The sequence below is a fragment of the Kordia sp. genome, from assembly GCF_050633145.1.
Classification (GTDB): Bacteria; Bacteroidota; Bacteroidia; order Flavobacteriales; family Flavobacteriaceae; genus Kordia.
In genome coordinates this window covers 18,184-133,526 of record NZ_JBOEFY010000040.1, presented here as the reverse complement: position 1 = coordinate 133,526, position 115,343 = coordinate 18,184, and the positions used below count along the sequence as shown (strand labels likewise).

Annotated in this window: 113 protein-coding genes, 1 tRNA gene and 2 pseudogenes (1 of these 116 running past the window's edge); 51 read left to right on the top strand and 65 right to left on the bottom strand. The window is 33.1% G+C overall.

Annotated elements, in window-relative coordinates; genetic code table 11:
* From ACRBBL_RS18600 to ACRBBL_RS18550, 11 genes are all read right to left on the bottom strand, one after another.
* Positions 1–145: the start of a universal stress protein gene (locus ACRBBL_RS18600; RefSeq protein ID WP_431370586.1), read on the bottom strand. 704 nt of this gene lie to the left of the window's left edge; only the first 145 of its 849 coding nucleotides appear in the window; the start codon lies at positions 143–145; its stop codon lies beyond the left edge, outside the window.
* A 69-nt stretch (positions 146–214) separates the two neighbouring features.
* Positions 215–1,042 carry a universal stress protein gene (locus ACRBBL_RS18595; protein WP_431370585.1) on the bottom strand — a complete coding sequence of 276 codons (828 nt, stop codon included), beginning with the start codon at positions 1,040–1,042 and terminating at the stop codon, positions 215–217.
* Between the two features lie 48 nt (positions 1,043–1,090).
* Positions 1,091–1,933 (bottom strand): universal stress protein, encoded by an 843-nt coding sequence (locus tag ACRBBL_RS18590; RefSeq protein ID WP_431370584.1) that lies wholly within the window; start codon positions 1,931–1,933, stop codon positions 1,091–1,093.
* A 95-nt stretch (positions 1,934–2,028) separates the two neighbouring features.
* Positions 2,029–2,814 carry a universal stress protein gene (locus ACRBBL_RS18585; RefSeq protein ID WP_431370583.1) on the bottom strand — a complete coding sequence of 262 codons (786 nt, stop codon included), beginning with the start codon at positions 2,812–2,814 and terminating at the stop codon, positions 2,029–2,031.
* Between the two features lie 89 nt (positions 2,815–2,903).
* Positions 2,904–3,947, bottom strand: coding sequence for a response regulator (locus tag ACRBBL_RS18580; RefSeq protein ID WP_431370582.1), 1,044 nt, complete (start codon positions 3,945–3,947; stop codon positions 2,904–2,906).
* A complete protein-coding gene (locus tag ACRBBL_RS18575) occupies positions 3,944–5,167 on the bottom strand; it encodes a PAS domain-containing sensor histidine kinase (RefSeq protein WP_431370581.1) in 1,224 nt (407 codons plus the stop codon). The genes ACRBBL_RS18580 and ACRBBL_RS18575 overlap by 4 nt, the downstream gene beginning before the upstream one ends.
* A 137-nt stretch (positions 5,168–5,304) precedes the next feature.
* Complete coding sequence (locus tag ACRBBL_RS18570; protein WP_431370580.1) at positions 5,305–5,517, bottom strand: class I lanthipeptide; 213 nt, start codon at positions 5,515–5,517, stop codon at positions 5,305–5,307.
* A gap of 216 nt (positions 5,518–5,733) precedes the next feature.
* A complete protein-coding gene (locus ACRBBL_RS18565; protein WP_431370579.1) occupies positions 5,734–6,516 on the bottom strand; it encodes a hypothetical protein in 783 nt (260 codons plus the stop codon).
* A 23-nt stretch (positions 6,517–6,539) separates the two neighbouring features.
* Positions 6,540–7,310, bottom strand: coding sequence for a hypothetical protein (locus ACRBBL_RS18560; RefSeq protein WP_431370578.1), 771 nt, complete (start codon positions 7,308–7,310; stop codon positions 6,540–6,542).
* Between the two features lie 125 nt (positions 7,311–7,435).
* A complete protein-coding gene (locus ACRBBL_RS18555) occupies positions 7,436–8,179 on the bottom strand; it encodes a LytR/AlgR family response regulator transcription factor (RefSeq protein WP_431370577.1) in 744 nt (247 codons plus the stop codon).
* Positions 8,169–10,016 (bottom strand): histidine kinase, encoded by a 1,848-nt coding sequence (locus tag ACRBBL_RS18550; protein WP_431370576.1) that lies wholly within the window; start codon positions 10,014–10,016, stop codon positions 8,169–8,171. The genes ACRBBL_RS18555 and ACRBBL_RS18550 overlap by 11 nt, the downstream gene beginning before the upstream one ends.
* A gap of 278 nt (positions 10,017–10,294) precedes the next feature.
* Here ACRBBL_RS18550 and ACRBBL_RS18545 point away from each other — a divergent pair, with 278 nt between their 5' ends.
* Entirely contained in the window at positions 10,295–12,508 is a 2,214-nt protein-coding gene (locus ACRBBL_RS18545) for a zinc-dependent metalloprotease (protein WP_431370575.1), read from the top strand.
* Between the two features lie 87 nt (positions 12,509–12,595).
* Here the strand turns inward: ACRBBL_RS18545 and ACRBBL_RS18540 are convergent, their stop codons facing one another.
* Both ACRBBL_RS18540 and ACRBBL_RS18535 read right to left on the bottom strand, forming a co-directional pair.
* Complete coding sequence (locus tag ACRBBL_RS18540; RefSeq protein WP_431370574.1) at positions 12,596–12,952, bottom strand: hypothetical protein; 357 nt, start codon at positions 12,950–12,952, stop codon at positions 12,596–12,598.
* Between the two features lie 158 nt (positions 12,953–13,110).
* Entirely contained in the window at positions 13,111–14,247 is a 1,137-nt protein-coding gene (locus ACRBBL_RS18535) for a beta-1,3-glucanase family protein (RefSeq protein ID WP_431370573.1), read from the bottom strand.
* Between the two features lie 116 nt (positions 14,248–14,363).
* Here ACRBBL_RS18535 and ACRBBL_RS18530 point away from each other — a divergent pair, with 116 nt between their 5' ends.
* From ACRBBL_RS18530 to ACRBBL_RS18520, 3 genes are all read left to right on the top strand, one after another.
* Entirely contained in the window at positions 14,364–14,786 is a 423-nt protein-coding gene (locus ACRBBL_RS18530; RefSeq protein WP_431370572.1) for a hypothetical protein, read from the top strand.
* A 176-nt stretch (positions 14,787–14,962) separates the two neighbouring features.
* Positions 14,963–15,220 (top strand): IS66 family insertion sequence element accessory protein TnpA, encoded by a 258-nt coding sequence (gene tnpA / locus ACRBBL_RS18525; protein ID WP_431370571.1) that lies wholly within the window; start codon positions 14,963–14,965, stop codon positions 15,218–15,220.
* Between the two features lie 212 nt (positions 15,221–15,432).
* A complete protein-coding gene (locus tag ACRBBL_RS18520) occupies positions 15,433–16,869 on the top strand; it encodes a WG repeat-containing protein (protein WP_431370570.1) in 1,437 nt (478 codons plus the stop codon).
* A gap of 214 nt (positions 16,870–17,083) precedes the next feature.
* On the opposite strand, the gene tnpC is transcribed toward ACRBBL_RS18520, so the two are convergent.
* The 3 genes from tnpC to tnpA (ACRBBL_RS18505) form a co-directional block, all read right to left on the bottom strand.
* On the bottom strand, positions 17,084–18,502 hold the full coding sequence (tnpC, locus tag ACRBBL_RS18515) for an IS66 family transposase (protein ID WP_431370569.1): 1,419 nt from the start codon (positions 18,500–18,502) through the stop codon (positions 17,084–17,086).
* A gap of 87 nt (positions 18,503–18,589) precedes the next feature.
* Complete coding sequence (gene tnpB / locus ACRBBL_RS18510) at positions 18,590–18,856, bottom strand: IS66 family insertion sequence element accessory protein TnpB (protein ID WP_431370663.1); 267 nt, start codon at positions 18,854–18,856, stop codon at positions 18,590–18,592.
* A gap of 74 nt (positions 18,857–18,930) precedes the next feature.
* Entirely contained in the window at positions 18,931–19,275 is a 345-nt protein-coding gene (gene tnpA, locus ACRBBL_RS18505; RefSeq protein WP_431370568.1) for an IS66 family insertion sequence element accessory protein TnpA, read from the bottom strand.
* 130 nt (positions 19,276–19,405) lie between these two features.
* Between tnpA (ACRBBL_RS18505) and ACRBBL_RS18500 the strand changes: the two genes are divergently transcribed.
* Positions 19,406–19,585, top strand: coding sequence for a hypothetical protein (locus tag ACRBBL_RS18500; RefSeq protein ID WP_431370567.1), 180 nt, complete (start codon positions 19,406–19,408; stop codon positions 19,583–19,585).
* Between the two features lie 83 nt (positions 19,586–19,668).
* On the opposite strand, the gene ACRBBL_RS18495 is transcribed toward ACRBBL_RS18500, so the two are convergent.
* The 3 genes from ACRBBL_RS18495 to ACRBBL_RS18485 all read right to left on the bottom strand — a co-directional run bounded on the left by ACRBBL_RS18495 (position 19,669) and on the right by ACRBBL_RS18485 (position 22,590).
* Positions 19,669–21,225: a M28 family peptidase gene (locus tag ACRBBL_RS18495; RefSeq protein WP_431370566.1), complete on the bottom strand. Its 1,557-nt coding sequence runs from the start codon at positions 21,223–21,225 to the stop codon at positions 19,669–19,671.
* A 233-nt stretch (positions 21,226–21,458) separates the two neighbouring features.
* Complete coding sequence (locus ACRBBL_RS18490; protein WP_431370565.1) at positions 21,459–21,785, bottom strand: hypothetical protein; 327 nt, start codon at positions 21,783–21,785, stop codon at positions 21,459–21,461.
* A gap of 28 nt (positions 21,786–21,813) precedes the next feature.
* Positions 21,814–22,590, bottom strand: coding sequence for a DUF3108 domain-containing protein (locus ACRBBL_RS18485; protein ID WP_431370564.1), 777 nt, complete (start codon positions 22,588–22,590; stop codon positions 21,814–21,816).
* A gap of 138 nt (positions 22,591–22,728) precedes the next feature.
* Between ACRBBL_RS18485 and ACRBBL_RS18480 the strand changes: the two genes are divergently transcribed.
* Complete coding sequence (locus ACRBBL_RS18480; RefSeq protein WP_431370563.1) at positions 22,729–23,274, top strand: hypothetical protein; 546 nt, start codon at positions 22,729–22,731, stop codon at positions 23,272–23,274.
* A gap of 3 nt (positions 23,275–23,277) precedes the next feature.
* Here ACRBBL_RS18480 and ACRBBL_RS18475 read toward each other — a convergent pair whose 3' ends face one another.
* From ACRBBL_RS18475 to ACRBBL_RS18430, 10 genes and pseudogenes are all read right to left on the bottom strand, one after another.
* A complete protein-coding gene (locus ACRBBL_RS18475; protein WP_431370562.1) occupies positions 23,278–23,652 on the bottom strand; it encodes a DUF423 domain-containing protein in 375 nt (124 codons plus the stop codon).
* A gap of 111 nt (positions 23,653–23,763) precedes the next feature.
* Complete coding sequence (locus tag ACRBBL_RS18470) at positions 23,764–24,333, bottom strand: hypothetical protein (RefSeq protein ID WP_431370561.1); 570 nt, start codon at positions 24,331–24,333, stop codon at positions 23,764–23,766.
* 78 nt (positions 24,334–24,411) lie between these two features.
* Positions 24,412–24,819, bottom strand: a complete 408-nt coding sequence (locus tag ACRBBL_RS18465) for a heavy-metal-associated domain-containing protein (RefSeq protein WP_431370560.1) — start codon at positions 24,817–24,819, stop codon at positions 24,412–24,414.
* 11 nt (positions 24,820–24,830) lie between these two features.
* Positions 24,831–25,765 (bottom strand): annotated as a pseudogene (gene chrA / locus ACRBBL_RS18460) (chromate efflux transporter); the annotation flags it as partial.
* A 2-nt stretch (positions 25,766–25,767) separates the two neighbouring features.
* Positions 25,768–25,995: chromate transporter (locus ACRBBL_RS18455; RefSeq protein WP_431370559.1), on the bottom strand; the 228-nt coding region annotated here is incomplete at its 3' end.
* Between the two features lie 6 nt (positions 25,996–26,001).
* Positions 26,002–27,696: an efflux RND transporter periplasmic adaptor subunit gene (locus tag ACRBBL_RS18450; RefSeq protein WP_431370558.1), complete on the bottom strand. Its 1,695-nt coding sequence runs from the start codon at positions 27,694–27,696 to the stop codon at positions 26,002–26,004.
* 4 nt (positions 27,697–27,700) lie between these two features.
* A complete protein-coding gene (locus tag ACRBBL_RS18445; RefSeq protein ID WP_431370557.1) occupies positions 27,701–28,420 on the bottom strand; it encodes a heavy-metal-associated domain-containing protein in 720 nt (239 codons plus the stop codon).
* A gap of 7 nt (positions 28,421–28,427) precedes the next feature.
* Entirely contained in the window at positions 28,428–29,651 is a 1,224-nt protein-coding gene (locus ACRBBL_RS18440) for a TolC family protein (protein WP_431370556.1), read from the bottom strand.
* Complete coding sequence (locus tag ACRBBL_RS18435) at positions 29,641–33,399, bottom strand: efflux RND transporter permease subunit (protein ID WP_431370555.1); 3,759 nt, start codon at positions 33,397–33,399, stop codon at positions 29,641–29,643. Before ACRBBL_RS18435 ends, ACRBBL_RS18440 begins: the two co-directional genes overlap by 11 nt.
* Before the next feature lie 101 nt (positions 33,400–33,500).
* Complete coding sequence (locus tag ACRBBL_RS18430; protein WP_431370554.1) at positions 33,501–33,911, bottom strand: HYC_CC_PP family protein; 411 nt, start codon at positions 33,909–33,911, stop codon at positions 33,501–33,503.
* A gap of 325 nt (positions 33,912–34,236) precedes the next feature.
* Between ACRBBL_RS18430 and ACRBBL_RS18425 the strand changes: the two genes are divergently transcribed.
* On the top strand, positions 34,237–35,085 hold the full coding sequence (locus ACRBBL_RS18425) for a mechanosensitive ion channel family protein (protein WP_431370553.1): 849 nt from the start codon (positions 34,237–34,239) through the stop codon (positions 35,083–35,085).
* 59 nt (positions 35,086–35,144) lie between these two features.
* Here the strand turns inward: ACRBBL_RS18425 and ACRBBL_RS18420 are convergent, their stop codons facing one another.
* Positions 35,145–35,408, bottom strand: coding sequence for a hypothetical protein (locus ACRBBL_RS18420; protein WP_431370552.1), 264 nt, complete (start codon positions 35,406–35,408; stop codon positions 35,145–35,147).
* A 50-nt stretch (positions 35,409–35,458) separates the two neighbouring features.
* Positions 35,459–35,695, bottom strand: coding sequence for a hypothetical protein (locus ACRBBL_RS18415; RefSeq protein WP_431370551.1), 237 nt, complete (start codon positions 35,693–35,695; stop codon positions 35,459–35,461).
* Positions 35,696–35,936: 241 nt separating this feature from the next.
* Between ACRBBL_RS18415 and ACRBBL_RS18410 the strand changes: the two genes are divergently transcribed.
* The 4 genes from ACRBBL_RS18410 to ACRBBL_RS18395 are packed head-to-tail and all read left to right on the top strand — an operon-like array spanning position 35,937 to position 42,781.
* Complete coding sequence (locus ACRBBL_RS18410) at positions 35,937–38,747, top strand: glycosyltransferase (protein WP_431370550.1); 2,811 nt, start codon at positions 35,937–35,939, stop codon at positions 38,745–38,747.
* Positions 38,744–39,544 (top strand): M20/M25/M40 family metallo-hydrolase, encoded by an 801-nt coding sequence (locus ACRBBL_RS18405; RefSeq protein ID WP_431370549.1) that lies wholly within the window; start codon positions 38,744–38,746, stop codon positions 39,542–39,544. The genes ACRBBL_RS18410 and ACRBBL_RS18405 overlap by 4 nt, the downstream gene beginning before the upstream one ends.
* Before the next feature lie 4 nt (positions 39,545–39,548).
* Positions 39,549–41,678, top strand: a complete 2,130-nt coding sequence (locus tag ACRBBL_RS18400; RefSeq protein ID WP_431370548.1) for an asparagine synthase-related protein — start codon at positions 39,549–39,551, stop codon at positions 41,676–41,678.
* On the top strand, positions 41,675–42,781 hold the full coding sequence (locus ACRBBL_RS18395) for a putative phage abortive infection protein (RefSeq protein ID WP_431370547.1): 1,107 nt from the start codon (positions 41,675–41,677) through the stop codon (positions 42,779–42,781). Before ACRBBL_RS18400 ends, ACRBBL_RS18395 begins: the two co-directional genes overlap by 4 nt.
* Here ACRBBL_RS18395 and ACRBBL_RS18390 read toward each other — a convergent pair.
* Positions 42,774–42,944 (bottom strand): hypothetical protein, encoded by a 171-nt coding sequence (locus ACRBBL_RS18390; RefSeq protein ID WP_431370546.1) that lies wholly within the window; start codon positions 42,942–42,944, stop codon positions 42,774–42,776. The genes ACRBBL_RS18395 and ACRBBL_RS18390 overlap by 8 nt on opposite strands.
* A gap of 202 nt (positions 42,945–43,146) precedes the next feature.
* On the opposite strand from ACRBBL_RS18390, the gene ACRBBL_RS18385 reads away from it, so the two are divergent.
* The gene (locus ACRBBL_RS18385) at positions 43,147–44,691 is read left to right on the top strand and encodes a hypothetical protein (protein WP_431370545.1); all 1,545 of its coding nucleotides are present in this window, start codon (positions 43,147–43,149) and stop codon (positions 44,689–44,691) included.
* A 44-nt stretch (positions 44,692–44,735) separates the two neighbouring features.
* The gene (locus ACRBBL_RS18380; protein ID WP_431370544.1) at positions 44,736–45,248 is read left to right on the top strand and encodes a hypothetical protein; all 513 of its coding nucleotides are present in this window, start codon (positions 44,736–44,738) and stop codon (positions 45,246–45,248) included.
* Between the two features lie 73 nt (positions 45,249–45,321).
* On the opposite strand, the gene ACRBBL_RS18375 is transcribed toward ACRBBL_RS18380, so the two are convergent.
* Positions 45,322–45,462 carry a hypothetical protein gene (locus tag ACRBBL_RS18375; RefSeq protein WP_431370543.1) on the bottom strand — a complete coding sequence of 47 codons (141 nt, stop codon included), beginning with the start codon at positions 45,460–45,462 and terminating at the stop codon, positions 45,322–45,324.
* 281 nt (positions 45,463–45,743) lie between these two features.
* Here ACRBBL_RS18375 and ACRBBL_RS18370 point away from each other — a divergent pair.
* The 3 genes from ACRBBL_RS18370 to ACRBBL_RS18360 all read left to right on the top strand — a co-directional run bounded on the left by ACRBBL_RS18370 (position 45,744) and on the right by ACRBBL_RS18360 (position 47,868).
* Positions 45,744–45,828: transfer RNA gene (locus ACRBBL_RS18370), tRNA-Ser, on the top strand.
* A 366-nt stretch (positions 45,829–46,194) separates the two neighbouring features.
* Positions 46,195–47,076: a hypothetical protein gene (locus ACRBBL_RS18365; protein WP_431370542.1), complete on the top strand. Its 882-nt coding sequence runs from the start codon at positions 46,195–46,197 to the stop codon at positions 47,074–47,076.
* A gap of 42 nt (positions 47,077–47,118) precedes the next feature.
* Positions 47,119–47,868 carry a sulfite exporter TauE/SafE family protein gene (locus tag ACRBBL_RS18360; protein ID WP_431370541.1) on the top strand — a complete coding sequence of 250 codons (750 nt, stop codon included), beginning with the start codon at positions 47,119–47,121 and terminating at the stop codon, positions 47,866–47,868.
* On the opposite strand, the gene ACRBBL_RS18355 is transcribed toward ACRBBL_RS18360, so the two are convergent.
* Entirely contained in the window at positions 47,865–48,254 is a 390-nt protein-coding gene (locus ACRBBL_RS18355; RefSeq protein ID WP_431370540.1) for an acyl-CoA thioesterase, read from the bottom strand. The genes ACRBBL_RS18360 and ACRBBL_RS18355 overlap by 4 nt on opposite strands.
* Before the next feature lie 114 nt (positions 48,255–48,368).
* Between ACRBBL_RS18355 and ACRBBL_RS18350 the strand changes: the two genes are divergently transcribed.
* From ACRBBL_RS18350 to ACRBBL_RS18325, 6 genes are all read left to right on the top strand, one after another.
* Positions 48,369–48,998, top strand: coding sequence for an NAD(P)H-dependent oxidoreductase (locus ACRBBL_RS18350; protein WP_431370539.1), 630 nt, complete (start codon positions 48,369–48,371; stop codon positions 48,996–48,998).
* A 71-nt stretch (positions 48,999–49,069) separates the two neighbouring features.
* Positions 49,070–49,525, top strand: coding sequence for a thioredoxin family protein (locus ACRBBL_RS18345; RefSeq protein WP_431370538.1), 456 nt, complete (start codon positions 49,070–49,072; stop codon positions 49,523–49,525).
* Between the two features lie 220 nt (positions 49,526–49,745).
* Positions 49,746–50,939: a DegT/DnrJ/EryC1/StrS family aminotransferase gene (locus tag ACRBBL_RS18340; RefSeq protein WP_431370537.1), complete on the top strand. Its 1,194-nt coding sequence runs from the start codon at positions 49,746–49,748 to the stop codon at positions 50,937–50,939.
* A gap of 12 nt (positions 50,940–50,951) precedes the next feature.
* Positions 50,952–51,548 (top strand): hypothetical protein, encoded by a 597-nt coding sequence (locus ACRBBL_RS18335; protein WP_431370536.1) that lies wholly within the window; start codon positions 50,952–50,954, stop codon positions 51,546–51,548.
* A gap of 74 nt (positions 51,549–51,622) precedes the next feature.
* Complete coding sequence (locus tag ACRBBL_RS18330; RefSeq protein WP_431370535.1) at positions 51,623–52,198, top strand: Crp/Fnr family transcriptional regulator; 576 nt, start codon at positions 51,623–51,625, stop codon at positions 52,196–52,198.
* A gap of 66 nt (positions 52,199–52,264) precedes the next feature.
* Complete coding sequence (locus ACRBBL_RS18325; protein ID WP_431370534.1) at positions 52,265–53,032, top strand: MBL fold metallo-hydrolase; 768 nt, start codon at positions 52,265–52,267, stop codon at positions 53,030–53,032.
* Between the two features lie 205 nt (positions 53,033–53,237).
* Here ACRBBL_RS18325 and ACRBBL_RS18320 read toward each other — a convergent pair whose 3' ends face one another.
* The gene (locus tag ACRBBL_RS18320) at positions 53,238–54,044 is read right to left on the bottom strand and encodes a tetratricopeptide repeat protein (protein ID WP_431370533.1); all 807 of its coding nucleotides are present in this window, start codon (positions 54,042–54,044) and stop codon (positions 53,238–53,240) included.
* 1 nt (position 54,045) lies between these two features.
* On the bottom strand, positions 54,046–54,600 hold the full coding sequence (locus ACRBBL_RS18315) for an RNA polymerase sigma factor (RefSeq protein WP_431370532.1): 555 nt from the start codon (positions 54,598–54,600) through the stop codon (positions 54,046–54,048).
* Positions 54,601–54,732: 132 nt separating this feature from the next.
* Here ACRBBL_RS18315 and ACRBBL_RS18310 point away from each other — a divergent pair, with 132 nt between their 5' ends.
* The 3 genes from ACRBBL_RS18310 (at position 54,733) to ACRBBL_RS18300 (ending at position 59,446) form a co-directional block, all read left to right on the top strand.
* Positions 54,733–55,359 (top strand): hypothetical protein, encoded by a 627-nt coding sequence (locus ACRBBL_RS18310; protein WP_431370531.1) that lies wholly within the window; start codon positions 54,733–54,735, stop codon positions 55,357–55,359.
* Positions 55,360–55,421: 62 nt separating this feature from the next.
* Complete coding sequence (locus tag ACRBBL_RS18305) at positions 55,422–56,651, top strand: S8 family peptidase (protein WP_431370530.1); 1,230 nt, start codon at positions 55,422–55,424, stop codon at positions 56,649–56,651.
* Positions 56,652–56,686: 35 nt separating this feature from the next.
* Entirely contained in the window at positions 56,687–59,446 is a 2,760-nt protein-coding gene (locus ACRBBL_RS18300; RefSeq protein WP_431370529.1) for a CHAT domain-containing protein, read from the top strand.
* 373 nt (positions 59,447–59,819) lie between these two features.
* Here the strand turns inward: ACRBBL_RS18300 and ribB are convergent, their stop codons facing one another.
* From ribB to tpx, 10 genes are all read right to left on the bottom strand, one after another.
* Positions 59,820–60,968, bottom strand: a complete 1,149-nt coding sequence (gene ribB, locus ACRBBL_RS18295) for a 3,4-dihydroxy-2-butanone-4-phosphate synthase (protein ID WP_431370528.1) — start codon at positions 60,966–60,968, stop codon at positions 59,820–59,822.
* A gap of 204 nt (positions 60,969–61,172) precedes the next feature.
* Positions 61,173–63,167 carry an LptF/LptG family permease gene (locus tag ACRBBL_RS18290; RefSeq protein ID WP_431370527.1) on the bottom strand — a complete coding sequence of 665 codons (1,995 nt, stop codon included), beginning with the start codon at positions 63,165–63,167 and terminating at the stop codon, positions 61,173–61,175.
* A gap of 5 nt (positions 63,168–63,172) precedes the next feature.
* Entirely contained in the window at positions 63,173–63,814 is a 642-nt protein-coding gene (locus tag ACRBBL_RS18285) for a LolA family protein (protein ID WP_431370526.1), read from the bottom strand.
* A 1-nt stretch (position 63,815) separates the two neighbouring features.
* Entirely contained in the window at positions 63,816–66,281 is a 2,466-nt protein-coding gene (locus ACRBBL_RS18280; protein ID WP_431370525.1) for a DNA translocase FtsK 4TM domain-containing protein, read from the bottom strand.
* Between the two features lie 163 nt (positions 66,282–66,444).
* Positions 66,445–66,621 (bottom strand): hypothetical protein, encoded by a 177-nt coding sequence (locus tag ACRBBL_RS18275; protein ID WP_431370524.1) that lies wholly within the window; start codon positions 66,619–66,621, stop codon positions 66,445–66,447.
* A gap of 72 nt (positions 66,622–66,693) precedes the next feature.
* Positions 66,694–66,885: a hypothetical protein gene (locus ACRBBL_RS18270; protein WP_431370523.1), complete on the bottom strand. Its 192-nt coding sequence runs from the start codon at positions 66,883–66,885 to the stop codon at positions 66,694–66,696.
* A gap of 209 nt (positions 66,886–67,094) precedes the next feature.
* Positions 67,095–67,292 (bottom strand): hypothetical protein, encoded by a 198-nt coding sequence (locus ACRBBL_RS18265; protein ID WP_431370522.1) that lies wholly within the window; start codon positions 67,290–67,292, stop codon positions 67,095–67,097.
* A 322-nt stretch (positions 67,293–67,614) separates the two neighbouring features.
* On the bottom strand, positions 67,615–67,797 hold the full coding sequence (locus ACRBBL_RS18260) for a hypothetical protein (RefSeq protein WP_431370521.1): 183 nt from the start codon (positions 67,795–67,797) through the stop codon (positions 67,615–67,617).
* Positions 67,798–67,901: 104 nt separating this feature from the next.
* Positions 67,902–68,261: a diacylglycerol kinase gene (locus ACRBBL_RS18255; RefSeq protein ID WP_431370520.1), complete on the bottom strand. Its 360-nt coding sequence runs from the start codon at positions 68,259–68,261 to the stop codon at positions 67,902–67,904.
* Complete coding sequence (gene tpx, locus ACRBBL_RS18250) at positions 68,254–68,760, bottom strand: thiol peroxidase (protein WP_431370519.1); 507 nt, start codon at positions 68,758–68,760, stop codon at positions 68,254–68,256. Before tpx ends, ACRBBL_RS18255 begins: the two co-directional genes overlap by 8 nt.
* Before the next feature lie 218 nt (positions 68,761–68,978).
* Here tpx and katG point away from each other — a divergent pair, with 218 nt between their 5' ends.
* Positions 68,979–71,153, top strand: coding sequence for a catalase/peroxidase HPI (gene katG, locus ACRBBL_RS18245; protein WP_431370518.1), 2,175 nt, complete (start codon positions 68,979–68,981; stop codon positions 71,151–71,153).
* Between the two features lie 391 nt (positions 71,154–71,544).
* On the opposite strand, the gene ACRBBL_RS18240 is transcribed toward katG, so the two are convergent.
* Genes ACRBBL_RS18240 through ACRBBL_RS18230 form a run of 3 tightly spaced genes read right to left on the bottom strand, consistent with a single transcriptional unit; the run spans position 71,545 to position 72,781 of the window.
* Complete coding sequence (locus ACRBBL_RS18240; RefSeq protein WP_431370517.1) at positions 71,545–71,802, bottom strand: DUF6952 family protein; 258 nt, start codon at positions 71,800–71,802, stop codon at positions 71,545–71,547.
* Positions 71,803–71,820: 18 nt separating this feature from the next.
* On the bottom strand, positions 71,821–72,129 hold the full coding sequence (locus ACRBBL_RS18235) for a thioredoxin family protein (RefSeq protein WP_431370516.1): 309 nt from the start codon (positions 72,127–72,129) through the stop codon (positions 71,821–71,823).
* A gap of 10 nt (positions 72,130–72,139) precedes the next feature.
* The gene (locus ACRBBL_RS18230) at positions 72,140–72,781 is read right to left on the bottom strand and encodes a peroxiredoxin (protein WP_431370515.1); all 642 of its coding nucleotides are present in this window, start codon (positions 72,779–72,781) and stop codon (positions 72,140–72,142) included.
* A gap of 285 nt (positions 72,782–73,066) precedes the next feature.
* Between ACRBBL_RS18230 and ACRBBL_RS18225 the strand changes: the two genes are divergently transcribed.
* Together ACRBBL_RS18225 and ACRBBL_RS18220 are read left to right on the top strand one after the other, a co-directional pair.
* Positions 73,067–75,094 carry a tetratricopeptide repeat protein gene (locus tag ACRBBL_RS18225; protein ID WP_431370514.1) on the top strand — a complete coding sequence of 676 codons (2,028 nt, stop codon included), beginning with the start codon at positions 73,067–73,069 and terminating at the stop codon, positions 75,092–75,094.
* Positions 75,095–75,104: 10 nt separating this feature from the next.
* Positions 75,105–75,755, top strand: a complete 651-nt coding sequence (locus ACRBBL_RS18220) for a response regulator (RefSeq protein WP_431370513.1) — start codon at positions 75,105–75,107, stop codon at positions 75,753–75,755.
* A 47-nt stretch (positions 75,756–75,802) separates the two neighbouring features.
* On the opposite strand, the gene ACRBBL_RS18215 is transcribed toward ACRBBL_RS18220, so the two are convergent.
* A complete protein-coding gene (locus ACRBBL_RS18215; RefSeq protein ID WP_431370512.1) occupies positions 75,803–77,476 on the bottom strand; it encodes a Na+/H+ antiporter NhaC family protein in 1,674 nt (557 codons plus the stop codon).
* A gap of 102 nt (positions 77,477–77,578) precedes the next feature.
* On the opposite strand from ACRBBL_RS18215, the gene ACRBBL_RS18210 reads away from it, so the two are divergent.
* A complete protein-coding gene (locus ACRBBL_RS18210) occupies positions 77,579–78,610 on the top strand; it encodes a metal-dependent hydrolase (protein WP_431370511.1) in 1,032 nt (343 codons plus the stop codon).
* Between the two features lie 426 nt (positions 78,611–79,036).
* On the opposite strand, the gene ACRBBL_RS18205 is transcribed toward ACRBBL_RS18210, so the two are convergent.
* From ACRBBL_RS18205 to ACRBBL_RS18195, 3 genes are all read right to left on the bottom strand, one after another.
* Positions 79,037–79,288 carry a hypothetical protein gene (locus ACRBBL_RS18205; protein ID WP_431370510.1) on the bottom strand — a complete coding sequence of 84 codons (252 nt, stop codon included), beginning with the start codon at positions 79,286–79,288 and terminating at the stop codon, positions 79,037–79,039.
* Positions 79,289–79,498: 210 nt separating this feature from the next.
* The gene (locus tag ACRBBL_RS18200; protein WP_431370509.1) at positions 79,499–80,806 is read right to left on the bottom strand and encodes a right-handed parallel beta-helix repeat-containing protein; all 1,308 of its coding nucleotides are present in this window, start codon (positions 80,804–80,806) and stop codon (positions 79,499–79,501) included.
* Between the two features lie 283 nt (positions 80,807–81,089).
* A complete protein-coding gene (locus tag ACRBBL_RS18195; RefSeq protein WP_431370508.1) occupies positions 81,090–82,304 on the bottom strand; it encodes an aminotransferase class I/II-fold pyridoxal phosphate-dependent enzyme in 1,215 nt (404 codons plus the stop codon).
* A gap of 155 nt (positions 82,305–82,459) precedes the next feature.
* Between ACRBBL_RS18195 and ACRBBL_RS18190 the strand changes: the two genes are divergently transcribed.
* Both ACRBBL_RS18190 and ACRBBL_RS18185 read left to right on the top strand, forming a co-directional pair.
* Positions 82,460–82,921 carry an Lrp/AsnC family transcriptional regulator gene (locus ACRBBL_RS18190; protein WP_431370507.1) on the top strand — a complete coding sequence of 154 codons (462 nt, stop codon included), beginning with the start codon at positions 82,460–82,462 and terminating at the stop codon, positions 82,919–82,921.
* A 37-nt stretch (positions 82,922–82,958) separates the two neighbouring features.
* A complete protein-coding gene (locus ACRBBL_RS18185; protein ID WP_431370506.1) occupies positions 82,959–83,855 on the top strand; it encodes a sterol desaturase family protein in 897 nt (298 codons plus the stop codon).
* 46 nt (positions 83,856–83,901) lie between these two features.
* Here ACRBBL_RS18185 and ACRBBL_RS18180 read toward each other — a convergent pair whose 3' ends face one another.
* Together ACRBBL_RS18180 and ACRBBL_RS18175 are read right to left on the bottom strand one after the other, a co-directional pair.
* Entirely contained in the window at positions 83,902–84,579 is a 678-nt protein-coding gene (locus tag ACRBBL_RS18180) for a LytR/AlgR family response regulator transcription factor (RefSeq protein ID WP_431370505.1), read from the bottom strand.
* The gene (locus tag ACRBBL_RS18175) at positions 84,576–85,625 is read right to left on the bottom strand and encodes a sensor histidine kinase (RefSeq protein WP_431370504.1); all 1,050 of its coding nucleotides are present in this window, start codon (positions 85,623–85,625) and stop codon (positions 84,576–84,578) included. Before ACRBBL_RS18175 ends, ACRBBL_RS18180 begins: the two co-directional genes overlap by 4 nt.
* 186 nt (positions 85,626–85,811) lie before the next feature.
* On the opposite strand from ACRBBL_RS18175, the gene ACRBBL_RS18170 reads away from it, so the two are divergent.
* The 8 genes from ACRBBL_RS18170 to ACRBBL_RS18135 all read left to right on the top strand — a co-directional run bounded on the left by ACRBBL_RS18170 (position 85,812) and on the right by ACRBBL_RS18135 (position 94,843).
* A complete protein-coding gene (locus ACRBBL_RS18170; protein WP_431370503.1) occupies positions 85,812–87,227 on the top strand; it encodes a serine hydrolase domain-containing protein in 1,416 nt (471 codons plus the stop codon).
* Between the two features lie 331 nt (positions 87,228–87,558).
* Positions 87,559–88,842: a S8 family serine peptidase gene (locus tag ACRBBL_RS18165; protein WP_431370502.1), complete on the top strand. Its 1,284-nt coding sequence runs from the start codon at positions 87,559–87,561 to the stop codon at positions 88,840–88,842.
* A 464-nt stretch (positions 88,843–89,306) separates the two neighbouring features.
* Entirely contained in the window at positions 89,307–90,713 is a 1,407-nt protein-coding gene (gene lpdA, locus ACRBBL_RS18160; protein ID WP_431370501.1) for a dihydrolipoyl dehydrogenase, read from the top strand.
* A gap of 136 nt (positions 90,714–90,849) precedes the next feature.
* On the top strand, positions 90,850–91,518 hold the full coding sequence (locus ACRBBL_RS18155) for a Crp/Fnr family transcriptional regulator (protein WP_431370500.1): 669 nt from the start codon (positions 90,850–90,852) through the stop codon (positions 91,516–91,518).
* A gap of 427 nt (positions 91,519–91,945) precedes the next feature.
* Complete coding sequence (locus ACRBBL_RS18150) at positions 91,946–92,839, top strand: hypothetical protein (RefSeq protein WP_431370499.1); 894 nt, start codon at positions 91,946–91,948, stop codon at positions 92,837–92,839.
* Between the two features lie 376 nt (positions 92,840–93,215).
* Positions 93,216–93,635, top strand: coding sequence for an OmpA family protein (locus ACRBBL_RS18145; protein WP_431370498.1), 420 nt, complete (start codon positions 93,216–93,218; stop codon positions 93,633–93,635).
* Between the two features lie 5 nt (positions 93,636–93,640).
* Positions 93,641–94,219: a TlpA family protein disulfide reductase gene (locus ACRBBL_RS18140; protein WP_431370497.1), complete on the top strand. Its 579-nt coding sequence runs from the start codon at positions 93,641–93,643 to the stop codon at positions 94,217–94,219.
* Between the two features lie 18 nt (positions 94,220–94,237).
* Entirely contained in the window at positions 94,238–94,843 is a 606-nt protein-coding gene (locus tag ACRBBL_RS18135) for a tetratricopeptide repeat protein (protein WP_431370496.1), read from the top strand.
* Positions 94,844–94,858: 15 nt separating this feature from the next.
* On the opposite strand, the gene ACRBBL_RS18130 is transcribed toward ACRBBL_RS18135, so the two are convergent.
* The 9 genes from ACRBBL_RS18130 to ACRBBL_RS18090 all read right to left on the bottom strand — a co-directional run bounded on the left by ACRBBL_RS18130 (position 94,859) and on the right by ACRBBL_RS18090 (position 102,978).
* Positions 94,859–95,311 carry a sterol desaturase family protein gene (locus ACRBBL_RS18130; RefSeq protein WP_431370495.1) on the bottom strand — a complete coding sequence of 151 codons (453 nt, stop codon included), beginning with the start codon at positions 95,309–95,311 and terminating at the stop codon, positions 94,859–94,861.
* A 10-nt stretch (positions 95,312–95,321) separates the two neighbouring features.
* Positions 95,322–96,161, bottom strand: coding sequence for a phytoene/squalene synthase family protein (locus ACRBBL_RS18125; RefSeq protein WP_431370494.1), 840 nt, complete (start codon positions 96,159–96,161; stop codon positions 95,322–95,324).
* Positions 96,145–97,629 (bottom strand): phytoene desaturase family protein, encoded by a 1,485-nt coding sequence (locus ACRBBL_RS18120; protein WP_431370493.1) that lies wholly within the window; start codon positions 97,627–97,629, stop codon positions 96,145–96,147. Before ACRBBL_RS18120 ends, ACRBBL_RS18125 begins: the two co-directional genes overlap by 17 nt.
* A 46-nt stretch (positions 97,630–97,675) precedes the next feature.
* Entirely contained in the window at positions 97,676–98,572 is an 897-nt protein-coding gene (locus tag ACRBBL_RS18115; protein WP_431370492.1) for a MerR family transcriptional regulator, read from the bottom strand.
* A 144-nt stretch (positions 98,573–98,716) separates the two neighbouring features.
* Complete coding sequence (locus tag ACRBBL_RS18110) at positions 98,717–98,932, bottom strand: class I lanthipeptide (protein WP_431370491.1); 216 nt, start codon at positions 98,930–98,932, stop codon at positions 98,717–98,719.
* A gap of 190 nt (positions 98,933–99,122) precedes the next feature.
* Positions 99,123–101,081 (bottom strand): S8 family peptidase, encoded by a 1,959-nt coding sequence (locus ACRBBL_RS18105; RefSeq protein WP_431370490.1) that lies wholly within the window; start codon positions 101,079–101,081, stop codon positions 99,123–99,125.
* Positions 101,082–101,105: 24 nt separating this feature from the next.
* The gene (locus ACRBBL_RS18100) at positions 101,106–102,209 is read right to left on the bottom strand and encodes a hypothetical protein (RefSeq protein ID WP_431370489.1); all 1,104 of its coding nucleotides are present in this window, start codon (positions 102,207–102,209) and stop codon (positions 101,106–101,108) included.
* 184 nt (positions 102,210–102,393) lie between these two features.
* Positions 102,394–102,672 carry a hypothetical protein gene (locus ACRBBL_RS18095; protein ID WP_431370488.1) on the bottom strand — a complete coding sequence of 93 codons (279 nt, stop codon included), beginning with the start codon at positions 102,670–102,672 and terminating at the stop codon, positions 102,394–102,396.
* 57 nt (positions 102,673–102,729) lie between these two features.
* Complete coding sequence (locus tag ACRBBL_RS18090; protein WP_431370487.1) at positions 102,730–102,978, bottom strand: hypothetical protein; 249 nt, start codon at positions 102,976–102,978, stop codon at positions 102,730–102,732.
* Between the two features lie 331 nt (positions 102,979–103,309).
* Here ACRBBL_RS18090 and ACRBBL_RS18085 point away from each other — a divergent pair, with 331 nt between their 5' ends.
* The 10 genes from ACRBBL_RS18085 (at position 103,310) to ACRBBL_RS18040 (ending at position 110,465) form a co-directional block, all read left to right on the top strand.
* Positions 103,310–103,675, top strand: a complete 366-nt coding sequence (locus ACRBBL_RS18085) for a hypothetical protein (RefSeq protein ID WP_431370486.1) — start codon at positions 103,310–103,312, stop codon at positions 103,673–103,675.
* A gap of 329 nt (positions 103,676–104,004) precedes the next feature.
* Entirely contained in the window at positions 104,005–104,955 is a 951-nt protein-coding gene (locus ACRBBL_RS18080; RefSeq protein WP_431370485.1) for a peptidase, read from the top strand.
* Between the two features lie 163 nt (positions 104,956–105,118).
* A complete protein-coding gene (locus ACRBBL_RS18075; protein WP_431370484.1) occupies positions 105,119–105,676 on the top strand; it encodes a hypothetical protein in 558 nt (185 codons plus the stop codon).
* A gap of 152 nt (positions 105,677–105,828) precedes the next feature.
* Entirely contained in the window at positions 105,829–106,350 is a 522-nt protein-coding gene (locus tag ACRBBL_RS18070; RefSeq protein ID WP_431370483.1) for a DUF2975 domain-containing protein, read from the top strand.
* 2 nt (positions 106,351–106,352) lie between these two features.
* A complete protein-coding gene (locus ACRBBL_RS18065; protein WP_431370482.1) occupies positions 106,353–106,556 on the top strand; it encodes a helix-turn-helix domain-containing protein in 204 nt (67 codons plus the stop codon).
* A 91-nt stretch (positions 106,557–106,647) separates the two neighbouring features.
* Complete coding sequence (locus ACRBBL_RS18060) at positions 106,648–108,306, top strand: MutS-related protein (protein ID WP_431370481.1); 1,659 nt, start codon at positions 106,648–106,650, stop codon at positions 108,304–108,306.
* Between the two features lie 230 nt (positions 108,307–108,536).
* Positions 108,537–108,770, top strand: a complete 234-nt coding sequence (locus ACRBBL_RS18055) for a thioredoxin family protein (protein WP_431370480.1) — start codon at positions 108,537–108,539, stop codon at positions 108,768–108,770.
* Positions 108,771–108,819: 49 nt separating this feature from the next.
* Positions 108,820–109,542 carry a hypothetical protein gene (locus ACRBBL_RS18050; RefSeq protein WP_431370479.1) on the top strand — a complete coding sequence of 241 codons (723 nt, stop codon included), beginning with the start codon at positions 108,820–108,822 and terminating at the stop codon, positions 109,540–109,542.
* Positions 109,543–109,544: 2 nt separating this feature from the next.
* A complete protein-coding gene (locus ACRBBL_RS18045) occupies positions 109,545–109,808 on the top strand; it encodes a DUF2024 family protein (protein ID WP_431370478.1) in 264 nt (87 codons plus the stop codon).
* 54 nt (positions 109,809–109,862) lie between these two features.
* A complete protein-coding gene (locus ACRBBL_RS18040; RefSeq protein WP_431370477.1) occupies positions 109,863–110,465 on the top strand; it encodes a MarR family winged helix-turn-helix transcriptional regulator in 603 nt (200 codons plus the stop codon).
* Between the two features lie 60 nt (positions 110,466–110,525).
* Here ACRBBL_RS18040 and ACRBBL_RS18035 read toward each other — a convergent pair whose 3' ends face one another.
* Positions 110,526–111,815, bottom strand: a complete 1,290-nt coding sequence (locus ACRBBL_RS18035) for a tetratricopeptide repeat protein (protein ID WP_431370476.1) — start codon at positions 111,813–111,815, stop codon at positions 110,526–110,528.
* Positions 111,816–112,065: 250 nt separating this feature from the next.
* Here ACRBBL_RS18035 and ACRBBL_RS18030 point away from each other — a divergent pair, with 250 nt between their 5' ends.
* Both ACRBBL_RS18030 and ACRBBL_RS18025 read left to right on the top strand, forming a co-directional pair.
* A complete protein-coding gene (locus ACRBBL_RS18030; RefSeq protein WP_431370475.1) occupies positions 112,066–113,580 on the top strand; it encodes a T9SS type A sorting domain-containing protein in 1,515 nt (504 codons plus the stop codon).
* A 127-nt stretch (positions 113,581–113,707) separates the two neighbouring features.
* Positions 113,708–115,343: pseudogene (locus ACRBBL_RS18025) on the top strand (hypothetical protein); the annotation flags it as partial.

Genomic DNA, 115,343 nt, shown 5'->3' with positions numbered 1-115,343 from the left:
AACTTGTTGTCAGGTTTTTACTAGCAGAAAACACATTTAAAAGATAAAAATCACATTCGTCATCAACATATAATCGTGTTGCATATTTTAAGGCAAACCAAGCATTTTTAGAAAAATCGGTAGGTACTAATATTTTACGTTTCATGGTGATTTTTTTTTGATTATGTATTAAAAGTACAGTGATAAACGGTGAATTACTATGACATTTGTCAGCTTACTCAGGAATAACTAAAAAAGGAACTTTTAAGTGAAAAGCAATCTTCTTAATTACAGGTTCTCGTAAAATACTATCAATAAAACTGTGCGAATAGTTTACCATAGCAAGCATATCAATTCCTAGTTCTTCAATGAAGTCATGAATACTAGTTTCTTTACTCGCATAACTAGGAATTAAATGAAAACTATGTTTATGATTTCGTAAATATTCTTTTAAAGTAGTTAAGTTATTCTCTTGATTTTCGTTCAAGAGTTCTTTTTCATTGATATGAATTATTCTAATTTTAGAATCGTATAAGTCTGCTAATTTTTTCAAATAATGCAGCTCTTTTGCATCGCAATATCTATTAAAATCACTCGGGAAAGCAATCTGCTCTGGTGTTGTAAATTCATAATCATTTGGAATTGCCAAAATAGGACAGTTTTTTACTTTCTTAAAAATCTTGGTTGTATTACTTCCAAACAAAATTTCTTTTGCGCCAGTAGCACCTTTTGTTCCCATCGCCACCAAATCAATAGCATACTTTTGTACACAAATTTCAATAGCGTCATCTAAGCTTTTTAAGCTTACAATTATTTCAAAATGATGATTACTATTTGTATTTGTACTTTCTAATTGTTCTTTTAACTTTAAAACATCTGCTTTCGCGTTATCAAGCATTGTAGCCAAAAGTTTATTGGAAAAACTAGAGATTCGAGACGTTTTTACATTCGCAGAATTTAATAAGTAAAATGTACAAGCTTCATGTTGGTAAAGCTTTAAAATATAATTAATAGCACTTAAAGCATTTGCTGAAAAATCGGTTGGTAAAAGTATATTTGTCATGGTATTGTTATTTGATAGTTAGTTTAAAATAAATTGTTATATGTATACTTAGGCTTTCGCTGGAATTATCAAAAATGGAGTATGTAAATGAAGTCCAATTTGTTTCACTTTTGAACCAAAAAACAGGTTTTCAAAAAACGAATGTTTATTGTTAATCATTGCCAAGAAATTGATACGCGATTCCGATTGAAACTCCGCAATAGCACTTCCAATGTCATGATGATGAACTGTATGAAAAGCATGTGCTGTATCATCCAGATATGTTGCTAATTTCTGTTTGTTAACTTCTTGTTTGGCTGTTAACTCATCTGCTGTAGCAACATGTAAAACATTTATACGTGAGGTATATAATGTTGCAATATTTTTCACTTCTTCCAGATGTTGTTCTGTAAAATCAATACCGTAGTCGGAAGGGAATAATAATTCTTTTGGAGCTTCATAAGTAAAATTATTAGGAACAGCCAACAATGGACATTTCGCGTTTTTTAGGACATGAATTGTATTCGAACCAAACAACACTTCTTTTAGTCCAGAAGCACCTTGTGTTCCCATCACAATCATGTCCATTGTGTTTTCGGAATACAATTGCTCAATTTCAGTAATCAACATATTAAAAGCTGAAATTCGAGAAAAAATATGATTCGGATTCTGAAACTCAGTTTCTATTTTTTCTTGGATGTTTTTCAGACCAGTTTGCGAATGTTCTTTTATAGCATCAAGCAATCCAAACTGCGCAGCACCTACACTCATATATTCTACATGATATACAACAGGTGTGTACGTATTGAGTAAGATGAAATTACATTTTTGGTCTTTATATAATTGAACCGCATAACGAATAGCATTCACAGAATTTTCTGAAAAGTCGGTGGGTAATAGTATTTTTTTCATCGCTGTACATATTTAAAATTGTTACTTAAAAGTACAGTTCAAAAAGTCAAAAAACTATGATATATATCAGCTACAGAGCGTTTAATAAATATAAATTACTCATGTAATATCAAAAAAGGAATTCTAGTATGGTAGCTAATATGATCTACATTAGAGTGAAATAAAATTTGCTTAAAATAATTAAGATTCTTAGCATACATAATCATCAAATCAATATCTTTTCGCTCGGCAAAAGCATCTACAGCAGCTTCTATATTTGTATTCGATAAAAAGTGAAAACTATATTCGCGTTCCTCTAAAAAATCTTCTAAAAGTGCTTTGTTTTCTTGTTGATGCTGATTGAGGTGATTGGTAACTTTATTAATATATAAAATACGAAGCGAACTTGATTTTTTATCTAAAAACGTAGTAATAGGCGCTAAGATTTGAATATCTGTAGCTAAGGTAAAATCGGTTGGAAAAGCTACTTCGTCAAACATTTTATAATGTGCATTTTCGGGAACGATTAATAATTTACATTTCACTTTCGTGATAACATTTTCGGCGTAATGCCCAACAACATCCGAGTGTTCACTTGAAACACCTTTGGCACCCATAATAATAAGGTCAATCTTTTTATCTTCTACTTGTTCGCGTACAGCTTGAATAAATGAATTTTGAGGAATGAGTGTATAAAAACGGTGATTTGAATTTTTAGAAAACGTAGAGGAAATTCGTGAGTAAAGCTCTTGAAACTTCTTTTTTATATCAGTTTTGGAGTTTTTATTAGGAACATGCAACGCATAAAAATTACAACTAGTATTTTCCAAAAACTGCAGCGCGTATGCAATCGCATTCCACGAGTTTTCTGAGAAGTCTGTTGGTAATAATATGTTTTTCATCTGTATGATTGACATTTACGAACAAATCTATACAGTTGCAATTTTTTAAAAAATGATATTGCTCATGTTTGCTAAAAAACGGAGGTTATTTAGTACATCTCCTGCAATTGCTGATAATCTACAATTCTAATATTTCTACCTTCAATTTCAATAATACCTTCTTTCTTAAAGCGAGAAAGCGTTCTAATCAAGGTTTCTGTGGCAATTCCGGCAACACTTGCCAAATCGTTTCGTGAAATTTTGATCGGATCTTCAGGGTTGCGATTGAGTTTTTTGGCAAATTTTAAAATAGTAATTGCCGTTTTTCGATGTACCGAACTGTATGCCATTTGCAATAACTGATCTTTAATACCCGAAATATTATCTGTCAACAATTGAATCAGTTCTAAAGTAACCTTATGATTTTTATCTAGCACAGCTATCAATTCACTTTTAGAAAGTCCCACAACTTCCGTGTCTTTTATAGCCGTTGCAGTTTCTTGATAAGGCATATTTTGTGTAAATGAAGTATAGCCAAACAAGTCATCATCTTTGTGCAGTGCCGTTGTAAGTTCCTTTCCTTGTTCGTCAAACTTATGACATTTTACAACACCTTTAATAATTAGATAAATATAGTTAGAGCTATGTCCTTCTTCGTAGATAACTTCATTTTTTGGAAAATTAAAAATAGAGCCATTATCATCAAAAAAGTTCTTCAAATCATTTAAATCACGTAATTGATCTTCTTCTTTGTGTGCATAGTTTTCACGTTCATCTTTTAAAATCGCAGCTTTTGCAATACGACTTTCCATTGCACTAATTAACTCTTCTTCTTCAAAAGGTTTGGTAATATAATCGTCTGCGCCCAAATCCATTCCTTTTCGAACATCTTGACGTTCCGTTTTAGCTGATAAAAAGATAAAAGGAATATACTTTGTAATATCATTTTTAGACAAAGTTTCCAACACACCATAACCGTCCAATTCGGGCATCATAATATCGCACACAATTATATCGATTGGGTTTTGCAATGCAGTTTCTACACCAATTCTACCATTTGGAGCAGTTATAACGTCATAGCCAGCAAGTTCTAATAACTCAGCGGTATTTTCTCGTAAGATAGTGTCATCTTCAATTAACAATACTTTTTTCATACGTTTGCTTTATTCGGTATTTTAAGTGTAAAGGTTGTTCCTTCGTTTTCTATACTTTCAAAAGAAATACTTCCTTTTAAATTCTCTAAATGATCTTTTACAATGTTTAATCCGATACCGGTTCCTTGAACTAACAATGCGTTTTCAGCTCTAAAATAACGATTAAATATATTTTTTTGCTCTTTTTCAGGAATACCAATTCCGTTATCTTTTATCTTAACAGTTGTTGTTGTATCGTTTTGTGTGATGCTAATGTCGATGATGGTATTTTCAGAAGAGTATTTAATGGCATTATTGACTACATTTGACAATGCTAATTCCATGATTTTTTCATCTTGATAAAGCGAAAATCCATCTATATCTTCCGGATAGTTGATTTGTTGTCCATCTTTTAAAAGCATGTTTGCATTATACACGACTTCATTGATAACCTTGCTTACTTTGAAGGTACTTAGCTTATAATTTACTTTTCCTTTTTCCAGTTTTTCAACGGATAAGAAATCATTCAAAATATTATTTAAGTAGTGAACTTTATCAGAAATAATTTTAATATGTCTGTCGCGTTTGGCTTGTTGTTCAGATAATTTATATTTTCCTAACAACATAGAAGAAGTCAAAATGCTACTCAATGGCGTTTTAAATTCGTGAGAGACCAACGATAAAAATTTCGTTTTCAGCTCATTGAGTTCTTGTTCTCTTTTTAAAGCAGTTTTTGCATCTTTTTCTGCCTGAATTCGAAGTTTATTTTCCGCTTCTAATTTGGCAATAGTTTCACTTAATTCTTGCGTGCGTTGAATTACTTTTTGTTCTAAATCGGTATATAATTCTTGAATCTTAGCTTCTTGTTGTTTTCGTATTGTAATATCAATAACCAACGCCATGACATAATTTTCATCTTTGATCGTAAACGGATTCAATCCAGCTTCTACTGGAAATGTAGTTCCATTTTTATGTGCACCGTGTAAATCGCGTCCATGTCCCATTTGACGAGTTTCACGTTGTTTCATAAAACCATTAAAATGCGCTCCGTGTCCTGCATGATATTTTTGAGGAATCAAAATGTCGAGTGATTCCTTAATAAGTTCATCACGCGAATACCCAAACATTTTTGCAGCTGCAGCATTGGCTTCTACAATTTGTTGCTGTTCATTTACGATGATAACACCTTCGGAAACAGCACCTAAAAGTATGTTGAATATGTCTTCTTCTTGTCGAAACATAGTAATATTTAAAAAATCAAATCGTCTAGTGTACGAAATTAGGAAAAAATACATCAAATCTACTGTGTCTCGGAGTATTTGAAAACAAAAAAACCACCAAGAAATTGGTGGTTTTTAAAAACTTTATTAAAAGTGCATTATTGACAAGCACAATCTGATTGTATATGCACTGTAAATGGCGCTGGTCCAGTTGTACCGCATCCTCCTAAAAATGAACAATCATATGTGCAGTGGTTAGAACAAACTAATCCAGTATTTGCTTTTCCTCCACCATAAACATTACTTTTATCAAGATTTGATACTAAGTCTTTCTTCAAATTCAATTTTCCGTTTAAATTCTGTTTTTTCATAATAATTATAGTTTAAAGTTAAATTTTAAAATGTGATTTCAACAGTATTTTTTACTGTCTTACATGGTAAAGATGCGCATAGAAACTCATGAAAACAATAGTAAATGTATAAGTGTATCTATTTAATTCATACTCGATATTAATACAAAAAAAGCATTAAAAAAGCCGCTTATAATTGCTATAAACGGCTTCGGAATATGTAAATGTGAAGTTAGATTAATAATCTAAGAAGTCTGTGAAATCGGTAATGTCATCATATTGAGAATAGTTACAATTGTTTCTTCTTGGTCCAAGTGAATTTCTGTACGGACGCGCAATGATAATGTTGTCATTGTTTAGAATGTATGTATCGTTCATAATAACATTGTCAGTTATAGTGTATTCACCATCAATAAATTGTTCGTCGTAGTAACGAATAGCACCATCATTGAAATTTTTGTCTGTCATGGAATGTCCAGTAGATGTAATAGTAAACTGAGCCGAGAAAACCATTGATTTAGGAAAGTATAATTCAATACAATTATCAGTAAGAATATAGTTGATAAAATGATCTACAGGGTTTGTACCTGTATCACTTGGAAATGAATCGCCATCATATATTCCTGGCGGTGGCGGATTTGGTCTTCCTTTTGGCGGTTCAGGCGATGTTTGATTTCCTCCAGAAAAATTTGCTATGAGATAGTTTTTGAAGCCATCATCAAAAGCTGTATTCTCAACCAAAACATCACTTAATTTTATCACACGATTTCCGTTTTGCAATAATGCTGCTACTTGATGTCGTGCAGCTGTATCATGCCGCAATACATAACCTGTAATATAGGCTGTCCATCGTAAATTAATTTCCATGATTTCTCGTTCTGTATAACTAGTACTTGGCGCAGTAGTCGTCAAACTTTTTAACATGATATCTGTCGCTGTTTCTTCTTCATTTCGCACATCTTCTTTTTGACAATAAAACACAAATAGAAGTAGCAATAAAGAGATTGTTACTTTTTTCATAATGCAATTTTTTTTTGGTTGAATTAATAATCTAAAAAATCTGTAAATCTTTCTATATCATCGTATTGTAGATAAAAACAATCTGGACCACCAATTACATTATGTACACTTCTATACGGACGTGCAATAATAATATTGTCATTGTTTTGAACGTACGCATCATTCACAGTTACTTCGTGCGTGGTAGAATATAATAGCGAACCATTTACATTCACCATTATCGGACTGTAATAACGAATAATTCCATCATTGAAATCGTCTATAGCATTCATTGGATGTCCTGTTGTAGTAATGTTATATGCTCCTGTGTAATCCATTGATTTTGGAAAGTACAATTCAATACAATTTTCATTCAAAATATAATCGATAAATATATTTGTAAGGTTTATAGGATTTCCTTGCGGTGGCGGATTTGGTCTTGTTTTATCATGATTCGGATTTCCCAAAATAAAATATAAACTGGCGAATTCACGAAATTTATTCGCGAATGCAGTATCATTTTCTAATAGCGCAGCTAAGTGGATCACTGTGTTTCCATTTTGTAGCAAAATTGCTACTTGATTTTGTGCTTCTGGACTATTTCGCAATACACTTCCAGCAATATAGGCTGTCCAACGTAAATTAATTTCCATAATTTCTCGTGGACTATAATTATCATTTGATGCGCTAAAATCTTTAGGAGTGATTTCTGTGTTAATTTGTTCTGTTGCTAATTCTTCTTCGTTTTGGATACTTTCTTTTTGACAAGAAAACACGAAAATGAGTAACAATAACATGGATGCTATTTTTTTCATAATGCAATATTTTAAGGGATGAATTTTATCTAAAATAACGTTATTTTATCACAAAAAGGAACTGTTGTGATAAGTGTTATGAGTGACTGTATAACTGTAGTTAGTCACTTCATACTCGTATTGTGCTAGCTAAATATTTTTTCGAGTGTGTAGAGTTTTCTACGATTCGAAACAGGAACTTTGATATCTGGTTGTACAATGAGTACGCCACTTTTATCGTACTTCACTGCATGTTTTTTATTTACAATATAGGAATGATGACAACGTATAAATAATTCGGGAGACAACAGTTCTTCGACCTTCTTTAAGGGTTTGGAAATCATTATTTTTTCAGAATCTTGTACGTAGAAAGTAGTGTAGTTTCCATCGGAACGACAGTATAGAATGTTTTTTTCATAAACCGCATATACAGCATCGGAGGTTTTTAGAATGACTCTTTTTTCTTTGACACCTTCAAAAAAATCTTGAGAAACTTCTATGAGTTTGTCCAGGTTATTTTCTTCACTTTTTAATGCAATTGCTTTGTCAATAGCTTCTATAAATTCGTCTTCGTCCACAGGTTTTAAAATATAATCTAATGCACCAACTTTAATGGCTTTGATGGCATTATCATTAAAACCAGTAATGAAAATTACGTTGAAATTTTTATGGTCAATTGCTGATAAGATATCGAATCCTGTGCCGTTGCCTAAGTCAATGTCGAGTAGCACTAAATCTGGTTTACAATCTTTGATCTGTGCAATTCCTTCCGTAACGTTTGACGCTTCACCTACAACTAAAATAGTTTCACTAAAATGCTCTTGAAGCATTTCTTCCAAGTCAGTACGAATACTAATTTCGTCGTCAATTATAAGTGTTTTAATTTTCATCGGAAAGTTTATAAGGGATTGCTAAAGTAATTAAAACTCCTGTTTTATAGGCAGTATTTGTTTCGATTGAAACTTCTTTTTTGGTTGCTTTTTTTAAAAAATCACGAATCAATTTAATAGAAGTAACGTTTTTAAACGTGTTGTTATTGTTTGTTAAACCTTTACCGTTATCGCTAATTTTACATAAAATATAAGTTTCTTTTTTAGTAAAACTTAGCGTGATGAAACCTTTGTGATCAATATCTGAAAAACCATGTTCAATACTATTTTCTATAAAAGGTTGCAGCAACATTGGCGGAATAAAAATCAACTCGTCTTCATCCATGTTTTTATAGTGAAATTCATATTGAAATTTTTCAGGAAAACGCAGCAATTGAAAGTCCATGTATTTTTTGAGCGCATCTATTTCTTTGTCAAATTGAATGTAATTTTGGGTAGAATTTTCTAAAATTAAACGCAACAATCTAGAAAATTTCAACAAATGTTTTTTCGCTTCTTCCTTGTTCTGTTTGATCGTGTTTTGAATAGAGTAGAGGACATTTGAAGTAAAATGCGGATTCATTTGACTGCGAAGCAATCGTTGCTGCATTTGTAGATTTCGACGTTCAAAACGTAATTTTTTATTGCGATAATATAGAATTCCACCGAAAACAATTAAAAATAACACACCAAAAAGCAGGAATAAACCGTTTCTCAAACGAATATTTTTCAATTCGGTATTTCGTTGTTGCTGAAAAAGTAATTCCTCTTTTGCAGCAGCTTCTTTTAAAGCGAGTAATTCAGATTCGTACTTTTTTCGATAGGTTTTGTTTTGATTGTCTAACAAACGATCCAATTCAGCTTCAACAATCTCAGTTGATTTTTGTTGTTCGTTTGCCAATCGAAGTTCATATTTTAAAATATTTCGTTGATAATTGGTTGGTAATTGTTCAAAGCTTTGTCCTTTGGCAGAATCTAAATATTTACGTGCTTTGTCAAAATCTTTCTCAATGATATAAACTTCTGCGAGGTTGGAATAACTATTCGCTAACAGTTCATTCTTATCAAAAATAGTCAAGAGTTTTACATTTTCGAGCGATTTTTTATAGTTCTTGATAGCACTTTTAAAATCGTTTTGATAGAAGTCATAAATACCTCGTGTTGAGTATACTTGTCGCTTTAAATCATTTGTTAAGAGGGAATCTTTCAGAATTAAACCATCAAGGATTTTAACACCTTCATCTTCACGATCTAGATTGTATAAAATGCGATAGCGATTTAGCAATTCTTGGTGATTGGTAAGTTTTAATTCAGGATTTTTCTCAATGATTTCAATACGTTTTTCATTTGCGTTGAGTGCTTTTTTAAATTCGAAAGTGCCTTTGTAAATTTCTTCCAAAAAGAAATAATAATAACCCGCATTCAACGGATCTTTTTCGAAATTGATTTTTTCCTTGAACGCATCAGCCAACGCTTTACAATCACCGTACTTTTCAAGGTTTTTAAAGGTTTCAAAAGCAACAAAATAATAGTAAAATTGTCTTGAGTTTATCGTAGCATCTTGTGGTATTTTGGTCGTTTTATAAAAATAAGCAGCAGCCGTATCTATTTCATTTTGCGCTCGATAATACAATCCTATAGCCAATTTATTTTCCGCTTGAAGCGAATCAGAAATAAAAGAATGTTCTTGAATTAGTTTGTCTGCTTTTTGAAGATAATATAGTGTAGAGTCTAAGTTTGCGCCTTGTGCTTTCTCTTGTAAAGAAATGACTTCTTGAATGATATTTGAAGTATTGAGTTCTCTTTGACAACCAAAAAGAGCAATTAATAAAAAAGTACAGAGGAAAGTTTTTGACATATTGTAAACATAGGGAAAAAATGTAGAATAGTTATGATAACCTTACAAACAGCTAGTGCAATTCATGTAATAGATGAAAAAAATATACAAAGGTTGCGTTTTGTTTGTTCTAACTTAATTTCAATAGAAATATTCACTCAAATCGTAAAATTAGGTATAAACTTTCCGATAATTCATGGAATTGTAGCAGGCTTTAATTGACTGACAATCAATTAAAACCTTGTTTTGTTAAAACAACAATACGCAATGAAGCTTATTGATTACAAATTATTAAACTCATGAAAATATTATACACTAAAATGCTATTTATGAAACGGTCTCAATTACTTTGTATACTCTTTTTTGGATTGTTGTTTCAAGTAAGTTTAGCGCAGATTCGTACAGTTTCGGAAGAAGTGAAAGATGCTAAAATCGCAGGAAAAACGTTTAAAGAAGTAAAAGAAATTATTCAAGTAAAAGATAGAAATCTAAAATTGGATAAAATCCTTGATCCTTCAAAAGTTATCCTATTTGACTATAATTCAGCTGTTTTTCAAAAGGAAATTTCTACAACAAAAGCAGCACATATTTCACTCACAGTTCCGTTGGAGAAAAATAAAATTGTAGTTGTTGACCTTGTTGAAGTTCCTGATACTTTTTATAATTATGTAATTACCACAAGTACTAAAAAAGCAAGAGCAGCAAATAGAAGTGCTAAGCATTATCGCGGTGTAATTCGCGGATTAGATGACGAGAATGTTGTGGCGATGAGTTTCTTTCAAAATGAAATTTCAGGAATCATTTCAACTAGCAAATGGGGAAATTATAATATCGGAAAACTTAAAGGGAAAAATAGTCACATTGTTTTTAATGATGAAAATATACAACCACATACTTTTATTTGTGAATCAGATGAGTTGCGTGAAGATGTAAAGCAGCAGAATGAAAAGAAAATTCTGCAAGGAACACAAGCAAAAAATATGCAAACCTGCCTAAAAATTTATTTAGAAACAGATTATGAAATTTATAAGCATTTTAATAGTGATATTGCAGAAGTAGAGGAATATGTACTTGCATTGTTTAATGAAGTCGCTACGATTTATCAAAACGAACAGATGTTTATTGAAATATCTGAACTATTTATATGGGATACTCAAGATCCATATTCAGATAACGGACCGTTTTCTGCACTTTCTGATTTTAGAAGCTACCGAACTTCTTTCAATGGAAATATAGCACAATTAGTATCTTATCGAACTAATGATATGACGCTTTCAGCAAGAGGAGCAGCAAGGGTAGATAAATTATGTACATCAGATGCGTATTCAGCGTCAGAATTATACCCTTCATTTGAAGAATATCCTGTGTTTTCGCATCAAGTACAAGTAGTGGCGCATGAAATTGCACATAACATAGGTTCTAAACATACACATAATTGTGTTTGGAATGGCGATAATACGCAAATTGATGATTATGGAGGTCTTTCTCATAATGACATTCCTCCGCAAAATATACCGTGTTTTGAAGAGCCTGGAAAGTATGATGTAACACCAACCATTATGAGTTATTATGGTTCAAGAGGTTGGGGAGTGTATCCACTTACCAATGGTTTTGGTCCGCAACCAGGACAATTGTTGCGTGATAAAGTAGCTGCTGCAAATTGTTTAACATTATGTGATGGTTGTTTTGAAAATATTGTAGAAGTTTCTATTAATGGTGTTGATTTTACATATGAATCAACGTATATAGATCCTTGTGATGAAGTCTGTTTTAATTTGAAAGTTACAAATCTAGAAAATGTAACTTATAATTTCACCAATAATATTTCAATATTAGAAAACGGATTGTTCTGTGTTGATTATTACTCAGAAATCACAGAAGGATATATTGATATTATAGGAACTGATAGTTGTGGTGAAACATATGAAAAAAGGATTATGGTTATTACTGAAGATTGTTGTTCGGTTACGCCTGTGACCAATCCGCATGTTATTGGATATACACTGCATTGGGACGCCTTACCAAATGCTTCTTATTACATTGTAAGTTCTCCGCCTTACTTTTATTATGGTTGTGAATATCAAGCTGAAATTTCAATAGTACCTATTATGACACAAACAAATAGTCTTGAATTGCCAGAGAACTTACGAGATAAAATTTTTGTATGGCGTGTTACTGCTGTGTGTGAAGATGGAAGTCTATCTGAAGTATCAGATGACGCTTGTTATCACAGAGGAATAGGATCTTCAGGATTATTAGTTGGAAGAGCAGACATTTATCCAAATCCAAATAATGGAATCATGAAAATTAAAGTCGATGTACCTTATAAAACGGATGTCAACTTACAAATTTTAAATATGAATGGAGTAGAAGTGAAGCGTGTCAATAATCAATCGATACTAAATGGAAAAACCGTTGATTTTGATAGTAAAGGAAGTTTACAAAAAGGATTGTACTTTTTCGTATTTACGACCAATAAAGAAACGCTCGTTAAAAAAGTAATGATTCAGTAAAGAGATTAAAGAATTAGTTAGTGAATTATATATCAGGACTTGTCCTAAAAACTGTAATGGTTTTTAGGACAAGTTATTTTAAGAAACTTAGCTAGCTTCTACAATTTCTAATGTATACATTGGATCTTCTTCATCATTCAATGCAAATTCAACAGAATTTACTTGAAAATCTTCCCAATCACTCGGATCAATTGGCCATCCTCCAATTCGATTATACTCTTTATCAAATACATTAAACATAGGGTAATTATAATCTACAGTTCCAACAGCAATGCCGCCAAATACAGAAACACCATCAGAAAATCTTGCATACGAAGCTGCCATAAATTCACCTTCAGTTACTCCTTCAGGAATTTTGAATTTTGATGGATCTTGCATCATTTCTGTCCATATATTTTTTCCATTTTTAGGAATTGTCATGGTTGCTTTTAAATTTGTTGCCATAATTGAAAGTTTTTTTAAATGAATAGATTCAAATTTACGAGTAATCAGGTATTTAAAATAGCGTAGAAACACCTCATTTTCAGATCAATTTAGACATAAAAATAAAAGCGAACTTCTCAGTTCGCTTTTAAAATTGTAAATAATATGGTAGGCAGGAGTTAACTCCAATCTGATAAGGTAATATTAAAGTTTGTTGCGCCTGTAATTTGAATTAATGGATTGTTTGTACTGCATACATCATCAAATGGGAACGCGTAAATTCCTGATTTGTAGTTGTCATGTACTACTTTTGCATATTCATTGGTTACTCCGTCTTGCACTTTATAGAATTCAGAAATATCGCAGTTTGGCTGTGTATCGTTGGCACTTGTACTTAATGTTGTTCTGTTTAAAGAAGCTCCTAAAATGGCTGCAATTTCCCCTAAAGGTGTATTATTTGGTGCATTTAAAGTTCCTACGCAGCCAAAAATATCATACGCATCACCTTTTGCAGGCTTTTGAATAGTTACGTCTGCTTTTCCTTTTTGAGAAAACACAAATTCACTACTCGTATTTACTGTACCTGTATACGTTCCAAAAGTTGGACAGTTTACCGTAAGTGTATTGGTTGTAAAGTTTTTCCAACATGCACTTATATAGGCATCATAAATATTTGGAGAAAGTAAGTTTGGATTTGTAGTTTGTACAGCGTGTTGTGGCCCTAATACACGAATATTATTTCCAGATCCGTCTTTCATAACCAAATCGCTCCAAGGTTTTCCAAGTGCTGCAATTTCGGTAAAGACTGAATCGCGTGTACTTGTCGATTTCATAATTCCGTTTGTTTTAGTAGTATCTCCAATAACTTCTATAGAAACTGGTGCACAGAAATAATCTACAATGGTACAATCGGCATACAATTCAGAACCTATATTTGTAAATTCAACAACAACAAATATTGTATCAGCATCTGCTGTTCCAGGTGTAAATGGTGGCGTTTGTACACCTAAACCATTTTGTCCCCCCTTTACAATATTGAACACATTTGGCAATTGATTGAAAGAGAATAAAAACTGTCCAGACCACATTTTTGGTAAGTCTTTAAACGAACTCAATGCATCTACAGTTTTAAATAATTTAGAACAGTCTTGTCCTTTCGTAAACTTTTTTAAGGAAGCATTTCCACTGCCATCCACATCAACATAACACCAATCTGGTGAACTTGTTGCTGGGTTACTATCTAAACCGAAGCAAATCCAATGTACATCACTTGAAGGAGTTGCACTTTTGTTTGTAATTTTTACATCTAAACTCATAATAGGTAAGGGTTTTAGTATTGAGATATAAAAGTATATGTTAATGGTTATTTTTGTGAGCGAACAATTACGTATCTTTATAAAACACGCAATTTTACTTGATCAGTTTTTAACGTATGAAAAAAATATTTATCGGGCTATTCATTTTATGTATTGCCTGTAAAGATGCATCTTCACTTAGCGAAGAAGAAAAATTATTTATGAAAACAATCTTTTCTGAAGTCTTTGCAGAGAAGTTCCGTATTTGTGATAAGATTGCCAACGAAATTTCAATTTATAGTAAAGTTGAAAAGTTTAAAAAAATGACATTTTCATCAGATAATTTTTGCGAAAAAACATTGCAATTTTCACCAGCAGATATTAAATATACTTTTAAAAGACCGTATTCAGACTATAAAGGTGTTTTGTTATTTAACTACAAATACAAGTCGTCAAAAATTGAATTTACTTTTATTCAGTTAGAAACCAATCATGTTGTGAGGTTTTATTACAATCTTGATCATGAGCTAATTAAGGTTTCTGAAAACTACGTTTATTAATCTGGGTTTACTACAAAAGGCAACAATGTTTCTTTTATTATGATTAGGGTAACAAAATATATAATTCTACACTTTTAATTGTAATTATGTAAGCACTCCGTAAAACCCGTATTGTGAGATTCAGGATTGTGTTTTAGTTTTGGATCATGAAGAAAAATTGTAGAACTAAGACTCAGATGTATCCACTGATAGAGGGGTTTTCCAGTAGTGGAATGACTTTAAAAGAATATGCTAAGTTTCATGGCATAAAATATTACACTTATAAATATTGGCTACGTAAATATAGAGCTGAGAAAAACCGTGAACCAAACAAATCTGGATCATCAAATTTCATTCCTGTACAGATTACAGCCGAAAAAGTAGCGGCACATACTTTTGATATTGTGTATCCCAATGGTGTACAAATAAAATCCTTCATTCGCACTGTTTATTGATTTGTAATAAAGAGGAACAAAATCATTGAGTTTCTAAATAAATATATGTTTTTTGGGTAATGAATTTTAAAATTATTCCCTTATGAATAGATTACAAAGAAAGAATTTTTGATTATTTTTTTTGTAATAAAACAGTTTATTCAATTCAAAAAGTGTTGCTGAACTTGAGTTATTCAGTATAGCTTTTATTAATTTAGTTAAAATTATTTAAAATGAAAATTTATAGCATTATAATATCTTTAAGTATACTATTACTTACGTATTTCGTTTCTGAGAATAACATATACCCTTATAAAAAATCTGGAAAATGGGGATATATGAATCCTAAAGGACAAATTGTTGTTCAACCTCAATTTGATTATGCATATAATTTTGGAGAATCCGAATTAGCATTAATAAAGAAAGATGGCAAATATGGCTTTATAAATAAAAAAGGAGAAATCATTATAGAGCCCCAATATGAAAAAGCTGGTCGTTTTGGCAAATTTGAATTAACAGGTGTATACCAAAACGGAAAATACGGTTACATTAATACAAAAGGGGAGATTATTATTCAACCTGAATTAGATTCAGCTTCTGGATTTGGAGAATCTGAATTTGCAATGATAACAAGAAATGGTAAATGTGGCTATATTAATAAAAAAGGAGAGATCGTTATTCAACCCCAATTTGATGATGCTACTGTAATTTGGATTTCTGAATTAGCATTAATAAGGAAAGATGGCAAATATGGCTTTATAAATAAAAAAGGAGAGATCGTCATTCAACCTCAATTTGATTATGTTGAAAGTTTTGAAGAATCTGAATTAGCAATGATAACGCAAGATGGCAAATATGGCTTTATAAATAGAAAAGGAAAGATCGTTATTCAACCTCAATTTGATAAGGCTGAAAGTTTTGGAGAATCTGAATTAGCAATGATAACGCAAGATGGTAAATATGGCTTTATAAATAGAAAAGGAGAGATCGTTATTCAACCTCAATTTGATGAGGCTGAAAGTTTTGGAGAATCTGAATTAGCAATGATAACGCAAGATGATAAATATGGCTTTATCAATCAGAAAGGAGAAATTATTGTTCAACCTCAATTTGATTATGCTGAAAGTTTTGAAAAATCTGAATTAGCATTAATTCAGCAAGATGACAAATTTGGCTATATCAATCAGAAAGGAGAAATTATTGTTCAACCTCAATTTGGTTATGTCGGTAGCTTTGATGAATCTGAATTAGCAATAATTAGACAAGGTAGAAAATATGGTTATATTAACAATAAAGGAGAAATTATTGTTAAGCCTCAATTTGATTCAGCTTCTGGATTTGGAGAAGCTGAATTTGCAAAAATTAGACAAGACGGTAAATATGGTTATATCAATCAGAAAGGAGAAGTTATTGTTCAACCTCAATTTGATTCCGTATATGGTTTTAACGAAACCGAATTTGCAATAATAAAGCAAAATGGTAAATATGGTTGTATTAACAAAACAGGTGAAATTATTATACAACCTAAATTTGACGATGTTGAAAAATATGATGAATTTATTTTGGGCGTTCAATACGGAAAATCTTGGGGTATTATAACATCTAAAGGAGAATACATTGGCTTTACAGAAAAAGATATAGAACAAGAGGGGAAAAAAGAGGAAGACTAATATAAAAAAAGAAAAAAAGTATTAAGCAGAAAGTAAGCTTTCGGTATTACCCTTCTAGGATTTGAAGTTGTATTTTACATAAAAGGGATTATGGGGAATCATATTGCACTGGCAATTAGTGATCTGAGTGTTTTGGTTCTTGGATAGACGCTTGATTTTAAGATATTCTTAATCCTTAGAAGATTTTACTGTGAAAATAGTGTTTTTTTAACACTTAAGAAGGCTGTTGTTTCTTCCAGTTTTGTGGCAGTAATTCGTGTAGTTTATTGGCTTTATATTCTGGAAGTCTTTTAAAAACATCATGCAACCACTCATACGGATTTACATCATTAATTTTACAGGTTGCAAAGAAAGAATACATCATAGCTGCATTTTGTGCTGCTTTGTGATTGCCAGCGAATAGGTAATTTTTCCGACCCAGGGTGAGAGGTCTAATTGTATTTTCTATTAGGTTGTTATCAATCAGATACTTTCCATTTTGCATGTAACTGCTAAGTTTATCCCACAAGTTAAGGCTATAGGTAAAAGTCTTTCCAATGGCACTTTTAGGTAATACTTTAGGGTACTGCTCTTGCAGCCAAATATGAAGCTTCTCTAAAATAGGTTTTGCATATAATTCTCTATAACGTTTTATGGTCTGCACCTTTAGAGAACGCTCTTTTATTTTTCTCTCTATAGCATATAGTTTTTGGATTTCTCCCATAACATAGCTAGCTCTTGATCTATCATTATCAAGTGCTTTTTCAAAATAGCGTCTGGCATGTACCATACAAGCCAAGAATTTTATGGGATGCTTAGTGTTTAAATTTTGGTAGGCTTTATATCCATCTGTTTGCAATGTTCCACTAAATTCTTGTAAAAATTCTTTTGGAACTTTAGCCGCCCTACTAGGATAGTACTTAAATAATACTAAGCCTTCTACTGGTGCATGAAATACCCAATGATATCCTGTGTGCAGACTTCCAACTTTATGATTATCCTGAACTTTAATCGGACTTTCATCTGCCTGTAGGTACTGGCTTTGCAGTACCAATTTTTGCAGTACTTCATATAAAGCAACCAATTGTGTTACTCCTTTAGAAAACCAGCCTGACATTGATGAGCTTGCTACCACAACACCTTCTCGTTTTAAAATTTGTATTTGACGATAAAAAGGGAGATGATCCACAAATTTACTAACACAAATATGCGCTAGTAATCCAGCTCCAATATTAGATTTAGGTAAAATCAAACTTGGAAGTTCAGCAATAGTAATTCCTGCTTGGTTTGGTAATGCATATTTGGGACGTATAATTTTACGCACATAAACTCTTGATGGCGAATATTCCAGTAGTTCTGTAATTTCTTCACCTATTTTAATACTGCCTTTTACAATATCTTCTGGTTCTATTATTTCTTCAATTCTTGGTAAATGTGAAGCTAATGGTAAACGAACAGGATGTTTTTTTGTTTTTGATCTATTGTAACTAATCTGCTGTTGTGCTACTTCTTTCTGCTCAGAAGCTTCTTGTACAAATAGCCCTAATTGAAGCGCATCTGTGTTAGGAACAAATCGTTCGCTTTTACTACCAAAAATAAGTCGTTTTAATTCTGCCAACTCTCGCTTTAACTGTTCATATTCTGAACGTTTCACATAAAGATATTCTGTAGAAGACTCTTTGATTATTGATCATACTTAAAAATAAGTATTTATCTGCTAATTAACAATATTTATGGCGCATTATATCGCTAATTCATATCGCTTTTTGCGATCTATATGAGTAATAGCTATGCCATCTATTAACAATACTAATTGTGAATAACTCAATCCCAGACTTTGTACATTAGCATCATACACAGGAAGATCAAAACGACCAGATTCTAAGCGTTTGTAATACAATACAAAGCCTCCGTTTTGCCATTGTAATAACTTTACTTTATTACCAGATCTGTTTATGAAAATATAAACAGTACCATTTACAGGGGAACTCGCTAACTCTTGGCTAATCTAGCCGCATAGACCATCAAAACTTTTACGCATGTCTGTTGGCTTACTATATAATTCAAAACGATGGGAAACTCCTAATCCGAACATGAAAGTATATTTATTAAATTTCGTAATTCATTTGTAGAGATAGCTGAATTCAAACGAAGAAAAACCCCATTGGGATATTGAATCTCCATTGAGGAAGAAATTGAAGATTCTGAAATAACCTCTAAAGGAATAAAATTGGACTTTTTAGCTAAAGAATCTTTCTCTTTTGAGATAGTAATAGACTGATCCAGCTTATATTTTGCTAACCAATATCTATAAACTCCATAATTCATATTATGTCTTTTGCAATAAGTGTAAGGCTTATACTTACTAGAAAGACAAGAAACAATAAAAGCATACATCTCCTGCTTTTTAAATTCTTTTTTATACATAATACAAAACTAAAACCTTATTCTTAGATATGAAATATGCAGTTTACAGAATGCTTACGTAATTATCACGATAGTGTACACTACGTGTTTTACATCTATCATTTTATGAATTACTTAAAACCTAAACATTATGAAAAAAAGAAATTTCAAAACATTAGCTATTCGTAAAGAAAACATTGTATCGCTTAATGAAAGCGTCTCTGGTGGTGCACAACCAACTACGGGACAGTCTACTGTAGCACCAACAAACGAAGGAAAAGTTTGTGAGTTAACACCTGCTATTTGTCCAACAAATTGGTTTGATTGCTAATTGTTAGACTCTTAGAAAAAGAAAGAAGCTGTTTGGAAAATTCAATTTTCCAAACAGCTTCTTTGCTATAAACGGTATTGTTTTTATTTTGTTTTTGTAGGCTTATCTACAGTAATTCGTTGGTCTCTGTTTGCCAATTCCCAAGCCGTATAGAATACCAGTTTTGTACGATTTGTTAATAAATCATAGTTGATCTTATCTGGCGTATCCGATGGTTTGTGGTAATCGTCATGTGTACCGTTAAAATAGAAGATTACTGGTACATCATTTTTTGCAAAGTTGTAATGATCTGAACGATAGTAGTAACGATTTGGATCGTTTTCATCGTTATACGTATAATCTAACTCTACGTTTGTATATTTTTTGTTTACTTCTTCAGAAACATTATGTAATTCAGTACTTAACTTGTCTGAACCAATTAAATATATATAATTACGATCGCCTTCTGTACGTTTAGGATCAATACGACCAATCATGTCAATATTTAAATCGCAAACAGTATCTTCTAATGGAAATATTGGATTGTCTGTATAATAGCTAGAACCTAATAATCCTTTTTCTTCTCCAGTAACATGTAAAAATACAACCGAACGTTTTGGACCATTTCCTTCTTTTTGCGCTTGTCTAAATGCTTCGGCAATTTCTAAAATAGCAACCGTTCCCGAACCATCATCATCGGCACCATTATATATTTCGCCATTTTTTACACCTTCATGATCTAAATGTGCAGAAATTACAATGTATTCATTTGGCTTTTCGCTTCCTCTAATAATTGAAACAACATTTTCAGAATTTATATCGTTTGCCTTGTCTTTGTTAACTATCGTTGCATCTAACTTTAAAGTTGATGGAGTTGCATCTGTTGCAATATTTGCATGTAATGCTGTTGCTAGTTTTTCATTAATTACATAATAGAAGAAAGGACTCTTTTCACCTTTTAAAGAAACTCTACTATTCTTTTTCATGAAACCTAACTGCATTTTATAACGTGGGTACATTTCATCTACATAAAATAAAACACCTTTGGCTTTACGCTCTTTGGCTGCCATAATTTTTGCAGCAGCACCTTGTCTAGCACCTCCCCATTTTGATTTTTCTTCTGTTCCAGAGATAAGATACGTTCCATCTTTACTCATAGGTTCGCCCATTTTAAATAGGACAATTTTACCTTCTACATTTTGGTTTTTGTAGTCAGAATACTTTTCATCATCAATTCCATATCCTAAATACACAACTTCAGAAACCTTAGTTGTTCCATTTTCTTGTGCGTTAAAGGCTAAAAAATCATCTTCAAACTTATATGCTGTACCATTAACTGTTATATCAGCATTTAAGTTGCTTCCTTTTTGCAATGGTACATTTTGGAAGTAGTTTCCATCTTTTTGTGCCGCAGGAATTTCTAATTCTTTATATTCATCTCTTAAATAGGCTACAGCTTTCTTTTGTCCGGGCTCTCCAGTATCTCTACCTTCAAATTCATCAGAAGCATACGTATACAAATGTGTTTTTAACTCGGCTTCTGTAATGGTATTTCCATAAGGAACTGGATCTAAATTTCTTTCCGCTTTTTTATCAGCAGTTTTTTGATTTGTACCACATCCTACAGCAGCTAAAAGTGCAAGTGATAGTAATTTTTTCATGTATGAATTTTTAAGTTATTATTTTTTGATGGAATTCGCCAAAAACAACGTTGGTAGGATGTAATTTTTTGGCTCATTTCATAAATTGGTATTAAGGAAGCCCAAAGGTATAGAAATCAACTTTTTATTTTGTTATAGATTTCTTAAAATAATTGAAAACGCTCACTTTTTAGACATAAAAAAAGCCTATCTGTTTGATTTAGATAGACTTTTATATAGTTCTTGTAATTATTCTAATTTCCTTCGAGCTCTTTTTCGATATCTTCGATATCTTTTTTCTCTTCTTCTTTATTCTTTTCGTAAGCTTGTTTTACATCGTCAGCAACTTCATTTTCTCTAAACAAATTCATTGTTGTAATGGCTGCTGCCAGAAAAGACAAAGCAATGATTAGTTTAGGAACACTTTCTCGCAATCCACTTCTTTTGGAAACATACAAGGCAATGAAGCCAAAAACGAGTCCTAAAATAACAGGAATATAAGCAAAACTGTCTACAAAGAACGAAAGTAAAAATCCCAATACTGCGGCAATACTTCCTAAGATGATACAAAAGGTTCTCATGGTATTTATATTTTTGGTTTTAATGTGTTTAGTTTGCAAGTCCAGAAGCTTTTGTTAATTGTAGCATTCCGCTTCCAATTGGAATGGTAAATTCAGCTTTTACAGGAACTTTATTCGCATCAGCAGTCATCCATAAGGTTGCAGCCTTTAAGTAATCTCCATTTGTTACAATTTGTAATTTATAACATTGTTTTTGTCCTAAAGCGCCAGCATCAACCATTTCTTTTCCTGCATATTTAAGCGTAATTGGTGTTTCTTCTTTATCAAAAATAATTATAAATTTTTTAGAATCGCCAACAGCAGCATTTTCAATAGGCAAATTACGAACGTTGTATAAGGTTGAAATTACATCCATAGCACCATTACTGAAACTAAAGCTTTTATTGACAACCCAATCAGTACCATCGCCTCTTCGCTTTTTTTGCTCACTTTTAATGATTTTTTTCTTCTGATTGTATACGTATTTCATTTTCTTCTTATAACTACCTTCATGAATATCTCTTTTATACAAAGCAGGCAATAATGAAAATTTATTTACATACGATTCATATACATCGCGAATCTTAAAGAAAAAATCATACTTTCTAAATGTACTAGCGCGACATTTAAAATGAAATAATGTATTTGATGATGTTTTTACTTCGGAAGTTTCCATAGTCACTTGCGCAATATCTGTTAAAAATCCCGACATTTTGTATGATGCAGTAAATTGCAATTTTTCTCCATCTTTAAACGGAGATTTTTGTGCATTGGCAACTGTTTGAAACATAAAAGTTACCATTAATAGACATACAATCTTTTTCATGTTCTTCATTGTTAAATTGTTTATTCTTTATTACTAACGCAACATAAACCACTTATTGTGCCAAACTTATTTTTTAGCATAATTATGTATCGTAATGCATTTTGTAACTTTGGCAAAAATACACATTACAACGTAGTGATGAAATTAAATTATCATAAACAAAATTTTTTCAAGAATACATATTGCGTTTTTAAAGCTGTTGACCTCGAATTGCTAACAGATAAAAGACCAAATTTTACGAGTAAATCAGGTAGTAAATACTTTTATACAGATGAAGGTGTATATCGTATTTCCTCACATTGGGGACGTGCTGCAACCTGTAGATGGCGCTTGCAAACAGATGATTCAACTGCTCGGAATGGAGCAAAAGCTGGCTTTGCCAACTGGACTAGTTTTTATAAAGATAATGATGTAGAGAAGTTATATTTTATTCAAAAAAGTGAGTTCACACATAAATATGAATATTTTCACAGAAATGAACCTTCATACACTACTGCATACATTTTAAGAACTGCAGCAGAAACACGTAAAGTATTGCAACAGCTTAAAACAATAACGACCGAAACCAAATGGGCAAAGTACATTCCGCATGACGATTTGGAAGATTTACGAAACTACCTCATTAACGGATTGATCACTACAAATAAGAAATTGCCAGAACTCAGGCGTTCTTATAACGATTAAATTTTACAGAAAAGAAATACCCAACAAAATCCAACCGATTACTAACAACAATCCGCCAAGCGGCGTAATTGGTCCTAAAAAGCGTAGTTTTTTACCTTTGGCACTGCTAATACATAGTCCGTAAATACTAAAAGAAAACAGAAACGTACCGATAATAAAACTCCAAGCAACACTTTTTTCAATGGTATCTGTGAACGAAAATTGAAACCCAATTACCAACAATACAATGGCGTGATACATTTGGTATTTTACACCAGTTTCAAAGCTTTTCAACAAATCATCTGATAAAACTTTCTTCAATGCATGTGCGCCAAACGCTCCAAAAATAATTCCCAATGCGCCATACAAAGCAGCAATTAATAATACGTATTTTTCCATGGCGCAAAGGTAATTAATGTAAGGTTGATATTTTTTTCCAAAAGGATTTTTATTTAGAACTCTTTTTCTATTTTTTTTATTCGATTATATCAGTTCGAATTCTGAGAATAATTATAAATCTTCTATTATTTCATAAATATATGGGTACTCTACTAAAATAGTTTTCATAAAATCATCAAAACCTGATGGAATCTCTTCATCATTTGTAATGAGTCCAATGTAGACATCAATTAGTTGGTGTTCATCAAACGTTAAACCATTGCTGTAATTCCAATGAGACTTACTGCCTTTGCCTGATCCATAGTTCCAATGTGATTTACTGCCAATGCCATCTCCATAATTCCAATGAGACTTACTACCAATACCATCGCCATAGTTCCAATGAGACTTACTGCCAATGCCATTACCATAGTTCCAATGTGATTTACTGCCAATACCATCACCATAGTTCCAATGTGATTTACTACCTATTCCAGAACCATAGTTCCAATGAGATTTACTACCTATTCCAGAACCGTAGTTCCAATGTGATTTACTGCCTATTCCAGAACCATAGTTCCAATGCGATTTACTACCTATTCCAGAACCATAATTCCAATGCGATTTACTAAATGATGTTTCTAAATGTTCAGTAGGATTAAAACAAACAATTAACGCAAAAACAAACAGTAAACTTTTCATAGTATATGGTATTTAAGATAATTTCAAAATTAATAAGAATTTAGGTAAGACGAATAAACATTCTTACATGTTTACTATCTACTGATTCATCGGTTGATCACCTTCATATTGGCAACATTTCGGTAAGTTTTTATACGCTACTTTATCACTTGTTGCATGATCGGTATCGTACCCAGCAGCAGCAATCGCTTTGTGAATCTCTTTTTCGTTTATTTTGTGTTCGTCATATGAAACTGCAATACTTTTCTTTTTCACATCCCAAGTAGCTTCGGCAACACCTTCCACACTTTTAGCCGCTTTTTCAATAGTCGTTTTACACATACCGCAATTTCCACGAACACCAAAATTTGCCATTGATAATTCTTTTCCTTCTGCTGTTGTCGTTTTTGTTTCTGTTTTTGAATCTGTTTTAGATTCTCCTTCTCCTTTACAGCTAATTACTGCTAACGATGCGATTACTAATACGCTTAAAATTATTTTTTTCATTGTTTAAAAATTTAAAATAGTTGATATAATATATACCCTAAAACGGCGCCTATAATTACAATCCAAAAAGCGTTCAGTTTCTTATAATAAAAAACTAATACCATGCTTACGATTGCAATTGTAATAGATTGCCAATTGATAAGGATTTCTTTTGATAAATGATAGGTAACGCCAATCATGATTCCGACAGCCGAAATATTAACAGCATCTAAGAAACCAGAAGCTAATTTTGACTTTCGTAATTTAGGCACAATTGGGTTGAGTACTAATACAAAAATAAAGGAAGGCAAAAAGATACCTAGCGTAGCAACTAACGCTCCCCAAATTCCATTAATTTGATATCCGACAAATGATGCTGTAGACAATACTGGACCTGGCGTAAACTGTCCGATAGCAATAGCATCTAACAACTCTGACTTTGTAAGCCATTCTAGTTTTTCAACCAATTCCGCATCTAAATAAGCGACCAAAACATAGCCACTTCCAAATAAGATAGCACCGACTTTTAAGAATACAAAAAACAGTTTTGCATTCGTAATTGTTTTAGTCAATATAACTCCTGAGGAAAGTAAAAAAACAGGTGTGAATACGTTCAACTTTTTATCTGCCATTTTCGGAACACCGAACCATAACAAGCCAATCAAACCGCCAGCTAAAATAATTGTAATTTCATTAATTCCACTTATGGAAGCAATAACAGTTGCGATACCAATAACGGCTAATTGCCAGTTTTTTAATGCCTTTTTACCCAACTTATATACTGCCGAAAGTATAATTGCTATTACTGCGGGTTTAATGCCATACAAGAAAGGTTCAATTTGTGGCAATTCGCCATAAGTCACATATAAATATGCTAAGATTGTCGTAAAGACGACTGCAGGAAAAATAAAAGAAAATCCAGCTACAAAAAGACCTTTCCAACCTGCACGTTCATGACCGCAATGCANNACCAGCGCGTTCATGACCGCAATGCATGGTCATTTCGGTTGAATTTGGTCCAGGAATTAAATTTGTTGCGCCCATTAAATCTAAAAAATGTTCGCGTGTCATCCACTTTCGTTTCGTAACTACTTCATCTTCCATCATGGCAACATGTGCCGCAGGTCCACCAAATGCAATCAAACCTAGCTTAAAAAAAACGGTTGCAACTTCTTTTAAATTACCTTTAGTTTTCACGTTATCTTACTTTAATACTTGTTTTACTTCTCCACATGTTAACATGGCGTCACCAAAATAAGGATTTCTAATTTGTTCTTCATCACTAATCCAATATGCTCCTTTATTATCATCAGCCATTGGACAAAATTGAACGGTTAATTGTTCTTCAAATTTCTTAAAATTCTGAACCAATTCAATGATATGATTCGAAATAACTTGGAAGCTTTTTCTATGTCGTTCAATCGGCGTATTTTCATTGATACTTTTGGAGGTTTTATGCATAACTGCCCAATACGCGTCTGCTTCTTTTCGTTGTGCAATTGTCAGTTTTTCCAATGCCTTTCTAAATGCTTTACTTTTTTCTGCGGAAAGTTTCACATCACTTTTCACCAAAGCATCTTTTAGTTCTATATAGGCTTTTACACTTGGCAGGAAAGCTTTTTCGTATGCAGCACTTACTTCTATTTTTGCAGCTGTCATACTATTTTTAGAAGTTTCTTTAGAAGCATTCATCATTGACTTTTTCCCTTGCAACTGTGCAGCGGCGTCTACGGTAAACGCACCATTTGTTACAATTTCATCTTCTGAACTAATTCCTGAAATAACTTCGTAGTTTTCTCCATTGGATGCTCCCAAAGTAATTTCTCTCGCTTCAAAAACAGGTTCGTTCGCGTCTTTTTTTACATAGACTAAGGAGCGTTTTCCTGTCCATAATACTGCCGATTTCGGAATGGAAACCATCGTATTTGTGGAAACCTTTGTGCTCAAAATACCTGTAACAAACATACCTGGTTTTAGCTTCTTATCACGATTGTTCAATTCCACTTTTACAGCAACAGTTCGCGTTTTTGTATTTAATATAGGATCAATAAAGGTGATCTTTGCAGGAATTTCCTCATTAGGATTCGCGTTTGTAGTAATGGTGATATTATCTCCTTTTTTTAGACTCGATATTTGATTTTCGTACGCATCAAAACTTGCCCAAACAGAATTTAAATTCGACACTTTAAACAGCGCGCCACCTTCCATTACATGATTGCCTTCTTCTACCATTTTTTCAGTTACAACGCCAGAAACACTTGCATAAATCGGAAACTTTGAAGAAGCCTTTTTCGACGATTCTATTTGTTGAATTTGTGCTTCAGTCAACTTCCACAGCTTTAATTTGTTTCGTACGGCTTTGTACAATTCAGGTTGTGAAGCTTTCATACGCAAAGCCGTTAATAATTCTTGTTGCGTAGTAACCAATTCTGGCGAATAAATCAGCGCAATTCGTTGTCCTTTTCGTACTTCTTCTCCCGTAAGGTTTACATACAATTTTTCAATACGTCCGCCAAAATGAGCCGTTTGTGTAGCATTTGTTTTTTCGTTGGCTTCAATAGTTCCTGTGAGTTTTAATGCTGTATTTGAAGCATTTTCTGCGGAAACCTTTGTCGTTTCAATATTTGCCAACGCAATTGCGTTTTCAGTCATACGAAACTGATTCGAAGACAATTCGGAAGTAGCTTCCTGTGCAGGAATCAAATCCATTCCGCAAATAGGACAATCGCCTGCTTCGGGTTGCATAATCTGTGGATGCATTGAGCAAGTCCATTTTGTAGGTTGCGCAGTGGTTTCTTCTGTATGCGAGTGTTCTTGAGTACGTTCTCCCGAAAGGGCAAACTTCCCAATGACAATTCCCGCAATTAATAAGACGATGTATATAATGTATTTTTTCATCTGTTTAAGAATATAAGTTTAGTAACATCCAAACTGCCATGATAAGCATGATGGAATTTTCAATAAAAGTAGCTTTGGTCATAGGCAATTTTAACGCCGTTCCCAAGCAAGCACATTGAATCGTTTTTTTATCTAATAAAGCTTTCGTTACACCAATTGTAGTAATTCCTAAAACGACAATGGTTGCGATTAATGCGATCGGAATTTGAAATTTGAATAAAAATAGGAATCCGAGTGTAATTTCTATAAAAGGATAAATCCACGCATATGCGGGAATCAACTTCGCAAGCGGATCGTACATTTGAAACGATTTTGGGAAACCTTTGTAATCTAAAAACTTGAAGAAGCTAAAAACTACATAAAAAAGTCCCATAAAACTAAGCATGAATCCTTCTGTAGACCAGTTCGTTACATGCATTAAAATACTTGCTGTTGTAATGTAAAAGAAGATTAAAAACAGCGGAAACAATTGTTTGAGTTCGCTTTTTTCTTCTGTTTCTGTCGGATTAAAGAAATTCGTAGCTTTTTCCAGAACTGAATATTTTTCTGGTAATATAGAATCTATCAATTCCAAAGGTAGTAGGGAAGTAGCTTCAACTTCTGCCGTTCCAGCTTCTAAATTCACTGTTACAGAACTTACTTCATCCAAATTTCCTAAGATGTATTCGACTTTGCTTTTGCAACCGCTGCAAGTCATTCCGCTAATAGTATATGTTTGTTTCATTCTTCTCTTAGTTTGCGATTAAAAATTCAATAATAGCAACATTTGATACATAGGTATTTAAATCCTTTACTTTTTGCAATTCAAACCCTAACTTCAATTGATCGAGCGCTAATAATTGTTCAAAATCCATTTTTGCTGTTTGGTAGGCGGCTAAAATGACTTCTTTGGCTTGATCGGCTTGCACAATATTTTCTTCCTGTGTTTCTATACTTTCTTTGGCGTTTTTTAGTTTGTTCTTTGCTTTCTCGAATTCAATTAACAACTGATTTTTCACAGTGGTTTTGGTGTGAACTATTGCTTCTTGTTCTAGTTGTAACTGTTTTTGCTTTGCAATGTGTTTTTTGTTGAATAGTGGAATGGAAACCGTTACCATTGGCATAATAATATCTTTTCCATTATCGGGCAACGAAATACCCGAACGCTCTGCAACTAACACATAATCAAGTCCGAAACCTATGGTTGGATTTCCTTCTTTCTTTGCGACGATTTCCGATTGTTGCAAGGCACTTTCAATGGAATTCAGCTGTTGCAATTTCGGATTGTTCTCAATGGTTTCATAGGTCGCAAAAAGAGCAGTTTCCCGTAACTGCAAGGAATCTAATAGTAAAATTTCGGTGCTTATAGGTCTGTTTAATAGCAAGTTGAATTGTATTTTTTGACTTTGAATGTTTTCCGTAATTGTTTGAAACTGTTGTTGCAATACGTTTTTCTTCATCTTAATGTTCAATACATCTACCATATTGGTACGATTGTTTTCCAACTCATTTAACGCTAACTTTTCATACGTGTCCAAAATTTCAATATGTTGTTGCGTAATCGTTAATTTTTGCTGTAATGTGAGTAAGTTATAGTACGCCAATTTCACATTCAGCGAAAGCTGTCGTTTCAAAAAATCAATTTCACTTTCCTTTGCAACCGCCAATAACTTTGCGTTTTCCTTTTTCGCGGAAAGCGTACCAAACCATGGAATTTTTTGACTCGCCGAAAAACGTGCTCTTTGCGGTCCAACTCTGGTTTCTACTGCTTGCGCAAAAACGCCTACGCCTAGTTGTGTATTGGGCAAACTTCCTACTTCGTTTACTTTTTCCAACGCACTTTCGTATTGAAATTGCTTGGCTAGTATTTCAGAACTGTTTTTTTCGGCTTCCGCCAGATAGTTCTCTAAGGTTTGCGCGTTCATAAAATGAACACACAAAAAACAGATACATACATATACAATTTTATACTTCATTTTTTTGTGCTTTTAGTTTAATTTCTTGATGCCAACTATATAAAACGGGCACTACAAATAAGGTAATTAGCGCGATTAGCATTCCGCCAAAACTCGGAATTGCCATCGGAATCATAATATCGCTTCCGCGTCCTGTTGAGGTTAAAATAGGTAACAAAGCAAGCAAGGTTGTTGCCGTTGTCATTAAACATGGGCGAATTCGTTTCTTTCCTGCTTCAACCACAGTATTTTGAATGGCTTCTTTTGTGTTGGGAAGTTTCTTTGCGAAATTCTGCTTGAGATAGGTTGCCATAATAACGCCGTCGTCAGTGGCAATTCCGAATAAGGCAATAAATCCTACCCAAACCGCTACACTTAGGTTGATGGTTTCTATTTGAAAGAGATCACGTAAGTTGCTTCCAAAGAGTTCAATATTGAGAAACCACGATTGTCCGTAGAGCCAAATCATAATGAATCCGCCTGCAAAGGCAACTGCAATTCCTCCAAAAATAAAGAGTGAGGTTGCAATCGATTTAAATTGAAAGTACAGAATTAAAAAGATGATCAGCAATACAATTGGCACAATAATCAACAATGTTTTTTCTGCACGCACTTGCTGTTCGTAGGTTCCAGAAAATTCATAATTCACGCCTTTTGGAACAATTAGACTTCCATCGTTAATTCGTTCTTTCAATAGTTTCTGTAGCTTCTCTACCAAAGTAACTTCCGCAATGTCTGATTGTTTGTTGAATAATACATAACTGACTAAGAAAGTGTCTTCACTTTTAATCATTTGTGGGCCTTTTTCATAATTGATAGAAACCACTTCTTTTAGTAATATTTCGGAACCGTTTGGCAACGGAATGTATATGTTTTCTAAATCATTCGGATTGGCACGTAATTCTCTAGGATACCGTACACGGACGTTGTAGCGTTCGCGACCTTCAATGGTTTGCGTCACTATTTTTCCGCCAATAGCGACTTCCAGAATATCTTGTACGGCTTTAACCGATAAACCGTAACGCGCAATTTTTTCCCGATTGATATCTAGAATTAAATACGGTTTTCCAATCAAGCGTTCGGCAAACACAGTTTCCTTTTTGACTTCGGGTACTTCTTGTAAAATTTGTTCTAGCTCCAAACCAAAAGCTTCTATTTGTTCCAAAGTCTGTCCTTTAATTTTAATTCCCATCGGCGAACGCATGCCAGTTTGCAACATGATTAAACGCGTTTCAATAGGTTGTAATTTTGGTGCCGACGTAATGCTAGGCAGTTTGGTGTTTTTTATAATTTCGTTCCAAATGTCATCTGGCGATTTTATATGCGGTCGCCAATTACGGTAGAATTCGCCGTCTTCGTCAGGAATTAGGTCTTTTGCAGTTATGTTTTTTAAAGTAGATCTCGATACAACGCTCGTTCCTTGCGCCACTCGATCTGACGTTTTCGTTTTATTTGGAGCACTGAGCGGAGCCGAAGTGCCATCTTTTAAAACAAATTCATTGTTATCATTTACCTTAAAACGCTGCGGTTTTCCGTTCTCGTCTAAAATATATTCAGATTTGTAATGAATAATGTTTTCATACATAGACAACGGTGCAGGATCTAATGCACTTTCTACACGACCCGCTTTTCCAACAACAGTTTCTATTTCGGGAATGTTGGCAACAGCCATATCCAATTGTTGTAGAATCTTTTTGTTTTCGGCAATTCCTGCATGTGGCAATGAAGTTGGCATGAGCAAGAACGAACCTTCATTGAGCGCTGGCATAAATTCTTTTCCAGTGTTTCGCCAGATTGAAATTCCTGCAATAAGGATCAATAGTGGCAGACTTAAAAACAGTATTTTGTTTGCTAATGCCCAACGTAATAGTCTTTCGTAATATTTGATGAATACGGTAAACGTTCCAATGACAATTGTACAGGTCAGCGCGACAAAAATAAAGTTTGTACCCAATGCATTTGTGTAGCCTAAAGGTCGCCAGTATACCGTTAGCAATAGCAGTAATACAGCAATTGCCGTGACAATATGGATTCGTTTTTGTGTTTTTTGCGTGATGATTTCCTGTGTTTGTAAAATATTTGCCAAACCAAAAATCAATACAGCAATCGCAAGATAAATTCCGTTTGCAATTGCATAAACACCTATTAATAGTAAAACAGAATTCAGCAATAGTTTGGACCATTTACGAGTCGATTTCCAACCGAAAACCCAAGCTGCCAATGCAGGTAAAATGAATAGTGTGATGATGAGTGCTGCAACCAACGCCATTGTTTTGGTGAAAGCGAGCGGACTGAATAGTTTTCCTTCAGCACCAACGAGCATAAATACAGGAATAAAACTGATGATAGTGGTTAACACTGCCGTGAGAATGGCGCCTGAGACTTCCGATGTTGCCTTGTATACTACAGTATTGATTGGTGTGTTTTCAGTATCTTCTTCCAGATGTCGCGTGATGTTTTCTACCAAGACAATTCCCATATCGACCATGGTACCAATGGCAATCGCGATTCCGGAAAGTGCGACAATATTTGCATCTACATTTCCGAGTTTCATCGCAATGAAAACGACTAAAACCGCCACAGGTAAGATACTTGCTATTAAAAACGAAGCTCTTAGATTGAAAACCATTATTATAATAATGAGTAGCGTAATTAAGATTTCGAGCGACAAGGCTTCTTCAAGCGTATGCAAGGTTTCTTTGATGAGTTCGGTACGATCGTAAAACGGAACAATGGTGAGTTGAGAAGTACGTCCATCTTGTAAGACCTTTGTTGGCAAACCGCTTGCAATCGTTTTTATTTTGTCTTTTACATTGTTGATCACTTGCATCGGATTCGCGCCATAGCGAGCAACCACAACGCCACCAGCAACTTCAGCACCTTCTTTGTCGAGAATTCCACGTCGTTCTGCTGGACCGAGATAGATTTTTGCAACATCTTTGACCAATACAGGCGTAAAGCTTTCCGATTTGATCGGTGTATTTTCCAAATCGGCAATCGATTTTACATACCCCAATCCGCGCACTACATATTCCGCTTGGTTGATTTCGAGTGTTTTTGCACCAATTTCTTTGTTGGTATTGCGAATTGCGTCTACTACTTGCGCAATTGAAAGGTTGTATTTTTTGAGCACATCTGGCAGAATGTCAATTTGATACTCTTGTACATATCCGCCAATAGAAGCTACTTCCGACACATCGGAAGCACTTGATAATGCAGGTTTTACATAGTAATCTTGAATGCTGCGAAGTTCTTGTAAATTCCAACCGCCAGTTACGTTTCCGTTTTCATCTCTACCTTCTAAGGTATACCAAAATATTTGCCCTAAACCTGTAGCATCAGGCCCAAGCGTTGGTTGTACACCTTCAGGAAGTAATGAACTTGGCAGTGCGTTGAGTTTTTCTAAAATTCGGCTTCGACTCCAATAAAATTCGACCTCATCATTAAATATGATGTAAATACTAGAAAACCCGAACATAGACGAGCTTCGAACTGTTTTTACACCAGGAATTCCCATTAAGGTTGTCGTTAACGGATAGGTAATCTGATCTTCAATGTCTTTAGGCGAACGACCTTGCCATTTGGTAAATACGATTTGTTGATTTTCGCCAATGTCTGGAATGGCATCTACGGCAATGGAGTTTTTGGGGAAGTTCCCTAAATCCCAATTGAATGGAGCTGTACTCAATCCGAAACCAATCATGGAAACGAGTAGGAGTACGGCGACAAGTTTGTGTTGTATTAAAAACTGGATGCTTTTGTTTAGCATGAGTATTGATGTTTATACGTGTGTTTTCGATTAAAATATTGCATAGCAATATGTTTTCCGTAAGTGTTGTACCTAGGAAAATGAAATAGATAACGTATATATCAAATTAGGAAAGTTTCATCAAGTAGTTGTATGTCCCTTATCAATGGTGGCGGTACATACGGTTTGTACACTGCTTTTTCTTGATCTCTACTTGGAAGCACAAAAATATAGCTGTATACAAATGCTTTGATGAATGTTTGTGTAGTAAATTTTACATCTTGTTGTGAAGGCAATTCGTCTTGACCCTGAATGAGTGTTGTAACATCATCACAGCAAGAAGCTTGTTGCATCGTAGTTTCGTCAGAAACATTCGTTGCTACCTCCATACCGCAATTTTCAGCATCTATTCCAATAGCATAACTCACTTTTACACCACCACAAATATGTTCATTAATGGTAAATGAAAAGGTAGAGCATAGCACTAAAACGGCTAAAGCAAATGCGCTGATATGTTTTAAAAACTGTTTCACAGAATTGTAAAAGTACAAAAATATATAAACATCTTCATTGTGAGTGTTAAATAGCTCTTAAGGTTTCACCGATTTGTGATTTTAGTAACTAATACCAATTATCATTTGTAATTACCATGATAAAACGCCCTTTTTTCCTTTCTTCTTCATTTCAAAAATAAACCATAGCTATGGCTATGCTTGATTTTTATAATTCGTATAAAGAAAAAAAACATCTTTTTCTTTACAGTAATTTCAAATAATAATTGGTATAAAATTTATCTAAAGTATTTTTTCTCTTTTAGTTTTTATAAAACTATTCTAGCTTTGCACAAAATCACAGCCAATGTTGAAGTTTTTAAAATCGTATATAAATGTAGATACTATTGAAGGAATATTATGGTATTCTGTCATAGTTTTGGTATTGTCATGGTTAATTTCGCGATTGTTTAGGTTTATACTTGTCATCTTTTTAAAACGTAAGCAACGCAAAAAACGATTTGGAGTAACCACCTTAAAGTTTATAAAAAACTCCATTCGATTCTCGTTTATTATCATAGGTATTTTTGTCATTATTTTTACGGTACCTAAGTTGCGAGAACAAGCTACTTTTATATTTTCTGGAGCAGGAATTATAGCAGCTATTATTGGTTTTGCAGCACAAAGCGCTATTTCCAATTTAATTGCAGGCTTGTTTATTGTTATTTTTAAACCCTTTAGAGTTGGCGATTATATTAAGCTAGATGATACACGTATTGGAATTGTAGATGATATTACCTTACGTCATACCGTAATTAATAACTTTGAAAATAAACGACTGATTATTCCGAATTCTGTTATTAGTACAGAATCCGTATTAAACCACACCATTGATGATTCTAATGTATTGAGTTTTAATAATTTTTATGTAGGTATTCATGCAGATATTGATCAAGTTCGTAAAATAATACAAGAAGAAGCTTCGCATTTAGACAATGTAATTCATCACACATTGGAAACAGGTATTGAAATTGACACTGTTGAAGTTCGTGTTATAGAGGCAAAAGAAGGTTATATTCACGTACGCGCTTATATATGGTTAAGTGAACCTTTTGCTGAGTTTAAAACAAAATGTACGTTGTTAGAAGCGGTTCACAAGCGTTTTCAAAGCGAAGGCGTTCCTATGCCAGTTGCATTGCATAAAATTATTGAATAAATAGCATAAAAAAAGCGAACTAGTACAGTTCGCTTTTTCATTAGGTAACTAATATCTTCCTAGCAAATAGGAAGTGTATTTGCATCTACTTCATTTGTTTGACAACGATCTTTTGAGTTGTATGTCCCACAATTAGGCTCTACAAACGTACAAGCCAATGTTTGTACACAAGCTGGTGCTTGAAGCGTACAAGCTATCGTATGAGGACCTGTGCCACAAACGGTGTAAAACGTTCTAATAGTTCCTCCTTTTACGGCATCTCCATTTAAATTAGAAATAGTTGATTTGTTTACGTTTAAATTTTTTAGACTCTTTTTTTTCATGATAGTGTAATTTATAATGGGTTTTGGTAAATTATTCTTTTAATCCTGCTTTAACAAATAGGACGTGTTTCTGTATCAATTTCATTCGTTTTACAATGTGTAGCGGTACAAATATCCATCGAATTGCATTCTGCTGCTCCAGAACATGTTGTTTTGGTAAATCGTATGGGACAAGGACGCTCTATAGTAAATGTGATGATGATAGTTCCTCCTGAGATTGATTGTAAGTTTAAACTAGAAACCGTTGATTTCTTTAGCTGTAAGTTACTGAGATTCTTTTTTTTCATGATGTTTAAGTTTTAAGAAACATTAAGTTAAAAAGAAGCTCTTGAATTTGGCTACGGTTTTGCCGTAAAAATTGCGATATTGTTTGTAAATCAATTAATTAGATTTGTTTTAATCTGTTTTGTGTTATAGATTTACTCTATGTTAAGTAAGAATTTATTTTTTATAATTACGGTTTTTAGTAATGTTATTTGCCCTTAAAATAGTATTATTGAGCACCTATGTTAGATTAAAATATCTTTAATGAAAATCATCACTGTTATTGTTACTCACAATCGTTGTGCTTTGTTAAGACGAGCTTTGCAATCAGTAAAAGCACAGCACTATAGCTTACTTGATATCTTTGTAATTTCTAATTCTTATGAAACCAATAAAGAAGCAGAACAAATACTTTGTCAAAAGTCTAATTGTACTTATTTAAAAAATAAACGTACTTCAAACTACGCAGGCGCTTTAAATACAGCTATTGAAGCGATACTTAAAAAATATACGATTGCAGATGATTTGTATATTGCTTTTTTAGATGATGATGATGCTTGGCATAAAGATTATTTAGAAACAATTGCAAATAGTGAGGAAGTGGCAGACATTTATTTAGCAAACATCAATCGGATATCAAGCAATACGACACAAAAACTTCAATTGCCAAAAAGGTTATCTTATCATGATTTCTTAATAGGGAATCCTGGTGTTGGCGGATCTAACACTTTCGTGCGATTAAAAACATTATTAAAGGCTGGTTGTTTTGATGAAGCTATGCAAGCAACTGTAGATCGTGACATTTTTATACGCTTGCTTCAGTTGAAACCTACGTATCATATCATACCGCAACACTTGGTAAATATCTATGTAGATGAAGATCGTCCAAGGGTAACGACAAATTCAACACTAAAAAAAGAGAGCTACCAGTATTTCTATTACAAATACAAGGCTTTTATGGAAAAAAAGGAAGAATCCTTATTCTTTGCACGTGCTCAACAGATTTTCGATATTCCGCAAGAAACCATTCAAATTACGCAAAAGTCAGCAACTAAAACTCAAACCAATCATATAGGTTTTAATGATAAGAAAGATTTTTTCTTTGTGATTGGATTCATTGCAGGAGACATACAACTTGCCAATAGAATCCTTAAGAATATTGAAACACAACATATTCCTGTAGATTTGGTATTGATTATTAATAATACTTCTAGTGAAGCTTCAATGTTTCAAACAATTTCAAATCATACTCAATACAAAATCATTTCCAAAGCTACTTGGCAACAATATCTAAGAGATAAGATGTATGGTTCGTATTTCTCAAAGTTTACAACCATTAACTCTATTGCTATTGGTAGAACCATTTTACAATATCATCTATATCATGAAACTCGTACTATTACTGATACAGTGTATTGGATTATTGATGATGATGTCAGGTTTACAAATACATTTAAGCAAGGTGCAAAAGCAACTACATACGATCTTTTTTCCATCATCAATCAATATAAAAATACAGCAGATGCTTTGATAGGAAGTGTAAGCCTAGATGCGCCTTTGCCTATGTTTTCTTGTATTCGAAGTCAATTGGTCGATTTATGGTATAGTACCGTTGCTAACACAAACGTAGCTTCTGATGCTAAAAATATAAGTGCGCTTCCTGATTATTACTATGATCTCACAGATGCGCATACACAACATACAGAAACTCCTATGTATTATAACTGTACTCTTGAAAGTGATTTAGTTAAGAATTTTTCTGGAAAAGCAATTTCGCGTCCTGCGTTGCAACAGGAATTGAACGGAATACAAAAACTAGCCACCAATCGTGGACCAAATACATTGGTATTCAATAGAGAATTGTTGCGTTCCTATCCTGTGGTAAGTTTGGAAGTCAATGATACATTTACACGTCGTGGCGATTTGTCTTGGGCATTAATGAGTCAGGTGTTTTCAAAATATGATTTTGTAGTACACACAATGGCGTTAGATCAAAACAGACCTATACAAGCATTTCGTATTGAAAAAGAATTAAACAAGTCTGCCAATGACATCATAGGCTATGCATTTAACAAGGCTTTGTTGGCAACCGTTGCAATTATCAAGCAAGAAAAAGAAGTGCAGCGCCCAATTCATATCATAGCATCGCTGGCAAATGAGGTATATGCTGATATGTTTTACAAAACATTTAAACAGTATATACAACATAGAAAAGCACGTTTTCTTATGAACTATTATAGGATATACGGAATATTACAATTATTAAAACAAAAACATGCAGATGAAGTGTTACCATATAGCTCACAATTTGATGATAATGTTTTACGTGAGTCCTTTTTAAATACAATAGAGAAATCTTTAGACAAAGCATATATACAAACATACTTAAGTAATTTGGGCGATATATTATGGTCTTACACGAGTGCCATTACACATCGATTGGCAAACGAAACCATCAATGAAGCATTTATCAAAACAAAATTACAACTTACTAAAAACACCTATTTATTAGGAGAAGGTTCGGAAGGAAAAGTATTTACAGATACACATTATATTTATAAGATATTCTTTGCCATTCGCGAGCAAGAGTGGTTTTTTTTACAACAACAAGCTATACACTTTGAACAAAGCGATTTTTTAGAAACACTTACTTTTCATGAAGTAGCAAACTATAAATACATTCGGTATGCATATCATGCTTTTCAATCAGTTAAAGAAGTAACTATAACCGAAATTACAGCATTTTTGCGCTTTTGCTACCAACATCGTTTTGTATTTACCAATATCAAACCCAAAAACTTTATTCGTACAGAAACTGGTCAATTAAAGTTGATTGACTACGGAAAATCTTTTGAAACGTATACAGAAGAACGGTTTATTAATTCTATAAAGCGGGCTTGTTTATTCGTAAAATTTCCAAGTATGGAAGAATCAAAATTTAAAAAATACATCAAAGCAATAAACGCAAACAAGCAGATTAAAGAAATAGAAAACTGGAAACAAATTTGGGAAACCATACAAGCGTCTTCTCCTAAAATACTTGTTGCCAACAATATAAATTCACAAATACTATGATAGCACAACTCAAAACTTTTATAGGAATACAAACCATTGCCCATCATGATGCAGAAAATCAAAAAGGAATTCAATTCATTACCGAATTACTAGTATCTATAGGTTTTTCGGTCCATTTGGAAGGTGATAGTCCTACAAACCAACCTGTACTTGTGGCGCGTTATACAAATAGCAATACGAATAAAAAAGTGGTGTTGTATGGGCATTACGATGTAGAAAAAATAAATACTTCCGAAAAATGGGATACACCGCCGTTTGAAGTTATTACCAAAAAAGATCGGTACTATTGCAGAGGTATTGCAGACAATAAAGGAATTTTACTTTGTAGAATTCTAGCGTTGCAAGCAATGAAAAATGCAGGCGAGGAGTTGCCAAATATTTTATGGATTATACAAGGAGAAGAGGAAGTTGCTGGACCAACTCCGTTTACCGTAATTCCACAATTGTTAAAAGATTTCAACGCCAAACTGCATGTAGAAGAAACAGGCGTGTACAAAAAAGAAACACCGTTGCTTTTTCACTTACCAAAAACTGAAACGATTCCAGGCTTTGTACACAGTTTAAATCAAGCTATTTATGATGGAAAAGCACGCCCGGAAAACCGACAACTGAATAAATTCACAACCTGTCCTTTTGTAACCAACATTCCTGAAACGGCAGTTTATATTGGGTTTGGACCGAATGATGGGCAGTGTAGAATTCATCGTGATAATGAAAGTCTCTCTGTTTCTAAACTAGAGAGACACACCGCTGTATTTCAAAAATTTATCCGCTGGGTTTTAATCACTGATTTATAAATATATGTGTGGAATTGTATTAACTTTTGGGGCTAAAGATGCTACAGAGTGTAAGCAACTATTGGACGTGCAGCAACATCGGGGACGCGATCATCAAGCAATATGTACATTTCAAGATTTACAAATAGGCTTCAATCGTTTGGCAATTGTTGATCCAACTTTATTAGGGAATCAACCATTTGAAACAGACACATATATTGTTGTTTTTAATGGTGAAATCTATAATCATAAAGAACTGAAAGAAAGCTACCAACTCACCACAAAAGGAACTTCTGATATTGAAATCATTGCGCCATTATTTGAGATACTAGGTGAAACTCTAATAGCAGTACTAGATGGTTTTTATTCAGGAATCATCATTCATAAACCGACTAAAACGTGTTACTTTTTAAAAGATTATATAGGTAAGAAACCTTTGTTCTTTGTCAAAACGCCAACATTCAATTGTGTAGTAAGTGTTTTAAGAGGTATTGAATCGGTGACGAGTTTTGAAATCATCCCAAAAGGACTTTCTAAATTAGAAAATGATCAGATTGTATCGATTCGTACACATCAACACGAAACCATTCCTAAAGAAAAACTAAAAGAAGTACTAGAAGCAGCTGTACACAAAAGAGTTCCGTACGGACAAACCTTTGGCGTATTTTTAAGTGGCGGATTGGACAGTTCTATCATAGCGTCAATTGTTTCAAAACACTCAAAAGCTGTTCGGTATTATTGTTTGGGAGATGAAAACAATGAAGATTATCGTCATGTGAAGTTACTTGCTGAAGCATTAAACATTACTAACAAAGTAACTTACATTCCATTGCCCACCGTTGGTGAAATAGAGGCATTGATTCCTATGATGGTTTATCATACGGAAAGTTTCAACCCATCGATTATAAGCAACGGATTGGCAACGTATTTATTGGCAAAACAAGCTGCTATAGATGGTTTAAAAGTAATTATATCTGGCGAAGGTGCTGACGAATTGTTCTGTGGATACTCCATCACAAAAGATAAAAACACGTGGTTTGCTGCTAAAAAAATCTTAATTGAAAATTTACACCTTACAGAATTACGACGTTTAGATCGTGCGAGTATGGCAGCAACTATAGAAGCGCGTTGTCCTTTTTTAGACAAAAACGTATATGCCATTGCTCAACAATTATCTGTATACGATTTGATACAGAACAAAAACGGATTACAAGGAAAATACATACTGCGCGAACTCTTTAAAGCGGTATTGCCAGAACGTATTGTACAGCGTAAAAAAATGTCTTGCGACGTGGGTTCAGGCATTCGGAATGCTGTGGTGGAGTTTTCTAAGAAACAACAACTCTCAGAGCATACACATTTACAAACCATTTGGAAAAACTTCTTTTCGGCATTTGACACAACACATCCGTATTTTTCAGAATATCCAGTTTTTGATCCGTTTATTGCAAAGCGAAAAGCAAGACATAAAGATGCAGATATTGTTCAGAAGATAGAACGTTTATTGTTGGCAGATTACCAGCAGACTACTTTCCATAATTTGATGATGCAGACAGAACGTACAGAGAAGAATCGACATTTAGGCGGTACGTGCTCTGATAAAACCTTGCATTTTAAGGCAGTTTTGGCAGCAGAAGGTATTGAGACACAATTGCATACTGCGGAGATAGCAGGCATTGCTTGTCATCGTTTACTTTCTATTAATTTACAAGGAAAAAAATATTTTATAGATGTAGGATCAGGCTGGCCTTGTATTCAACTATTTCCAGCTTTTGAAGACAGTAGTTATTCAGCATTCGGAATAGAATTTCGCGTCAAGCAAACAAAATTAGCTCTCATTGTTCAAATAAAGACGAAAACTGAATTTAAACCCTTAATGATTATTTCGTTACAAGAACAAGCACAAACTGCCATAACAGAAGCTATTGCCAATCGATTTGATCCATATAATGTATATCCGTTTCAACAAAGCTTACGACTCTCTTTTGTGAAGGATGATCAATTTTACTTCTTAAAAGGAGATCGATTGCGCGTGTATCAAGATCAAAAAAAATATATAGAACAGGAATTAACTTCGGAAGCTATTAAAGCATTCATTAAAACGTATTTTCCACAACTTTTATCACAGTATAACCAAAATACATTCAACTCATGACATCAAAAAATAAGAAAGAAGAAGACGCGTTAATTTCATTTAGTAGCGGATTAAGTTTACTTTTTATAGGCTTGGCAATTGTTGGTTTTTTAATTCTATTACTTCCTATATTTTCAAGCTGGTACAACTATAGCACCTTGGGAAGTATTGGTGATACAGTTGGCGGCTTGCTCAACCCAATTGTTGGGATTGCCGCAGCTTTGTTGACCTTTATGGCATTTTATGTACAATATTTGGCAAATCAAAAAGTGCAAAGACAATTACGTATGCAACAGTTTGAATCGCAGTTCTATGAAAAAGTACGTTTGCATAAAGAAAATGTCAATGAAATAAGCCTGCATGGGTATGAACTTATGCGCGAAAACACAAAAACCTTTGCTGATGAAGCTGCAAAAAAAGAAGATATGTTTAGGCAAATTACAACTTCCGAATCGCAAGTAATTCGTTTTACACAAGGACGTCAATTATTTGAGCGTATGCTTTTTGAGGTTACAGCTTGTTATGAACTTTTAGAATGGCATGCCTGTGAAGCCGATAATCATACTTGCGCGTATGATGAGGCTACATTGATGCAAGTAGCCTATAGGATTGTGTATTATGGAATTAACTCGTATAACAATGACGTTTTTGAAGGAATTTCTGATGAAACTTACATCGATAAAGTAAAGAAAGATTTTAATCATAAACGAAAAGAACACAAATCTTCCAGCGGACAATTGAATGTATTCTATGGAAGATGGAAAGAAAAAAGTAATGAAAAGAGTAAACGAACAATTCGACTCTATGTAAAATACAAACCTTTTAGCGGACATGAATTTCACTTGGGACATTATTATAGACATTTATTTAGTACAGTCAAATATGTTGTACAACAAGAAGACGATTTGCTAAACAAAACACAAGTACAAGAATATTTAAAAACCTTGCGTTCGCAACTTTCAGCGGCAGAACAAATTATGTTGTATTACCATTTTAGAATGGACCATGCGCCTAAATGGGGGAAATATCTTAACGGAGATTATAATATGATTGAAGACATTCCAAAAGAACGTTTAAAATATATTGAAACGCCTAAAGAGTATTTTACAAAAAATACTATGTAATCATTCCCATAATGGAATACAATTGTAAAAACGTTTCCCATTCGTTTTTTTGAATTTCAGAAAGTGTATTTGCTGTCAAATTTGCTTTTACATGAAAATCTTTAAAGCGTACAAAAACTCTAGCACTAAATAATTCTGTAGCTTCTGTAACGTCCGATCTCATATATGCATTTTCACTAGCTGGTAGTTCTGGAAGTTTTTTATTGATTGCTTTTACGGATATCCGTAAGTATATCTCTACTGTTTTTTTTAGTATTGTTTTGAATTACAATTAATCACTTAAGAAGAAGATTACCTATTTGTAAGTATTTTTTATGATACCAAACGCATGTAGATTTATGCATCAACTAAAACTACTTAATATTATGAAATTAAAAATTACACTTTTGTTCTATTTTACCTTTACATTGTTTGTGAATGCTCAGGTATCAGTCGCATTAAGTCCAACTAAACCTGTTGAAGTAGTAGATGCTGATAAATTAGTGTCAGTAGAAGCCTTTAAAAAACTTCTTTTTCAGGATTTAAACTTTGCTATTTTAGGAGAAAATACCCCAGCGCAAGGATTTTCAACAGAATTAACGGACAATTCTTCTAAATTGTCCGTTAAAGGTTTTGTAAAAAGGGGAACTAATTGGCTAGTGACTATTGACGGAAATTTTGCTGTAGATAAAGGTGTTTATTTCTTCGATGAAGATGGAGGAAGCAAGCAAGCAAATTTTGCGGTGAATTATTTTTATGTTTTTGGATACAATAGAAACTTCATTTCAGCAAAAGATCTTGCTGTACAACGCGCACTTATCAATCGAAATTTTTTAGAAAAGGATACTATTTATAAGGTTTATGAAAATTTTTACAAATTACATGATCTTATGGTCGCAGTAAACCTTCCTACAGATACATTATATGGAAATGATTATGTTGTAAAAGCGCATGAAAATAATAAACAAATTATCCTAAACAAATCAATGTATACACCACGAACTACAAATTCAGAATTGGGTAAGTTGATCACAGAGTTTGAATTGGAAAATAAACACAATAACTCTATTCATAAAGATAACTTTAATATTATAAACATTCGAACTGTAGATCAACAACAAAATAAAACTACAACCAACCAAAATATAAAGTTGAATTTTGTAATTGATGGAAAGATAATAAATCCTAAAAAGCTATTAGAGGTCTATAAAAAAGCACTTGCAGATGTGAAAGCAATACATGCAACGGTTGAAGATTTAGAGCTAAAAAATGGAGCTGATAAATGGACAAGAAAGCAATTTTTCTACTTAGGGTTTTCACCGTATTATCAACGCGAAAATCTAACTGTATTTAATTATATTGAGGGTGCTTCTTTTAATGATTTTTTTAGTGATCAACGAGGTGATCTTTATGGAGTGAATGCAAGTTTGAATTGGTTTTCTCAGTCAAGCAAATATTTGTTCTATCTTAGAGCTTTGACCAGTGTTGGTCGGGGGAGTAATATTAATAGTTTTAGTAAACGAACTTATGTTTATAATGATATAATTGGTAACGGAACTACTATTGCTAATGAAAAAGTAGGCTACATTAATGGTAGAGGAGAATCGTATGGGTACGGAACAGCTACTAGTGGTAGTTTTGAGGCTTATGGGATGCGAAATGGTTATGGGTTATTTGTGAAATTAGGTTATAATACAGTTGATTTTAAAGATAATTCGCGTTTTAAAAGAGTGGAACGTTATCCTTTTAGAGCAGGCGTTTTATTTAATCTTAAATCTACTAGTAAAAAGAAGAACCTACTAACTTTGCAACTTTTTATAGATCGGTCTAATTTAAAATTGAGTCCAACACCAAGCGATCCAACCAAAGCAGACGATTGGCGTTTTGGTTTTAAGATAGGTTTGCCAATTAATATCCAAAGTAAATTATAAAGAAATCAGCGTATACATATAAACAACTCATAAACTCACATTGTATGGAAACAAAAATTGTCATCTCAAAACTACACAAGTTCAATAAACGTTGGAAACGTAAAAAAGCGCATAGAGCTGTTGCGCTGATGAATAGGGTTATAAATTCAAATGAATTTAGAGAAGCTGTAAAAGCATTTGATTTTACAGATAGAAGATATCAAAAAGATCCAAAAGGACCAATAGAAGAGATAATGGATAATCTTAAGATTTATGAAATACTAAAACAAGGCAACGAGCAGTATGGTAATAGAGAAGATGATTATAAATGGACCTTACATTTAAAGCTTGGAAAGTTTTTGCGTCAGGTTGGTAGAAGAGAAAAGGAGCTAATTATTACCCAAAACTGGTTTATGAGAAGAAGTACCGATATTGAACTTGCTGCACATTGGTTTCACGAATATTCGCATATTTTTGGTTTTAGACATGATTACGAAGAAACCGAAGAACGACCAAATTCCATACCGTATGGTTTGGGAACGATTGTTAAAGATGTGTATAAGAAACTAAATGGATAAATACGATACATTATATAGAGTGTGATGAAGATATAAAAAAAAGCGAACTCCTCAAAGTTCGCTTTTGTCTTTCCTACAAAGGATAACAACAATGTTCTTGCGTACCGTTTTGTACATTAGAATGTGAATAACTTCCACCTGTTACTTTTGTAGTTGCTAATGTAGAGATAGCCTTCTTGTTAAGTTTCAATACTTTTAAATTCTGTTTTTTCATAATAAAATAATTTATGGTTTTAATACTGTGAAAGTATACAATATGTGATGAAATGAAGTGCTATATTTTACCAAATAGGTCTGTGTATGCACACGGACGCCTTTTAATATGGAGTTCTTGGCTGTTATGAGGTAATTTGTTATAACGTCTAATGTTAAGAGAAACAATTGGTTATCTATTGAAATAAAAAAAGTCTTAAAAAAACATCTAATTTTGTTTTAAGAATTAAAAAAGGTTTCTATATTTGCATCCGCAATCAGGGAATACCTGATGAGACACTCGGAGAAATGGCAGAGTGGTCGAATGCGGCAGTCTTGAAAACTGTTGACTGTAACAGGTCCGGGGGTTCGAATCCCTCTTTCTCCGCTAAATCCCTTGTAAACGCACTGTTTGCAAGGGATTGTTTTTTTTAGAGGAAATATAAAGGTAAGTTTTGTAAAAAAATACCTTTTACGATTCTCATAACTTTCTTATCAAAATAAATTATAGTACCACTTCATATTTAATATACTTTAGTACTGTTGAATGAATAGTTTTACTGTTTTCAAAGATTTAAGTAACTCATTTATAAGCGTAATTCAAAAATATCTAAATCTTACGGTAATCCGTAAAACACTTAATTTCTATAGTTTTTTCTTAGTAAATTGAAAAAAGGGGGAAAAACCCTAAGTCTACATTATATTGTTAGCAAGAATCAAACTAAGTTTGTAAAGGTTAACTAAATCAGCCTTTATGAAGAAGATATTATCTATTTCGCTATTATTGATTCTAATCTGTTCTTGTAACAAAAATGAAGAATCATTAAATATTCAGAAACTTGTTGATGCAAAAATAATTTCAGAAGAAAATATTGTTGCTTATGATGGTACTGTCACAATAGTAACCAAATACGATCAGAGTATTTATTTAAAGTATGCGTTTTCTCATTATGAAATAGATACATATAATGATACCGTTAAATATAAATCTGAAAGAGAATACATGATGTATCCAAGAGATAATTCCGTTTCAGAAATAAAAGAACGAAGAAAAAACCGTAATATAACTTTAAATGAAAGCAGAAAAGGTTATAATAAGTATATAGATAGTCTTTATAGTTCAGAAGAGAAAAAAGTATTTGGAAAAATAAAATTTGGGATGACTTCAAATGAAGTTGATTCGCTTCTAACTCTATTTAAAAATGAAAATAAAGCGGATAACAATTCCGATCTGAAGATCAGCGATTTTATTATTGATCGTTTTGTTCCTACTTTTCATAATAATGCTATTTATAGATTAGATGTGTCTGGAAAAAGATACCAAAGTAATTCTTGGTATTCATCTGAAACACTTTTTCAATTGAAAGTTTTATATAGCTTATTAAAAGCTAAATATGGAGTCGAAAAATACAATAGAATACCAAGTAAACAAGAAGTTTATGAACCACAAGAAGGATATAATTTGACTGCTGAGTGGATAATTAATGACAAAAAGATAGGATTATACATAAATAAAGAAGGCAATTATTCCAATATTGTTATGGTTATTAATTCAGAAAAAATATCTGATATAGTAGCTAAAAAAGAAGAATTAAAAAAAATAAAAGAAGATAATAAGTCTAAAAAATTACTTTAAAATATTGAATAAAATATTTTTTTTGTTTTAATATGCTAGCTCATGGAATATCTAGACTATGCTATTTTAATTCTTGCCGGATTTGGAGCTGGATTTATCAATACGCTTGCAGGTGGAGGAACTTTACTCACGTTGCCAACACTTATTTTTCTTGGCTTACCGCCAGCAGTTGCTAATGGAACAAATCGCGTAGCCATATTAATACAAACATTTTTTGCAATTCGTGGCTTTAAAAGCAAACAAGTTTCTACTTATCCGTTTAGTTTGTACTTGGGAATTGCAGCTTTTTTTGGTTCATTTATTGGTGCTAGAATTGCAGTAGATATTAAAGGTGAACTATTCAACAAAATTTTAGCAATCATTATGGTTGCAGTGGTTGTTTTGATTGCTATTCAACCCAAATTGAATTTAAAAGAGTTACAAGAACGCTTGCACGGAAAGTATTTATGGGCTTCAGTAATTGCGTTTTTCTTTTTAGGAATTTATGGAGGTTTTATCAACGCAGGTATCGGCTTTTTAATGCTGCTTTGGTTGCCTTATGTAAATAGAATGTCTTTACTAAGATCTAATGCAACGAAAGTGTTTGTCGTATGTCTGTATACGATTTCTGCGGTGATCATGTTTGCGTATCACGATAAAATTAATTGGTTTTACGGACTTGTACTAGCCATAGGTAATGCTTCGGGTGCTTGGATTGGAAGCAGATGGTCTGTTAAAAAAGGTGATGGAATCATCAAAACATTTGTAATTATAATGGTAGGTGTAATGGCTGTAAAACTTTGGTTTTTTTAAAGAATAGAAATCGCTTTCTTGTCATCGTCCAAAGCCACAAATGTAAACTTTCCAGTAACGGCTTTTTCTCGTGAGTAGTCATACATTTTTTCTTTAAAAATATCTACAGTTACTTCACAGCTTGTATTACCAACTTTGGTCACAGTTGCCACTAACTCTACAATAGAACCTTCTGGAATGGATTTTTTAAAATCAACTTTATCAGAAGAAACAGTCACTACTTTTTTACGACTAAAGCGTGTGGCGCAAATAAAAGAAACTTCATCCATGAGTTGCAACGCCGTTCCTCCAAACAATGTATTGTAATGATTGGTTGTATTTGGAAAGATAGCTTTAAATATTCTTGTTTCAGAACGTTCTATGCGTTCTTTAATTTGTGCATCCATGATGAAAAGAATTTTGTTATTGAGCAATTGTTTTATTCTATAACGAATCAACTGTGTTCCTAGGTAGATATCGTTACATTTGCTAAAACATTAGATAAATCAAAGATAGAATATATGCAGATAATAGACAGCCTAAAATGGAGATATGCAACGAAAAAATTTGATGCAAATCGTTTTTTAGATGATTCACAGATAGATACACTTAAAGAAGCCTTTAATTTAACAGCAACTTCGTATGGTTTGCAACCTATTCGCTTGGTTGTTATAAAGAATAAAGAATTGCAAGAGCAACTAGTTGAGCACTCTTGGAACCAACGTCAGGTAGCAGATGCCTCTCATTTATTAGTAATTTGTATTGAAAATACTGTAGATGAAGCGTATATCGATTCGTATTTTGATCGTGTAAAAGCAATTCGTAATACACCAGATGATATTTTAGCGCCTTTTAAAGACTTTATGAAGAGTTCTTTTGAAGGAAAAACACAGGAAGAATTACAAACATGGTCATCAAAGCAAGCATACATTGCTTTAGGTAATTTATTGACTGTTTGCGGAACAGCACAAATTGATTCCTGCCCAATGGAAGGTTTTGTGCCAGAAAAGTACAACGAAGTTTTAGGTTTAGAAGCACATGGACTTTCTTCAGTTTTAGTATTGCCAGTTGGATATAGAGCCGCAGATGATATGTTTGCCGATTTTGCCAAAGTCCGTAAAACTGTTGCAGAAAGTATATTGGAATTGTAATATTTTGGCAAGATTGTTGTTTTAATACAAGAAACACATATATTTGTTTTACGCCTTAACACAGTATACACATGAAGAAATTACTTTTTTTAGCCGTATTTTTTATTGGATTTTCTGCCATAGCACAAGAAGATGTAAAGTTAAATTGGTTGACAGATTTTGACAAAGCAAAGAAAATTGCTAAAAAATCGAACAAACCTATCTTAATTTATTTTACAGGAAGCGATTGGTGTCCACCATGTAAAATGCTAAAAGAAGACTTTTTCTACACGGAAAAATTCAAAGAAAAAGCAAAGGACTTTGTATTGGTAATGGCTGATTTCCCAAGAAGAATAGATATTATCACTGATGAACAACGTCAGGAAAACACAAAATTGGCTAATAAATACAATACTAAAAATAAGTTTCCAAATATTGTAGCTGTTGATCATAAAGGAAAAAAAATTGATAATATTACATCATATAATATGATGCGCGATACAAATAGACATTATAAGTTTCTCGAAAAAATATTGAAAAACTATTAATAGAATTCATATAAAATAAAACCTCTTTTCTATACTTTTGTATTTGGAAAGAGGTTTTTTCTTTTATCATAATTAAGAAAACAAGAGGTTTTCATTTTACTTATTCTTTTGTTTCGTTTTCTTTGGGAAATCAAAGAAAATGAAAGATGTAAAAAAGGTTATCTATATTTTAATATGGTAAAAGAAAGATAGCATAAACATAAATTAGAAATAACATACTATGCCTGGATTTGAATTGTTTAGTGATGCCGAACGCAAAGAAGTACACGATGTATTAGAAAGCGGCGTATTAATGCGTTATGGATTTGATGGAATGCGTAACGGACATTGGAAAGCAAAAGAACTTGAACGTGCTTTAGAAGCGCAATTTGACGTAAAACACGCGCAATTAGTTTCTAGTGGAACAGCCGCAGTTTCTGTCGCATTAGCAATAACAGGCATTGGAGCAGGTGATGAGGTAATTATGCCAACTTTTACGTTTGTAGCAAGTTTTGAAGCCATTATGATGTTGGGCGCAGTTCCTGTATTGGTTGATATTGATGATACACTTACGTTAGATCCAGCAGCAATTCGCAACGCAATTACGCCAAAAACAAAAGCCATCATGCCTGTACACATGTGCGGTAGTATGGCAAATTTAGATGCTATTAAAGCTATTTGCGACGAACATAATTTGATCTTGGTTGAAGATGCGTGTCAAGCTATTGGTGCAACCTACAACGGAAAAGCACTCGGGACTATTGGTGATGTTGGTTGTTTTTCATTCGATTTTGTAAAAACCATGACCTGTGGAGAAGGTGGAGCTATCATAACTAATACAAGTGAATATTCTTTAAATGCCGATCATTACAGCGATCACGGACACGATCATGTTGGAAATGATAGAGGTGCAGAAACACATCCATTTTTAGGATATAACTTTAGAATCTCTGAATTGAATGCAGCTGTTGGTTTGGCGCAAGTACGTCGTTTGCCAGAGTTTATAGCAATTCAGAAGAAGCATTATACAATTCTACGTGAAGCCTTAGCAGATATTTCGGAAGTAACGTTTAGAACCGTTCCTGATGGAGGAGAAGAGAGCTATGCATTTTTAAACTTCTTCTTACCAGATTTGGAAATCGCTCGTAAAGTAATGGCTGGATTCAAAGAAAACGGAATCGATGTTTGTTTTCATTACTACGATAACAATTGGCATTACATACGTAAGTGGGAACATTTAAAAGACTTAAAATCACTATATCCTATTGCTGCAGAAGTGAAAGAAGGAATGAAATATCTTGACAACAAAACCTTTGATCAGTCAGATCATTACATTGCGCGAAATGTTTCTTGTTTAATTAAAATGTCTTGGACGGAAGAAGAAGTGAAAAATAGAGCAGCAAAAATGCGCGAAGTAATATTAGCTTCTGTTTAATTTGAATGCTAAATGTCGAATATTAGACTGAGAACTTTCTATGTAATTTTATTTGTTTTCTTTTTTAGTTGTACAACGCAAAAAACTATTTTACTTGACAACTTTAAGAGTAGTTTCAATGCATACATCATAAGTAATAACAAAAACAAAGTTCCTGAAAAAGACACGAAACAGTTTTTAGATAATGGAGTTAAGTACATTAACTCGTTCCGAGATGACTTTTTCGAAAAAATTGATAAAAAACAAATTCAAAAAGCCAATTTGGTAGAGATTATTGATCAATTCATGGATAACTATTACAGTGCTGCCTTACAAGTAGAAGATACTGTATATATTTACAACGGATATCACACAATAAGTCAAGATGGGGCTTTGTCAAGAAAGCCATCAAAGTTTGAAAAAATTGATCTTAAAACTTTCTTGACTCATAAAAGTATGTATGGTACTAAATCTTGTACGATAGGAAGAATGATTCATAATGATGTAGATGATTTATTAGATGATGTTATTACAACTCGTCATCACTTTGTAGTATACATTAGTAAAATAACAAATACAAATACTATTGAAACGGATATATTACGTGATATTTGCTTAGAGTTGCACTAAATTCCTTCAAATTGATGCTTGCTTGAAAGTTTAGTTTATGAATCAATTCAAAAAAATAAATCCACAAATAAAACATGTCGTCACTCCGTGAAATAGCAATCTTTTTTGAAACAGAACATCCTTTAAATCAGGAAGGTTTACAAGAGTTATTTGCGGCTTTTTCAGTTAAGAAATATCAAAAAGGAAGCATTATTCTTCATGAAAACACCTTAGAACATCAGTTGCGTTTTTTAAATCATGGAAATGTTAGAGAATACTATGCTACGGAACAAAAAGAAACGAATATTAACTTCTACATAAAACCACAGTTTATTACGGATTTATTGGCGTTTAATAACGATTCGCACACGCGAAAGTTTCAAGAATGTTTAACGGAAGTGGAATTGTTAGTAATTGATAAAACTACATTTCGATCGCACCTAGAAAAATATACGTGCGGAAAGGAATTTGTAAAAGCTACATTTCAAAAGTTATTTAGACACAAAGAATTATTAGAATACAATAGAATCACCAAAACACCCGAAGATTTATATAAAGAATTGCTGATTTACAAACCCAATTGGTTGCAAAAAATTCCGCAATATCACATCGCTTCGTACTTAAACATAACTCCAGAAACACTTTCTAGAATTAGAAAACGCATTTCTTGATTTGAATCAATGTGAATGATTTTAGTGTGTAATTTCTTTGTAGAAGAATAAAACACACACGCAATCATGTTAAAAATTCATCATTTTAGAAATGCCACTTTTGTTATAGAAACTGAGTCAGCCATTATTTTAGTAGATCCTATGCTTGGTTCCAAAGGGATTATGCCTCCATTTACTTTTTTCAGATCGAAAGCACGAAAAAATCCTACGGTATCGCTTCCAGATTCTTGCACAGATATTTTACAAAAAGTTACACATTGTTTAGTAACGCACAGACATCCAGACCATCTAGATACGGCTGCGATTCGATTCTTAAAAGAAAAATCAATTCCTGTTACCTGTAGTTATAAAGATGAAAAAATACTAAAAAAGAAAGGTTTACAGATTGTTAATGCACTTTCATACAAAATGAAAATTTCTTTTCTAGGAGGAAGTATTGAAGGAATTCCAGCAAAACATGGTTATGGATTTGTAGCAAAACCGATGGGAAATGTAATGGGTTTTTATATTGAATTGCCTAATCAGCCATCAATTTATATAAGTTCAGATACAATTTATACAGATGCTGTAGATGAAGTATTGAAGCAATACAAACCAGAAATTACGATTGTTGCAGCTGGTAGTGCACAATTTGATCTGTTTCGCCCAGTATTGATGACACTAGATGATATTTTAACTTTCGTTAGAAACTCTCCAGGAAAAGTCATTGCAAATCATCTAGAAGCGATCAATCATTGTCCAACGACACGAAAAGACTTGCGAGCTAGATTAGAAAAGCATGGACTTTCTGAAAAAGTATACATTCCTGAAGATGGAGAAGTTTTGAAATTATAAATGTTAAATTAGGTGTTAGGTGTTAGGTGTTAGGTGTTGGGTATTTGGTATTAGGGAAGTTTTATAGGAAATGAACGAATAAACAGATGAACGAATTTAGAAATCAATGAAATGCTAAATTTTAAATAGAAACGTCATTACGAGGAGTTTGCGACGAAGTAATCTGTTTCTTGACAAATAAACAAATCAACAAAAAAGGAAAGCATCATTCCAAAACATTCAACAATTCCTCAGCTTTCGAATACTGATAATTAGTTTTAGCGGCAGTAATTCGTTTCAGTGTCTTTTGTAAATTTTCTGAATCTTCTGTCTTTAAATAAACCAACGCCATATACCACAATCCTTTGCTAGCATCTATAGTATTACTTTCGGAAATCGCTTTAAATGTGGTCAATGCTTCCGAATATTTATTTAGTTTTACCAATGCAAATCCTTTGTAGATCATCACATTTGTTTTGTCTGTAGTTGAAGTGACTAAAAACGATTCAGCAGTAGTAATACATGCTTCATACTTTTCATTCTTGTATAAAAGTTCAATTTGCGCTTTTACATTTGTTGTATTTTCATCTTGTACAATAAATGAAGGTGTATCGTTCCAAGTTCCATAATCTGCATACAACTGTGACAAAGTTGGTTGCGCAGTAAACTGATATATTATTGTAATAAATAGTGCAACGAAAGCCGCCGCAATAGGAAGCCAATATTTTCGGAAAGTAAATACGTTCTTTTTAGGAACAAAAGCTTCGTCTGCATGTTGCTTAATTTTCTCTTTAAAATCGAGCACATCTTCGTTTTGATACCATTCTTTTACCGTATCGTAATGCGTACTTGTATTTTTATGCTGCAACCAATCATCTTCACTCAACGCTTGTTGTAACTCTTGGCTAAGTGTAACATACGCTTTTAGCTCAGGGGCATTTATCTGTTCTTGTTCAAAAGCAAGAAGTTCTTCTGGAGTCAATTTTCCATTCAAAAAACGTTCGGTTTTTAATTCCCAAAGAAAATCTTCCATACTAGTTATTTTTTAGTTTTTTAAATCTAGGATCTGATTGTATCATCTTAAATAATTTGGTTTTACACCGAAATGTTTTTTGTCGTGCTGCATTCTCATTAGAGAACTTCAATTTTTTAGAAATTTCGGCATACGAAACTTTAGCCAAAGCCATTTTAATGATTTTTTTGCACGCTTCTTTTAGCAAATCTAACTTCTCTCTATACAAATCCCACTGCAATTGTTCAATGTGAAAACTTGCCAAATCAAGCGGTTCATCAACAAGAGTTTCTATAGTTAGTTTTGTTACGTTGTTTTTAGAAGATTGTTTAATCCATAGGTTTTTACAAACGGTAAATAAATAATTATCAAAGGAAGAAATCTGTAGTTTTTCTTTTTTCAACAATGTATAAAGTACTAACAATCCATGCTGAAAAATATCTTTTGCTTGTTCTTTCGTTCCGCTATTTTTTAACACATACGCCTCAACTCCATAATAGTTTTTGGCGTATAGCTGTTGTAGAAAAGCGGCGTCTCCAATTAAAAATTTACGAATACTATCTTCGTTTTCAGTCATTTATAAAGGCAGGATTATTTTTTTTGATAAAAAACCGTAACAAAGATGCTAAAAATACTCTACATGAGAAAACAGCGTCTAACATCCAACACGCGATTTCAAAGTCGGATACAACCTAAAATTAACCTTATAATGAAAAAAACCATTTTTATGTTAGTAGTCTTAGCATTTTTTAGCTGTAGTACTGACGACGAACGCGCCATTCAGGAAGAAGTAAACACATTAACTGAGAAAAGTCGAACCAATACAACTGATTACAATGATAATCATTGGGGAACTGTAAATGCTTTTTACTATAATAATAGAGAAGCTGTAAAAATTTGGATGCAATATGGACAATATAAAGCAGTAAAAAGAAATGAAGTTGATAGAATAGTATTCTCTAAAATTCCAGGTAGAGCAGTGTATTATGCAGATCCTGATCCAATTGTTGACCCGACAAGACCTGAAGAAGGAATTCCTGGAACTTTGATTAGATGTGATTTTGAAGATGATTTGATCAATAGTACTGATTGGTGGGCAATTGCTTTAATGGATGATAATAATACTACTATTACTCTTGATGAGGCAGTAGATTATGAACAACAACAGCAACAAGAAATTGCAAACTCCACTGGACAAGCTATTTTTTTTAAAATCTGTTATAATGGATTATTTATTAAAAGCATGTTATTATTACCAGACGGTAGTGTAATAGGAAGCCCAGATGGTGTTGTAACAGAACCAGGAGAAGTATCAGGTTCTTGGAGTCCAGAATAATGCAAAAAGTCCTTATTTCAAGGAGCTTTATTATCTTTCACCTTAACTAACCTAAACCTATTATGATGAAAAAAATCGGATATTTCTTTTTAATACTATGTTTTATGAGTTGTGATTCTGAACTGATTGAAATGACAACGGTAAACAAACAAGAGCAGCTTCAAAAAGCAGCAACTACTTTAGCTACAGACAAAGATGAAACGGTTGTAATTCGTTTTACCGAAGGATTGTCGGAAACTGAAAAAGCTACGATACGAGCGGATTATGGCGTAATTGATTTTGAGACCTGTTCTTGTGGTGATAAAAATTTAGAATCATGGGATTTAGAAACCATTCATGATGGCGCTACTATTGAAGAACGTGTAACTTCTATGGAACAAGACCCAGAAATGGAAGGCGCTGATTTTAATTTTGATATGGCTATTTCAAGTCAAGTTCCACCAGGAATTATAACAGGACCTATACATTCTCAAAGTGTGGTTTCAAAAATAAAAACACAGAAAGCAGATGTAAAAATAGGTGTGTTGGATACTGGAATTAATCCTGAATATTTTGGATTTGAGCAAGCATTTTTACACAACAGTTCTTTAAGTGAAGGAACCTGTGGAAATGAAACTTTTGGCTGGAATTTTGTCGAAAATAACAATGAGCCTTTCGATGACAACGGACATGGAACTATAGTAAGTTACTTAGCGTATCAACAACTTGAAAATACAGGAATTAATTTTGAAATAGTACCTGCAAAAGCATTTGATGCAGAAGGAAAAGGTACATTATTTCGCGTGGGTTGTGGGTTGAGTTATCTCATCAATAAAAAAGTAAACATTATCAATATGAGTTTTGGATGGACTGAGACTTCTTCAACCATTATTGAAAACTATATAAAAGAAGCTGAGCGCGATATTTTGATGGTGACTTCTGCAGGAAATACAGGAATTGACAATGATTTAGTAGCACATTTCCCATCTTCCTATACAGCTGCAAATATTTTGGCAGTCACGGCTGTAAACAATGAAATACCACCAAACCTTGAATCGGGTATTTCCAATTACGGTTTCGTATCGGTAGATATTGCGGTAAAAGGTATTGGGCTTCCGTTCTATACTGAACCAGGAACAGCACCAATTTCTATTACTGGTTCTTCGTATTCAAGTGCAAAAGCAGCAGGTTTTTCAGCATTAAAATATCAAGAAGGAAAATCGATGTCCGTTTTTTATCATAAAATATTATATGATAAAATTCAATCTAGTGGCTTATATCAAATTAAATATGCTTCCTATTTAGATTTATAGTATTTTAGGGTCTTCCATCAAAAGAAGATCTAGCAATGAGCATACACATATCTAGTAACAATATTGGTAAAACAACCTATTTAGTACTCGTTATTTGTATGCTTTTTTTTGTGTTTGATGGAAAAGCGCAACAGGATGCGCAAAAAGTATACGATTCTGTTATGGAACTTTCTATTTCTAGGAAAGAAAAAATAGAAATATTCAAATCTAAAATTCTTCATGAAAATTATACGGACAAAAAGACACATGCAGCGGTTTGTTATTTGGTTGCAAAAGAACTGTGTTTGAAAGTAGACAAAGCAAGTGGAATTCCTTTTTTGAAAAAAGAATTAGCATTGCGAAAGAAACATGTGTCATCTAATAAAGATTTAATTGCCAAAACCTATTACAATCTTGGATATTTCAACTGGATTCAAAAAAAGTACAATCTGATGTTTACCTATCAAGATAGCTTACTTTCCTATGTTTCTGTAAAAGGCAGTCTATGTGGAAAAGCGTATGATATGATGGCTAGAGTGTATAAAGATAAAGGCGATTATCAACGTTCGTTGGACTATTTTAAACAATCTGAAACCATTTTAAAAAAAGCAAATGACAAAAAAAGTTTATTAGGAACTTATATTAATAAACTGAGTTTATATGTTGATCAGGAATACAAGATGAATCCTAAAGATTTTAAAGCACTAGAGTTGGAAGTTTTAAATCTCGCAGGTGAAGTTAAAGCTAATGATAAACAGCGATTAATGATTTTATTCAATCTAGGAACTATTTTGTATAATAATCAAGAAAATGAGGCTTCTCTAGCATATTATAATAAGTCAATGCCCATTGCTGAGAAACTAGAAGATTCTTTACGAATTGCTCAAGTTTATACCAATACAGCGTTGATTTATGTAAAAAATGAAGAAACTGATGAAGCACTTTTACTGAATGAAAAAGCACTCTTATTTGCAGTAAATGATGCGAATGAAAAAAGTATTATTTATGATAATTTAGGAGACTTATATGTGAAATTAAAACAACATGAAAAAGGTTTAAAGCATCACAATAAAGCGATTAATGAGTTATTGCCTTTTGATTGGGAAACGAAAGAGAATCTTCCTGAATATAAAAAAATTATAAATTCTCCATCTCGAAAAGATGTTTTAGGATATTTAATTGATAAACAAAATGCTTGGCTCAAATTTTATGACTTTACAAATGATCAGAAATACTTAGTAGCTGCCGAAGAAACCTTGCAATTGATAGATAAAACAATTGATTATGTATACTTTGAAAGTAAAGAAAAAATATCGAAATTATTTTGGCGAAAAGAAGGAGCAGCGCTCTATATAAACGCAGTGAAAATATGTTTTTTACTAAATAAACCTGCAAAAGCATTTTACTATATTGAAAAGAATAAAGGAGTGTTGCTATTAGATAATATTTCTGCATTTAGTGCTAAACGAATGGCAAAATTGCCACAAGAAGTTATTGATAAAGACTACGAGCTACAAAAAAAAGTAAAAGCACTAGAACAAGAAATAATATCAAAAACAGTGCAGGATAGCGTAAAGGAAAACTATTTTGTTGCAAAAGAAGCGTATTATAAATATGTAACTAGTATTGAGAAAGAATATCCTGAATATTATCAATATCGAACAAGTTTGCCCATACTTTTTACAGAAAATGTTCAAAAAAACTTAGTCAAAAATGAAGTCGTTATCGCTTATATTTTTGGAGAAGAGATTGGATATGTATTGTTAATGGATCAAAAAACAGTACAACTATATCCATTGAATGATCTTGAAGTATTAAAAAACAAACTTACGGAGTTTCAAAAATTATATGCCAAACCCTTTGAAACGGCTCGTGAAGCAACTCAATTTCAAAAGCAGGGAAATGAAATTTACCGAGAACTGATACCTTTTAGAAATGATACAATATATCAGAAAGCAAAGAAATTGATCGTAATTCCTGATGGAATGGTGAATTCACTTCCCTTAGAAATATTGCCAACGACTACAACGCAAAGTTTGAATGATTCGTATCTCATACAGCAAAAAGAAATCAGTTATTGTTATTCCTTTTCTTTAGATGCGCAAAACGAATTGAAACCTAGTAAAACAAAGTCTACAAGTACTTCTTTTATGCTTACAAAATTCAAAGATGCTGCATTGACAACATTGACTGTAAGCCCAACAAAAGTATTTGACAATGCAACGCATATCAACGAAAAAGCTACCAAAGCAAGTTTTTTAAAATCATATAATGAAGCTTCGGAAGTATATGTTTCATCGCATGCAGGAAATACGAATGACATTCCGTGGTTAGCAATGTTTGATGGGAAAGTATATCCAAATGAATTATTTCTTTTGAATAATCCGAAAGAATTAGTGGTGTTGAACGCTTGTAAAACATCCGCAGGAATCTTTAAAGAAGGCGAAGGTGTTTTTAGTTTGACAAGAGCATTTTTGAATTCTGGAAGTAAAAGTGTGGTGTCTTCTTTATGGAATTTGAATGAAACAGCAGGAATGGAAATTCTCAATACATTTAGAACAAAGCTACAATTGTCACAAACAAAATCTAAAGCACTTCAAAATGCAAAACTTGCGTATTTAGAAAAGCATAAGAATACAAGTCAAAGTTCACCGTATTATTGGGGCGGAATTGTTTTAACAGGAAATACAGATGTATTGCCAACACCAATTAATTATTGGAAAACAATAGGTTTGGCGCTAGCAGGAATCATTATTTTTTTCCTGTATTTTAAGTATAGGAAACATACTAGGGGAATTGAAAATGTTGAATTTTAAATTTAAAAAGGTTCTTTAGCCCCAAAACCCAAAACCCAAAACCCAAAACCCAAAACCCAAGACCCAAAACCCAAGACCCAAAACCAAACACCTGAATCAAAGTACTTCTCGATACAATTCGCTCAGGCGAATCACTCGAAGTGACGTTTGGATATTTTTAGTTTAGCTGTTTATAAGTTTAATAGTTTAAGTTTTAATTTAAAAAGTAGTGTAAACAATTTTGCCAACAGCCAACAGCCAACACCTAAGAAGTCTAAAAGCAAAGCGTTCTAAGAGATTCCCGCGTAAGCGAGGAACAAGTCTAAAAGCACGAAGTGCGTTCTAAAAGCGTAGCGTTCCATAGGCAAAGCCGTGTCAAAAAGCAATAGCGAGTCTAGTAGGATACATAATCCACAATCTCCAAACCATAACCAATCATACCCACACGTTTTTCTTGATGTGTATTGGTTACTAATTTAATCTTGCTAATATTGATATCATGTAGAATTTGCGCTCCAATTCCGAAATCTTTCGAGTCCATTTTAATCTTTGGTGCTTTGTATTCGCCATCGTTTTGTAAGGCTTTCAATTCCTTGATTCTGTGTAGTAAATTCAGTGAGCTATGATCTTGATTTATAAAAATAACAGCACCTTTCTCTTCCTCATTAATCAAACGGAACATGTCATCTAACTTTTTATTTACATTGTTGGTCAATGTTCCTAAAATATCGTCATTCACTAAAGTAGAATTGATACGTGTCAATACAGGTTCGTCTGTAGACCAACTTCCTTTTGTCAATGCAATATGTACTTGATTGTTGGTTGTTTGTAGATAAGCACGCATGCGGAAATCGCCAAAACGTGTTTGTACGTCAAAATCTTCTTTCTTTTCAATCAAAGAATCGTGCTCCATTCGGTAAGCAACTAAGTCTTCAATAGAAACAATCTTTAAATCGAAATTTTTAGCTACTTCTAGTAATTGTGGCAAACGAGCCATAGTACCATCTTCATTCATGATTTCCACAATAACACCAGCAGGTTGTAAACCGGCCAAGCGTGCAAAATCAATAGCAGCTTCTGTATGACCAGTTCTACGCAATACGCCACCTTCTTTAGCTTTTAATGGAAAAATATGTCCAGGACGCGCCAAATCAAACGGTCTTGTATCTTTATCAATCAATGCCTGAACCGTTTTAGAACGATCTGCCGCAGAAATTCCAGTCGTTACACCGTTTCCTTTCAAATCGACAGAAATTGTAAAAGCAGTTTCCATCGGATCGGTGTTGTTGCTCACCATCATTCCCAATTGCAATTCCTTGCAACGATTTTCAGTCAAAGGCGCACAAATTAAACCACGTCCGTGTGTAGCCATAAAGTTAATCATCTCTGGAGTTACCTTTTCAGCCGCAGCTAAAAAATCACCTTCATTTTCACGATTTTCATCGTCAACTACAATAATTACCTTTCCTTGTCTAATATCTTCAATAGCTTCATGGATGCTATGTAATTGTGTATCGGCTTTCACTTTCGCAATTGGTGTCATGTTGTGTATAATTTGCTCACAAAAATAGGCATTCTTATGAATAAAAATCAAATAAAGAATGGTAAAGATTTATCATAGCATTATTAGATTTTATAATACAGTTTTAAGAATTCCGCTTTTTTGAATTATTTTAGTGAATTGTATTGATTTCAATGAAAATTGAGAACTTAGATTTTGTGTTTTTCGCTTAAAACCAAATCTAGTTTAGAGTTTGTTTTTAATTTCTTTCTTAATACGTTTTCTAACAATAAAGAATGTAATAAAATAGAATACAAAACCAAGTATAGAAATGGTTTGAATACTCGCTTTCTTCTTAGGTTTTACAGCAATACTATCCATAATATTACGTAAGAAAATGTTCGATCTTCCAAATCTATAAATGAATAATACTCCAAATATAATGGCAGAAGCAAGTAGGCTATAAAACATCCAGCCTTCTAATTCCATATTATTATTTAAAATTGGCAATGAAAGTGCCGAAACAATAAATGGTACGTAGAAAAAGAATGAAAGTTTAGAAGCTTTCAAGAATGAAGTATAGGTTTTTTCAACATTTTCGTTGGAATCGTTTTCAAAAACCCCCAATACTTTTAAGCGATTTTGTGTAATTCCGCGATCGCCTAAAATAGTAATAGCTAAGGTACGTTCACCATCACTGTAATTGTACTTACGGTAATTTTGAACAACATCCATTAATTGTGTATCACTTAAAGCAGTCAATTTATCTGTGCTTTGACGATCCATTTCAGTAATTAGAGCTAACTCTTTCGGTCCATTTTCACTTTCATCATCTGTAAGTCGAACAAACAATTCTTTAAAAGAGAAGCTAAACAATCCTTGATCGGATGTTGCTCTTCGCGTAAAGTAAATACTCAACGGAAACATAATCAGCGTTGAAAGCCACGTTCCCAGCCACGGAGGAATACTTCCGTCTTCAGCACTGTTTTTTCCAAAGATTCCAATAAAGTGATAGGCTAAGAATAAACAAATAGCAATAACCATTGGCAATCCAATTCCTCCTTTACGAATAATAGCTCCTAATGGCGCACCTACAAAGAATAAAATGATACACGCAATAGCAACTGCAAACTTATCATGCATAAATATTTTATGATGATTAATCTTTTTTTCCATGCGTTTAAAGCGATTCTCGGTATTTTCAAGTGTAGTACGACGTCCTTTGATGTTTGTGATAGAAATATCTAAGGCGCGTTTTTTATTCTTTAGAGAAAGTACATCTAATATGTTTTCAGTAGTGTTGATAGAATCTAAAGGAACTCTATTTGTAGAATCTTTTTCAATGATAACAATTCCAGTACGTTTGTACATATTATTACCAACACCTATTTTTTCTTGATTGTATTTGTGTTGATCTGTCGTAATACTATCCATCAATTGACGTACAGAAAGCATTTTGTACGTATTGTGATCTGTGGCATTTAAGTCTACTTTATTGATTTCGCGCAAGTCAACATTCATGATGTATTTTTCAAAGTAAACTTTTGCATGTTGCATGTTTAATGCATCTTTTGGATCGCTAGACTTTACATCTTCATAACGATTTGCTTCAAACAAAACCATTTGTAAAATATCAGAATCTGGGCTGCTTTTTAGTTCTCCGGTTTTTGATTTTAAGACAACACGGTTTTGCTTATCATTTGATTTTTCGTGAATGATGACTTTATCTAACAATTGATCGTTGTCACCGTATTTTCTATCTACTTTAATATTAATGTTTGCAATGTCGTTAAAAACACCTTCACCAATTGCTAATGCAGGTTTTTTCTTGGCTAAGTTTTTACGAAGATTGAATTGGTTGAATTCTGACCAAGGAATAACATGGTTGTTAAAGAAAAACGTTCCAATACCAAGCAAAACTATAAAAACGACTAAGCTTCGCATAGCGCGTTGTAGTGAAATTCCTGTCGATTTCATAGCAGCAAACTCATAGCTTTCTGCAAATCGACCAAAAGTCATAATAGAAGATACCAAAATACTTAACGGAAGTACTAGCGGAATTAATTTAGGCGCTGTATAGAGTAGGAATTTTAAAATAATTCCAACATCTAAGCCTTTTCCAGCCAATTCTCCTATAAAAAGCCAAACGGTTTGTAATATAAATATGAACATAAATATTACAAACACGGTAAGGAACGTTAAGAGATAACTCTTAAGTATATATCTATCTAATATTTTCAAGCAGACTAATCGTTTTTATCTATATAATAATCCTCGTACTTCGATTCGTCAAATATAAATAAGCTTTTTGATAAAGGCTGATTCGTTTTAAAAGAATTAACAGTTAAAGTGGTATTTGTGCCATTTTTTCCTGTTTCTAATAAATTGTAGATGTGCTTTGTTTTTGCGTCAATTCCAAGTAAAACACTTTTAATGTCTGATTCAGAGCTAGTTGGTGTTAATTTTATGTATTGAATCTTTCTACCGCGTATATTTTGTAAAATATCCCATTCGTATGTGTATCCATTTTTATAAAATGTCAACATTTCCGAAGGAGACAAACCAGTTTCGTCATCATCAGCATCAGAAATTGTTACTTCTTCATTTGCAGGTACAATAGTATACACCTTTTTAGTATCGTAAATTTTTGTGAATCCTAAAAAGTTAAGCAAATACTTATCACCTTCAAGTGTTACATTTCCTTTGGATTCTTGTTTGGTGTTTGCTTCTTTGTTATTCAATACATATTTAAATTCAATCTGAATATTGTCATAACTATTTACTTTGGCAGAAACTTCATCTAATAGCTTTTTTGCTTTTTCCGTATTCTGCGCACTTACATTAAATGCAAATACTCCTAACACCAACACTAAAACTAATTTTTTCATTTTATCCATTTTTTTCGTTTTCTAATAATTGTTCTAAAGCTAAAATATCTGGAACAAGCACTTGTCGCGCTTTACTCCCTTCAAATTGACCTACAATTCCGGCTGCTTCCAATTGATCGATTAATCGACCTGCACGGTTATACCCAAGCTTTAACTTTCGTTGTAATAACGAGGCCGAACCTTGCTGTGCAATTACGATAACTTCCGCAGCTTGACGGAATAATTTGTCTCTATCTGCGATGTCTATATCAAGACTTGTGCCACTTTCTTCACCTGAATATTCTGGTAGTATAAATGCGTCTGGATATGCTTTTTGAGCACCGATAAAATCTGTAATTTTTTCTACTTCTGGAGTGTCAACAAAAGCACATTGTATACGAATTAAATCGTTTCCTTGTGTGTATAACATGTCACCACGACCAATTAACTGATCGGCTCCTGAATTATCTAAAATTGTACGAGAATCTATTTTAGACATTACACGGAATGCAACTCTGGCAGGGAAGTTTGCCTTAATCATACCTGTAATTACGTTTACCGAAGGTCTTTGAGTGGCAATAATTAAGTGAATTCCAATAGCACGCGCCAACTGCGCCAAACGTGCAATAGGAGTTTCTACTTCTTTTCCTGCGGTCATGATTAAATCGGCAAATTCATCCACAACCAACACGATGTATGGTAAAAACTTATGTCCGTCATTCGGATTTAGTTTTCGCGCTTTAAACTTTGCGTTGTATTCTACAATATTTCTACACAATGCATTTTTTAGCATATCATATCGTTGATCCATCTCAATACAAAGTGAATTCAGTGTATTAATTACTTTAGAATTGTCTGTAATAATTGCTTCTTCCGAATCTGGAAGTTTGGCTAAGTAATGACGTTCAATCTTATTAAACAGCGTTAATTCTACTTTTTTCGGATCGACCAATACAAATTTTACTTCAGCCGGATGTTTCTTGTAGAGAATTGATGTTAAAATACAATTCAGTCCAACCGATTTACCTTGTCCTGTTGCACCAGCCATTAATAAGTGAGGCATTTTGGCTAAATCAACAACTAAAGTTTCGTTGCTAATCGTTTTTCCAAACGCAATAGGTAACTGCATTTCTGCTTCTTGAAACTTCTTGGAAGCAATAGCAGAACGCATCGAAACAATTGCCGGTTTTTTGTTTGGCACTTCAATACCAATAGTTCCTTTTCCTGGCATTGGTGCTATAATACGAATTCCTAATGCAGCTAATGAAAGTGCAATGTCATCTTCTAAGTTTTTAATTTTAGAAATACGTACACCAGCTTCTGGTATAATTTCGTAGAGTGTAACTGTTGGTCCAACTGTCGCTTTAATGCTTGCAATCTCTATTTTATAATTGCGAAGCGTTGTGACAATTTGGTTTTTATTTTCTTCGAGTTCTTCTTGATTGATAGTGATAGAACTTCCGTTGGTATAATCTTTTAGAAGTTCAATGGTTGGAAAACGGAAATTACCCAATTCTAATGTCGGATCAAATTCACCGTGTTCCTTAACAAGTTTGTCAGATAAGTTTTCGGTAACTGTTTTTTCTTCGACAATTTTTTCAACTTGAATTTCAGTAGCTTCTTCCTCTTTTGGAATTTCAACTTCGAAAGAAGTGTCTTTCTCTATTTTCTTTTTCTCTTCTTTTACAGAATGATTTTTGATTGTTGGTTGTAGATTTTCTACAGATAATTCAAACTCTGATTTTTCAATTGTCGTCTTTGGAGTTTCTTCTTTTACTGTAGAAACTTCTTCTTTAACAGAAGAATCAATAGGAGTTGTAGTTTCTGCCGTTGTTTCTTTTTCAGGAGAAGCTATGACATTTTCTTCCGCAGTAAAATCGTCTTTAATATCTGTTTTTCTCTTATTAATATATTCCGTTACATGTTCTGGCGTAAGCTTTAATCGGAGTACAGCATAAATAATAGCGCCAAAAACTAACAACAATCCAACCCCAATACTACCAATATAAACTTGTAAATACGAATTGATTTCAAAACCAATAGTTCCTCCTAAAATTGGAGCACTTTCAAAGAAAAATCCTAAAAAGATAGAAAGCCAGATAACGATGATGCTTCCCCAAAACCATTTATTAAATAGTTTTTTCTTGGTAGCCATTAACAAATGCAATCCTGTAAGGAATAACAAGCTGGCAAATATGAAAGAAGCAACTCCGAATCCTTTATAAATAAAGAAATTACTAATGTTTGCGCCAAAACGTTGCATCCAATTTTGAGTTTTTACACTTCCATCAGTACTAGTTAAGGCACTTTGATCTACTTCACCAGTAAAAAAATAGGAAGCAAATGCAATAAACAACGCTATTGCAAACAACATGAGTAAACTACCCAATATAATTTGATGTTGTCGGGTAAAAGTAAAATCAGGTTTTTTGAATTTCGAAGCTTTAGGAGCTTTCTTAGTTTTTTTTACGGTTTTTTTCTTTGCCATTCAGGGATTGCTATTTACTGCAAAAATACAAATTATGCTTAATCTGCAAGATATTTAAAAATATCTGTACCCGAAAAGTTTTTTATGGAAGAATGTCAAAGTTTTTTAAGTAATAAAAGGGCTTACTACTGTTATGGTAAGAAACAAACCTTTCTATTTTAATTTATTCTTCTGGGCAAGTCAACGATGGGCAATCTTCTCTTGTCCATCTAGTAACGCAAATAATAATAGAATTCCAAAGTGTACGCGAAGCAGCTTCTCCTCCTTGTACATTACCAGTTTCTAATTTGCTAACTGTTGTTTTTTTTAATGATAAACTTTTAATAGATCTTTTTTTCATAATGGTAAATTTTATATACTTATATATATGTAATAAAGAAAAACAAAAGCGGGATTTCTCCCGCCTAATTTTTTACCTTCTATTGTCTTCGTTTTGTAGATCACAGTTTATAATACCGCATGTATGTTTAATAGGACCAACACAGCCTGTGTTAGCGCAACCTATTAAACTTTCAATTGGAGCAGCTCCACCTTTTACAAGGTTGTCAAGGATAGAAATTGATTTTTTGTTAAGGTCTAAACTTTTTAGATTTCTTTTTTTCATAATGTGGATTATTATAGTTAATAATAGCACAATTTATAAAAAGCAGTTACTTGAAAACTGACATTTAAACTGACGTTTTTCACTAAGAGTTTGTGAATCTTTTTTTAAGAAGTGATTTTAGAAGTATAAATCAAGAACTTTTATTTGTTTAAATGTATAGATGAAACATCTGTAAAGAAAAAAAGCGGGATTGCTCCCGCTAGTATGTGTTATTTAGCTTCACAAGCTATAAGATTACTTGGTAATTCGCAGTTTATAATACCGCAAGTTTCTCTAACAGGACCAATACATCCAGTGTCATTATGACATTTTACTAAAGTTGGAATTGCTCCTCCTCTTAATAAATTTTCTAAACTAGAAATAGATTTCTTGTTTAAGTCTAAGTTTTTTAATTTACGTTTTTTCATTGATGAAATGTTTTTGATTAATATTACTATGAAGGTAAGAAAAAAATTAGTACTCAAGACAGTTTATGCAGTATTATTTTGAAGGATAATAGTTTTTTAAGGAAACTTTAGGATATAAATAGAGCATGCCTTTCTTTCATCATAGTAGATAGATTGATAAGAAGAACATTTTTCAAGTGGTCAAGTAAAGCGTTAAATAGTTGTTGTTTTTTGAAAGAAATATAAGGCAATTGATAAAGAAATAGTCTAGTAGTTCCTATTTTAGGGAAGTAAATTTCAATAATTAGCTGCTAAAAAAAGCGGGATTTCTCCCGCTAGTATTTTACTGATCATTTCCTTTTGTACAAGTAGCTACAATTCCGCATGTTGGATGTGGAGGTCCAACACATCCTGTAGCAAGAGGACATTCTTTATAAGTTGGAATTGCTCCTCCTCTTAATACATTTTCTAAATTAGAAATACATTTTTTGTTTAAATCTAAATTTTTTAACTCTCGTTTTTTCATGTTATTAAAGTTTTAAATTAATTAATGATTTGAAACGAAATAATAAAAAAATAGGAGAGGGAAAAAGGATCAATTGTAATGATTTATAAATTATCACAAGAGGTTTAGAATATTTTTGGAATATAAATAAAACAGCCGACAATGACAGCTGCAACAGCAAATATAAACACTGCACCTGCTGCCAAATCTTTGATTAAACCTATTTTTTTGTGATGTTCAGGATGTATGAAGTCTGCAATTTCTTCAATTGCAGTGTTGAGTCCTTCCAAACTCATAATAAGTCCAATAATTAATATTTGGATAATCCATTCTGTTTTAGAAATTTCAAAATAAAATCCAGCAATGGTCACCAAAACACCAATAAAAAACTGTGCTTTTACACTGGCTTCTGTAGTAATGAGCAGATATGCGCCCTTAAACGCATATCCAACTCCTTTTATTCGTCCTTTAATGAATTTAATCATCTAATAATGCTTCCAAAGCAGCTTTATAATTAGGTTCATCTACAATTTCTGCAACTTGCTCTGTATGTTTTACAGTTCCGTTTTCGTCAATCACAACAACTACACGTGAATGTAATGTTTCTAATGGACCATCAACGAAGTTTAAACCGTAATCTTTCCCAAAGTTTCCGTTCTTATAGTCAGAAAGGTTTACAACATTTTCTAGACCTTCTGCACCGCAAAAACGAGCTTGAGCAAAAGGTAAATCATGAGAAACACAAATTACTTTTGTATTTTCTAATTCGCTAGCTTCTCTGTTAAACGTTCTAACAGAAGTTGCACACGTTCCCGTATCAATACTTGGAAAAATGTTTAAAACTACTTTTGAGCCTTTATAATCAGCTAATGTCTTTGTCGATAAATCACTTGCAGTTAATGCAAAGTCAGGAGCTTTTGCTCCAACTTCAGGTAAATTTCCTGAAGTATGAAATTCGTTTCCTTGTAAGGTTACTGTTGCCATGGTTAATTTGTTTTTATAGTGTCTAAAAATAGCCATTTTCTATTCTAAAAATTGTAAATAATCGTTAATTTTTTAACAAATGATATATAATAAAAATCTATCACAAAATAAAAACAATCAATTTGTTTTATTGAAAATGGCAATTTTATTAAGTAATTTTAAGACATTGAAATTAGACAGTACAATAATTAACCAAATATTAAAAACACTAAAAAATTATGAGCGACGAAGGTAAGTGTCCTTTTGGGCATGGAACTACAAAAAGAATTGCTGGCGGCGGTACTTCAAATAGAGATTGGTGGCCCAATGAATTAAAGTTAAATATTTTGCGTCAACATGCGGAGAAATCAGATCCTATGGGAGAAGATTTTGACTATGCAGAAGCATTCAATAGTGTTGATTATGCAGCATTAAAACAAGATGTAATAGACTTAATGACCGATTCTCAAGATTGGTGGCCTGCAGATTATGGACATTACGGAGGTTTTATGATACGTATGGCTTGGCACAGTGCAGGAACTTATAGAGTAGGAGATGGACGTGGAGGCGCAGGAACAGGAACACATCGTTTTGCACCATTAAATAGTTGGCCAGATAATGGAAATTTAGATAAAGCACGTTTGTTATTGTGGCCTGTAAAGCAAAAATATGGGCGTAAAATTTCTTGGGCCGATTTAATGATTCTTGCAGGAAACTGTGCTTTAGAATCTATGGGCTTTAAAACGTTTGGTTTTGCTGGTGGACGTACTGATGTTTGGGAACCAGAACAAGATATATACTGGGGAATGGAAAATGAGTGGCTAGGAAACGAACAACGCTACGAAACAGGAGAATTGGAAGACCAATTAGGAGCTGTACATATGGGACTTATTTATGTAAACCCTGAAGGTCCAAATGGAGAACCAGATCCTTTGAAGTCAGCACATGATATTCGAGTGACGTTTAAGAGAATGGCAATGAACGATGAGGAAACAGTTGCTTTAGTTGCAGGAGGACATACTTTTGGAAAAGCGCATGGAGCGGCTAATCCGGATGAGTTTGTTGGTCCAGAACCACACGGAGCTCCTATGGAAGAAATGAGTACTGGATGGAAAAACACGTATAAATCAGGTGTGTTAAACGACGCAATTACAAGTGGAATTGAAGGTCCTTGGACACCAAACCCAATACAATGGGATGCTGATTTCTTTGATGTGTTATTAAATTATGATTGGGAATTGACAAAAAGTCCAGCTGGCGCTCACCAATGGACACCAACTGCAGCATCAAATGCACGAACAGCACCAACAGCTGGAGATGCAAATGAACGTCAAGCTTTGATGATGACAACAGCAGATATGTCGTTGAAAATGGATCCTGAGTTTTTAAAGATTTCTCAGCGTTTCCATAACGATCATGCAGCTTTTGAAGATGCATTTGCACGTGCATGGTACAAATTAACGCATCGTGACATGGGACCAATTTCTAGGTATTTAGGTCCAGAAGTACCAAAAGAAGAACTTATTTGGCAAGACCCAATTCCAACAGTAAATTATACGTTGAGTGGATCGGATCTTACAGAATTAAGAAAATTAATTTTAGGTTCTGCTTTAACAGTTTCACAATTGGTGAAAACAGCTTGGTCTTCGGCTTCAACGTTTAGAGGATCTGACATGCGTGGAGGTGCTAATGGAGGACGTATTCGTTTAGAACCACAAAGAAGTTGGGAAGTAAACAATCCTGTAGAATTAGGAAAAGTATTAAGTACGCTCGAAGGAATTCAAAATGATTTTAGCGGAACGATTTCTATGGCAGATTTAATTGTATTTGCTGGAAACGTAGGAGTTGAAGAAGCTGCTAAAAGTGCAGGAGTAGACGTTTCAGTTCCTTTTACACAAGGTAGAGGAGATGCTTCTCAAGAACAAACAGATATAGAATCATTCAATAATTTAAAACCTGTTGCAGATGGTTTTAGAAACTATATGAAATCTGGTTTAAAAACTGCTGCGGAAGACGCATTGGTTGATAGAGCTAACTTATTGACATTATCTATTCCAGAAATGACAGTTTTAGTTGGTGGATTGCGTGTACTTGGTGCAAACTACAACGGATCTAATCATGGAGTGTTTACAGATACTGTGGGAAGTTTGACAAATGATTTCTTTACAAATGTCTTAGACTTTACGTATACATGGAAAGCAACTTTTGATGATGATCAATTGTTTCAAGGGCGTGATAGAAGATCGGGGCAAATTAAATTCGTCGGATCACGTGCCGATTTAATTTTCGGATCAAATACAGAATTAAGAGCTATTGCAGAAGTATATGCGAGTAATGACGCTAAAGAAAAGTTTGTACATGACTTTGTAGCTGCTTGGGCAAAAGTAATGAACTTAGATAGATTTGATGTGTAGTTAATATACATCATTAGTATACAAAGGAGCTGTCTGAAAAGGCAGCTCTTTTTTTGTTTTTAATTCGTATATTTAAATTATTAATATTAAAACCAAATTATTATGTTAGAACAATTCAAAACTCATGAAATTCAAAATCCTCAAATAATTTATGGCGGAGAAATAAGTACACAAGTTGGTTCTGAACCAGATCTTGAGTGATTTGTATAATCCTTATAAATACAGAGGTTACAATAAAGAATTCATTGTAATGGAGCTATCTAAAAAGGTAGCTTCTTTTTTTGTTATTCTCTCAGGTAAAGTAAACTTCTAGTGATACTATTGATACATAAAAAAATCGTCTACAAATGTTACTTTATAGACGACTTTTTTTGTTAAGTACAATTTTGTATTACCTATCAATTGAACCCATGACACGTTGCATAAAACTATTCAACGCTTCTTTTCTTGGTGTTCCTTCTTTTTCCATTTTATGTACTTCAATAGCGCCGTACATGTTAGAAATAAGTTCGCCAATCATATCTAGTTCTTCATCTTTTAAAGATGGAACTTCAGTAAGTGCTTCCAAAGTGTCGATAGTTTCTATAACATAATCCTCGTCATTTTCGGCAATAAACTGTGTTAAGTGTTTGATTACAGGTAATTTCATTGAAAAACGTGTTTTTTATTAAGCAACTTCTTCAACGAGTTCTTTTAAAACGTCGAATTTGTTAGTTTGAACTTGATTTACAAACGCTCCATTTTTAAAAGTAGCGAATGTTGGTAAATTGTCTACAGTAGCTAACTGTCTTGATTCTGGAAATTTTTCCGCATCAGCAATTACAAAAGTGATTCCTTCTAACTCACGCGCTAGTTTCTTTACTTTTGGTTTCATAATACGACAATTACCGCACCAAGTAGCAGAATATTGTACCACAACAGTATCGTTGTTAGCAACCAATTCTTGCAAGTTATCTTGATTTAATTCTTGAACCATCTTGTACAGTTTATACGTTTGCAGCTAAATACTCAGCAACACCGTTTCTGTCAGCGTTCATAGCTTCTTTTCCTTCTTCCCAGTTAGCTGGACAAACTTCTCCTTTTTCTTGAACGTGTGTATACGCATCTATCAAACGGATATATTCGTTTACATTTCTACCTACAGGCATGTGGTTGATTCCTTCATGGAAAACAGTTCCTTCTTCGTCAATTAAATATGTAGCTCTGTATGTTACGTTGTCACCTTCTACTTGTACAGTTCCAGTTTCTTCGTCATATACTTCGTTTGTAATATCTAAAATACCTAAGATGCTAGATAAGTTACGGTTGCTATCTGCTAATAAAGGATATGTTACACCTTCAATTCCTCCGTTATCTTTTGCTGTGTTTAACCAAGCAAAGTGTACTTCTGGAGTATCACAAGAAGCGCCAACTACAATTGTGTTTCTTTTTTCAAATTCTCCTAAAGCAGCTTGAAATGCGTGCAATTCTGTTGGACAAACAAAAGTAAAATCTTTTGGGTACCAGAATAACAATACTTTTTTCTTGTTGTTTACTGCTTCGTCTAAAATGTTTAATTTGAAAGTATCTCCCATTTCGTTCATTGCATCAACGTTCAAGTTTGGGAATTTTTTTCCTACTATAGCCATATTATTATGTGTTTAAAATTTGTGTTATTAACGGCTGCAAATATAGCTAAGCAGTACATAGATTTATATAAAGAAAATTTGATTTTCTTATCAACCCATAGGAAGTACTTATGGTGTTTTTTAAAGTGCTATTGTACAGTGAATTATATATGTGGTTTGAAGTCAATTAATTTATGACTTTTATGTAATTTGATTTCAAAAATACGACACCTGCCGTATTCTTTTAAAAGCAAAATCATCAGATATTTGTAATACGATTTTATACATACGAGATAAAATCATTTTTTGGAATTGTACGTAAAAGCCTGTACCTTAATTTCCGATTGCCTAACTAATGATGAACCAATGAATAAATTCACCAAAAGAATTGTACAAATAGTCACGCTATTACTGTTTTTACAAGCAACTGCGCAAACCAATCAAGCAATTATTGATAGTATTGGCAAAGTTGCGCAAGCAATGGAAAACGACTCTACACGTGTGCAATACTTACACAAAGTGTTTTTTAAATATGCTTATTCCAAACCCGAAATTTCTCGAAAGCTTTCCGAAATAGCAATTCAAAAAAGTGAAGCAATCAATGATCGTTATTTAAAAACACGCTCATTCATTAGAAAAGGAATTTACTACGACATTATTGGCAAAAAAGATAGTTCACTCTATTTGTATGATGAAGCATACACGATTGCGAAAAACGAAGCAGACAAAGATGCAATGGCTTCAATATATAACAACAAAGGACTTATTTATTGGGGAAAAGAAGACTATGAAACTGCCATGGATTATTATTTGAGTTCGTATGAAATTTTCAAAGATCTTGGGCAGCAAAGAGGACAGGCAAATAGTTTGAATAATATAGGTTTGTTACTTTCCAAATTGCAACGACATAAAGAAGCAAATACCTATCAAAAGCGTGGTTTGGCAATTCGCAAAGAAATTAATGATACTTACGGAATTGGCGCTTCGTATACGAACATGGTTATGAACTTTTCAGCATTGAAACAATTGGATTCCTGTGTGTATTATGCACAAAAATCGATTGTGACCAAAAAGAAAAGCAATGATGTCAAAGGACTTGCCACGAGTTATAATAGTTTAGGGAAGACGTATCAGCAATTAAAACAAAATGATTCTGCGGTGTATTATTTGAAGAAAGCAGATGAAATTTATCAACGTTTTAACGCGCGAAAACACCGTGCAAAGAACATTCAATTATTGGGCATTGCGTATTATGATCAAGGAAAGTACCAAGCTGCTATTGATGCATATACAATTGCGCTTGAAAATTTAGACGATTCTCAAGTCATGATTAAAAGCAAAGCGATTCGAAGAATGGCAAATGCCTATAGAGAATTGGGCGATCATGAAAATGCATCTATTTATTATCAAGAGACGATAAAATTGCAGGATACCATTCAAAAGAACAAAGAAACCATTGCAACGAACGAGATTTTTGAAAAGTATCAATCTTCGGAAAAGGAGAAAGAAATACTTGTGCAACGTGCTGAGATTGCTGAGAAAAATGCAAGTATCTCTCAAAAAAATACCACTATTTACGGAATGATAGCAGGCGTTTTGGTCTTATTAACGTTGGGTTATCTAATTTACAATCAGCAGCAGCTGAAAAATAAACAATTACAAAAAGAGAATGAATTAAAAGATGCGTTGATAAAAGTAGAAACACAAAATAAATTGCATGAACAACGCTTAAAAATTTCACGCGATTTACATGATAATATTGGTTCGCAATTAACGTTTATTATTTCGTCTATTGATAATTTAAAATATGGATTGAAAGACGCAAATCCAGCTTTTTTAGAACGTTTGTCAAACATTAATTTCTTTACGCGAAATACGATCAATCAATTGCGTGACACCATTTGGGCAATGAATAAGGATGCCATCCATTTTGAAGATTTAGAATTGCGCATAATGAATCATATTGGACAAGCTAAAGTATTAACTGGAGCCGAAATTGAATTCACAAATGCAGTTCCAGAAACAACCACGTTTTCGTCACTAGTTGGGATTAATATTTTTAGAATCATGCAAGAAGCGATCAATAATGCTATAAAACATGCAGATGCTAACGAAATTACCGTTCATTTAAAAGAAACAGAAGAACAGTATGTATTGTCTATTGTTGATGATGGTAATGGATTTGATACAACGGAAGAAATAGAAGGAAACGGACTAGAAAATATGCAACTTCGCGCAGAAGAAATATATGGAAAATTGAATGTTATTTCTCAGAAAGATACGGGAACAACTGTAAAATTGACAATCGATAAAACAGTTACAAAAACCATCTAACGGAACGAATATGAACTACAAAATAGCCATCGCAGAAGACAATACTTTTTTAGCAAATGCTCTAGTTGAAAAGCTATCATTCTTTGCGGAAGATTTACAATATATATTTCGTGCCCGTGATGGAAAGGAAATGATAGAAAAGCTTGAAAAAAACCAAGAAATCGATTTGATTCTGATGGATATAAAAATGCCAAATATGAATGGTATTGAAGCAACAAAGGTGATAAAGAAACGTTTTCCGACCATAAAAATCGTAATGATTACTGTATTTGATGACGATGACAATATTCTACAATCCATTCAATCGGGCGCAAATGGTTATTTATTGAAAGAAGCTACAGCAGACGAATTGCACAAAGGAATTTTGGATGTAATGAAAGGCGGCGCAACCATGACACCAAGTATTGCTATGAAAACATTAAAAATATTGCAAACAGCAGCAATTCCGCAATACGTCGAAAACGAAGACATAAAGCTTAGCAAGCGAGAAAAAGAAGTATTAGAACAACTGAGCAAAGGTTTTGGCTATCAATTAATTGCTGAAAAGTTATTTGTTTCACCTTCCACCATTCGGAAACATATTGAAAATATCTACAGAAAGTTGCAAGTGCACAACAAAATAGAAGCTGTTGAGAAAGCACGAAGACATCGATTGTTATAAACTAAAAAAAGCCTCGATTGAGGCTTTTTTTTATATGATAGTATTTTCTATGCAGTTTTTTCTTTTAGTTGTCTAATTTTAATTTTAAAAGCAGCAAATAGTAGTGTTGTAAACGGACTCAGCCAGTTAAAGATTGCGTACATAAAATACTCTCCAACTCCAACACCTAATACACCAGATTGATACGCTCCACAAGTATTCCAAGGGATTAGAACGGACGTAACGGTTCCAGAGTCTTCCAGTGTTCTACTTAAGTTTTCAGGAGCTAAACCTCTATCTTCATAAGCTTTTTTAAACATCTTACCTGGAATAACTAATGCTAAATATTGATCGGAAGCAATTACATTCAACCCTAAACAACTTGCTACGGTACTCGCAAATAAGCCAAACATGCTTGTAGCCATTTTCAATAACGCTTGTGTAATTCTAGACAATGCTCCAATGGCATCCATGACACCACCAAAAACCATGGCACATACAATTAAGTAAATAGTCCATAGCATTCCATTCATTCCTCCAGAACCAAATAATTTTTTCAATCTTTTAATAGTAATGAGTTTTTCTAAATTATCTGCTTTTGACGCTAGAGCTTCTTTTGATAATGAATGACTAGCAAAGACAGCTTCTAAATCTTTTTTAGCGTAAATTTCTTTTACATCATCATCTGTAAATATATTTTTTAAATCCTTATTTTCTTTAATGGTAGCGAGTTCTGCTTCACTAAATGTAGCTACATAGTTCTCGTTTGGAATTTCAATACTTGTATCTGTTAAAACAGCATTTGTAATCACTTCAGTTTTAGAAGATGAAAGTTTATTCATTACATCTTGTTGAAAAATCAACGCAAAAACGGCAGCAAGTGCAACACCAGTTCCTAAAGCGATTAACGGCTTTATTTTTAATAATATTAAAGCAATTACAGCCAATGGGACAATAAATAACCAAGGCGTAATATTAAAATTATTATTTATAGTATCAAGTATAAATGTAGTGTCTGCTTCTCCATTTGTTTCAATAGTTGTACTTAATATTGCAAAAACAATCAATGTAATAATAATCGTAGGAACGGTAGTTAGTGCCATATAACGAATATGCGTAAACAAATCTGTCCCAGCCATTGCTGGCGCTAAGTTTGTAGTATCACTTAGTGGAGACATTTTATCTCCAAAATAGGCTCCAGAAATAACGGCTCCAGCAATCATACCAGAAGGAATTCCTAAAGTACTACCAATTCCAATCAAGGCAATACCTACTGTTGCAGAAGTTGTCCAGCTACTTCCTGTTGCAATCGATATAATAGCTGCAATGATAACAGAAGCAGGTAAAAATATTTCGGGACTTAATACTTGCAGACCATAATAAACCATTGCAGGAATAATTCCGCTAATAAGCCAAGTTCCTGCTAACGCACCTACCAGAAACAAAATCATTATTGGAACAAATACACTTCGTAAGTTTTCCCAAATTTCTTTCAACATCAATCCGATAGAAACTTTATTTAAAAAGCCTCCAATCATTGCAACTCCACCACCGATTAATAAAATAATTTGATTTGTATATCCTCCAAACCATTCTTGATCTTCTGTAAAAAAGATGTTATACGCTAGTAATCCCATTAAGATAACTACAGGAACAAGTGCTTCCCAAATGTTTAGCTCTTTATTCTTAATTATAGTTTGGTCATTTGCCTTAAACTCAGAAATGTTGTTTTCTTCTTGCATAATTGTAGGATTGTTTTCTTAGCGTAATGTTACGATTTTGTAAACAAGTATGCAAATCATTTTGGTTGTGTACCTTTGCAAACTTATAATTAAAGCTAATTTATGGATTCATTGACGCAAATTGTACTTGGAGCTGCCTGTGGAGAAGCTGCAATGGGAAAAAAAATAGGCAATAAGGCGTTGTTGTTTGGAGCTATTGGTGGAACAATTCCCGATTTAGATGTTTTTATTGGTGGTTGGTTGTATGGAAATAAAATTGATGCTATGCTATTTCATAGAGGATTTATGCATTCCATACTTTTTGCAATCTTAGGCGCTTTTTTATTCGGTTGGTTGGTCTATAAATTATACGATAAAGGCAAACGTCGCGGTACTACTACTCAAAAAGAGTGGACTTGGTTGTTTTTCTTGTCCATTTTTACACATCCACTTTTAGATTGCTTTACAGGATACGGAACGCAATTGTTTTTACCGTTTAGCAATTACAGAGTCGCTTTTAGTAATATATCTGTAGCCGATCCTGCGTATACACTACCTTTTTTAATCTGTTTGATTGTACTGATGTTTTATAAACGTCGCAATCCGAAACGAAAATTTTGGTTAAAGTTGGGAGTTGGAATCAGCTCTGTGTATATGTTATTCACGATTGGAAACAAATTCTATATCAATTCAGTCTTTGAAAAATCGATGACAGAACAAGGAATATCTTATCAGCGATATAATACGGAAGCGAGTATTTTGAATAATATTTTATGGTATGGAATTGCAGAGACGGAAACGGATTATCACGTTGCCTATTATTCTTTATTTGATACGAAAGATGTGTTTACGGATTGGAAAACGATTCCTAAAAATCATGATGTATTGCCAATAACAAATTCGGATTTAGCAAATTTGGCATGGTTTAGTAATTATTACTACAATATTAAGAAGAATGATGATGGAACGTTTACCTATAGCGATTTGCGTTATCCATCGGTTGATACCGGAAATGGAAAATCGGCAGTGTTTTCGTTTACACTTTTTAAAGATGGTGATCGACTCAATATGAAGCGATCGAGACCAGAATTTGAAAAGAACACAAGTATTTCGGATGTGTTAGCTATTTTTTGGGAACGTATTAAAGGGAAATAGTATATTAGTTCAACGCTTTTTTTGTTGTGAATTCTCTTAAAATACGCAGCTACTAATGCTCTGTATTTATATGACGTTTACAGGTGTCGCATAATACTCTTCTAATTTCGATACATTTTAGTTTAGCAATCGTTTTTGATTGACAAGCAAAATGAGTCTTAATAGCTTCATTGTATCTCATTTTATTACAAATCGATTTTGTAATGGTAAAACATTCGCCAGAAGAATCTTTTTTCGATTTGAACAGATGTAATTGCTCATTACTATTTTCTTTCAACGTGTAAAGAGTAGTATCATTCATGTAATTAAAGTTAATATGTAGGATGATTTATAAAGCATCTACTATCCAAAAAATGGCATGCAGAAATATCTGAGATCAGAACAAAATCTGAAAATCACCAAACAAAAGTTATTTTCTGTACGTTATTAAACTTTGTCCATGTACAAATGACTCACGCAGGTTGTACAAACATTACGTCCAATTTTTGCGCATTGTGTGCGTGCGCGTTCTTCTGGTTGACAAGAAAAAACTGTGAGTGAATCTTCTTCAATATCCATTTGCCCACAAACCGATTTTTGCTGTGCACGGCATTCGTTTTCTTCGGTTGGACTTGCTACAAAAAGATGTAATTCTCCGTTTGATTTTCGTTCTCGTAATATGTAAACATTTTTACGCATACACTATATTCTAGTATTAATTCTATTAGGGGTTAATAATAATTAAAAACGAGCAGCAAAAATTACGGGAATCCGTAAAGAGTGATAAATTACCTATAATCGGGTACTAATACTTAGGTTATTTCTTTTACTGTTGTAGTTATTAGTGAGTTAAAAAAACAAAAAAAGAACACCTTTCGATGTTCCTTTTTTACTATGATTTTATATATTTTATGGAGCAACACTAGCACTCGCATCTTGAATGATGGTACTTGTAACCTCGTTGTAAATATCTCCTAATGAATTTCCTGAATAATGATTTACACCTATTTTTATATTGAATGGAGCTCTAATAGGATTTGTTGAAGCAGAGGCAGGAATTGAATTTTCTTTTACTACAATTCCATATTTTTGAGTGCCAACGCCAACTCCTTGTCCATAAAGATGGTTTCCGCTTAAAATAACATGTACACTATCAAATTCAACACGAATTCCTCCGTATGGTGGATTTCCGTTCTCGCCATCATAATCTTGCTCATTATTTCCGCATACATTTCCTGTAACTGAAATATGAGAAGAACCAAAAATAGAAATTCCACATCTGTTGTTTTGATCTGCGGTATTGTTTGAAACAACTCCGTAATGGCAACGCTCAATTGCATACCCTAAGTCACCGCCATTTCGAGCTGTATTTCCGTAACATTTTAATCGAATAATATCTTTCAAACTAATTAAATCGGCAGCGCCACCTTGTACAGTTGAATCCTTTGCAGGAAAGCTTAAGCTTGGACCAATTACAATATTATCTGCTACTACAATATTTTCATGATGAGCAGAAGTGCCATCAAAATCTGTATCGGCACAGGTCATATAAATACCATGTATACCAGGTTCGTTAGGCGGCTGTGGACTAATTACGATATGGTTTCCTCGTATAATTACATCACTACAATAATGTGCAGCCGTTTGTGAACCTTGTAAATGAATTGCATGTCCATTTAGGTTATTGAAATGATTATCTTCAATTCTTAAATTTTGATTTCTTTGATGAAAAAATATTCCGCTATTTAAATTATCAAATGTGCAATTCTTAATAGTCACATTATTTATTGAAAATTTAAACATGATAGCTTGGTGACCTAGATTGAAATTTTTGAAATTGCAATTGATAACTTTTACATTTGCACCAGATAAAAAGATGAGTCCATGAGTTGTGTTGAAGCCGCCACCATCAAATTCAATACCATCAATTGTTACTGAATATGTAGTTGATTCAGTTGCAAAATTCATAAAAGAATATACTCCATTAGCAAGTGCTTTGATAACAGTTTTTCCATGTGAAGACCTGAATGTTAAATTGCTATAGATTGTTAATTGTGAAGATATTATGATAGTTCTGTTGCCAGGGAGAATAATTTCTCCACCGCCTTGAGAATTCGCATGATTAATAATTAATTGAAAGTTGGTTTTATCATCGGTTGAACCATTAGCAGTAATTGGGTTTAGGCCGAATCCCGGATTTAAAACATCGTAAATCATAATAATTTTTTTTAAAGTTAATAATGCTCAAAGAACGTAATATGAGTATCGATTTTAGCAGAAATACTGTTAATGAACCTGTAGTTTCAGTACTTTGACAAATGCAGGGAATTATAGGTTGATAGGTAGCCTAATCTATAATTCATATTCGATTTTGATTTGTTTCTATAAGAACATTTTTTATACCAAATCTTTCATGGAAATCATAAATAAGACTTAAAAAAACAAAAAAAGGAACACCATTTTTGATGCTCCCTTTTTACCGTAAACTAAACTTTGCAAATTATGCCATAGCAGACTCCAAGATATTCAGCTCTTCCATACATGCTCGCATAATTGTATAGGTTCGTTGAATATCATTATCCAATCCGACAGAAAAACGAATCAAGCCATCTGTTAAGCCCATTGCTGCTTGTTCTTCTTCTGGAATTTCAGAGGAAGTTGAAGTGCCTGGCGCACTAAATAATGTTTTATAAAAACCTAAACTCACTGCTAGGTATCCTAAATTTTTTTGTTGCATTAACTCCATTAAATCATTGGCTTTATCAATACTTCCAACATCAATAGTTAACATTCCTCCAAAACCATATTCAGCATTCATCATGTTTTTAAAGATTTCGTGTGATGGATGCGATGTTAATCCTGGATAGACTGTTTTTAAGCCATCTGCTTCAAACATTTTAGCCAAATACATAGCATTATAACTATGTTGTTTCATACGAATATGAAGCGTTCGTAAATTTTTCAATACAGAAGCCGCACGCAAACTATCCATTGTGGAACCTAATAACATACTAGCACCATCATTTACATTTCGCAATTGGTCAATAAATGCCTGTGAAGCACATACAACACCACCAACAGTATCGCTTGCGCCATTAATGAATTTTGTTAAACTATGAATTACAATATCGGCTCCTAATTTTGCAGGAGAGATTGATAATGGAGAAAACGTATTGTCAACAACCAATTGTAAATTGTACTTATTAGCTAATTCGGCAAGTGCTGTAATATTTGCGACTTCCAACAAAGGGTTGCTCACAGCTTCACAATACAAAACTTTCGTAGTTGGCGTAATGGCAGCTTCTACCAATTCCAATTTAGTAATATCTACAAAAGAAGTTTCAATATTGAATCGCGGTGTAAAGTTTTTCAAAAAAGCATACGTTCCGCCATAAATCGTTCTGCTAGATATAATATGATCGCCACTTTTGCATAATTGTAATAATACAGGTGTAATAGCGCCCATTCCGGAAGCAGAAACATTTGCTGTTTCGGTACCTTCCATCGCTGCCAAAGCTTCACCTAAATACAAATTACTTGGTGAGGTATGCCTCGAATACAAATAACAACCATCTGCATTCCCTTCAAAGGTGTCAAACATGGTCTTTGCAGAAAGAAATGTATAGGTTGAAGAATCAGATATTGAAGGATTTACACCTCCAAATTCACCAAAATACTGTAGATCTTGAATGTTATTCGCTGGATTAAATTTCATAGTTGTATCTTTTTAATAAGCATCAAAATTGATAGTATTAAGAATAAAAAACAAGTATTAGTTAAAATAATAGAAAATAAAACTATATATTTAATTATTGAATGAATAAATAACTAAAACTTCTTTTTTTAAATACTAATTATAGATTTTTTTACATGTTGAAACTAGACCAAACAGATAAAACCTTACTTACTTTACTACAAAATGACAGTAAACAAACCAACAAAGAACTTTCGGGTAAATTGAATCTTTCTGTAACTGCTGTGTATGAGCGAATTAAAAAGTTGGAAAAAGAAGGTGTGATTAAAAAGTATGTAGCTTTAGTAGATAAAAAACCCATAGAGAAAAGTTTTGTGGCACATTGCCATGTACGTTTAACTCAGCATTCAAAAGAATTTGTAATGAAGTTTGAACGGGAAATTATCAAATTAGAAGAAGTTTTAGAATGCTATCATGTAAGTGGTGATTACGATTATATTTTAAAAATTTTCGTGAAAGACATGGAGGCATATCGTGACTTTATGGTAACAAAACTAACAGCAATACCTAATATTGGAAATACACACAGCATATTTGTTATTGGAGAAGTAAAACATACAACAGCAATTTCTATATAATACGGAGATTTCTTATTTTTATTTTTTTTAAGAATACATGGAGAATTATTTATCGCAAGAATATTTATACATGCTGAGCGCTCCTATACACGCTGCAGCTATTATAGGAGAAATGATATATTCTTATTATGTAAAGCGAAAATTATATACAGTAGGAGATACTGCAACCAATATATACATAGGCTTATTTAACTTTGGGCTAGATTTATTGATGAAAGGTGTTTCTTTTGCTATCATGCTTTTCTTTTACTATTACCGTGTATTTGATTTAGAATTCACGCTCTGGTATTGGATCGGTGTATTTATTTTGCAAGATTTCGCGTATTATGTACAGCATTATGTAGATCATTACAGCCGCTTTTTTTGGGCAGTACATGTTACGCATCACAATTCAGAATACTTCAATATTTCTACAGGATTTAGAGCTTCGGTGTTTCAACCATTGTACAGATTTCTGTTTTTTTGCCCGTTAGCATTCTTTGGGTTTCATCCACTTCATATTATGGCAGCGTATGCCATTTTGCAAATTTATGGAACTTTAGTACATACGGAATCTGTTAAGAAAATGGGCGTTTTAGAGTGGATTTTAGTCACACCATCGCATCATAGAGTACATCATGCGTCCAATGGAAAATATTTAGACAAAAATATGGGGATGTTTTTCATTATTTGGGATCGTATCTTCGGAACCTTTCAAAAAGAAGAAGACAATTATGAACCCATTAAATATGGCTTGACATCAAAATTGGAAGATAAAGGACCTGTAAACATCGTTTTTCATGAATGGAAATCTATTTGGAACGATGTGAAGCAGCCTAATATTAATTGGCGACAGCGATTAAAGTACATTTTCTATGCACCAGGTTGGAGTCATGATGGTTCTCGAAAAACATCCAAGCAAATTCAACAAGAAATTAAAGAAAAGAAAACCTAAACGTATAAGTTTACAGAATTCTTATTCGTTGTATTGCTTGTGTACATTACTTCAATCTATCTTTTAAACTTGCTTTATAGCTTTTGCTGACAGGAATTTTTACAGAATTAATAATCAAATGATTTTGATCGAATACTTCAATATGTTCCAATTGTATGATGTATGACTTATGAACTTGAATAAAGTTAGAAGGTAATTTTGTCAATGCTTCTGAAACACTTTCTCTGGCTAAAATCTTCTTTGTAGTTGTATGATAGGTCATGTAATTTCCTTCCTTTTCCAAATACAAAATCGTTTCTGTAGCAACCTGAAATGTTTGATACCCGCTTTTTATTATAATTTGTTCTGAAACCTTTGTTTCTTTTACACTAGAAGAAAGTTGTAACTTATCTATAGCTTTTATAAAGCGTTGAAATGTGATCGGCTTCAGTAAATAATCACTAGCATTTAGTTCGTAACTTTCCACAGCATATTCAGCATAAGCAGTCGTAAAAATAATACGCGTTGGTTTCGGAATAATCTTAGCAGCTTGTATTCCTGATAAATTGGGCATATTGATATCTAAAAAAACAACGTCAGGTTTTTGTTTCTCTATATAAATCAATGCTTTTACAGGGTTTCGAAACGTTTGCATGCATTCAATATTAGGAATTCTATTGCAATAGTTTTCTAACAATTCTATAGCTTTTGGTTCATCGTCAACAATAATAGCTTTTAGAATCATGTGTTTAGTTTTAGGGTCACTTTATAAGTTTGTTCTTCTTCTGTAATTGTAAATGAATGCTTGTCTGGATACAAAATAGCCAATCTTCTTTTTACATTTTGCAATCCGACACCAGAATCTTCTTTAGAAAATGCATCACTTTTAGATTTCGAGACTATTGAATTGCGACATTCAAAAATCAATTCGGAAGCTTTCATCTCTAAAGAAATGTGAATAAAAGAAGGTTCATATATGGAAATTCCATGTTTAAAAGCATTTTCAACCAACGGAATAAAAATAGTAGGCGCAATGGTTTTATCTAAAACAGCTGGATCAACTGTAAAATGTATGTCTATAGGATCTGTTGAATCAAATCGCAATCGATTAAGTTCGATATAATTCTCTATAAAATGCACTTCTTTTTCAACAGGAATAAGATCATCTCTTGTAGAATATAATAAAAAGCGAAGCATCTCAGACAATTGTGCTATACTGCTTGAAACCTCAGTTTGTTGATGCTTTTCAGCAATAGACAACATATTATTTAATGCATTGAATAAAAAATGAGGATTAATCTGCGATTTTAAAAGTTTCAACTCAGCAGCCAATCTATCTTCTTTCAAACGTTGTTTCAAAGCTTCTTCTTTCTGCCATCGTAAAATCATTAAATGCACAAAAGAAGTTCCCACAAAAAAGATATACAACCACACATCTACCAAGAATGTCTCAAACCTATAGAAATTGAAACCGTAGATAATTCCAGATTTTAAATAATCTAATGAAAAAGCAATCAATATACTTATTATAAGAAAGGTGATATATTTCCCAAAAGCTTTACGGTCTATAAATTTCGACAAAAACAAGATATTAAAATAATACAAAATCATTTTGATAATCAAACCAATTGCGCTACCACAAATTGACATTGCATCATAATGAATTTTTACAGTTTCAACACCATTTTCAATTTCAATTTCACGATTCACGGGGCTAAAAATCATAAAAATGACACATGAGCAAATAACCCAGAATATTATATTTAATCCTATAGATATGATTTTTTTCATATTCAAAAATAAGTTTAAAAAAGGAGATGCCTTTCTTGAAATTGCAATATGTGACAAACGTGCTTTGAAATGGTATAAGTACACAAAACTGAGTTAAAATACCATGAAAAAGTGCTATCATACCATTTTATTGTGCACTTTAGGGCGAACAAGTACTTTCGAATAGAATCTAAAAAAACGAACAGTATGAAAAAAGTAGTCGTATTAATGTGTGTATTCATGTGTTACATGCATTGCAAAGGGCAAAATGTAACGCCTAATGAAGTAAAGAAAAAAATTGAAACGTATTTTAACACGCTAGGGAAAAAAGGATTTTCGGGCAGTGTTTTGGTAGCGTACAAAGGTAAAAAGTTAATTTCGGAAGGCTATGGATTGGCTGATAGAGAAAAAGGTATTAAAAACACAAAACAAACCGTTTTTGATATTGGTTCTATCACGAAACAATTCACAGCAGCAGGAATCTTAAAGTTAGAAATGCAAGGGAAATTATCAGTTGATGATAAAATAGCTACATACTTTAAAAACGTCCCTAAAGACAAGGAATTGATTACAATACATCATTTATTGACGCATTCATCTGGTTTATCGTCTGCAATTGGAGATGATTATGAGCACATTACAAAGGCTGATTTTGTACATACAACATTTCAAGAAAAACTAGCTTTCAATGTTGGAACATCTTATAAATATTCAAACGTTGGATATACATTATTGGCTATGATTATCGAAAAAGTTTCTGGGGAAACGTATGAAGCATACCTGTATAAAAACCTATGGAAACCTGCCAACATGTTTCAAACAGGTTATGAACGACCTAACTACAATCAAAAAGAAGTTGCTGTTGGATATGGTAAAACAAAGATTTTTGGGAAGCCTAATGAAAAATGGGATGCAAACGGACCTTCATGGCATTTAAAAGGAAACGGCGGCGTATTATCTACAGTAGAAGATATGTACAAATGGCATAAAGCCTTGGCGGGAACAAAAATACTAAGCGCAAAAGCAAAACAAAAATATTACACAAAACATATTGAAGAAGGAGAAGATGCAGGTTCTTATTACGGATATGGATGGGCAATTTTTCCAACACCTCGTAACACGGAGTTAATAGCACATAATGGAAGTAACGGAATATTCTTTGCTGATTTTTGGAGATATCTCTCAGAAGATATTGTCATTTTCTCTGTAAACAATGCTATTTCTGGCGATTATGATCGAATCAATATGGAAATTGCAGGAATCATACTTCGAAAAGATTACAAGCCAAATACGGACTTAGGTAAAGCTAGCGATGCAAATTTTGACGAAGTAGAATTGGAACAATTGGTGAAGACTTTTACACGTACTATTCAGAAAAAAGATAAAACTGCTTGGACAAAATTTATACAAACACATACCATGGATCATTTTGTAGAAATGATTTCTATGGAAAAACACTTAGAAATGTTTGGTAAAATTCACGAAAAAGTAAAAAACAAAAAACTAACCGAAGTAAGGATAGAAGGTGATGAGTTGATTTTAATATTGGAAGACAAAAAAATAATTCTAAATCTAGAAGTGCAAAACGAAGTACTCAAGGTTGCGGGAATCTTTATAGAATAATCTAAAAGTGTTAGCACTAAGCTTATCGAAGTGAAGCATTTTAAGAGTAACTCGAATCTAAAAACCTAAAAACAATACGTGTCAAGTAAGTCGACATATGATAAATTTATGATATTTTATACAATATGTAGTATTTCTAACAAAAAATGCAACTTAGTTGCATTTACGTAACTTTACCCTTATTGAAGCTGCTTTTTTTAACAATGTTCTTTAATGTATCAATATTTTTTTTGTAAAAAAAATAAAAAAACCATAAAAAGAGTAAGTAGAACTTTTCTTTGGCATTAAAAATATATAGATAATATTGTGCATAACCAATAAATTAAATAACATGAAAAACAATTTCAAATTACTCTATGTATTACTATTAGTATTTATTACATCTTGTTCAACGGATAGTGTTACAACAACTGATGACTTGATAGAAGGGAAATCTGATCTGCTTGAAAAAAAGCTAGACCAAGCGGAAGTTATACCAGGTGAATACATCATAGTGTACAAAAAAGATGCGACAACTAGTAAGATGAATTATGCTGCTACGAGAAGAGGATTAACTCCAGAATTGAAAAAAGTTCAAAATTACTACAAAGAAAGATCATTAGCTACATTGAAATTAATTGGTAGAGGTGAAAAAAGCCTAGGATTTGTATACACAGGTGCAATTCAAGGTTTTCATGCTAAAAACCTATCTGTTGGCGATGTAGAAGTCTTATTAAGAGACAAAACTATTGATTTTATTGAGCCTAACCGTAAAGTTATTGCTGATTTTCCTAAACCAAAAAATCCTGCAGGAGTAAAGTTGCCAATGCAAAATGAAGTAATCAATAAAGCTGATTCTTTCTTACCAAGCGGTGATTTCTTGCCTTGGGGTGTAGATTACACAGGTAGAGATAACAATGCTGGTACGAACAGATATGTATTTGTAATTGATTCAGGAATTGATCAACACCCAGACTTGACTATCGATACTGGACTATCAGCAAGTTTCTTTCCTGGAGAAAACTGGATTGATAGAGATGGTCATGGTACACACGTAGCTGGAACAATTGGTGCTAAAGCAAATGGATCTGGTGTTATAGGTGTAGCTTATGGGTCAACATTAGTAGCGGTTAAAGTTCTTGGAGGACCACAATCAAGTGGTTCTGATGCAGGAATTATTGCTGGAGTAGATTATACGTATAACAATTCTATAGCAGGAGATGTATTTAATTACTCTGTTGGTTACCGTTTTAGACGTACTAGCAATGCAATTGACAATGCGTTTACAAGACTAGACGATAAAATTTATGGAGCTATAGCAGCTGGAAATAGTAATGATAACACCTTGTATTACTCTCCACAACGTTTGCAAACAAGTCGTACTTGGATGGTTGGAAACTTAACTCGTAATATCACTCCAAATGGTACTTCATGTTTTGGCGCATCTGTAGATAGATGGGCGCCAGGTACAGATGTATGGTCAACTTGGTTAAACGGTCAGTACAACAGAATTTCAGGAACTTCTATGGCATCTCCACACGTAGCTGGAATACTTGCAGTTCGAGGAAACAATTCAGTGGGAACAAATGGAAATACAAGCAAAGGAGGTTTTACAGCTCCGAATGCAAAAAGGTAAGTTTATGAACTTTTATTTCTTCATTTAATACCTCCTAAAAAACGTTACAGTTTTAAATAGATTAAATCTCAGGTAAGACAACTGTCTTGTCTGAGATTTTTTTATAAGTTTTTAGCTTATTTTGCTTGAACATTTAATCAAACAAAAATGTAATAAAATAGAAAGAACCTTTTTTATCTAAAATATTTTTCTACTGATTATGATCTTTAATTGTATTTTCTATAACAAAACACTTTTGAAAGAAGAAGCTAAAACCAAAGTGAAGCAAGTCTAAAAATCTAAAAATAACACCATCTAACAGTCTAAAAAGTAAGCAGTCTAAAAGCGTAGCGCTCTAAAGCAAAGCGAGTCTAAATATCTAAGAACAACATGAGTCTAACAATCTAACAACAAAGCATTGCACAACCCTAAAATAGTTGTACTTTTGTGGTATTGACAAATAAAAAAGTTCAAAAAACAAGAATATGAATTCATACGATGTAGCCGTAATTGGCTCTGGTCCTGGTGGATATGTTGCTGCCATTCGTTGCGCACAACTAGGCATGAAAACTGCAATCATTGAAAAATATAACACACTTGGTGGAACCTGCTTAAATGTAGGTTGTATTCCGTCAAAAGCTTTGTTAGACTCTTCGCATCATTACGAAGAAGCAATCAAACATTTTGATACACACGGAATCGAAATTTCAGGAGATGTAAAAGTGAATCTTGAAAAAATGATCGCGCGCAAGCAAGCAGTAGTCGATCAAACAACAGGAGGAATTGATTTCTTGATGAAAAAGAATAAAATCGACGTTTACGTAGGTTTGGGTAGTTTTAAAGATGCTACACACGTAAACATCGCTAAAAATGATGGAACTACTGAAGAAATAGAAGCGAAGAATATCATCATCGCAACTGGAAGTAAACCATCAACTTTACCATTTATCACTTTAGATAAAGAACGAATCATTACGTCAACAGAAGCATTAAAGCTCAAAGAAATACCAAAACACTTATTAGTAATTGGTGGCGGCGTTATTGGTTTGGAATTAGGACAAGTATACAAGCGTTTAGGTTCAGAAGTTACTGTACTTGAATATGCTGATAGAATTATTGGCGGAATGGACGCTGGACTTTCTAAGGAATTGACTAAAGTATTAAAAAAGCAAAAATTCAAAATCAACACATCACATGGTGTAAAATCTGTAGAACGTGTTGGTAATGAGGTTGTTGTAAAAGCTGATAACAAAAAAGGAGTTGAAGTAGAGTTCCGAGGAGATTACTGTTTGGTATCTGTTGGTCGTCGTCCATATACAGACGGATTGAACACAGAAGCTGCTGGCGTAAAATTGGATGATCGCGGTAGAGTAGAAGTAAACGGACATTTGCAAACAAATGTTTCAAACATCTATGCTATTGGTGATGTAGTAAAAGGAGCAATGTTAGCACACAAAGCATCTGAAGAAGGTACTTTGGTCGCTGAAATTATTGCGGGACAAAAACCACATATCGATTACAATCTAATTCCAGGTGTTGTATACACGTGGCCAGAAGTTGCAGCTGTTGGAAAAACAGAGCAAGAATTAAAAGACGCAGGAGTTGCTTACAAAACAGGACAGTTTCCAATGCGTGCTTTAGGTAGAAGTAGAGCAAGTATGGATATTGATGGTTTCATCAAAATCTTAGCTGATGCAACTACAGATGAAATCTTAGGAGTTCACATGATTGGAGCAAGAGCAGCCGATTTAATAGCGGAAGCTGTTGTAGCAATGGAATACAGAGCATCTGCGGAAGATATAGCGCGTATGTCGCATGCACATCCAACATTTGCAGAAGCAATCAAAGAAGCAGCCTTAGCAGCTACAGAAGACAGAGCGTTACATATCTAAAAGCGCTTTTACATATAAATTATAAAACTCCAGTAACTTACTGGAGTTTTTTTTGTTCAATTGTAAGTTATTACTTTTTTTATCGACTTTTAAAATTATAACCTCGATAAAGCCTAAAAAAAGTAATACACCCAATATGAATTCTCTTTGGTATTTTAAAGATGTAAATCTATTCAACATCTTATGTCCACACAAAATCGAGCAGTATAAAGAGTGTCATGAATTTGATGCCTACAAAAAGCAAGACTATATTTATTTTGAAGAAGACTCTGCTAACAAAGTGTACTTAATAAATCAAGGAAAAGTAAAAATTGGTTACTATACAGCAGATGGAGAAGAAGTGGTAAAATCAATTTTATCGAAAGGTGATTTGTTTGGAGAAAAAGCCATTTTGGGAGAAGAAAAAAGAAATGAATTTGCGCAGTCAGTTGACAACTTAACTTCTATCTGTCCAATTGCTGTTGATACGGTACATGACTTAATGAGAGAGAATCAAACCTTTACTTTAAAAATATATAAGTTCATCGGTTTTCGGATCAAAAAACTTGAACGTCGATTGCAATTATTATTGTTCAAAGATACCAAAACACGCTTGTTAGAATTCCTGAAAGAGTTGTGTGAAGAGTATGGATACGAGTGTAAAAAAACGGGAAATAATGTAGTGAAGCATCCGTACACACAAAAAGATATTGCTAGTTTAATAGGAACTTCGCGCCCTACATTAAACATCATTATGAACGAATTGAAAGAGGCAAATATCATTGATTTTAACCGAAAAGAAATTCGATTTCTTAGTGAAATTTAATTGTAAAAAGTCTTACCTGAGGTGTGTTTATAAGTATAAGTTGAACTAATTCGACTGTAGAATGGAATCCAGATTTAAAGAAATTATTGTTATTATTACATGTATTACACTTTGTAGATTACAGTAAAAAGTACTATATTTAAAAACATCAAAACAGGCTGTTTTTCAGTCCAAAAAGAACCCAAAACCGGCATGACAGCATGGCAGTTTCGGGTTCTTTTTTTGTATTGCATTTTTTGTTTAATTAAAATATGTTAATTTATTGATTTTTAAATAATTGAAAATTAAATAAATAGCTTTTTTAAATGTTAAAAAACAGTCGTTATTTAACAGAAAAAGTAAGTTTTAGTTAGAAGTGTTAGCTAGCTAACATTTTAAGTGATTTTGCCACAATATATTTGTGTTATAATCATAAAAAAAACTCGCAATGATAAAAAAAATGTTTTTGGGACTAGCGTTAGGATTCTTCGCTGTCTCATGTAGTAACGACGATGATGCCGCAGTTGCGTTATCAAACTTAAATGTAAATCTTAATGGATTAGAAAATCTTGGAAGTGACTTCGTATATGAAGGTTGGATTATTGTAAATGGGAACCCAGTTTCAACAGGAACATTTACTGTAAATGATTCAGGAACTTTATCGAGAACCTCTTTTGCAATAAACTCAGATCAATTAGCTGCAGCAACAACATTTGTGCTTTCTATTGAACCAGCGGTTGATCCAGATCCTGCACCAGCACCAACAAAATTATTAGCTGGAGATTTCTCAGGAAATACAGCAGCCGTAGGATTAGGTCCAGTTACAAGTAGCGGAAACTTTGATGCAGCTTCAGGAGCTTTCTTTTTAAGAACTCCAACAGATGAAATGCCAGGAGCAGGAAATAATGGAAACGATCAATATGGTGTTTGGTTTGGTAACCCAGGGATGCCACCAACAGCAAGTTTAAATTTACCACCTTTAGCAGATGGATGGAAATATGAAGGTTGGGTTGTAGTAGACGGAACAGGACCTATAACAACAGGAACTTTTACAACATTTGGAACTGCCGATGAGTCTAATGGATTCAGCGGAGCAGAAAACAATGCCGGACCTCCAATTCCAGGAGAAGACTTTTTCCTCAATGCGCCAGATGGTTTTACATTTCCACTAGATGTACGCGGACGTACCGTAGTAATCTCTGTAGAACCTAGCCCAGACAACAGTCCTGCGCCATTCCTATTAAAGCCCCTAGTAGGAACAGCAGGAAACGATACTGCGCCAGCAACACATGATCTTAACCTAAACGCTTCATCGTTCCCAACGGGAACAATAGTGCGATAATCTTTATGATTATTATCGTTAGATGTGAAACACGTTATCAATTTTGATAGCGTGTTTCTTTTTTTGATCGCTTCACTTCGACAAGTTCAGTGCAGGCGCTTTTTTTGAAATATACGAACATTGAGCAGAGTCGAAATGTGGGTCGCTTCGGTGTCTTCTTAAAAAACATTTAAAATTTAACATATATAATTTAGCATTTCTGAACGTCACTTCGCGTAGTTTTTCGGAATAGAATGAAGAAAATTTGTATCGAGAAGTACTCTGAAAACGAATCTCTTTCTAGGTTTGCAAATTCTTTTTGAAAACATTCTACCGAGAAATTTTCATCAATACTTACGACTAATTTGTATCTTTCATGACTATAATTTTTTTAGTAATGAAAAGTTTAAAGTTTATTATAATGCTAAGTTGTTTCTTTTTTGTGGGAAAGGTCTTTTCGCAAGATCATTCCGAAAAAATAGATGCACTTGCTGAACAATTGAAATTTAAAAGTTCTATATCACTTGAATTGAAAAAAGAATCCGTTGATGTTTTAGATACAATTGCAAATATCTTAAAGACTACTAGTTATACTTACAATATTGAATCGCATTCAGGAATGATAGGTAAGGATAGCGATAATTTAATTAAAACTCAAAAAAGAGCGATAATCATTAAGAAAGCGCTTGTAAAAAGAGGAATTAACCCTAGTCGTTTAAATGCAGTAGGTTTCGGAGAAACTAGTCCTAAGACTAGTATGCCAAATACAAGAGGGAGATCATGGAATGAACGGATTGAAATTATTAAAAAAGAATAACACCTATGAAACTCACCAGAAAACATTGGAGTAATATTATTTTTGTCGTTGTTATTGCATTGATCATCTTTACGCCAGTTGGTACATTTGTGAAAGTAAAACTGAATCAAGCAAAGATGTTATTCTTTAGTCCAGATAGTATTGAGCTAGCCGAAAGAGTAACTGTAAGCGACTTTCAATGGAATTTGGTAGATAGTTCAGGGAAAACGGTAAACTTCAAAGAAATGGAAGGAGATGTCATTCTCGTGAACTTCTGGGCTACTTGGTGTCCGCCATGTGTAGCCGAAATGCCAAGTTTGAATAAATTATATGCAGATTATAAGGATAAAATCACCTTTGTTTTTCTTGCAAATGATAAAATAAAAAACGTCGAAGCTTATCTTGAAAAGAATGGTTATGACTTTCCTGTGTATTACAGCAAAGATAATGAGCCAACAGAATTGCAATCACCAAGTATACCTACAACATATTTGATTGATGATCAGGGTAGTATTGTAATGAAAGAAGTAGGTTCTTATAACTGGAATAGTACCAATGTACGCAATCAAATAGATGAATTGTTAGCGTTTTCGTTGGCGGAGTAATAAAACTAATAATATTTAATGAAGAGTAAAGCATCAGAAGATTTAGTAGATTTATACCAAAAATTTAGTCAAACTTTTGATGATTATTCATTGAAGTCGACATTAAGACAAAATATTTTAAAGACCTATAATGAAATAAAAGAACCAAATCCTAAACAAAATTATGTGATGGGATTGTTTTTTTACGAAGATTACAATGAAAATACGTCAAAAGATATATTGAAAGAGCAAACGCGTAAAGCAATTTCTTTTTTTGAAAAATCAATAAGTGCTGATGAAAACTATTATATGTCTAATTTATATTTAGGACATTGCTATCAAGATTTACAACAATATAAAAAAGCAATATATTATTATTTAAAAGTTGATCAAAATAAGTTACAAGAAGAGTTTCCTTTGTGGAGATTTGTACTCTTATTCGAATTAGTAGGGTTTTGTTATTGGAAAATTGGTAAAGAAGACATTGGAATAAAATATTTCAAAAAAACACATTCAGAATATTTATTATTAGACGATTATCTTGATTTATACCCTATAGGAGATTATATAGAAGATTGTTTGGGTGAAAATCATAGTTTATTCATTGAAATGAAAGCTTATGAAAAAATTAAATTAAACCAGTAAAATATAAGATTAAAACTATTTACGCTTAAAATATTTTCTAGGAACCCACAACATTCCAAAGCATTCTCCATCACCTTTACCTAAGTGTTTGTGATGAATTTTATGTGCTCTACGAACTCCTTTTGCATACCAATTATCTGCTTTTCGGAGTAATTTGAAACGTTGGTGAATAAAGATATCATGTACAATAAAATAGGCGAGTCCGTAAGCGAAAATCCCAAGACCAATTGGCAACCCTAGCCAAAAAATGTCATATTTCCACAATAAAAAACAAGCAATACTTACAATAGCGTAAAAGATAAAAAAGGCATCGTTACGTTCAAACCAAGAATCGTGATCTTTATGGTGATGATCTTTGTGTAATGACCATAAAAAACCATGCATTACGTACTTGTGTGTTGCCCAAGCCATAAATTCCATGATGCAAAATGTTGTTAAAAAAGCGCCTATCCAAATAAGGGTTGTCATTTTATTAAATTTATAGCAAGTTTAACTGATAATTTACATACGATTTCGCTAATAACGCCATTTTTTGATAATTTGGAATACGAATTCGTGCATTTTTGATTTTAACCGAAGGTGTACGTTTCAATTTGTGTAATAACTTTGAATAGTACTTGTATGCGGTAAATACACCAAATTTGGCTTCCATAGGTAATTTTGTTATTCCTTTAAGCCCAAGTTTAAAATCCTGTTCAATTTCTTCAATAATTTTTTGTTTTGAAGCTTCGTCTAAGTTTTTTAAATCAGCATCAGGAAAATACGTTCGATCTAAACCTTCGTAATCAGCTTTTAAATCACGTAAAAAATTCACTTTCTGAAAAGCAGAACCTAAAGACATAGCGGAAAGCTTAAGTTCTTCATACTTTTTTTCATCGCCTTTAACAAATACTTTTAAACACATTAAACCAACCACATCTGCCGAACCATAAATATATTCTTTGTATTCTTCGTCAGTTAAATATACTTTTTTGTCTAAATCTTGACGCATACTTTTCATAAAAGCATCAATCAAGTGTGTTGGAATGTCGTATTTATGAACCGTGTGTTGAAACGAGTTTAAAATAGGGTTCAAGCTTATTTTATTTTTCAAAGCACAATCCCAATCTGCTTGAAACTTATCTAACAAAAACTCTTTGTCATACTCATGGAAAGAATCTACAATTTCATCTGCAAAACGCACAAAACCATAAATATTGTAAATATCTTGACGAATAGATGGCGATAACATTTTGGTTGCTAACGAAAAAGATGTGCTGTACGATTTGGTAACAAGCGTACTGCAATTGTAAGAAACAGAATCAAATAGTGCTTTCATGAGTATTTGGTTGATGTTTGGTGATTAATTCGGCTACCAATTTCCCAGAAATTAATGCTGGAGGAACTCCAGGACCGGGAACTGTTAATTGTCCAGTAAAATATAAGTTCGTAACTTTTTTACTTTTCAAATTGGGTCTTAAAAATGCAGTTTGAAGCAGCGTATTCGCCATTCCGTAAGCATTTCCTTTATATGAATTATATTCTTTTACGAAGTCATTTACACAAAAGGACTCTTTAAAGATAATATGATTTGTAATATTTTGTTGTGTAATTTCTTGAAATCTATTCATGATGATGTCAAAATATTGCTCACGTAGTTCGGGAGTGTCTTCTAAACCTGGCGCAATAGGAATTAAAAAGAAACCAGCTTCTTTTCCTTCTGGTGCAGCAGCTGCATCTGTCATAGATGGAAAATTTGCATAAAACAAAGGTTCTTTTGGCCAAGAAGCTTTATCATAAATGACATGTGCATGCGCATCAAAATCTACATCAAAAAACAGAGTGTGGTGTGATACGTTTTTAATCTTTTTATCAAATCCTACATAAAATAGGAGTGAAGAAGGTGCAAAGGTTTTCTTATTCCAATAGTTTTCAGAGTATTGACGATATTTAGAATCTAATAAAGTTTCAGAATGATGATAATCTGCACCCGAAAGCACAATATCACCTGTATATTCGCCATTTTCAGTAATTACTTTGGAAGCTTTTTTTCCTTCTACATCAATCTTAACAACATTTTCATTAGTTTTAATCGTGACGCCTAAACGTTTGGCTAAGGTTTCCATAGCTTGTATAATGCTGTACATTCCACCATCAGGATGCCAAGTTCCCAATCCGAAATCGGCATAATTCATAAAACTGTAAAATGAAGGTGTATCGCTAGGTTTTGCACCTAAAAACAATACTGGAAATTCTAATATTTTAATCAATCGGTCATTCTTAAATTCTTTACGAACATCTCGTTTGATATTGCTAAAAAACTGACCAATCTTTTTAATCGTTTTTGTATTGACTAACTCTAATGGAGAAACTCCTGGTTTGTATACCAAATCCTTAATAGCTACATTATAATTGTCTTCTGCAGTTGCAATAAATTTTCTAAGCTTCGCACTACTACCTTTTTCTTCTTCTTCAAAAGCAGCGCATATTTTCTCTAATGTATCTTCAATACGGATCGAATCATCTTTCCCAAAGTACACTTCGTATGCAGGGTTTAATTTCTCTAAATGATAAAACTCAGAAGGTTTTGTATTGAAATCGTTAAAAAAACGCTCAAATACATCTGGCATCCAATACCAAGAAGGGCCTAAATCAAAAGTGAATCCATCTCTTTTCAGCTGCCTAGCTCTTCCGCCAACCGTAGCATTTTTTTCTAAAATTGTAACATCATAACCTGCTTGGGCTAGATAACAAGAAGCAGATAAGGAGGAAAATCCAGAACCTATTATAATAGTTTTTAATTTCATTGTTTAACAAATGTAGTAAAAAGTTAAACAAAATTAAAATCAAATTCTAAATTTCTTTAACTAAATCAATTATTGATTTGAAAACCTTAAGGTTTTTGTAGTTTTTAGTGTTCTTTACAAATTTTGCTTGGTACCCTAAAAGCCATAAGTGATTATCATTGAAACCAATTTGTTTGTTAAACTCGTCTAAGTAATCTTCGAGTTTATCTTCTATAGGTGTCACTGTAAAGTAAGAAATAAAATACAATTCTGGGAAAAAGTTGTGAACATTTGTTAAACTATCTATAGGAATAGTTTGACCAAGATAGATGGTGTGATATCCTTTTAGTTGTAATTCATAGTTTAAATATAACAATCCTATTTCGTGAATTTCGTTTTCGGGTAAGTATAAAACAAACGTTTTTGTCTTATTCGATTTTTCTATAGATTGGATACGTTCAGTATTCAAAATAATCTTTTGTTTTATAAGACTTGAGATGAAATGTTCGTGTGCAGGGTTGATCGTTTGCGTATGCCATAACACACCTAATTCATTTAATAATGGAATGAAAGTATCATAAAAAATCTCACGAAAAGATTTTTCTGCTAACAATTTATTATAGGTGTTATAGAAAAGAGTATAATCAAAATTAAGCATTGATAACTTCAAAGAATTCAATGCTTGGTTATGAATATTTTTCTCAGTTGCTATTTCTCTCACAAGAATATGAATCTTCTCTTCTGGGATTTCGGCAATCTTTGAAATTTTATATCCGTTCTTATAAAGTAGTGTTATATTCAGAAGTTTTTGTAAACTTCTTGTATCATAAGTACGAATGTTTGTATCAGTTCTTTCAGGTGCTAATAGGTCATATCTTTTTTCCCAAATACGAATTGTATGCGCTTTAACTCCAGAAAGATTCTCTAAGTCTTTGATACTAAATTTAGTCTTAACACACTCCATTTGTTTATCTTTTTTCTAAATAGCTTAAACGAAAATACTAATTTTATCTAGACTTACCTCACTTTTTTTCTATTAAAAATTATTTTAAATAAAAAAAGCTATCAAATATTTGATAGCTTTTAAAAAAAGTATTCTAGTGTATGTTTAGCATTTTACTAATGTATCGCATCCATATATCTTAGAATAGAGTTCACATACAAGTGGCTGAACTGTTAATGCAACTGTGCAGTTTCCAATTGGTCTAGCGCATGAAACTGTAAATATTTCACTTGGGCTAGCTGCTCCACCAACGATAGAATCATTTAATGAAGACACTACTTGTTTTTTTAGACTCAATGAGTTTAACTTCTTTTTTTTCATGTTTGATAAGTTTTTAATATTTAGACTAAAATTAGTAAGAAGAATAGTATTGTAAAACTAAAGCAAATCGTTATTTATAAATGTCGACCTAAAACTATTTTATTCTTATGTACAAGATTATCAGTTTTTTTAAATAAAGAAAAGCGAGCTAAAACTCACTTTTCTTATATGTTAGTGTTATGTGAACTATTTATTTTTTGATGATTTTTTCAACAAATATTTTTGATTTGGTACGAACTTTTACAAAATACATACCTTGTAAATTCCGTTGAATATTTACAGAAAGCTTCGTTGAATTTTTAAAATCGATTGTTTCAATAAGATCACCTTTAAAATCTAAAATTTGTAATGTTCCGCTTTCCTCTTGATCAAAGTATACCGAAAAGGCTCCTTGATTTGGATTTGGTGCGATATACATTTTTTGAACTTCTTCTTCAGAAGCATCTTGAATCGTTGTGCTATCAATAAAACCTATTGATTCATCAGAGCTTCTGCTCACAAATGATCCTGTACAACCTTCAATATATGCTCTAAAAATTGAACCGTTTAAAGCATCAAATCCTGGTGCTAAAACGACTTCTGTACCTGCATGATAAATTGCGGTAGCTCCCGAACTGATGGTATTGGAAGCTGTAATATCATTGGAAGCTTCTTGTGTGTCAGTTCCAGATGGAACATTTGTTGTAATATTTAACGAAACAGGACAAGGCGATAATACTTGTGCAGCCGCACATACATCAATTAATCCATGTCCGTAATTATTATCTTGTCCAGCAGTTCCTAAATCGATAGCTGTTGACATCAATGCATCTTTAATTTGATCTACTGTTGCATTTGGATCTACTTGCCGTAACAAAGCAACTGCTCCAGCAACATGTGGTGTCGCCATTGATGTACCATTAAAATTACTATATCCTCCGCCAGGAACAGATGATCTTACTGACGACCCGCGTGCTACTACTTCTGGTTTTATTGCCAAAAGTGGATCGGCAGTACAGGTCGATGGTCCTCTACTACTATAAGACGCAATCGTTGCTCCCGAAGCATCTAAAGCTCCGACAGAAAAAGTATTGTAAGCTGTTGTGGCTCTATCAGAAGGTGTTCGCAAAGAACTGCTTCCAAATCCGCCTTCATTTCCAGCAGCAAAAACGACGACGACTGTTGCGGCTTCTACATTGTCAATTACGGACCAAAATGTAGTGTCACACGCTGAAGGAACATGACCAAATATTGGACTTAATCCCCATGAGTTTGAACTTACATCTGGTACATCATCTACTGTTGTAGGATCTCCATCAGGATCAACTGTCCATTGAAACGCTAGTAATGCATTCGAAATCGTATTGCTAATACCTCCAATGTCAATGACACCAGCTGAAATCCATTCTGCATCATACGCAACACCAATAATATCTCCCGTTGTACTTCCTAAAATTGTTCCCATAGTATGTGTTCCGTGTGAACCAGAATCTACAGGGTATGAAGGTGATAATCCATTCGGATCAAACCATGCTTCAGCAGGAGTTACACCAGTTGCATTTCCACGCCATTTAGTTGTCAATGCTGGATGACTTGCATCTACACCTGTATCTAAATGTGACACCAAACGTCCAGCGCCTGTATATCCTTGTGCCCACATACAATCTGCATTAATAAGTGTTACACCAGGTTCTATACCGGAAGTGCTTATGGAAGAAGCAGTTGTTCTTTCTGTTGGAAGAATGGACGTAATGATATAATCTAAATACACAAATGCAACGTCTTTGTGTTGACTGATTTCCACCACTGTTTTTGCCTTTGCTTTTACAAGTATGGCGTTAATAATCCAGATTGGTTCAAATTCGCTTATATCGCCACGTCTTTTTTGCATGCTTAAGTAGGATACAAGGTCTTTTTGAGTACCTTCTGCTTTATCTTGAAGCATTGTAACTGCTTGTTCATGAAGTTGTTGTCTTGTGAGACTTTCTTGATTTCTCTTTAACTCTGTAAGCGGAACTTGATCAGAAAGCATCACGATAAAAGATACTTGTTCTTCTGATTGTTTCGTTTTGAGTTGTGTTAGTAAATTTTCGTCAATTTTTTCTTGGGCTATACCTGAATACCAAACAAAAGAGAGAAAACTTAATATATATATAGATAAGTTTTTCATAATGTTATTGTTTAAGAATAGCGCTTATTTTTTATTGATTTCTTTGTCTAACTTTTCAGATAATGCATCTACTTGTTTTTGTAGTTTGATAATATACAGTGTTAACTCTTCAATTTTTTCTTGCTGAATGCGTGTAATATCACCCAATTCAACACCTTGTGCTTCCACTTGTTTTTCAGATGGAACGTTTGGTAAATGACCGTTTTCTTTAATGAAACTTTCTACCTCACTAATTGGTAGTAAATTATAATCAGCATCAAAAACATAATCTGCCCAACCAGTACGTACACGCACTTCTTCGGTTAAAATTCCTCCTTTTACATATAAGCTATATGCACTTGTATTTGCGCCACCAACACTATTAGGTAATTGATTTGTGTTGATTCCTACTTTATCTTTATCAAATTCACCGTAAATTAACGGTGTTGCAGTAGATGTAACATCGATGTATAATTTTTCATTACCAGTTTCACTATATCCAGCATCGTTTCCTAAGAAAACATTCAAATATCCGCTAGAATTATTATATCCTGCACGATATCCTAAAAAAACGTTGTACTTACCGTCTTTAATAACACGACCACTTTCGGTACCAACAGCTACATTATAGTTTCCGCCAGGCGCACCACTTGACCCAATTCCAGAATTTTTCCCTACATATACATTTCCTTGTCCTTCTGCATTGTAATATCCTGCCGCAGCTCCTAGTAATGTATTTTCACCTCCAGAAGTATTATTCTGACCAGCACCGCTACCGATAGTTGTGTTATAACCTCCAGTGTTGATTCGTCCAGTGTACACTCCAATAAAGGTGTTGTTATTTCCTTTACTAGATCTTCCTGCTTGCGAACCCATAAATGTGTTGTTGTAACTTACCGAGTCATCACGTCCCGCTTCTGAGCCAAAGTAAGAATTGTTACTACCTGTACTTGTAGCACGTCCACTAAAATGCCCAAAGAAACTGTTATTAAAAGCAGTTGCTCCTTGACCTGAAAAGTACCCAACATACGTAGCATTTGTTCCGCCTGTCCCTGAGCCAGTTCCGAAATTAGTAACCTGTGCTTGTAAAGCATTCACTGAAAATAAAGCGATCCCCGCCATTAACAGATTTAAAATTGTTTTTTTCATAATTAAATAATTTATTGGTTTTTGGTTATTATAATTTACAATAAAAGACTTCGTAATCAGTAAGTTTTAAGCGTATTAATTGTACGTTTTTACGTAGTGTTGTTTAGAATAAAATGCTTATTATGAGTAATTTATGTAAAAAAAAATAGAGAAGTGTAATATGAGGTGTGTATAATCTCTATGATTACTGCTTAGTAACCACAGCATTTAATTTACCTAAAAGAAGCATGATAAGGTAAAATAGAAAAGCACCAATAAGACCGCTTAAAAAGAAAAGTGCAACATCAAAAAAGAAATTGCTTCGTAAGTGTTGTAAATGTGAAGTTGCGTATGCATCAAAACCATAAAAAGTAATTGCCCAACTCGCTCCAAATAGAAGTGAAATTAAAGAAGCTCTTAGAAAGGTTATAATGTATTTTAGATACGGACGCATTTTGTAAAAGTACTGAAAAAGTAAATGCATTAAAGTTTTGGGAGAAAAAATAGCTTCATAACTATATTTTCCTCCCAAAAAATGTTCTTAATTCGCAGGACTTGACCAAGTATAAGTATATGTCCATCCACTACCTATTGCACAAATCCAACCACAAGAAGCGGCTCCATTTTCAGAAAAACAAGGCTCAGCTGGTCCAGCAATACAGCATCCAGTTCCGCCTTGGCAAGGACCTTCACAAGTTTCTGCTGCTATAGCTCCTCCAATTTTTGCTTGATCTAATTTAGAGATAGAACTCTTGTTCAGTTTCAGTTTTTTAAATTTACTTTTTTTCATGATTTTGTTGTTAAGGTTAATATTCAATATTATTAAAAATCTTACAAGAAATTGTACGGTAAAGCCGTAAAAGTATATTCTCCTATTAAAGTAAATGTTTTTAGGTGTCTGTTAGATAGTTGTTTATATGTTTGAGTGTGTAGTGAGAGCTATGAGTTAGAAGCCAAGTAAAACACATTGAAATGAAATTTTTGTTCTCTATTTCATTTATCATGAAAAAATAGCTAAAAACACAATTTTTAGGTGGTTTTATAAATTTTATGGACTTTGAAAGTGGTTTTTATACTGAAAAGTTTGATATTAGCTTTTTTAACAATAAAAAATAACCATAATGAAACATATAAAAGCAGTACTTTTAGTCGTAACAATTTTTAGTTTTTTATCATTTCAACAAACAGATTCTGTTTTAGGAAAATGGGAAATGTTTAAAATGGAATCTGGCGAAGGAGAAGTAAGAGAAATGAATGGAAATTGGATGGAATTTATTGAAGATGGCGTTTTAAAAGGTGGAAACTCATTAAACACTACAGATAGAACTGGAAACTGGGAATACAATACAGAAACCAAAGAGTTGACTATCAGTTCGGAAGAAAAAAGACCTGGAGAAGGAACTTTTAAAGTCACTTGGGTTGATGCCAATACAATGTATATCAATATTGATAGAGGGCGAAAAGTCTACATGAGAAGAATTAAATAATACAAAAATATATTCAACATACTTCTTAGATTCTTACATCAGAAAAGTTATTTGTAGCAGATATAGATAGTGTAGTAGAACTTGATGCTATTTTGTGGCACGTGGGCGTGATAAAACTAACGGAAATTTAAACTACACTTTTAATTTCCTTAGCAAGATTCCATGTGTTAATTCATTAGAAACCTTTTAATTTTTCAATACTCACTAAATTTCAAAGAATACAAGTGTACTAGTCGCTAACAGCGTAACACAAGTAATTTTTCGATAGAAATCGAATTATTACAAGTAACACTTGTTTCAAATTTTAAAAATAATAATATTACAAAATCATGTTTACAGCAGAAGTAAAAAGTAGGATAGGAGAAGATATCGCTATTATGGTACGTCCTGACAATCATCCTTGGAATTACCTTTGTGAATGCGGAGATGCCGCAACTATTACCGTAAAAGAATTTCAGAACGCGAATGCTATATTTATAAGTCACACACATATTGATCATTTTGTAAATTTCGATTCGGTGATTCGTCATCAATTAGGAATTCAACGTCGTATTGTTATTTGTGGTCCAGAAGGCATTGCAACACAAGTACAATCGCGCATAAAAAGTTATTCTTGGAATTTAATTCAGGAAGGTGCTATTAGTTATGAAATCAGAGAGTTGATTTCCGAAGATGAAATCGTAGTGTATGAAGTAGAACCACCAACTTGGGAACTTAAAAAACTGAAAACCATCAATGGAAACGTACTGTTTCAAGAGAAAAACTTTGAAGTAACAGGTATTTTGTTAGATCATAAAATTCCAACCTTAGCCTATAAATTTCAAGAACACGATACTGTAAAAATAGATATCAAAGCAAGCGGATATAAAGGCGGAAAATGGGTAAAAGAACTCAAAGATGCTTTTGAGCAAAGCGATTCAGAAAAGACGATTCAAGTAGAAGATAAAGAATGTAAAGCAAGCGAGTTGTTTCAGTTGTTGCACGTTCAAAAAGGAGACGTTGTCGGAATCATTATGGATCATGCAGCTAACGCGGACAATCATGCGAAAATCAAAGCGCATTTCGCGAATGCGAGAACCGTTTTTATAGAAAGTTTTTACAAAGAAGAAGACAAAGAACAAGCTGAGGTAAACTATCACAGTTATGCTTCCATGTCTGGAAAAATTATGAAAGAAACAAATGTTCAAGAGCCGATTCCTGTACACTTTTCTAGAAAATACAAAGAAGAAGATGTAGCACAATTAATAAGCGAATTTAATGCTGCTTTGGTAGCTTTATAACATTGCCTAAGTCAAATTGGGTGTTTACTCATTTAAGGTTTCAAACGATCATTACAAGTTATAGTTTTGATGTATGAAATGAGCCATTCTGATGCTATTAAACTAGTAGTAGAAGTTCTTGGCGAATTCTATCTGACAAATTTTAAACAATAAAAATGACCAGATGAAACCTTTTTTGTATTTAATTATTTTGTTTGCAGTCATAAGTTGTAACTCAATTTCTACACCTTGTTATATGGGCGTATTGCCTTTTGCTGAGCGCGCTAGCTTTAATGATTCCTTAAATTTAAAATTGGAACAGGCAAATAAAAATAAATCATTGATAGAAACTGAAAATACTGCACAAATCAATTTCTTTAAAAGTGAAGCTTCAATTGCAGAAAAATTGATTGCTATAAAAAAAGAAATTCAGACTGGTACAAACTATAAATTTCCGCGAAAACGTATTAAGATTGACAATGAAAGAGAATACGTTTCTTTTCCTGTTGAGTGTAAAATTATTTTCAGACTTAGCGTAAAAGATGTGCTTTATGATTTGAATTATAAATGGACACAAAATCTTGATGCGAAACTACAATTATTGACAGCTAAAAACATAGATTCTATGACCGTTTTAGAAGGGGTAACAGCTACTGCATTGTTTGGGTCTGAAGGAAGTTGTGGCGTTGTTATTTTACATTCAAACAATAGAAAATTGAAAAGAGAACTCAATAAATTGTAAGTGTCTGAAATCTTAAACATCGTGAAAAACGAGTTCACTATTTGGAAAAAGAATTGATTTTACAAATAGAGTATTTGTTTATTAAAAATAAATATTTATTGTTTTTCAATAAAAAATTATCGTTATTTGATGTGTAATTCAAATTCTAGCTCATGGCATCAAAAACGGAAAAACTACTAAAACTCATGCATTTCCTTGCATGGTTGGCTTTTATAGGACTTTTAATAAAAGCAGGAGCAATTATTATGTCGTATGGTGTAAGTATTCAAAATCCGGAAGCTTCCAAAGATTTATACAAAGGCATGGATTTATCGCGTTATGCAGATGTGAATTTTGCACACTATTCCATGATTGTGTTTTATCATGCATTGCTGTATTTATTACAAGCGTATGTAGCTTTGTTTGTAGCAAAACTCTTAAATGCGGTTAATTTAGAAAAACCTTTTACAATGACAGTCGTAGCTATTTTAAGAAAGATAAGCATCACTATTTTTGCTGTTTGGATTTTGGCAATGGTACACAACTTACATGTTGTTTTACTTGAAAAATACGCAGCTATTGAGGCAGAACCATTTGCAAGTGAATATATCTTTTTAGCAGGAATTGTGTACGTGCTGACTCAATTGTTTAAAAGAGGAGTAGAAATGCAAAACGAAAACGAATTAACCGTATAAGTATGGCAATTATAGTACACTTAGACGTCATGATGGCAAAGCGTAAAATGTCGCTCAACGAACTCTCCGAAAAGGTAGAAGTAACGCTTTCCAATTTATCCATCTTAAAAAACGGAAAAGCAAAAGCCATTCGTTTTTCCACCTTGATGGCAATTTGCAAAGCATTAGATTGTCAGCCTGGCGATATTTTGGAGTATGCTCCATAACTTGTAAAACAGAAGCAATGTAAATATGATTATAATTTTTAGTTCAAAAATTCGGTGTAACGAAAATTAAAAAGTACATACTAATTGCACAATGATCAAAGCAATATTTTACCAAATAAAGTACACGGTTTCTAGATTATTTTCGAATCGGAAAAAGACAGTTACAGAGAGACTTTCTTCATCTTTTGGTACACTAAAGGAAGATGCGTTTAATTTTTCTATGATTGAAACCTATTTTCGTCATAAAGACAATTCCAAAGCGCATCAAGTATTATCAGATAAAACCTGTAATGATTTAGATTTTGAAGAAGTATTTTTTTATTTGGATAGAACGCACTCAAAAATCGGTCAGCAATATTTGTACAATCATCTACGTGTCATTCAACGGAATGAAGCGCAAACAAAATTAGATGAAGAAATAATTGCTGAGCTCTCTGAAAATGAAGAATTACGAATATCAGTTCAGAAAAAAATAGAAAAGCTAAATCATAAAGATGCGTATTATGTACGTACACTTTTTCAAGAAGAACAAATACGTCCGCCAAAATGGTTTTTTGCAATTAGAATACTCAGTTTATTAAGTTTGATATCGTTGGTTTTGTCTTTTTACAAACCAGTTTTCTTTGGTGTTTTTTCAGGAATTTTTTGTGTGAACTTACTCATTCATTACTGGAATAAAAAGAATTTGGTACAATATGTGAATTCCATTCCGCAACTAATCCGATTAAATGCAGTAGCAGCACATCTATTTAAAAATGCTAGTTTACAACGATTAAACACAAAGTTGTCAAAGTCGATACGATTGATAAACGGTGTAAAAAGCAAAATGTCATTCTTTCAATTAGAAGTCCAATTGCAAGGAGAATTCGCGATTTTAGCATGGTTTATTTTTGAAATTTTAAAAATCGTTTTTTTATTAGAACCATTACTTTTATTTGGAGTACTAAGAAAACTCAATACCAAAAGAAGCGAAATAGAAGCTGTATTTAAGTTTGTTGGACATGTAGACATGTTGATTTCTATTGCTTCTGTGCGCAAAAGTGCTGAAATGTATTGTATACCAACAATTACAACAGAAAGTGAAATTAAAGCCGATGAAATTCGCCATCCGTTAATCTTCAATTGTATTCCAAACAACATTGGTTTGCAAGATAAATCAGTATTACTTACAGGTTCAAACATGTCCGGGAAAACATCTTTTATTAGGGCAATTGGTCTCAATGTAATTACAGGATTGACCTTAAATACCAGTTTTGCCAAATCGATGTCGTTTCCGCTCATGCGAATATATTCTGCAATACGTATCAGTGATGATTTAATGAATGACAAAAGTTACTATTTTGAAGAAGTCATCACCATCAAAGAAATGATTCTGGAAAGCGAAAAAAATGGCATCAATCTTTTTCTGTTAGATGAATTATTTAAAGGAACTAACACGGTAGAACGTATTTCGGCAGGAAAAGCAGTCCTATCAGCTTTAGCTAAAAATAAGAATAAAGTATTTGTGTCTACGCACGATATTGAATTGACAGATATGCTTTCGGAAGACTATGAATTGTATCATTTTAGTGAAATTGTAGACGATGCCAAAGTAGCTTTTGATTATAAATTGAAAGAAGGCAAGCTTAAAAATAGAAACGCCATTAGAATTTTAGCAATGAATGAATATCCAGACTCAGTGATTAGTGAAGCAATGGAAATTTCAAAAGAATTAGATGCTTCGTATGCAGCTCAAAAAAGTAAGAAATAGAATTTCATATTTTAAAATTTCACTTCATAGTTGATACTTCACAAGTCTTAGGTAAATTTTTTTCAAAAATATTCTTAACAACACAATCGCTGATTATAAAAGGGAAGAAGCTATTTTTTAAACTTTACAACAGCGATAGATTTAAGTAGAATTTCAAACTTTAATTGTTTAGGTTAGGAATCCTAACTATATTTGTATCGCAATAATGCAAAAACAAAAAAATATAAAACATGAGTACATCAATTTTTTATCATGCAGGTTGTCCTGTATGTGTAAGTGCAGAACACGACATTATCAATTTAATAGGAGCAGCCAATGTTGAAATTGTTCACATCGGAGAAGATACTTCTAGAATAGCTGAAGCAGAACAAGCAGGAGTGAAGTCAGTTCCAGCATTGTTAACACCAACAAAAAACGTATTACACCTCAATTTCGGAGCTTCTATTGAAGATGTAAAAGCTTAATTTTAATCAAAAAAGTTAGGAATCCTAATTTAATTTAAAAACTACACCGATGAAATCAATTATAGTATCAATAAGTGCTGTATTATTCTTTGCAGCCAGCACAAGTTCATGTGCACAAGAAAGTCCATATAAAAATGATGACTTTGTTATTAAAGATGTAAAAGTAACGCACAAAGCAGATTTGGCTGTGACAGTCTGGGAAATTAATGTTTCTGGAAAAGCAGGAAAAACAATGCCTAGTAAAGTTGGACAGCTTGATGGTGCGCCAGTTTTAGGATATGTATTTCCAACAACGTTACAACCAACTGATGTCGGATTTAGCAAAACAGACGGAATTGTTGCGTTAGCATTGACATCGCATCCCGATTTTGATGATACACCATTGTGGGATGAAAACGCAGATAACATTTTTGATAACGACGGAATTGTTTGGCATCCGCATTGGGTTGTTTTACACAAAGATGAGCGTGTTGCAGGCGGACTTTCTGTAAAGCAAATTAAAAAAGATGACAAAACAGTCGTATTGCCACCTACAAACCCAGGAATGCCAATGTATATGGATTCTCCAGGATATCCAGTAATAACTAAAAACAACACTATAAAAGTTGTGGTTCCTGATTACAGAATTAATAACAAAACAGATTTTAGTTATGACGGTGTAGCAGCATTTATGAAAGTAAATACAAGTAATAAAAGCTTGCCAATGTTAGGTGTGTATGATGTGTTTAGTGTTGCCAGCGGGAATTTATCATTGCCTTATAAAGTACAGTAATTATGAAAGTTTCAGTTTGGGACACGTACGTAAAACGTGAAGATGATCGAGTAATGCACTTTGATATTTTGGTGCCGAGTGATCTTACAGATGAACATAAAGTATTCTCTTTTGGTGCAGATTATTTAAAATCAAAAGATATTCCTGAAAAGGAATTGAGCACGAAAGAATGTAGATTTTGTCATATTGCAAAAGCTTCAGGTGAGGTGATTGCAGCAATTGAGCAAAAAGGATATTTCATTATTGAAATGGAAAATTGTAATTAATTTAATTAGGATTACTAACTTAGCCTGTCGGAACTAACTTCGGCAGGTTTTTTTATGGAAGATCAAAACATATTCAATCCCAATACTTCGCAAGATGTTTCAAGTAAAATTGTAACAGGACTTGAGCGCATTTCAGAAGTTTTTAAGCTCTTGCTTTGGAAAAAAGCGAAGCATATTGGTTTGAGCCCAATTCAAATACAAATCCTAACTTTTGTAGCTTTTCACAAGTCAGAACTATGCAACGTAAGTCATCTTGCCAAAGAATTCAATATCACAAAACCAACAATTAGCGATGCAATTAAAGTGTTGGATAAAAAAGAAATGATTTTCAAAGATTATTCGCCAACAGATCAACGCAGTTATACCATTCAATTAACAGCATCAGGAAAAGAAATTGTTGCGGAAACTAGTGACTTTGCTTCTCCATTAAAAGCGCAAATAGATTCGTTAGATGCAGCACAATTAGATGATTTTTTCAATACATTAAGTTCATTAATTTACAAGCTCAATCAAAGTGAAATATTAACGGTTCAACGAACTTGTTACGCATGTAAATTCTATCAAAAAAATGGTGATACTAGCTATTGTAACTTGCTACAAGCTACTTTAAAAAATGAAGACATTCGTTTGGATTGTCCTGAATTTGTAGAGAAATAATAATTCAAAAAAAAGACCAACGAAACCGCTGATCTTTTTCAATACTATAGGTATGTTTTTTTAAAGATTGGGAACAGTAACAGTTCCGCCAACCCAACATTTCATATCAATTTTTTCGCCGCCTTTATATCCTTTGTTAAAAATATCTGGTTTGCTTGGCGCAGATTGCATATAAGAAGCTGCCAAACCATTGGCTTCACTTCGTACTGAGCTGTCTACTTTTCCAGCTTTTCGAGCAATTTCGGCTGCTTTCCAATAAATTGCTCTTTTAGAGAAATCGTCTGTTCCACAAGCATTCGCGCTACTTCCGTACAAGCGTGCCAAATTTAAATAGGCTCTTCCTGAAGTCGGATCTGCTTTTGCAGCTTGTACATAATACGAGCGTGCTTTTGATTTTTGTCCAGCTTTCTCCGCTTTCTTTCCTTCTTTGTTCAGAATCGCTGCTTTTTTAGCACCATCAGTTTCTAAATCTAAATATGCATCAAAGTATTGTTGCGCTTTTACGAAATTGCCTTTTCTATTGTGAATTTTGTATAAATACCACTTTGAATTTGCATTTGGCTCTGCAGCGTCAATAGCTTCTACCATTTCAATAAACAATTCATCTTCTCCACAACCTTTTGCATCTAACTGTCCAGCTGCTTTTCGAAGCCAGTCTATGTTTGTTGCATTTGTTTGAAACTTTTTTCGAAACATCGGAAGTAAGGTTTCACAAGTTGCTTCTTTTTCAACCAATACATTCATATTGTTAGAAAGCTTTTCAATTGCACCTTTATTTTTTGGCGTTCTTTTTTCTTCAATAGCTAACTTTTCTTTCAAGGCTTCATACTTTTCGATGAGATTTTCAAGGGAAACTCCATCCGCCCCAGATTGATACATTTTATGATACAATTCAAAGTAATAATATAAACTCAACGGATTTCTAAAATGTTCTTTATCCTGTGTAAACGCATCGTCAAACCATTTGTATTGCTCTGAAACAGTACCAATGTTATATTTCATCATCAATGCGCCAATCTTCGGTAAAAAACTCCCTATTTTCGTTTTCCCTGGGAAAAATTTCAATCGATCTTTATACAACTGAATTAGTGCTAAAGCTGCTTGTTTTTTATCTGAGGCTTGTTTTAATTCGTGTGCAAGCACTTTTTCTCCACGTGCGTAAATCACATAATTTAATTGAGCGCAATTTTCTCGCAGGAATTTTAACTGTGGCGAAGCTTCTGCATATCGTTTCGATTTTACATTCTCTGCAAATAGTGAAAGTGTTTCATTGCAATTGTTCTGTGCTTTCATTAGAAAACTAAACAGAAGGAAGAAAATGGTAATGTGTAGTGTGGTAAATTTATTCATAATTTCAATTTTAATCGGTTTCAATAGATAATATGCAAAATGTGTACCGAAATAAAAGTTCTTTAAAAAAGTCGATGCAGGAATGATCATAGAATTAAAAGCATATACTTATTACTAATTTTTAAATTGAGTTAGATTGGTTCACTTCAATGAAACCTACTACAATTCCGTGAATTGTCAGATACTCTATTGTTTCTGCATCAACTCCTTAGCTATATTTGACAAGGATTAATTTCTAAATCAAATCACCATGAAAAATATAGTGTTCCTTATATGTAGTTTTATGTTCGCATTGCAAATAGCTGCACAACCTTCTAACGATACGTGTGCAAATGCCATTCAACTTTCTTGCGGAGTAACCTTACACAATCAAAGTACAATTAACGCTGCTTTGGAAGACGCAACTAGTTGTCTTAACCTCAATGGCGAAGACGTGTGGTATACATTTGAAGGCGATGGAAGCGAAGTACACTTTTTTTTAGAAATGACAAGTGGAGATGCGTATGTAGAAATTTATGAAAGTACCAATAATGATTGCTCAGGAGTTTCATTGGGTAATTGCCTGTATGGCGCAGGATATATAAATGGTTCTATTACGACGAATGTTGTTTTTACAAATGTAGGAACAACCTATTATATACGAGTTGGAAACGAACTTAATGATGGTCCTACTGAATTTTCTATTACGCCTAATTGTGCTGCATGTACAGATCCTGCAGGTTTAGATGTTACTAATTTATCAACGACAAGTGTACACCTTTCTTGGGTAGAATTGGGGATGGCTACAACATGGAATGTAGAGTGGGGACCAGTTGATTTTGTACAAGGAAGCGGAAATTTAATCAATGGAACAACAACAAATCCTCAAATTCTAGAGAATTTGACACCTGGTGCAGTGTATGATTTTTATGTACAATCCGATTGTGGAGCCGATGGTACTTCCAATTGGGTTGGTCCGTTTAAATTTACAGCAACTTGTTTAATTACAGCTCCGTACACTGAAACCTTTGAAGCGTTTACAGTCTCGTCTGCTGACTTTTTAGAAGGAAATTGTTGGACAGGAACACCAGGAACCATTAATGGTTATAATTGGGAAGTTGCAGCTGGTACAGATACATCTTCAACGGATACAGGACCATCACCAACAATAACGGATGGAAATTATATGTTTACAGAAGCTTCTGCAGCTTTGGGAGGAGAAGTAACAAACTTAATATCTCCTTTTGTAGATATTTCACCGATAACGAATCCTGAATTGAGTTTTGATTATCACATGTTTGGAGTTCAAATGGGAACAATAGAAGTTCTTATTAATAACGGAACTTCAACTGTATCTGTATTTTCACTATCTGGACAACAGCAAACAACTGAAGATGAACCATTTTTAAGGCAAACAATCGATTTATCGAGTTACGCTGGACAACAAATACAAGTTACTTTTAAGGCGACTATGGGAGACGATTTTAGAAGTGATATTGCTATTGATAATGTAACTTTTGGAGAAGCAGTGTTGTCGGTTGAAGAGTTCGAACAAAACAATAAGCTTACATATTATCCGAATCCTGTAGAAAATGTACTCACACTAAGCTCAGTATCGAATATTCAAAATGTTCAAATCTATACAATGTTAGGACAAAAAGTAAAGCAATACACTCCAAACATTAAAGACACAACAATTGATATGAGCGATTTGAAATCAGGCGCTTATTTTGTAAAAGTAACGGTTAACAATGCTATTGAAACAATTCGTGTGTTAAAAAAATAATCAAAAAAGGAGGATAGATATACGTTTTAATAGCAAAAATATACCTAAACTCGAAAAGGGATTTTTCCCCTTTAACATTCTAGGAAGGGTTTTCACCTTTCTTTTAATTAAAAAAAAACAGTTATTTGTGAAAAAACAAGTGAAGAAATTATTCATAACTATAGTTAGTATTGTATGTACCGTTAATCTACTGAATGCACAATGTCCAACAGGAGATGTTAACTTATTCAATCAAACAGACGTTACTAACTTCATAGCTACTTACCCTACTTGTACAATCATAGAAGGAGATTTAATCATAGGCGGAAGTGTAAATGATATTTCTGGATTAACTAGTTTGCTAACAATTCAAGGAGCACTTAGAATCGTGAATACAGATGTTACAAGCATCGCAAATTTTTCTACTTTACAAACTATAGGAGGCGATTTTGAGATTGATGGAAACTCTTCATTAACTTCAATTTCATCCATAAACCAATTACAGAGTATTGGCGGAATGTTAAACGTACATTCAACTTCTCTTATTGACCTAACGGGATTTGATGGTTTACTGAGTATTGGAACCATTCGATTTAATCAAAATCCAGTTTTACAAAATGTATCTGGATTTAATAATTTACTAACGATTTCTGGCAGTGTTAGTTTTGGAACAAATACACAATTAGTAACTATTTCGGCTTTTAACAGTGTTACTAGTGTTGGTTTTGGGGTTGTATTTAATTCAAATGATTCTTTAGTAAATATTGTAGCGTTTGGAGCACTTGAAACTATTGGACAAGACTTAAGCGTTTTTGGAAACCCAGCACTAGAAACGATAGATGGTTTCTCAAATGTAATTACAATAGGTGCTGCTTTATCTATTTGGGACAATCCTTTATTAGCAAATATCTCCGATTTTAATATGTTAACTTTTGTGGGTGATGGCGGATTTGAAATTCTTGACACTAGCATTACCATGTTGCCTGGGTTTAACTCTTTAACAACCGTAACAGGCTCTTTTGCAATTGCAGGGAATTCACAATTAGTTAGTATAGTTGGTTTTAATAGCTTAGATAGTATTGGCTTCGGTTTTGGAATATATGGAAATAACACTCTAGTAAGTATTCTAGGTCTTAATAGTTTAACAACAATTGGAAATAGTTTTCAAATAACAAATAATGCATCTTTAACTACACTAAACGGATTGGAATCGCTCATAGCAGTTGGTTCTAGTTTGTATTTACAATCGAATGTTTCTTTAGTAGATTGTTCTGCTATTTGTAATCTTTTAGCAATAAATGGTGTTGTAGGAACCGTAAACATTAGCGGAAATCCTTCAATGTGTAGTAGTGAAGCTGAAATTTTATTGGATTGTATTCCAGATTTTGATGAAGATGGTATTGATGATGATATCGATTTAGATGATGATAATGATGGTATTTTAGATACTGTAGAGCAAGATGGTGATCCGTTAAGAGATACAGACTTAGATGGACTTCCCGATCATCATGATTTAGATAGTGATGGCGATGGTTGTAACGATGTTTTAGAAGCTGGTTTTACAGACCCTGACCAAAATGGAACACTTGGAGATATTCCCGATACCGTAGATGCTAATGGTTTAATTATTGGTGAACCTGATGGATACACAACTCCTTTAGATTCAAATGCAGATAGTGTTTTTGATTTTCAGCAAGATACAGCGCTTGCCAGTGCAGGAAATGATGGAATATTAGACATATGCGTAACTGATTTACCTGTAGATTTGTTTGATAGTTTAACAG

What these genes read in the sequence shown, in the direction of transcription:
- ACRBBL_RS18255 (WP_431370520.1), bottom strand. Translation starts at nt 68,261, where the DNA reads ATGATTAAATTCATTAAAGGACGAATAAAAGGAGTTGGATATGCGTTT.
- ACRBBL_RS18365 (WP_431370542.1), top strand. Translation starts at nt 46,195, where the DNA reads ATGAAGAAGATATTATCTATTTCGCTATTATTGATTCTAATCTGTTCT.
- ACRBBL_RS18470 (WP_431370561.1), bottom strand. Translation starts at nt 24,333, where the DNA reads ATGAAAAGTTTACTGTTTGTTTTTGCGTTAATTGTTTGTTTTAATCCT.
- ACRBBL_RS18035 (WP_431370476.1), bottom strand. Translation starts at nt 111,815, where the DNA reads ATGAATAAATTTACCACACTACACATTACCATTTTCTTCCTTCTGTTT.
- ACRBBL_RS18280 (WP_431370525.1), bottom strand. Translation starts at nt 66,281, where the DNA reads ATGGCAAAGAAAAAAACCGTAAAAAAAACTAAGAAAGCTCCTAAAGCT.
- ACRBBL_RS18415 (WP_431370551.1), bottom strand. Translation starts at nt 35,695, where the DNA reads ATGAAAAAAAAGAATCTCAGTAACTTACAGCTAAAGAAATCAACGGTT.
- ACRBBL_RS18140 (WP_431370497.1), top strand. Translation starts at nt 93,641, where the DNA reads ATGAAACTCACCAGAAAACATTGGAGTAATATTATTTTTGTCGTTGTT.
- ACRBBL_RS18585 (WP_431370583.1), bottom strand. Translation starts at nt 2,814, where the DNA reads ATGAAAAACATATTATTACCAACAGACTTCTCAGAAAACTCGTGGAAT.
- ACRBBL_RS18390 (WP_431370546.1), bottom strand. Translation starts at nt 42,944, where the DNA reads ATGAGATCGGACGTTACAGAAGCTACAGAATTATTTAGTGCTAGAGTT.
- ACRBBL_RS18075 (WP_431370484.1), top strand. Translation starts at nt 105,119, where the DNA reads ATGAAACCTTTTTTGTATTTAATTATTTTGTTTGCAGTCATAAGTTGT.
- ACRBBL_RS18420 (WP_431370552.1), bottom strand. Translation starts at nt 35,408, where the DNA reads ATGAAAAAAAAGAGTCTAAAAAATTTAAACGTAAACAAATCAACTATT.
- ACRBBL_RS18530 (WP_431370572.1), top strand. Translation starts at nt 14,364, where the DNA reads ATGAAAAAAATATTTATCGGGCTATTCATTTTATGTATTGCCTGTAAA.
- ACRBBL_RS18030 (WP_431370475.1), top strand. Translation starts at nt 112,066, where the DNA reads ATGAAAAATATAGTGTTCCTTATATGTAGTTTTATGTTCGCATTGCAA.
- ACRBBL_RS18095 (WP_431370488.1), bottom strand. Translation starts at nt 102,672, where the DNA reads ATGCATTTACTTTTTCAGTACTTTTACAAAATGCGTCCGTATCTAAAA.
- ACRBBL_RS18300 (WP_431370529.1), top strand. Translation starts at nt 56,687, where the DNA reads ATGAGCATACACATATCTAGTAACAATATTGGTAAAACAACCTATTTA.
- ACRBBL_RS18120 (WP_431370493.1), bottom strand. Translation starts at nt 97,629, where the DNA reads ATGAAATTAAAAACTATTATAATAGGTTCTGGATTTTCCTCCTTATCT.
- ACRBBL_RS18345 (WP_431370538.1), top strand. Translation starts at nt 49,070, where the DNA reads ATGAAGAAATTACTTTTTTTAGCCGTATTTTTTATTGGATTTTCTGCC.
- ACRBBL_RS18375 (WP_431370543.1), bottom strand. Translation starts at nt 45,462, where the DNA reads ATGAAAAAACAGAATTTAAAAGTATTGAAACTTAACAAGAAGGCTATC.
- ACRBBL_RS18110 (WP_431370491.1), bottom strand. Translation starts at nt 98,932, where the DNA reads ATGAAAAAAAAGAAGTTAAACTCATTGAGTCTAAAAAAACAAGTAGTG.
- ACRBBL_RS18480 (WP_431370563.1), top strand. Translation starts at nt 22,729, where the DNA reads ATGAAATTAAATTATCATAAACAAAATTTTTTCAAGAATACATATTGC.
- ACRBBL_RS18190 (WP_431370507.1), top strand. Translation starts at nt 82,460, where the DNA reads ATGTTGAAACTAGACCAAACAGATAAAACCTTACTTACTTTACTACAA.
- ACRBBL_RS18155 (WP_431370500.1), top strand. Translation starts at nt 90,850, where the DNA reads ATGAATTCTCTTTGGTATTTTAAAGATGTAAATCTATTCAACATCTTA.
- ACRBBL_RS18150 (WP_431370499.1), top strand. Translation starts at nt 91,946, where the DNA reads ATGATAAAAAAAATGTTTTTGGGACTAGCGTTAGGATTCTTCGCTGTC.
- ACRBBL_RS18285 (WP_431370526.1), bottom strand. Translation starts at nt 63,814, where the DNA reads ATGAAAAAATTAGTTTTAGTGTTGGTGTTAGGAGTATTTGCATTTAAT.
- ACRBBL_RS18545 (WP_431370575.1), top strand. Translation starts at nt 10,295, where the DNA reads ATGAAAATATTATACACTAAAATGCTATTTATGAAACGGTCTCAATTA.
- ACRBBL_RS18580 (WP_431370582.1), bottom strand. Translation starts at nt 3,947, where the DNA reads ATGAAAAAAGTATTGTTAATTGAAGATGACACTATCTTACGAGAAAAT.
- ACRBBL_RS18520 (WP_431370570.1), top strand. Translation starts at nt 15,433, where the DNA reads ATGAAAATTTATAGCATTATAATATCTTTAAGTATACTATTACTTACG.
- ACRBBL_RS18205 (WP_431370510.1), bottom strand. Translation starts at nt 79,288, where the DNA reads ATGCGTAAAAATGTTTACATATTACGAGAACGAAAATCAAACGGAGAA.
- tnpA (WP_431370571.1), top strand. Translation starts at nt 14,963, where the DNA reads ATGTATCCACTGATAGAGGGGTTTTCCAGTAGTGGAATGACTTTAAAA.
- ACRBBL_RS18535 (WP_431370573.1), bottom strand. Translation starts at nt 14,247, where the DNA reads ATGAGTTTAGATGTAAAAATTACAAACAAAAGTGCAACTCCTTCAAGT.
- ACRBBL_RS18590 (WP_431370584.1), bottom strand. Translation starts at nt 1,933, where the DNA reads ATGAAAAAAATACTATTACCCACCGACTTTTCAGAAAATTCTGTGAAT.
- tpx (WP_431370519.1), bottom strand. Translation starts at nt 68,760, where the DNA reads ATGGCAACAGTAACCTTACAAGGAAACGAATTTCATACTTCAGGAAAT.
- ACRBBL_RS18400 (WP_431370548.1), top strand. Translation starts at nt 39,549, where the DNA reads ATGTGTGGAATTGTATTAACTTTTGGGGCTAAAGATGCTACAGAGTGT.
- ACRBBL_RS18465 (WP_431370560.1), bottom strand. Translation starts at nt 24,819, where the DNA reads ATGAAAAAAATAATTTTAAGCGTATTAGTAATCGCATCGTTAGCAGTA.
- ACRBBL_RS18135 (WP_431370496.1), top strand. Translation starts at nt 94,238, where the DNA reads ATGAAGAGTAAAGCATCAGAAGATTTAGTAGATTTATACCAAAAATTT.
- ACRBBL_RS18490 (WP_431370565.1), bottom strand. Translation starts at nt 21,785, where the DNA reads ATGAGAACCTTTTGTATCATCTTAGGAAGTATTGCCGCAGTATTGGGA.
- ACRBBL_RS18090 (WP_431370487.1), bottom strand. Translation starts at nt 102,978, where the DNA reads ATGAAAAAAAGTAAATTTAAAAAACTGAAACTGAACAAGAGTTCTATC.
- ACRBBL_RS18040 (WP_431370477.1), top strand. Translation starts at nt 109,863, where the DNA reads ATGGAAGATCAAAACATATTCAATCCCAATACTTCGCAAGATGTTTCA.
- ACRBBL_RS18235 (WP_431370516.1), bottom strand. Translation starts at nt 72,129, where the DNA reads ATGGTTCAAGAATTAAATCAAGATAACTTGCAAGAATTGGTTGCTAAC.
- ACRBBL_RS18440 (WP_431370556.1), bottom strand. Translation starts at nt 29,651, where the DNA reads ATGAAGTATAAAATTGTATATGTATGTATCTGTTTTTTGTGTGTTCAT.
- ACRBBL_RS18220 (WP_431370513.1), top strand. Translation starts at nt 75,105, where the DNA reads ATGAACTACAAAATAGCCATCGCAGAAGACAATACTTTTTTAGCAAAT.
- ACRBBL_RS18355 (WP_431370540.1), bottom strand. Translation starts at nt 48,254, where the DNA reads ATGGATGCACAAATTAAAGAACGCATAGAACGTTCTGAAACAAGAATA.
- ACRBBL_RS18485 (WP_431370564.1), bottom strand. Translation starts at nt 22,590, where the DNA reads ATGAAAAAGATTGTATGTCTATTAATGGTAACTTTTATGTTTCAAACA.
- ACRBBL_RS18555 (WP_431370577.1), bottom strand. Translation starts at nt 8,179, where the DNA reads ATGAAAATTAAAACACTTATAATTGACGACGAAATTAGTATTCGTACT.
- ACRBBL_RS18540 (WP_431370574.1), bottom strand. Translation starts at nt 12,952, where the DNA reads ATGGCAACAAATTTAAAAGCAACCATGACAATTCCTAAAAATGGAAAA.
- ACRBBL_RS18340 (WP_431370537.1), top strand. Translation starts at nt 49,746, where the DNA reads ATGCCTGGATTTGAATTGTTTAGTGATGCCGAACGCAAAGAAGTACAC.
- ACRBBL_RS18130 (WP_431370495.1), bottom strand. Translation starts at nt 95,311, where the DNA reads ATGACAACCCTTATTTGGATAGGCGCTTTTTTAACAACATTTTGCATC.
- ACRBBL_RS18125 (WP_431370494.1), bottom strand. Translation starts at nt 96,161, where the DNA reads ATGAAAGCACTATTTGATTCTGTTTCTTACAATTGCAGTACGCTTGTT.
- ACRBBL_RS18445 (WP_431370557.1), bottom strand. Translation starts at nt 28,420, where the DNA reads ATGAAACAAACATATACTATTAGCGGAATGACTTGCAGCGGTTGCAAA.
- ACRBBL_RS18265 (WP_431370522.1), bottom strand. Translation starts at nt 67,292, where the DNA reads ATGAAAAAACGTAAATTAAAAAACTTAGACTTAAACAAGAAATCTATT.
- ACRBBL_RS18560 (WP_431370578.1), bottom strand. Translation starts at nt 7,310, where the DNA reads ATGAAAAAAATAGCATCCATGTTATTGTTACTCATTTTCGTGTTTTCT.
- ACRBBL_RS18260 (WP_431370521.1), bottom strand. Translation starts at nt 67,797, where the DNA reads ATGAAAAAACGAGAGTTAAAAAATTTAGATTTAAACAAAAAATGTATT.
- ACRBBL_RS18105 (WP_431370490.1), bottom strand. Translation starts at nt 101,081, where the DNA reads ATGAAAAACTTATCTATATATATATTAAGTTTTCTCTCTTTTGTTTGG.
- ACRBBL_RS18395 (WP_431370547.1), top strand. Translation starts at nt 41,675, where the DNA reads ATGACATCAAAAAATAAGAAAGAAGAAGACGCGTTAATTTCATTTAGT.
- ACRBBL_RS18085 (WP_431370486.1), top strand. Translation starts at nt 103,310, where the DNA reads ATGAAACATATAAAAGCAGTACTTTTAGTCGTAACAATTTTTAGTTTT.
- ACRBBL_RS18550 (WP_431370576.1), bottom strand. Translation starts at nt 10,016, where the DNA reads ATGTCAAAAACTTTCCTCTGTACTTTTTTATTAATTGCTCTTTTTGGT.
- ACRBBL_RS18450 (WP_431370558.1), bottom strand. Translation starts at nt 27,696, where the DNA reads ATGAAAAAATACATTATATACATCGTCTTATTAATTGCGGGAATTGTC.
- ACRBBL_RS18330 (WP_431370535.1), top strand. Translation starts at nt 51,623, where the DNA reads ATGTCGTCACTCCGTGAAATAGCAATCTTTTTTGAAACAGAACATCCT.
- ACRBBL_RS18195 (WP_431370508.1), bottom strand. Translation starts at nt 82,304, where the DNA reads ATGAAATTTAATCCAGCGAATAACATTCAAGATCTACAGTATTTTGGT.
- ACRBBL_RS18410 (WP_431370550.1), top strand. Translation starts at nt 35,937, where the DNA reads ATGAAAATCATCACTGTTATTGTTACTCACAATCGTTGTGCTTTGTTA.
- lpdA (WP_431370501.1), top strand. Translation starts at nt 89,307, where the DNA reads ATGAATTCATACGATGTAGCCGTAATTGGCTCTGGTCCTGGTGGATAT.
- katG (WP_431370518.1), top strand. Translation starts at nt 68,979, where the DNA reads ATGAGCGACGAAGGTAAGTGTCCTTTTGGGCATGGAACTACAAAAAGA.
- ACRBBL_RS18145 (WP_431370498.1), top strand. Translation starts at nt 93,216, where the DNA reads ATGAAAAGTTTAAAGTTTATTATAATGCTAAGTTGTTTCTTTTTTGTG.
- ACRBBL_RS18240 (WP_431370517.1), bottom strand. Translation starts at nt 71,802, where the DNA reads ATGAAATTACCTGTAATCAAACACTTAACACAGTTTATTGCCGAAAAT.
- ACRBBL_RS18595 (WP_431370585.1), bottom strand. Translation starts at nt 1,042, where the DNA reads ATGACAAATATACTTTTACCAACCGATTTTTCAGCAAATGCTTTAAGT.
- ACRBBL_RS18050 (WP_431370479.1), top strand. Translation starts at nt 108,820, where the DNA reads ATGAAATCAATTATAGTATCAATAAGTGCTGTATTATTCTTTGCAGCC.
- ACRBBL_RS18570 (WP_431370580.1), bottom strand. Translation starts at nt 5,517, where the DNA reads ATGAAAAAACAGAATTTAAACGGAAAATTGAATTTGAAGAAAGACTTA.
- ACRBBL_RS18325 (WP_431370534.1), top strand. Translation starts at nt 52,265, where the DNA reads ATGTTAAAAATTCATCATTTTAGAAATGCCACTTTTGTTATAGAAACT.
- tnpA (WP_431370568.1), bottom strand. Translation starts at nt 19,275, where the DNA reads ATGTATAAAAAAGAATTTAAAAAGCAGGAGATGTATGCTTTTATTGTT.
- ACRBBL_RS18215 (WP_431370512.1), bottom strand. Translation starts at nt 77,476, where the DNA reads ATGCAAGAAGAAAACAACATTTCTGAGTTTAAGGCAAATGACCAAACT.
- ACRBBL_RS18315 (WP_431370532.1), bottom strand. Translation starts at nt 54,600, where the DNA reads ATGACTGAAAACGAAGATAGTATTCGTAAATTTTTAATTGGAGACGCC.
- ACRBBL_RS18070 (WP_431370483.1), top strand. Translation starts at nt 105,829, where the DNA reads ATGGCATCAAAAACGGAAAAACTACTAAAACTCATGCATTTCCTTGCA.
- ACRBBL_RS18115 (WP_431370492.1), bottom strand. Translation starts at nt 98,572, where the DNA reads ATGGAGTGTGTTAAGACTAAATTTAGTATCAAAGACTTAGAGAATCTT.
- ACRBBL_RS18200 (WP_431370509.1), bottom strand. Translation starts at nt 80,806, where the DNA reads ATGATTTACGATGTTTTAAATCCGGGATTCGGCCTAAACCCAATTACT.
- ACRBBL_RS18350 (WP_431370539.1), top strand. Translation starts at nt 48,369, where the DNA reads ATGCAGATAATAGACAGCCTAAAATGGAGATATGCAACGAAAAAATTT.
- ACRBBL_RS18080 (WP_431370485.1), top strand. Translation starts at nt 104,005, where the DNA reads ATGTTTACAGCAGAAGTAAAAAGTAGGATAGGAGAAGATATCGCTATT.
- ribB (WP_431370528.1), bottom strand. Translation starts at nt 60,968, where the DNA reads ATGACACCAATTGCGAAAGTGAAAGCCGATACACAATTACATAGCATC.
- ACRBBL_RS18385 (WP_431370545.1), top strand. Translation starts at nt 43,147, where the DNA reads ATGAAATTAAAAATTACACTTTTGTTCTATTTTACCTTTACATTGTTT.
- ACRBBL_RS18380 (WP_431370544.1), top strand. Translation starts at nt 44,736, where the DNA reads ATGGAAACAAAAATTGTCATCTCAAAACTACACAAGTTCAATAAACGT.
- ACRBBL_RS18320 (WP_431370533.1), bottom strand. Translation starts at nt 54,044, where the DNA reads ATGGAAGATTTTCTTTGGGAATTAAAAACCGAACGTTTTTTGAATGGA.
- ACRBBL_RS18435 (WP_431370555.1), bottom strand. Translation starts at nt 33,399, where the DNA reads ATGCTAAACAAAAGCATCCAGTTTTTAATACAACACAAACTTGTCGCC.
- ACRBBL_RS18360 (WP_431370541.1), top strand. Translation starts at nt 47,119, where the DNA reads ATGGAATATCTAGACTATGCTATTTTAATTCTTGCCGGATTTGGAGCT.
- ACRBBL_RS18565 (WP_431370579.1), bottom strand. Translation starts at nt 6,516, where the DNA reads ATGAAAAAAGTAACAATCTCTTTATTGCTACTTCTATTTGTGTTTTAT.
- ACRBBL_RS18065 (WP_431370482.1), top strand. Translation starts at nt 106,353, where the DNA reads ATGGCAATTATAGTACACTTAGACGTCATGATGGCAAAGCGTAAAATG.
- ACRBBL_RS18335 (WP_431370536.1), top strand. Translation starts at nt 50,952, where the DNA reads ATGTCGAATATTAGACTGAGAACTTTCTATGTAATTTTATTTGTTTTC.
- ACRBBL_RS18495 (WP_431370566.1), bottom strand. Translation starts at nt 21,225, where the DNA reads ATGAAAAAATTACTATCACTTGCACTTTTAGCTGCTGTAGGATGTGGT.
- ACRBBL_RS18175 (WP_431370504.1), bottom strand. Translation starts at nt 85,625, where the DNA reads ATGAAAAAAATCATATCTATAGGATTAAATATAATATTCTGGGTTATT.
- ACRBBL_RS18475 (WP_431370562.1), bottom strand. Translation starts at nt 23,652, where the DNA reads ATGGAAAAATACGTATTATTAATTGCTGCTTTGTATGGCGCATTGGGA.
- ACRBBL_RS18575 (WP_431370581.1), bottom strand. Translation starts at nt 5,167, where the DNA reads ATGTTTCGACAAGAAGAAGACATATTCAACATACTTTTAGGTGCTGTT.
- ACRBBL_RS18310 (WP_431370531.1), top strand. Translation starts at nt 54,733, where the DNA reads ATGAAAAAAACCATTTTTATGTTAGTAGTCTTAGCATTTTTTAGCTGT.
- ACRBBL_RS18230 (WP_431370515.1), bottom strand. Translation starts at nt 72,781, where the DNA reads ATGGCTATAGTAGGAAAAAAATTCCCAAACTTGAACGTTGATGCAATG.
- ACRBBL_RS18270 (WP_431370523.1), bottom strand. Translation starts at nt 66,885, where the DNA reads ATGAAAAAAAGAAATCTAAAAAGTTTAGACCTTAACAAAAAATCAATT.
- ACRBBL_RS18500 (WP_431370567.1), top strand. Translation starts at nt 19,406, where the DNA reads ATGAAAAAAAGAAATTTCAAAACATTAGCTATTCGTAAAGAAAACATT.
- ACRBBL_RS18045 (WP_431370478.1), top strand. Translation starts at nt 109,545, where the DNA reads ATGAAAGTTTCAGTTTGGGACACGTACGTAAAACGTGAAGATGATCGA.
- ACRBBL_RS18055 (WP_431370480.1), top strand. Translation starts at nt 108,537, where the DNA reads ATGAGTACATCAATTTTTTATCATGCAGGTTGTCCTGTATGTGTAAGT.
- ACRBBL_RS18060 (WP_431370481.1), top strand. Translation starts at nt 106,648, where the DNA reads ATGATCAAAGCAATATTTTACCAAATAAAGTACACGGTTTCTAGATTA.
- ACRBBL_RS18100 (WP_431370489.1), bottom strand. Translation starts at nt 102,209, where the DNA reads ATGAAAAAAACAATTTTAAATCTGTTAATGGCGGGGATCGCTTTATTT.
- ACRBBL_RS18210 (WP_431370511.1), top strand. Translation starts at nt 77,579, where the DNA reads ATGGATTCATTGACGCAAATTGTACTTGGAGCTGCCTGTGGAGAAGCT.
- ACRBBL_RS18180 (WP_431370505.1), bottom strand. Translation starts at nt 84,579, where the DNA reads ATGATTCTAAAAGCTATTATTGTTGACGATGAACCAAAAGCTATAGAA.
- ACRBBL_RS18165 (WP_431370502.1), top strand. Translation starts at nt 87,559, where the DNA reads ATGAAAAACAATTTCAAATTACTCTATGTATTACTATTAGTATTTATT.
- ACRBBL_RS18185 (WP_431370506.1), top strand. Translation starts at nt 82,959, where the DNA reads ATGGAGAATTATTTATCGCAAGAATATTTATACATGCTGAGCGCTCCT.
- ACRBBL_RS18425 (WP_431370553.1), top strand. Translation starts at nt 34,237, where the DNA reads ATGTTGAAGTTTTTAAAATCGTATATAAATGTAGATACTATTGAAGGA.
- ACRBBL_RS18405 (WP_431370549.1), top strand. Translation starts at nt 38,744, where the DNA reads ATGATAGCACAACTCAAAACTTTTATAGGAATACAAACCATTGCCCAT.
- ACRBBL_RS18275 (WP_431370524.1), bottom strand. Translation starts at nt 66,621, where the DNA reads ATGAAAAAAAGATCTATTAAAAGTTTATCATTAAAAAAAACAACAGTT.
- ACRBBL_RS18170 (WP_431370503.1), top strand. Translation starts at nt 85,812, where the DNA reads ATGAAAAAAGTAGTCGTATTAATGTGTGTATTCATGTGTTACATGCAT.
- ACRBBL_RS18305 (WP_431370530.1), top strand. Translation starts at nt 55,422, where the DNA reads ATGATGAAAAAAATCGGATATTTCTTTTTAATACTATGTTTTATGAGT.